The following is a 113,651-nucleotide window of genomic DNA, read 5'->3' as shown; positions in this document are numbered from 1 at the left end:
CAGCCGTACGACAGCATCCTCGGGACGCGTCTGCGGCGAGGGTCCCGCCGCCTCAATCTGGACATGCTGGCCCCGGACATCGGTCGCGTCGGCTAAGCGTCGTACCGCGAAGTCCCATGTCGCTCGCCCAGTGCGAGTCTGGTAGGACAGAGCGGGAGAACCGGTCCGAAGCGCCGACGCAGAGGAAGTCCGTGACGCGCGAGCGACTGAAGATCGGGGGAACGGCGGCGACGGCGAAGCCACGGCCGCCGACTCTGCCGCGCGGCGTCGAGCCGCCGCTCAACCTCCTGGGTGCGGATGCCCGGCAGATCGACCGGCGCGACGTCAACCTGCGGTGGCTCTGCGCCAGCGCGCTCACCGGCATTACCGGTGCGCTGCTGATGGGCGCGGCCATCCACGTCTCCCTTCAGGGAGACGCATCGCTGGCGGCGGTCTCGGATCGACCGAACCTCGGACCCCGTCCGCAGACGCAGGCCCCCGCCATCGAGGAGCCCGGCATCGCCTCCGCGCATAAGGGCGACCGCCTCGTCCGCAATCTGATGATCGCCTCGGCCAAGCAGAGCTACCGCACTCCGGTGACGGTGCGTCTCGGCGACCGGGAGATCATCAAGGTCCGGCCCTTCGTCCGGATTTCGTCCAACCTGTCGATGTCGACAGGCGTGTTCGCTAGCGACATTCCGCGCTTCGATCCGATGAAGTTCGTCTCCGACGAGCCGCAGGAGCGCGCGCCTGATCCCGGCGCGGCGGACGCGCCGGGCGCCGAGGTCACGGTGGTGAAACGCGATCTTGCCGAGATCGCCGTCGATCCCGGCGCACCAGCGCTCTCGGACGAGGACGTGACGGCGCAGATCGAGGAGGAGCGGCGCCTCGCGGCGGAAGCCGGGCGCCGCACCGCCCTTCCGCTGGCGCCCCAGATCCTGCTCTCGCGCACCCTGCAGCAGGGCTCGGCCTTCGCCGGGTTCGGCGAGGGTGCCGGCCAGGGGAAGGGCAAGCTCGGCGAGGACACCAGGCCCGTTCAAGTCGATCGAGGTGCTCGTCGTCCCCGAGAACGTGACGAAGCTCGCCAAGGTGGAGCTGCGCCCCGGCGAGGCACCGCTGGTCGAGGAACGCGACCTTGCGCTCAAGCGCGGCGAAACCCTCGACGGCGCCCTCAAGGCGACCGGGCAGGCCTCCGATCCGGCGATCGCGGGCATCGTCGCAGCGCTCGGCGGGAAGGCCAAGGTCGCGGCCCTGTCGGAGGGTCAGCAGTTCCGCGTGCAGTTCGCGCCCGGCCCGAAACCCGGCGACGGGCGGCAGGTGACCCGCGTGGTGCTGTTCGGCGAGACCGGCGTCCAGGCGATCGCGGCGATCAACGATCACGGGGCATTCGTGCCCGTGGCACCGCCGGTGGACGAGACGCGGGGGCGCAACCGGGAGCAGGCCCAGGCCGAGACGCCGGACGACGATGAGGAGGACGAGGGCAGCGGTCCGCGTCTCTACCAGAGCCTCTACGAGACCGGCGCGCGCCACGACGTGCCGCGCCCGACGATCGAGGATATCATCCGGATCTTCAGCTACGACATCGACTTCCAGCGCCGGATCTCTTCGGGCGACGGGATCGATCTGTTCTACACCTACGACGAGGAAGCCGGCCCCGCTGCCGCCGAGCGGCCGGAACTGCTCTACGCCGCGCTCAATCTCGGCGGCGAGTCGCGCAAGGTCTACCGCTTCCAGTCACCGGATGACGGCTCGATCGATTATCTCGACGAGCAGGGCCGCTCGCTGAAGAAGTTCCTGATCCGCAAACCCATCGCCGACGGCATCATGCGCTCGGGCTTCGGCTACCGGCGCCACCCGATCCTCGGCTATGCCAAGCTCCATACCGGCGTCGATTGGGCCAACCCGATCGGCACGCCGATCGTGGCCGCCGGCAACGGCACGGTGATCAAGGCGGAGTGGGACTCGGGCTACGGCCGCCGCGTCGAGGTCCAGCACATCAACGGCTACGTCACGACCTACAACCACATGTCCCCGCTTCGCCCGCGGGGTCAGCGCGGGCAGCCGCGTCCGGCAGGGACAGGTGATCGGCTACGTCGGCTCGACCGGCCTCTCCACCGGCGCGCACCTGCACTACGAGGTGATCATCAACGGGCACTTCGTCGATCCGATGAAGATCCGCGTGCCGCGTGGTCGCGAGCTCGACGGACGGCTGCTCGCCGAGTTCAAGCGCCAGCGCGACCAGACCGAGGCGACGATGCAGAAATCGAAGACCGCCACGGCGATGGCGCAGCGCGACGCGATGCGGTGAGGCCGGACAACGGCCCGCATCCCTATCTCTGCTCGAGCGAATCCCGGATCGTCATGAGATCGAGCGCCCGCAGAGCCGTCTGATCCATGATGCACTCAGCCGAAAGCGGACCGCCGATGGTGCCGCCTGGGTAGACCCGCCCCGGCCATTCGCAGGCCTGCGCGCGAAACTTCAGCCAGGTCTGCTGGACGCCCTTGAGGTCAGTTTTGCCGGCCTCGTCGAAGCCGGCCATGGCCTCGCGGTAGGCGCGGTTCAGGAGCGTATCCCAAACCGTGTGCTCCCGGTCGAAGCAGGTCATCATCCCCACCGTACTGGAGCCGTCGGGCGTCTCCTGGCAGGGCCCCGACACCCGGCCGATGCAGGTGCGCCGTTGCGCGGACGTTTCCTTGCCCTTGAGGCACGCCTCGATCGTCGCCGCATCCTTCGCAGGCGAGCCGGGGCGATCCGCTTCCTGCGCAACGGAAGGTGCGGCGAGCGCCCAGGCCGACAAAATCAGGATCGCGCGAAACGATCGCACCGTGCCCAGCCCCCTCATGGTCGCTCGCCGCTCCTCACGAATTCCCGATGGGTCGCTGCGGCACAAGCCCCGTGAGACGCAGGATCAACACAACCGTGAGAACCCAAGCCGGGCCCGCACATCTTCGGCGGTAACGCTACGGGCGCGCAGATCGGCGAGCGACTCGGAGCCCTTCGACTTAGCAAGCTTCTCGCCGTCCTCCGCCCGGATCAACCCGTGGTGGTGATAGGCCGGCGTAGGACGGTGGAGGAGGTGCTGGAGCAGGGCGTGCAGGTCGGTCGCCGCCTCCAGATCCTGCCCGCGCACGACATGCGTGATCCCCTGTACCGCGTCGTCGCAGACCACGGAAAGGTGGTAGCTCGTCGGCACGTCGCGCCGGACGATTACTGCATCGCCCCAGCGGGCCGGATCGGCACTGACCGTCTCCTCGACGCCGTCATCGGGCGAGAAGCGGCGGATGAGGAGGGGATCGGCCAGCGTTCGGAGCGCGGCCGGCATGTCGAGGCGCCAGCTATGCGGCTCGCCTCGCCCGATGCGGGCGCGTCGCGCGTCGGCGGATAGAGCGCGACAGGTGCCGGGATAGTACGGGGCGCCGTCGGGATCGCGCGAAACCGGCGCGCCGCGCGCCTGACGGGCCGCGACCTCTGCTGCGATCTGCCCCCGTGAGCAGAAGCAGGGATAGATCAAGTCCCTCGCCGCCAACGCGTCGCGCGCCGCGGCGTAATCCGCAAAATGCTTGGATTGGCGGCGAATCGGTCCATCGAAGCGGAGACCGAGCCAATCGAGGTCGGCCAGGATGCCCACCACGAATTCGGGCCGGGCGCGGCCGAGATCGATGTCCTCGATCCGCAGGAGCAGCTGTCCGCCGAGGGTCCGGGCGATGCGGGCGTTCAGCAGGGCGGAATAGGCGTGACCGAGATGCAGGCGGCCATTCGGGCTCGGGGCGAAGCGGAGCCTCAGTTCCGGGACTTGCATCATGTGTCCAGACACGCCGGGGCGCGCCTTCGCTTAAGGCTCTCCGGCGCCGCGCAGGCAGGTCACGGGTCCGGGGGTGCAGGCGATGCCCGGCAGCGAGCAGGCGGTCTCCTCGCCGATCCGGCGGCAGACCTTGCAGCCGTCGCCCCACTCGGCGCAGCTCTGATTCTGGGCCGGGTCCGATGCCGGAACGGTTTTCGGCGCGGGTTGATGGGCCGCACGCGGCGCTAGGGCTCCGATCAGCACGGTTGCCGCCACGAGAGCGATCACGCTCCATGTCACCGTGCGGTCGAGACGGGCGGAGTGCGGATCGGTCGAGAGTTCTGCGGCCATGGACCGGTGTTGGCGCGGATGCGGCGGGACTGTCAACGCCGCGGCGTCAGACGGGTCAGCGGTCCGGTTTCCGGGGCTCGGCCAAGCTTGAAACGCAGGGGTGGCCGACGCTCCGTGCAACTAGAGTGGGAACATTCGGCACGCTCATTGCGATGCCGCTGGCAGGAACATGAAGAAGCGGCCCTGGGGAGGAGAGATCGACGCCAGCACGGAGCCTCCACGCATGCTCTACGGCCTCTACTTCCTGACCTGCATGGTCGCGAACCCGACCCATTGCGTCATGCGGGTTCACCGCTTCAACGAAGACATCGTCACCCCGCAGCAATGCCTGTCGGTCGCCCAGCCGCAGATGGCGGCGTGGCAGAACGCCCACGGCGACCGCTGGCGCGTCGCCCGCTTCCGCTGCGGCTCGCCCCCGCGGGATGACGGGACGCGGATTTGATCACCCGCATCCCGCCCTTTCCTCAGGCAGACTCGGCCGGCTTCGCGACGGTGCCCGCCAGCGCCGCCGCGACGGCACGGGCGAAGGCCACGGGATCGCGCGGCGTGTCGCCGTCCTGAACGCGGGCGAGGTCGAGCAGCGTGCCGGCCTCGGCCTTCAGATCCTCGCCGGCCTCGGCTCGCTCGTTGAGCGACCGGATCAGGGCGTGGCGCGGGTTGATCTCCAGGATCGGCGCGGAACCGCCGAAGCCGCGGCCGGCCCGGCGCAGCAGGCGCTGCATCTGGAGGTCCGGTCCCATGCCGGAGGTGGCGAGCACCACGGCGCTGTCCACGAGGCGGTCGGTGGTCCGCACGTCGGACACGTCCGGCTCCAGCGCGAGCTTGAGGGCGGCGACGAGCGTGTCGAGCGCGGGCGCCGCCTCGGCCGTCTCACCCTCGGGCTTGAGCTTGGCGAGGTCGGCCGAGCCCTGCGTGACAGAGCGCAGGGGCTTGTCCTCGAACTTGCCCAACTGCTCCGGCCAGAACGCATCGACGTGGTCGGACAGCAGCAGAACCTCGACCCCGCGGGCGCGGAAACCTTCGAGCTGGGCGGAGTTCTTGAGCGCCTCCACGTCGTCGGCGACGAGGTAGTAGATCGCCTCCTGCTCGGGCTTCATCCGCGAGACGTATTCGGGCAGCGACGTCCAGCCACCTTCCGTCGAGGAACGGAAGCGCAGGAGCGGCGCAATCTCGGCGCGGCGCTCGAAATCCTCGTAGATGCCTTCCTTCAGCACCGGCCCGAAATTCTCGAAGAATTTCTGGTATTCCTCGGCCTTCTCAGTGTTCTTCGAGCGGCTCGACAGCTCGTTGATGACGCGAGTGGTCACGGCGCGGCGGATCTTTTGGAGCGTCGGCGTCGATTGCAGCATCTCGCGGGAGACGTTGAGCGGCAGGTCGTCGGTATCGACCACGCCGTGGACGAAGCGCAGCCAATTCGGCAGCAGCTCGGCCTCGTCGGTGATGAACATGCGCCGTACGTGCAGCCGCACCTTGGAGCGCCGGTCATCCTCCATCGGCATGAACGGCTTCATGCTCGGCACGAACAGTAGGCCGGTGAATTCGAGCGCACCCTCCGCCCGCCAGTGCAGGGGTGCCCAGGGCTCGTCGAAGCCGTGGCTGACGGTGCGGTAGAACTCCTTGTACTGCTCTTCCGTGATCTCGGATTTGGGCTTGCGCCAGAGCGCGGTGCCGCGATTGGCGGCTTCCTCCTTGCCCTCCGCATCGCGGATCGCGATCGGCACGGCGATGTTGTCGGCCCATTTGCGCACGACGTGGTCGAGCCGGTAGCTCTCCAGATACTCGTCGGCGTCCTCTTTCATGTGCAGCACGATGTCGGTGCCGGGCTGCTCCCGGCTCGCCGGCTCCAGGGTGTAGCTGCCCTTGCCATCGGAGGCCCAGGTCCAGGCTTCCTCGCTGCCCCCGCCCGACGCGAGGTGACGGTGACGCGGTCGGCGACCATGAAGGCGGAGTAGAAGCCGACGCCGAACTGGCCGATCAGGCTCGGGCGCTGGTCCTCACCGCCCTCCGCCGCGCGCTCGCCGAGCGCCTGTGAGAAGGCGCGGGTGCCCGAGCGGGCGATGGTGCCGAGGTTCTGCGCCAAATCCTCCTTGCTCATGCCGATCCCGGCATCGGAGATCGTGAGCGTGCGCGCCGCCTTGTCGGGGGCGATCAGCACCCGGGCGTCGGAGGGGAGCGCCAGGGCCTCGTTGGTCAGCGCCTCGAAGCGGCGCCGGTCGGTCGCGTCGGCGGCGTTGGCCACCAATTCGCGCAGGAAGATTTCGCGGTCGGAATAGAGCGCGTGGACAACGAGGTCCAAAAGGCGCCCGACCTCGGCACCGAATTCGTGCCGCTCTACCGTCTCGCTCAAAGGCCTGTCTCCCCGTCTGGCGTGCCGCCCCGGAACACCCGCGCCGATGCGGCGAGGTGCTCGGAGGATCACGCGAAAAAGCGGGGGCGATATGCCCATGGCGCGACGGCAATTCAATCGCCGCGGGCGTGTGCCGGCGGCGAAATTGTCGCGTTTCAGGCCGCCAAAGCCGTCGGCGATATCGCGCTCACGGCCGGCGCAGCCTCGATGCGCTGGTGCACGGTGTCGAACGCGGTGCGGATGGTCACCACCGCATCCTCGACGGCGACCAAGGCAGCCAGTTGCATATTGCCCGGCACCTCGCCGACGCGGCGCGTCGCGACGACGAGGGAATGCTCGAGCCTCAACAGTTCTTCCTCGGCACTCGCACCGGAAAGATGAGCCAACCGCTGTAGCGCGGCCTCCAAAGCATGGCGCAAGACAAGTGTTCTCACGCGATCCTGAAGGATCGCCCGTTCGTTCTGCTTCATGTGCGGAGATACCTGCCGATTCGCGAGGACGATCATGTCATCCCGCCCGCACCGGCGCAGTTCCTTTTCTGCAACATTTGCAAAAAGGCAGAGGCGCCACCCGGAACCATTTCGGCTTGTGGGAAATCCGCACGTCTCCGACGCATCCTGAGCGCGCATCCAGGGCCATCTGCGATCCTGCGGGAGGCCGGTCGCGCGATCGCGGAATGCCGGGGGTGCGCGGTGGCGGGGAGCACGGCAGTTGCCCTTCGCGCCGACGCGTGGTCCTGATCCTGCCTCTCGGCCCGTCCGATCTCAGGTTTCGTCAGAGTCCGTCATGCCCGACACGCCCGTCTTCGCCCATGCGGCCGTTGCCGCCCCCCACGCGCTGGCGGCTTCGGCCGGGCAGAACGTACTGGCGCAGGGCGGCAACGCCATCGAGGCGATGGTCGCGATGGCCGCCGCCATTGCGGTGGTCTACCCGCACATGAACGGCATCGGGGGTGACGGCTTCTGGCTGATCCGCGAGCGGAACGGCCGCGTGCGCGGCATCGAGGCCTGCGGACCGGCCGGACAGCTCGCGACCCGCGCCCGCTACCGGGAGAAGGAACTCGACGCGATCCCCTCGCGCGGCCCCGACGCGGCGGTGACGGTGGCGGGCACCGTCGGCGGCTGGCGCCTCGCGCTCGACATGGCGCGCGCCTTCGGCGGCCGGCTCCCCCTCGATACGATTCTGGCCGACGCCATCCGCCACGCCCGCGCCGGCTGTCCGGTCTCGGCCTCGGAGGTGCGCTACGTGCCGAAGGAACTCGACACGCTGCACGACGCGCCGAATTTCGCTGCGACCTATCTCGATGACGGCAAGCCCTACGCGGCGGGTGCGATCCGGGCGCAGCCCAAGCTCGCCGACACCCTGGCCCAGCTCGCCCATGCCGGGCTCGACGACTTCTACCGCGGCGATATCGGCCGCGAGATCGCCAGCGACCTGGAACGTCTCGGCGCCCCCGTCACCCGCGCCGACCTCACCGCCTACGCGGCCAAGGAGCGGGCACCGCTGACCCTGCGGCGGCGCGACGCCACGCTCTACAACTTCCCGCCGCCGACCCAGGGCCTCGCGGCGCTGATCATCCTCGGGATCTTCGACCGGCTGAACATCGCCGCGCCGGAGAGCACCGCGCATTACCACGGGCTGATCGAGGCGACGAAGCGCGCCTTCGCCATCCGCGACCGCTTCGTCACCGACTTCGACCGCCTGAAGGGCGACCCGGCCGCCTTCCTCGATCCGAAGCGCCTCGACCGCGAGGCGGCCCTGATCGACATGCGGCGTGCCGCGAGCATCCCGGTCCGTTCGGGCGAGGGCGACACCGTCTGGATGGGCGCGATCGACAACGACGGCATGGCCGTCTCCTTCATCCAGTCGGTCTACTGGGAGTACGGCTCCGGCACGGTGCTGCCGGGAACCGGTATCTGCTGGCAGAACCGCGGCATGTCGTTCTCGCTCGACGCGAACGCGGTGAACCCGCTGGAACCGGGCCGGCGCCCGTTCCACACCCTGATCCCGGCGCTGGCCGCCTTCGATGACGGCCGGGTGATGTCCTACGGCTCCATGGGCGGCGACGGGCAGCCGCAGTTCCAGGCGCAGATCTTCACCCGCTACGCCGATTACGGGATGTCGGTGGCCGATGCGGTGGACGCGCCGCGCCTGCTCTACGGCCGCACCTGGGGCGCCGAGTCGCTGAGCGTGAAGGTCGAGGACCGGTTCGATCCGGCCTGCATCGCGGCACTCCGGCGCCTGGGCCACGACATCGAGGAGCTGGGCGGCGCCTATATCGACTCGCTGGGTCATGCCGGCATGCTGGTGCGCCATGTCAAAGACGGGCGGATCGAAGCGACGCACGATCCGCGCTCCGATGGCGGCGCGGCGGGGCTTTGAACTGAAACGCGGCTTGCCCCGCGCCGAGTGGGCGGTACCCTTCGCGCAAAACTCGTCCGATCGGCGGGCGCGACCGGAGGAGTGACACGGGAGGCGATATCCTTGGCTCACTTCATCAATGACCGCGCCGGTCTCGTCACCGACGCCATCGACGGGCTCGTCGCGGGCAGCGGCGGGACGCTGGCACGGCTCGACGGCTACCCCGAGATCCGCGTCGTGCTGCGGGCCGAGCCCGAGCCGGACAAGGTCGCCGTCGTCTCCGGCGGCGGCTCGGGCCACGAGCCGGCCCATGCCGGCTTCGTCGGGCCGGGGCTGCTCACGGCGGCGGTGTGCGGTGACGTGTTCGCCTCGCCCTCCGTCGATGCCGTGCTCGCCGGCATCCTGGCGGTGACGGGCGAGGCCGGCTGCGTCCTCATCGTAAAGAACTATGCCGGCGACCGCCTGAATTTCGGCCTCGCCGCCGAGCGCGCCCGGGCGCTCGGCCGCCGGGTCGAGACCGTGCTGGTCGCCGACGACATCGCCCTGCCCGACGCGGCCCGACCGCGCGGGCTCGCTGGCACGCTCTTCGTCCATAAGGCCGCGGGCCACGCCGCCGCCTCCGGCGCGCCGCTCGCCGAGGTTGCGGCGCTGGCCCGGCGCACGGCCGCCGCGGTGCGCACCCTCGGCATCGCCGTCTCCACCGCGACGATCCCCGGCTCGAAACCGGAACCGCGCTTGGCTGAGGGCCAAGCGGAACTCGGCCTCGGCATCCACGGCGAGCCCGGCATCGAACGCATCGACCTGCCCCGCGCCGACGCGCTCGCCGCGCGCATGGCCGCGCGCTTCCCCGCGCCCATCGCGGGGGCCGACAGGCTGGCGCTCCTCGTCAACAATCTCGGCTCGACCACGGCCCTGGAGATGGCGGTGCTGACGAAGGCGGTGCTCGCGACTGACCTCGGTCGGCGGGTGCGGCTTCTGCTCGGCCCCTCCCCGGTCATGACCGCGCTGGACATGCACGGCGCCTCCCTCAGCTTCCTGGCACTGGACGACGTCCTCGAGGCCGCACTTCTCTCCGAGACGCCGGTCGCCGCCTGGCCGCGCGCGCGGATCGTGCGCGAACCGGTCGTCCGATCTCTGCCGGAGGGGGTCTCGGGCGGGCCGGCACCGGCGCCCTCGCGGGATGCGGTCGTCGCCGCGCGGATCGAGGCGGTGGGCCGGGCGCTGATCGCAGCGGAAGCCTCGCTCAACGCCCTCGACGCGCGGGTCGGCGATGGCGACACCGGTTCCACCTTCGCCGAAGGCGCCCGCGCCGTTCTGGCCGATCTCGACCGGCTGCCCCAGGCCGATCCCGCCGCCCTGTGCCGGGCACTGGGCGAGCGCCTCGAGCGCGCCACGGGCGGATCGAGCGGCGTGCTGCTCTCGATCTTCTTCGCCGCCACAGGCGCGGCACTCGCCGGGGGTGCGGACTGGCCGGCCGCCTGCGCCGCCGGCGTCGCGCGGGTGCGCGAGATCGGCGGCGCAGGCCCCGGCGACCGCACCATGCTCGACGCGGCGATTCCGGCGGTCGCGGCGCTGGCGGCCTCCGGCCTCGGCGCGGCGGCGCGGGCCGCCCGCGCAGGCGCCGAGGCGACCGCCGGGATGGAACGGGCCGGGACCGGCCGCTCCAGTTACCTCGCCGGCAAAGACCTGAAAGGCCATCCCGATCCCGGCGCGGTTGCAGTGGCGACCGCCTTCGAGGCACTGGCGTCGGGATCGAAGTGAGTGGATCGATGACGAGCACCCTGAACCAGGACCAGAGCGACTACTGGAACGGCGAGGTCGGACAGCGCTGGGCCCTCTACCACGAAGCCCTCGACACGGCCTTCGCGCCCTTCACCGAGGCCCTGTTCGCCCGCGCCGCGCTCGCGCCCGGCGCCCGCGTGCTCGATATCGGCTGCGGGGCGGGCGACACGGCGCTCCGCGCCGCGCGGCAGGTCGGGAGCGGCGGCCATGTTACTGCCGCCGACCTGTCCGAGCCGCTGCTGGCTGTCGGCCGCGAGCGGGCGGCGCGGGAGGCGCCGGGCGCCGCCCCGATCGATTGGCTTCGGGCCGACGCCCAGGATCACGCCTTCGGTACCCGCTTCGATCACGCCCTCTCCCGCTTCGGCGTGATGTTTTTTGAAGATTCCACCGCGGCCTTCGCCAACATCCGCCGCTCCCTCGTGGCGGGCGGGCGATTGAGCTTCCTATGCTGGCGGAAAATGTCGGAGAACGCCTGGGTGACGTTGGCGCGGGACGCGGTGCTGCCGATACTGCCCGAGGTCGAGGCACCCCAACCAGGCGCGCCGGGGCCCTTCCGTTTTGCTGCGCCGGCGACGCTCCTGCCTATTCTTGAGGCAGCTGGTTTTCAGGCCATCGAGTGCGAGCCCGTGGATCGGATGATGCGGGTCGGCGACACGCCCGAGGCGGCGGCCGACTTCGTAGCGACCCGCGGCCCCATCGCCCGCCTGCTGCGCGAGCGAGAGCCGGACGTGAAGGACGCTGCCTTAAAAATCATCACGGCGTTGTTCGGAGACCGCTTCGGGTCCGGCCCGGTGGAACTCGGCGCTGCCTGCTGGCTCGTCACCGCCCGAACTTAAGGCTTCACCCCTGGCACGCCCCTTGCTCAGGCCCGACGCCGCAAGGGAGTGAATGATGCATACAATTTCTGATCGGACGCGGTGGATCCAGCTCGGCCTCGGTCTCCTCGTCATGATGACGATCTCCAGTCCGCAATACGTCTGGACCCTGTTCGTGAAGCCGTTCCAGGCGACCACCGGCGCGAGTCTCGCCGCCGTGCAGGTCGCCTTCACGATGCTGATCGTGCTCCAGACCTTCTTTTCGCCGGTGCAGGGCTGGCTGATCGAGCGCTTCAGCGCCAAGGCGATGATCGCGCTGGGCGCCGCCCTGTCGGGGCTGGGCTGGGTCGCGGCCTCCTACACCGACACGCTGTGGGGCCTCTACGCAACCTACGGTCTCCTCTGCGGCCTTGGCACCGGCATCGTCTATGTCGGCGTGGTCGGGCTGATGGTACGCTGGTTCCCCGAACGGCGCGGCTTCGCGGCCGGCGTCGTGGCGGCGGGCTACGGCATGGGCGCCATCGCCACCACCTTCCCCATCACCGACATGATCGCGGCCTCGGGCTACCGCCACACGCTCTTCGTGTTCGGCGCGGTCATGGCCGTGATCGGCGTCGCCGCAGCGCTCGGCCTGCGCACGCCGAAGGCCGGCGAGACCCCCGCCATCCCCGCCGACAAGGTGGCGAGCGCCGCCCGCGACGTCGCCCCGGCTCAGATGCTGAAGACCCCGCTGTTCTGGCTGATGTTCGCCATGATGGCGATGATGTCGACCGGCGGCCTGATGGTGGTCGCGCAGTTCTCCGCCTTCGCCAAAGAGTTCGGCGTCGCCGACGCCATGGTGTTCGGCTTTGCCGCACTCCCCTTCGCGCTCACCTTCGACCGCATCACCAACGGCCTGACGCGACCCTTCTTCGGCTGGGTCTCGGACCATGTCGGCCGCGAGAACACCATGGCGGTGGCCTTCGCGCTCGAAGCGGTGGCCATCGGCCTGCTGCTGATGTTCCGTGAGAACGCCTACGCCTTCGCCCTGCTCTCGGGCGTCGTGTTCTTCGCCTGGGGCGAGATCTTCTCGCTGTTTCCCTCGACGCTCACCGACACCTTCGGCACCAAGCACGCCACCACCAACTACGGCTTCCTCTACATGGCCCAGGGCGTGGGCTCGCTGCTCGGCGGCCCCGTCGCCGCGCTGATCCACGATGCGGTCGGAAGCTGGGTGCCGGTCTTCGGCATCGCCATCGTCCTCGACCTCGTTGTGGCGGCGCTCGCGTGGTTCGTGCTCAAGCCCGCCCGCCGCGCTTATCTCGGCGTGCCCGGATCGGCCGTGCCGGAGATGGCCGCGCCGCTGGCCGTCCGGCCGGCGGTCGGCTGAGGCGCAGGCTGATCAGCCCCTGGCCGTTCCGGCCGGGGGCGCGTAACGAAGTCCGCGAGACGGCTCCCGTCATCGCGGACTTTTTTGCATGCAATCGACCCTGCGGCAGCCGCTGCCATGACGGCGCCGTCCCATGAGCCTGATCACGCCCCCTGGCTCGCCATCGTCGGCATCGGCGAGGACGGCCGCGCGGGCCTTTCGCCCGCCGCCATGGCCGCCCTCGATGCGGCCGAGGTGGTCTATGGCGGGCGGCGCCACCTCGCGCTGGCGGCGCCGCTGGCCGCCGAGGCCCGGCCCTGGCCGAGCCCGATCGACACGGCCTATCCCGGCATCCTGGCGCGGCGCGGCCGGCCGACCTGCATCCTCGCCACCGGCGACCCGTTCCATTACGGCATCGGCGCCGAGCTCGCCCGGCTGGTGCCGGCGCACGAGATCCGCGCCTTCCCGCAGCCCTCCGCCTTCAGCCTCGCCGCGGCCCGGCTCGGCTGGTCGCTGCCCTCGACCGCCTGCCTCACCCTGCACGGGCGCGACCTGTTCGGCATCGTGCCGCATCTCCAGCCCGGCGCCCGCATCCTTGCCCTGTCCTGGGACGGCGTGACGCCCGCCGCCGTGGCCGCGCTGCTGACCGAGCGCGGTTTCAGCGGTTCGCGACTGACCGTGCTCGAAGCCATGGGCGGCCCGAACGAGCGGGTTCGCGAGGCGCGCGCGGAAAACTTCGACTTGAGCGAGATCGCCGCCCTCAACACCCTCGCGGTCGCCGTGGAAGCAGCACCCGGCGCTCGGATCGTCCCGTTGAGCCCCGGCCTCGACGATGCGTGGTTCGAGAATGACGGCCAGCTCACCAAGGCCGAGATCCGCGCGGTGACGCTCGCGGCCCTGCGCCCGCGGGCCGGCGAAACCCTGTGGGATCTCGGGGCCGGCGCCGGCTCGGTCTCGATCGAATGGTGCCTGCGCCATCCCGCCAACCGCGCCGTCGCGGTGGAGCGCCGGCCGGACCGGGCCGAGCGGATCGCCCGCAACGCGCGGGCGCTCGGCGTCGCGCCCCGCATGCAGGTCGTCGTCGGCGGCTCGCTCGCGGCTTTGTCCGCCCTCCCCTCCCCTCGGGCGGTCTTCGTCGGCGGCGGCGTTGCCGAGCCCGGTCTGCTCGCCGCCTGCCGCGACGCGCTCCCGCACGATGGCCGCTGTGTCGCCAACGCCGTCACCCTGGAGGGTGAGGCGGCGCTGCTCGCGGCCTTCAGTGAGGCCGGCGGCGCCCTGCGCCGGCTCTCGGTTGCCCACGCCGTGCCGGTCGGCGGCCTCACCGGCTGGCGCCCGGCCATGCCGATCACGCAATGGGTTTGGACGAAGCCGTGACCCCGCCCCGCGTCGTCGCCGGCATCGGTTTTCGCCGGGCCACGACGGCCGCGGAGATCGTCGCGCTGCTGAACCGGGCGCTGGCCGAGGCCGGGCTCGCATCGGGTCAGCTTGCCGCCATCGCCACCGCCGCGGACCGGGCCGGCGAGCCGGCGATCCGCGAGGCCGCCACCGTTTTCGGCCTCGCGCCGACTGCGCTCGATGCGGCGGCCCTGACGGCGGTCGATGCGCGGGTCGTGACCCGCTCGCGCCGGATCGAGGCGAGCCGCGGCGTCGGCTCGGTGGCGGAGGCGGCGGCGTTGGCCTGCGCCGGCCCGGCGGCGCGCCTCGTCCTACCCCGCATCGCCAGCGCGGGCGCAACCTGCGCCCTCGCCGTTGCGGACCGGGCGTCAAGCCTTCCTTAACCGAGACCTCGAAGAGGCCGCACGGCGAAGGGAACCTTTCACGCGATGCGGCGAGAATGGCCGCGTGAAGCTGGGAGGGGCGAGGCGGTGACGGACTTGTCGGTTCCCACCCTGCAATTCACCGATTTCCTGGTGTTCGGCGCCTGCGCCGCGATCTTCCTCTGCGCGTGGCTGCTGCACCGGCAGAAGACCTACTTCCTCTGTTTCGGGGTGAGCTACGCCGTCTGCGCGACCATGGCCGTGTGGTTCGTGGATTTCGGCTATTACGGCAGCATCTGGTCGCCGTTCGGCTGGTCGCTCGCCGGGGCGACCTTCTGGATCGGGCTCCGGCTCTTCGACGGACGCCCGGCGGTGACGGGGCCGATGATCGGCCTGTTCCTGCTCCCCACTGCGACGCATCTCGGGCTCACGCTCGCGGGCGGTAGCGCCGTCGCGGTCAATGCCGGCAGCACGATCGCCTATGTCGTCCATGAGGCTGCGGCGGCCGTTTACGTCTTCCGAAGTTCACCGCGGCGATCCCCGCTGCGCCACCTGATCGCCGGGGCCCTGCTCGCGATCGCGCTGGTGATCTGCCTGCCCCTGCTGCCGGTGTCCGAGGCGTCGGTCCGCCTGTCCGTCATCGCGATTTTCATCGTCGATCACGTCACCTCCATCCTCCTGACCACGGCGATTCTCGCCCTGGAAGCGGAGCGGGGCTATGCCGCCGTCGCGCGGATGGCGCGGACGGACGCGTTGACGGGCGCGCTGAACCGGCAGGGCCTTGCGGCCGAGACCGGCGGCGTGACCGAGGCCGGCATCATCGTCGCGGACCTCGACCATTTCAAAGCGATCAACGACCGGTTCGGACATGCCGCGGGCGACGCGGTGCTGCGCGACTTCGCCGCGCGGGCAGCCGCGCTCCTGCCTGAGGGCGGCCATCTCGCGCGGCTGGGCGGCGAGGAGTTCGGAATCGTGCTGCCCGGGCACGATCACAACGCGACGACCTATCTCGCCGAACGCCTGCGCCACGCGGTCGGCGGCGCGCCGGTCCCCTGGAAAGGATCGGCGGTTCCGATCACGGTGAGCCTCGGCGTCGCGATGCTCCGAGCCGGCGAGGCGCTGAGCGAGAGCCTGGAGCGCGCCGACAAGGCGCTCTACGACGCCAAGACCGACGGCCGGAATCGCGTCCGAGTCGCGTAAGCGCGTCGTTCCGAAAGCAGGGGTGACCGGGCACCGCTGCGCCGGCTGCGGCCAGCTTCCGCGAAGCCCATCCGTCAGTCCGCCCGGTCGCCGCCTGACACGCTGCCGATCCGCTCCGCCGCGAAGCGCTCGCGCAGCCATGAAGCGGCGGGGCCGCAGGGCCGCTGCTTGTGCCAGACCAGTTCCAGGGCAATGGGCCAGTCGCCCTTGTCGAACTGCAGGTCCGGCGTGACGAGATCAGGGGCGGTGAGGGACGAGGCGATGACGTGATCGGTGACGAAGGCCCATCCGATCCCGTGTTTCACCATCTCCAGGATCACCCAGTGGCTCTCCACCCACCACACCTCGGCCGCCACCCGGAGACGGCGCTTCTCCGGCCCGTCGCTGCGCGCGGCGACGAGGATCTGGCGGTGGCGTTTCAGCTCCTCCCACTCCACCCGCGCCTTCGCGAGCGGATGGTCGCGTCCGCAGACGAGCTTGAGCGGCACCCAGCCGATGGTCTGGAAGCCGAGTTCTGTCGGTAGGATCTCCTGGCGCCACATCACGCCGAGGTCGGCGGCGCCGGACTGCACCATGCGGCTGACATCCTCCATCAGCGGGAAGAGCAGTTCCAGTTCCACGAAGGGGAAGGCCTGAGCGAAATCGGCGAAGAGAGCACCGAGCGCGTGCTCGGGGTAGAGTTCATCGATGGCGACGACCAGCCGGTTCTCCACCCGCTGCTCCAGGCTGCTCGCCACGCCGATCAGGTGCTCGCGCCGGTCGAGCACCACGCGCGCCTCCGACAGCAGCCCTCTCCCCCGCCGGGGTGAGCACCGGGTTCCGGCCGGACCGGCTGAACAGCGCCAGTCCCAGATCGGCCTCGAGGTTGGCCACCTGCGTGCTGACGGCCGATTGCGCCTTCCGCAGCACGCGGGCGGCGCCCGAGAACGACCCGGCCTCGGCCGCCGCCACGAAGGCCTGGAGCTGGTCGAGCGAAACGGCCATCTATCTGGTTTCCGGATACATACTAACTTGGCGGCGTGGGTATCGCAGATAGAAGGCGGCGGACCAAGCCCGACCTTTCCGGGTCAATCCCGACTTTCCGAGCCAGTTCATGCGCACCACACGCGACCGTATCCGTCACGCCCTACTGTTCGAGATGTTCGGCCTCGCGCTCATCATCCCGTTCGGAACGGTGCTGTTCGGGCTGCACGCCTCCGAGATGGGGGTGATCGGCGTGGGCAGTGCCATCACCGCGGCTGCCTGGAACTACGTCTACAATCTCGGCTTCGATCGCGTAATGCAGCGGTGGACCGGGCACACGCGCAAGAGCCTCGTCCTGCGGGTGGCTCACGCCGTGCTGTTCGAGGCCGGGCTGCTTCTGATCCTGATGCCGCCGATCGCATGGTATCTCGGCATCGGCCTCGTCGAGGCATTCATCATGGATCTCGCGATCGCGGCCTTCTACGTGGCCTACGCCTTCGTCTTCAATCTGGCCTACGACCGGGCCTTCCCGCTGCCGGGCTGGGGCGAGGTCGCGGCGGAGCCGTCGCGCTGAGGCGTTCCCCTCAGTGCCTTGCCACAACCTCGGCCATCGTCTCTCCCCAACGGGCGTCCCGATGCTGTAAGCGGGCGTCATGACCGTCCATTTCATCGGCGCCGGGCCGGGCGCCGCCGACCTCATCACCGTGCGCGGCCGCGACCGGATCGCCGCCTGCCCCGTCTGCCTCTATGCGGGCTCGCTGGTGGCGCCCGAGATCCTGTCGTGGTGCCCGGACGGCGCACGCATCGTCGACACCGCGCCGCTCGATCTCGATGCGATCATGGACGAGATCGGGCGCGCGCATGCCGCCGGCCAGGACGTGGCACGGCTGCATTCCGGCGACCTCTCGGTCTGGAGCGCGTTGGCCGAGCAGACCCGCCGCCTCGACGCGCTGGGCATTCCCTACACCGTCACGCCGGGCGTTCCCTCCTTCGCCGCCGCAGCCGCCTTGCTGCGGCGCGAGCTTACCGTGCCGGGGCTGACGCAATCGGTGGTGCTCACCCGCACCTCGGGCCGGGCGAGCCCGATGCCGGAGCGCGAACAGCTCTCGGCCTTCGCGGCCACCGGCGCGACCCTGGCGCTGCATCTCTCGATCCACGTCGTCGAGCCGACCTGCGCCAGTCTCGTCCCGTTCTATGGGCCGGATTGCCCCGCCGCGGTGGTGTTCCGCGCGACCTGGCCCGACGAGCGGGTGCTGACCGGGACGCTGACCACCCTCCCCGCCTGCGTCCAGGCGGAGAAGATCGAGCGCACCGCCCTGATCCTGGTGGGACCGGCGCTCGACCCGTCGGATTTTCGCGAGAGCGCGCTCTACGCCCCCGATTACGACCGCCGCTTCCGCCCCCGCGGCGCGGTCGGCGCCCCTGGCGCACCATCGGACGAGGCCGCATCGTGACCCCCGCCCCCGGCCTCCTCGTCGCGGCGCCGCGCTCCGGCTCCGGCAAGACCACGGTGACGCTCGCGCTGATGCGGGCGCTGCGCCGCCAGGGCGTGGCGATCCGCGGCGCGAAATGCGGGCCGGACTACATCGACCCCGCCTTCCACGAGGCGGCGACGGGCCTGCCCAGCCTCAACCTCGACAGCTTCGCCATGCCGGACGCGCTGCTCGATGCCTGCGCCGGCCTGAGCGCGCGTGAGGCCGATCTCGTCGTTGCCGAGGGCTCGATGGGCCTGCATGACGGCATCGTCGCGGGCGAGGGCCGCACCGGCGCCAACGCCGACATCGCCGCGCGCTACGGCTGGCCGGTGGTTCTGGTGCTCGACGTGTCGGGTGCCGCGCAATCGGCGGCAGCCGTGGCGCTCGGCTGCGCGGCCTATGATTCGCGGATCCGGATCGCGGGCGTGATCCTCAACAAGGTCGCAAGCCCGCGCCACCGTCGTCTCGTCGAGGCAGGACTGTCGCGGGTCGGTCTGCCGGTGCTCGGCGCCTTCCCGCGCGAGGCGAGCCTCGTCCTGCCCGAGCGCCATCTCGGCCTCGTCCAGGCCGGCGAGACCGCCGATCTCTACGCCCGCCTCGACCGGCTCGCCGATCTCGCGGAAACCTCCCTCGACCTCGACGCGATTCTTGCCGTGGCCGGCGGGCACGCCCCCGTCGCCACCGACGGCCTGCCGAGGCCGCCGGCGCAGCGGATCGCGGTGGCGCGGGACGCCGCCTTCTCGTTCCTCTATCCGCACATGCTGGCCGGCTGGCGCGCGGCCGGCGCCGAGATCGTGCCGTTCTCGCCGCTGGCCGACGAGGCGCCGGGGGCCGATTGCGACGCCTGCTGGCTGCCCGGCGGCTACCCCGAACTGCATGCGGGCCGGCTCGCAGCAGCGCAAAGCTTCCTCGGCGGCTTACGCGACTTCGCGCAGACGCGGCCGGTCCATGGCGAGTGCGGCGGCTACATGGTTCTGGGCGAGAGCCTGGAGGATGCGGACGGGCTCACCCATCCGATGTGCGGGCTGCTGCCGGTCGCGACCTCGTATCGGCGGCGCAAGCTCCATCTCGGCTACCGCGTCGCGCATCTCCTCGACGACGGGCTGCTCGGCACCGCCGGCACGCGCCTCGTCGGGCACGAGTTCCACTACGCGAGCGAACTCACCCCGGCCCCGGGTGATGAAATTGCGCTGGCGCGGGTGACGGATGCGGAAGGGGTGCCGCTCGGCCTCGCCGGCCACCGCCGGGGCCGCGTCACGGGCAGCTTCTTCCACCTGATCGCCGGGACGGCCGAAGCGTGATGCGCCTCTAGGCCCTCGTTTCGACCCGCATTCTTCCGACGAACCGGTGACCCCTTCGTCGGAAAGCGCTCAAGCGGCGATACCCGCATCGCCGCCCCGTCGAAGCATGGATCGCACGGAACCCGTATCATCCCGTCCGAACGTCGGCAGAGCGCGCTTGGGGTGATGCGCTCTTCGACGTCGAAGCGATGCCGGTTCGGCAAGGGAGGGCACAGGGCAAGCCATGTCCGCGGCAAGCCGTCCGCGACAGGCCGCCCCGATGCCTTCAGGTCGGACGCGTCTCGACGGCGTCGACGACGACTTCCGGGTCCTTCTTGCGGCCGAGGCGGGCGGCGCTGCGCACGATCGCCAGAACCTCGCGGCGCATCTGATCGTCCTCGATCGTCGCGAAGGCCCGCAGCAGATCGACGGCCCCGTGCGCGCGCAGGAAGCCGAACACCTCGGTCTGCTCCTGGGCGGCGGCGCCATCGCCTTCCTCGAAGAAGGCGGAGACCGGGACCTCGAGCAGCCGGGCGATCTCGCGCAGGCGCCCAGCGCCAACGCGATTCTGGCCCTTCTCGTACTTCTGAACCTGCTGGAAGGTCACACCCACCGCGGTCCCGAGCGCGGTCTGGCTCAAGCCGCGTGCCTTGCGCAGCGCGGTGATCCGGAGCCCGACGAGGCGGTCGACATCGGTTGTCTGTTTCGGCATCATCTTACGGCACGGTCCCTGTTCGATGTCGCGGACCGACCCAAGGACCTTAGGTCGGCAGCGCTTGAGCCTTTGCCAGCGTCTTCGGTCATCTCGAAACGCTTCTACTACCGGGTCAGGTCAGACAGATGCGTTTTAGAGGCAGCCGTATCGCAGTGGTTTAGCCTAGCTGCAGCATCACCATGAAGTGCATACACAATGCAAGAGCCTACCTGTTGCCAGATGAAAGTTTTCGGTTTTCCGGCAAGTTTCTGTTCACCGAACGTTCCTGCGGCAAAAACGGCAACTCCATCCGGACTTTGGTGGGATTTCTCACGAATTCGCTGAGGTAGGCCCCTGCAAACCACAGGCGGTGCGGCGGGGCCTGTCTCAGCCTACGAGCGAGACTACGTAGAGTCATCATATTCGAGCGGTCGTGTTGGGCCGGCTCGCTCAGATCGGGAGCGTCACGGCATGTTCATCGCAATGAACCGGTTCAAGGTCGTCAAGGAATCGGCTGAGGATTTCGAGCAGGTTTGGCTCGGACGCGACAGTCATCTCGGCGAGATGGAAGGCTTCGTGGAGTTCCACATGCTCAAGGGGCCGGAGGCCGAGGACCACATCCTCTACGCCTCGCACACGGTCTGGCGCTCGCGCGCCGATTTCGAAGCGTGGACCCGCTCGGAACAGTTCCGCAAGGCGCATGGCCGGGCGCCCGGCACCAAGCCGCTCTATCTCGGCCACCCGCAATTCGAGGGCTTCGAGTCGATCCAGACCCTGGCCCGGCCGCAGAACGAGCAGGCTGCCTGACCGCCTGCGCCGAAAGCCTCGTCCCGGACATCGGATCCGGGGCGAGCTACCCAGGCGTTGCCCTCGTCCGGTGTTCGGACAATCGACCGAGGGCGTCGCTGGGCGGCGCCCCGGGCGGATGCGCACTTAGCTGTCCCCGGTCCGGCTGAGGCGTTACCGCAGCCGCGGCAGGAACACCGCCATCAGCCCGAGCGCGGGGAGGAAAGCGCAGAGATCGTAGACCCGCTCGATGCCGACATGGTCGGCCATCTCCCCGAGCAGCGCGGCGCCGAGGCCGCCCATGCCGAAGGCGAAGCCGAAGAACAGGCCGCCGACGAGCCCGATCCGGCCCGGCAACAATTCCTGTGCATAGACCAGGATCGCCGGCATGGCGGATGCCAGAATCAGTCCGATCGGCACCGAGAGAATCACCGTCCAGAACAGGTTCACGTGCGGCAAGGCGAGCGAGAACGGCAGCACGCCGAGAATCGAGATCCAGATCACGAGCTTGCGCCCGAATCGGTCACCGATGGGGCCACCGAGAATCGTCCCCGCCGCCACCGCTCCGAGGAAAACGAACAGGTAGACCTGTGCGAGCGCCACCGGCACGCCGAAGCGGTGAATCAAGTAGAACGTGTAGTAAGACGAAAAGCTCGCCATGTAGAAGTATTTGGAGAAGATCAGCCCCAGCAGGATCGCGATCGTCGCCACGATCCGCGCCCGGCTGAGGCGGCCGGAGGCGGCGCCCGTGCTCTTCCCTGCGGTTCGCGGCGTCGTGGCGAGCCGCTGCGCGTACCAGCGGCCGACCGTGCCGAGCACGAGGATGCCGGCGAGCGCGGCGAGGCAGAACCACGCGACGCTGCCCTGGCCGTGCGGCACCACGACGAAGGCGGCGAGCAACGGCCCGAGTGCCGTGCCGGCATTGCCACCGACCTGGAACACCGACTGCGCCAGACCGTAGCGGCCGCCTGAGGCGAGCCGCGCCACCCGGCTCGCCTCAGGATGGAAGATGGCGGAGCCGAGCCCGATCAGCGCCGCGGCGGCGAGCAGGCCCCCGTAGGCCGACGCCACCGATAACAGGGCGAGCCCGGCCAGGGACAGCACCATGCCGACGGCCAGCGAGTAGGGCAGCGGGCGCCGGTCGGTGTAGAGGCCGACCGCCGGCTGGAGCAGCGAGGCCGTCCCCTGGAACACGAAGGTGATGAGGCCGATCTGCCCGAAATCGAGGTGGAAGCCTGCCTTGAGCAGGGGATAGAGCGCCGGCAGAAGCGACTGCACGAGATCGTTGAGGAGATGCGAGAGGCTGAGGCCCAGGAGCACCGCCAGGGCCGGGGAGGCTTGTCCGCGCGCTTGGGCCGGTGCCGTCACGGCGACCTCGGGCGGGCCGGGCAACCCCGGATTCTCAATCGCTTCGGCTCTCATGCCGCACTCCGTCCGGAGGGCGCTCCGCACCGATGCCCGGACGGCCCTCCCGCATTGCTTTGTTCAAGAAATAAGCGCTGATCTTTCAAGGCCTCGCACCGCGATGCCACCGATTCTCTCGTAGAAAACGCGTCTTTCGTTTCACACCGGCCCCCGATCGCATCCAACGGGATCGATCGGGGGCCGGTCTGCGTTCGGCCCGCGCACCGCGACGGGTCCAGCCCGCCGGAGGATCGGTCCAGGGACCGCTCATCCGGAGGGCCGGGCTTTCGTCCGTCGGCTCGTATCCCAGTCCCGTTTGGCCCGAGCAATGGCACCGGCACGCATCCGGTGCGCGGCTTGCGCGGGGAGCCGCAGAACCGGGCGCGGCGGCCGAAAACGTCCCGCGTCGGGACACTTCACCGCCCCAGGGCAGCACAGCGCGGGACATATGTTTCACGAGCGCCCCCCTCAGCAGTACCAGCGGCTGCCCGGCGACGGGGTGAGCCGCTCCGTCTGGGCCTCGCTTCTGCCGAGACGGCGGCGCATGGCCCTGCGCGTGGGCATCTCGGCCTCGCTGCTGGCGGCCGATCTCGTGGCGATCTTCGCGGTCGGCTTCGCGGCGGACGTGGCCTACCACGCCTATATCGGCGACGGGGAGCTGATCCCGCTCACGAACAGCATGAACCTTCAGACGGCCGGCTTCCTGTCTCTGATCTTCGTGCTCACCAACCTCGCCCGAGGCGAGTACAGCATTGAGCGCTGCCTGTCGCAGACGCCGCATCTGCAGCGCCGGGCGACGCTCTGGCTCATGGCCTGGGCGGTCGCCCTGCTGGTCGGCTTCGCGACGAAGACGACCCAGGACTTCTCCCGCGTCGCCTCGGTCGCCTTCTTCGTCGCCGGCCTGCCCGTCACGATCCTCGTCCGCGCGGGGACGGTGGCCATGGTACGCCGCAGCAGCACCTCCGGCTCGCCCTCCGCCAGCCGCGTCCACCTCGTCGGCTACGAGGAGGACGTGACGAACTTCTATGCCAACAACGATGTCGAGGCGCTGGGATTGCGCATCGTCGGCACGAGCTACCTGCGCCGCCCCGAACCCGCCTCCGGCACGGGGAATGCGGAGAGTTTGCTCGCCGAGGATCTCGACCTCGCGGTCTCGGTGGTGCGGTTCCTGCGGCCCGACGACGTGTTCGTGCTGGTGCCGTGGTCGGAGCCCGCCGACATCGAGCGCTGCATCGACGCCTTCCTGCGGGTGCCGGCGGCCCTGCACCTGCGGCCCGGCACGATGATGGACCGCTTCCCCGACCTGCAGGTCGCCCGGGTCGGCCGGCTCTCGGGCATCAATATCGGCCGCCGTCCGCTCTCGGTCGGCGAGATCCTGCTCAAGCGCGCCTTCGACGTGACGCTGGCCGGGATCGGGCTGCTGCTGCTCGCGCCGCTCTTCGTCGCGCTCGCCGTGCTGATCAAGCTCGACAGCCCCGGCCCGGTCTTCTTCCGGCAGCGGCGCTACGGCTTCAACCAGGAGGCCTTCGGCGTCTTCAAGTTCCGCAGCATGAAGGCTGCCCCCGACGCCCCCTTCCGGCAGGCCTCGCGCAACGACGAGCGCATCACCCGGATCGGCGCCCTGCTGCGCCGGACCAACCTCGACGAGCTGCCGCAGCTCCTGAACGTCATCCGGGGCGACATGTCGCTCGTCGGCCCCCGCCCGCACGCGCTGGCGCATGACCGCAGCTTCGAGCGCCGCATCGCCCTCTACGCCCGCCGCCACAACGTGAAGCCGGGCATCACCGGCTGGGCGCAGGTGAACGGCTTTCGCGGCGAGACCCTGACCGACGCGGCGATGGAGAGCCGCGTCCAGGCCGATCTGCACTACATCGACAACTGGTCGCTCTGGCTCGACATCACGATCCTGTTCCGGACGATCGCCTCGCCGCGCGCCTATCGCAACGCGTGCTGACCGCTACGCGCGGCTCGCCTCGTCCGGCACCCCGTCCCCGCGCCCGCGGCAGGCGCCGCACTCCCCCTCGACCTCCAGAATCCGGCTCGTCGGAGTGAAGCCGGCCCCGGCCAGCGTCTGGTCGAGGGCGCTCTCGACCGCCGGGGCGGTCATCTCGTCGATGCCGCCGCAGGTGCGGCAGATCAGGAAGACGAGGCCGACCCCCGCGCCGTGCTCGTGCCCGCACGAGACGAAGGCGTTGCGGCTGGAGATGCGGTGGACGAAGCCCTGCTCGGTGAGGAAATCGAGCGCGCGGTAGACCGACACCGCCGCGACCCGGCGCCCGGGGGCGCTCATCCGCTCGGCGATGTCGTAGGCGCCGAGCGGCTTGTGCTCCGCCGCCACCGCCGCGAGCACGTCCCGCCGCAGCCGCGTGAATTGCAAGGCGCGCGCCTGGCAAAGCCGCTCCGCCCGCTCGATCACGTCCTCGACCGAGTGGGCATGCCCGCCGCAGGCGGACGCGCCATGACCGTGATGGTCGTGCGCGTGCCCGTCACCGTGGTTGCCGTCACCTTGGCCCTCGCCTTGGCCGTGCTGCTGCTGCGCGTGACCGCGCATCCCGACCTCCCCGGTCTCGGCGCCCGGTGTCGCCGCTTATCATCGCCGCTTGTATCGACACTCGGCACGGGCCGATTGAACTCGGTCCATGTTACAGTGTATCAGCCCGACCAAGATAGGCGTCCGGCTGCAATCGGGCAACGAGGCGGGCAACGGCGCGGGCCGCGATAGTCCCGGCCTCCGCGACACCGCCCGCGCCGGTCCATCCTCGGAGATCCCATGACCCGTGCCGGCGGGACCGTCCGCCTCCCGCGCCGCTCGCTGTTCCGCAGCGGAGTCGGCCCTCGTCTCGCGGCCGCCCTCATCCTGTCGAGCCTGCTCTGGGCCGTGATCCTGTGGGCCAAATCGTGAGCGGCGAGGCCGCGCGCGCCGGCGCGATCCGATTCCAGGGCCTGACGCTCGGCTACGACCGGCATCCGGCGGTTCACCATCTCGACGGCACCATCGCGCCCGGCGACCTGCTCGCCGTGGTCGGGCCGAACGGTGCGGGCAAGTCGACCCTGCTGAAGGGCATCGTCGGCGAGATCCGCCCGCTCGACGGAAGCGTCGAGGCGGGGCCGCGCTCCGGCGCCATCGCCTACCTGCCGCAGGCCGCCGAGATCGACCGCAGCTTCCCCCTGAGCGTTCTCGACCTCGTGGCGATGGGGCTGTGGCGCCCGCTCGGCGCGTGGCGCAGCCTCATCCGCCAGCGGAGCCGCCTGGTCGAGGCGCTCGCGGCGGTCGGGCTCAACGGCTTCGAGGACCGGCCGATCGGCACCCTTTCCGGCGGACAGTTCCAGCGCGCCCTGTTCGCCCGGCTGATCCTGCAGGATGCGCGGATCATCCTGCTCGACGAGCCCTTCACCGGCATCGACGAGCGCACCACCGCCGACCTTCTGACCCTGATCCGCGGCTGGCACCGCGAGGGCCGGACCGTGGTCGCGGCCCTGCACGACCTCGCCCAGGTGCGCGCGCATTTCGCCTCGACCCTCGTTCTCGCCCGCCGGCCCATCGCCTGGGGGCCGACGCGCGAGGTGCTGACGCCGCCGGTGCTGGCCCGGGCGCTGCGCCTGTCGGAGGCCTGGGACGAGGCCGCCGCGATCTGCCGCCATGATGCGCACGAGGCGTATCACGAGAGCGGCGGCTCCGCGCCGACGCACGGCCATGCCCCGCACGACCACAACCACGATCATCATGAGCCCGGCCATCATGATCACGACCATGGCCGCGCGCATCACGGGGCCGTCTCGTGACGTTTGCCGATTGTCTTGATTTCCTGATCGGCCCCTTCATCGAGTTCGGCTTCATGCGCCGGGCGCTGGCCGGGTGCCTCGCACTGTCGCTGTCGGCACCGCCGCTCGGCGTCTTCCTGATGCTGCGTCGGATGAGCCTGATGAGCGAGGCGATGAGCCACGCCATCCTCCCCGGCGCCGCCGCGGGTTTCCTCGTCGCCGGGCTGTCGCTGCCGGCGATGACGCTGGGCGGGCTGGTGGCCGGGCTCGCGGTGGCGCTGGCCGCCGGGCTCGTCACCCGCTCGACCGTGCTGAAGGAGGATGCGAGTCTGGCCGCCTTCTACCTGATCTCGCTCGCGGGCGGGGTATTCCTCGTGTCGCTGCGCGGCTCGCAGGTCGATCTGCTGCACATCCTCTTCGGCACCGTGCTGGCGCTCGACGACGACGCGCTCACGCTGCTCGGCGGCATCGCCAGCCTGACGCTGGTCGCGCTCGCCCTGCTCTACCGCCCGCTGGTGATCGAGTGCGTCGATCCGCTGTTCCTGCGCACGGTCAGCCGTGCCGGCGGCCCGGTGCACTCCGCCTTCCTCGCGCTCGTGGTGGTCAACCTCGTCGGCGGCTTCCAGGCGCTCGGCACGCTGCTGGCGGTCGGCCTGATGCTGCTGCCGGCGATCACCGCCCGGTTCTGGGCCGCCGACCTGTCGGGCCTGATCCCCGTGGCGATGCTGGTCTCGATGATCTCCAGCGTGACCGGCCTGCTGGTTTCCTACCACGCCGGCATCCGGCTCCCGACGGGACCGGCGATCGTGCTGGCGGCGGGCGCGCTCTACCTCGTCTCGATGCTGGTCGGCCCCCGTGGCGGCCTGATCCACCGCCTCGTCCGGCGGCGTCACCTGGAGGCGTGAGGCGAAGCGTTCCAGGGTGCCGGACTGTTCGGCGGGGTCGTGGCTTGGGATCGATTCCGCCTCACCTCGATGGAAGGATGTGCCCCGCAGCGCGAAGGCATCGACGGGATGCGTGACCGGGCTTGAACGGGCGACCGTGGCTCCGGCAACACATCGTTCACCATTCCAACGCGTGGTTCGATCCCGAGGCTTTACACAGAACAAAACAGGAACAAAGATCACTCCATCAACAGGGAGTGGAAGCGATGACCAAGCGTGTGCTCTTCACCAGCCTCGTCGAGTTCACCGCCTTTGGCCTGCTCTTCGGAGCGGTCGCGCTCTGGGCGGTAGCCTTGGCGCCGATCCATTAAAGGTCCGCGTTCGCGCGCGGTTTGTTCCGGTGTCGGCGGCGTTGCTCACAGGAAAAGGTGGCGGACAGGTGGTTTCCGCCCGCCCCGCCCCTCCGTTCGGCGTCAAGCTCGAAGAACGGTGGATATCGCCTGCGGTGCGGCGCCTTGGTGACAGACTCGGAAGGCATGGAGCGGCGATCTTAGCGGGCTCCGAGCAGGGTCCTCCATGGCGCGCACACTCAAAGAGGTCGGCTTCGTCCACCTCCATGTCCACTCGTCCTACTCGCTGCTCGAAGGCGGGGTGAAGGCGGGTGATCTCGTCAAGGCGGCCGCGGCCGACCGGCAGCCCGCGCTCGCGCTCACCGACACCAACAACCTGTTCGGGGCGCTGGAATTCTCCGAATACGCCGCCAAGGCGGGGATCCAGCCGATCGCGGGCCTGCAGCTCACGATCTGCTTCGAGGCGCCGGACCCGATGGCGCGCCTGCCCCAGGCCGGCTGCGCCAACATCGTGCTGCTCGCCCAGGACGAGACCGGCTACGGCAACCTGCTGCGTCTGGGCAGCCGGGCGCATTTCGACGGTCCGCTCGGCGCCGCGCCCAACCTCGCCGTCTCGGCGCTGGAGGGCAACGTCGAGGGGCTGATCGGTCTCACCGGCGGGCTCTCGGGGCCGCTCGACACCAGCCTGCGTGCCGGCCGCGTCGATCAGGCCGCGCGCCGCCTGGAGATCCTGAAAGGGGCGTTCGGCGAGGAGCATCTCTACGTCGAGATCCAGCGTCACGGCCTCGACGACGAGCGCGCCGTCGAGCGCGAATTGCTGCGGCTCGCGGACACGAACGGTCTCGGCATCGTCGCCACCAACGAGCCGTTCTTCGCCAAGCCCGGCGATTACGACGCGCACGACGCGCTGCTCGCCATCGCGGAGGGCCGCCTCGTCTCCGACGAGCGCCGCCGCCGGCTCACCCCGCGCCACGCCTTCACCACGCGCGCCGCGATGATGGAGCTGTTCCGCGATCTGCCGGACGCGCTCTCGGCCTCGGTCGAGATCGCCATGCGCTGCTCTTACCGAGCGCGAACCCGCAAGCCCATCCTGCCGAACTTCGCCAGCGTCGCCGCGGGCGAGGCGCCGCCCATGGCCGACGCACTGGCCGAGGCCGCCGAGACGCCGGTTCAGGCGGTGGCCGCCGACGAGCCGACCGAGTTGTGCCGGCAAGCCGAGGCTGGGCTGGAGCTGCGCTTGAAGCAGCACGGCACTGCGCCGGGCTTCTCGGAGGAGGATTACCGCGCGCGGCTGAAGTTCGAGCTCGATGTCATCGTCAAGATGAAGTTCCCGGGCTACTTCCTGATCGTCTCGGACTTCATCAAGTGGGCCAAGGACCACGACATTCCCGTGGGGCCGGGCCGCGGCTCGGGCGCAGGCTCGCTGGTGGCGTGGTCGCTGCTCATCACCGACCTCGATCCGCTGCGCTTCGGCCTGCTGTTCGAGCGCTTCCTCAACCCCGAACGCGTCTCGATGCCGGACTTCGACATCGACTTCTGCGTCGAGGGCCGCGAGCGGGTGATCCGCTACGTGCAGCAGCGCTACGGCGAGCGGCAGGTCGGGCAGATCATCACCTTCGGTACGCTGCTCGCCCGCGGCGTGCTGCGCGACGTCGGCCGCGTGCTGGAAATGCCCTACGGGCAGGTCGACAAGCTGACCAAGCTCGTGCCGCAGAACCCGGCCAACCCGGTGACGCTGGCCCAGGCGATCGAGGGCGAGCCCAAGCTCCAGCAGGCGATCGAGGAGGAGCCGATCGTCGCCCGCCTCATCGAGATCTCGAAGAAGCTGGAGGGCCTGCACCGCCACGCCTCGACCCACGCCGCCGGCGTGGTGATCGGCGACCGGCCGCTCGAAGAACTGGTGCCGCTCTATCGAGACCCGAAGACGGGCATGCGGGTGACCCAGTTCAACATGAAATGGGTCGAGCAAGCCGGCCTCGTGAAGTTCGACTTCCTCGGCCTCAAGACCCTCACCATGCTGCGGTGCTGCACGGATCTGCTCAAGCAGCGCGGCATCGAGGTCGATCTCGCCCAGATCCCGCTCGACGACAAGAAGACCTACGAGCCGATGGGCCGCGGCGAGACCGTCGCGGTGTTCCAGGTGGAATCCGCCGGCATGCGCAAGGCGCTCTGCGAGATGCAGGCCGACCGCCTGGAAGACATCATCGCGCTGGTGGCGCTCTACCGGCCGGGCCCGATGGCCAACATCCCGGTCTATTGCGAGCGCAAGCTCGGGCGTGACGCTGGCAACGAGGCGAGCTGGTACTCGCACTCGATGCTGGAGCCGATCCTGAAGGAGACCTTCGGGATCATCGTCTACCAAGAGCAGGTGATGGAGGTCGCCAAGGTTCTCGCCGGCTACACGCTGGGCGAAGCCGACATGCTCCGCCGCGCCATGGGCAAGAAGATCAAGGCGGAGATGGACGCCCAGCGCGACCGCTTCGTGAAGGGCTGCACCGAGAACGGCCTGACCAAGGCCAAGGCCGACGAGATCTTCGACCTGCTCGCCAAGTTCGCGGATTATGGCTTCAACAAGTCCCACGCAGCCGCCTACGCGCTGGTGACCTACCAGACCGCCTATCTGAAGGCGAACCATCCGGTCGAGTTCCTGGCTGCGGCCATGACCCTCGACATCGACAACACCGACAAGCTCGCCGAATTCCGCCAGGACGCGCAGCGCCTGAAGATCACGGTCGAGCCCCCATCGGTGAACACCTCGGGCGTGGTGTTCGACGTGCGGGAGGGGCGCATCCTCTACGCGCTCGCCGCGATCAAGGGCGTCGGCCGCTCGGCGGTGGAGTCGATCGTCGCCGCGCGCGGCGACAAGCCGTTCAAGGATCTCGCCTGCTTCGCCCGGCGCCTGAACCCGCGCCACGTCAACAAGCGCACGCTGGAAAACCTGATCGCGGCCGGCGCGCTGGACTGCATCGAGCCCGATCGCGCACGGGCCTGGGCCGCGGTCGAGCCGATGATGAAGATGGCCCAGGGCGCGGCCGAGGCCGAGACCTCGGGCATCACCGATATGTTCGGCGGCGTCGCCTCGGTGGATGTGGCTCTACGCATCCCGCCGCACGAGTTCTGGACCCACACCGACAAGCTCAAGCGCGAATGCGACGCCATCGGCTTCTTCCTCTCGGGCCATCCGCTCGACGAGTACGGGCCGATCCTCGAAAAGCTGCGGGTCCAGTCCTGGGCGGATTTCTGCCGGGCGGTGCGGGCGGGCACGGCCAGCGTCGGCCGGATCGCCGCCTCGGTGCTCGACCGCTCGGAGCGGCGCACCAAGAGCGGCAACAAGCTCGGCATCGTCATCCTCTCGGACCAGACCGGGCATTTCGAGGCGATCATCTTCTCCGAGGGGCTGAACCAGTACCGCGACATCCTCGAGCCCGGCCGCCCGCTGGTGCTGACGATCCAGGCCAACCTGGAGGGCGAGGACGTGCGCGCCCGCATCACCACCGCCGAGCCCCTCGATCAGGCCGCCGCCCGCCACCAGAAGGGCATGCGCATCTTCCTGCGCGACGACCGCGCCTTGAGTTCGGTGCAGCAGCGCCTGACCCTGCGCGGCGAAGGCGAAGTCTCGCTGATCCTCATCCTCGATGGCGGCGAGCGCGAGGTCGAGGTGCGGCTGAAGGATCGCTACCAGGCGACCCCGCAGGTCGCGGGTGCGCTGCGTGCCGTGCCGGGGGTGGTGCAGGTCGAGGTGAACTGAGTGTCGCTCACAAGATGCCCGCTGCACCGCCCTGCCCCGAGGGAAGACGATCGGTGATCGGGCGTTTCGTGAGGCATTCCGAGCGGGATCGGCTGCAATCTGCCGGTAACCAATCCAATGATGTCCGCAGGATAGTGGCGTTGCAGGGCCTTTCGTGCCTCACCACCGCCACAGCTCGGTGATTCTGCCAAGGTATGGTTCGTCCGAACTCAAGGTAACGGGCGTGGGCTCCGATCGGCGGGGCTCGCCCGGTGCCGCGCAACGGCCGAAGCCCTGTGATTGCCGCGGCGCCGCGTGAGGCCGCCGCCTGATGGAGTGTGGAATGACCGGACACGGTTTGAGAATGGTCGCCGTCGCCGCCCTGATGGGGCTGGCCGGCACGGCGCAGGCGGCGCAGTGCGGCAACAATGCCGCCGGCTTCGAGGCCTGGAAGGACGAGTTCGCCGCCGAGGCCAAGGGCCGGGCGAGCCCGGCCTCGCTCGCGGCACTCGCCAACACGTCCTACTCCACCGCGACCATCTCGGCCGATCGCGGCCAGAAGAGCTTCAAGCTCTCGCTCGACCAGTTCCTGGCCAAGCGCGGCGGCAACACCATCGTCTCCCGCGGGCGCGCCCTCAAAGCGCAGAACGCCGCGCTGTTCGCCTCGATCGAGCAGCGCTACGGCGTGCCGCCGGGCCCGCTCCTGGCGATCTGGGGCATGGAGACCGGCTTCGGTGCGGTGAAGGGCAACGTCAACACCCTCTCGGCGGTGGCGACGCTCGCTTACGATTGCCGCCGCTCGGCCTACTTCACCGATCAGCTCTACGCCGCGCTCAAGCTCGTGGATAGCGGCGTGCTGACCCCGGCGACCCGGGGTGCGGCCCATGGCGAGGTCGGACACACCCAGTTCCTGCCCAAGAACGTCCTGACCTACGGCGTCGGCGGCAGCCTCGACAGCGCGCCGGTCGCGCTGAACTCCACCGCCAACTTCCTGAAGGGTCACGGCTGGCAGCGCGGCGCGGGCTACCAGCCCGGCGAGCCGAACTTCGCCGCGATCCAGGGCTGGAACGCCGCCGGCGTCTACCAGCGCGCCATCGCGCTCCTCGGCGCGCGGATCGACGGGCAGTAGTCTTCTCGCACGTCCGTCAGGGCGAGCGGGGCGAAGCCGTCCAGTGGCGTGCCCGATCCGGCACGCTCGCGCTCAGGATCGCTGACGCCTCGCCTCGCAATGACGGAGGCGAGAACTACGCGCAGGCCGCGCGCCGCTCCCGCAGGCGCTCGGCCACGAGCGCCTGGAGCGACCACAGGTGCCGGTCGTGGATGCCGAGCCGGGCGCAGGCCTCCACGGTGCGGAGCAGATACTCGGCGCTCGGGCCGAGATGCCCGCAGGCCGTTGCGATCTTGTCGGCGATCTCGGCATCCGAGAGGCGGCCGGTGTAGCGGTCGCTCTGCCGGTTCACCATGAAGGTCAGCGCCGTGACCGGCCCGTCCGACGTCTCCACCGAGACCCAGCGGCCCTCGTAGCCCTTGCCCTTCATCTCCCGCCGCCAGACCGGCATCAGGATGGCGTGCGGGTCGGCATCGTCCAGGCGGAAGGCGACGCCGCGGCAGATGCCGCCCCGGTCGAGCCCCAGCACGAAGCCCGGATTCTCCGGCGTGCCGCGAAAGCGCCGCTGCAACAGGCAGAACCGGCGGTGCCAGCCCCGCAGCGTGCCGAGCCGCTGCTCGTGATAAGCGAATTCCGGGTTCCACAGCAGCGAGCCGTAGGCGAACACCCACAGCCCGCCCTCGGAGGAAGCGCGGCGCGCCAGCATCGCCGCGAGTTCGGGCGCGAGGTCGGCGTCCGAGAGCAGCGTCAGCGCGGTCTCATCGTCGGGGACGGTGTCGGGATGGGCACGGGCGATGAGGTCGAGGGAAAGCGACAGGGGACGGGAAGCCATTGCGCTTGAGCGGATCACTTTTGGGGGGCGTGAGCGCAACCCCGGTGCCACCGCCTGTTTGACCGCCTGTCCGGTCGTCTCCCAACGGTCCTCATGCTGAGGTGCCGCGCCAGCCGCCTCGAAGCACCCCGCGACGCTTCACCTGAACCGGCTCCGTGGGATCGGCCGGCCCGGCGTGCTTCGAGGCCGAGCTGTCGCTCGGCCCCTCAGCAGGAGGCGCAATGAGTTCGCCCATGCGGCACAGGCTGACAATCGTCTCAGCTGACGGGCGAATCCAGCTCCGCAAACGGCTCGCTGGGGTGCCCCTCGCAGGTCTCCTCCTCGTCGCGCAGGACGGTGAGCGCCCCGCCCTCCTCCCGCAGCACGAGCTTGGGCCGCTCCGGCTTGCCGAAGGTGCGTCCGCTCATCCGGGTCGAGACGCAGTAGAGCCGGCGCCCGCCATCCTCGAACGGGCCGGCGATCCGGCTGTGGGCGAACCGCACCGGGATCAGCGAGACCGAGCCGAAGGCGACCTGACGCAGGGCCAGCGCGGCGATCCGCTCGCGGAGGGTGCCGGTTGAGGCGGAGGGCGAAGGCGGGGCGGCGGTCGCGGTGCAGCCGCCAACCGCGAGGACCATCGCCAGCATCACCCCGCCGCGCCGCCCGACCATCGCCGAATCTCCCTTTGCGGGAAAAGCGTAGCGGTTTCGATCAGGGCGAGAAATGGATTCGCGATCGCCACCCGATTTCGGCGTGCAAAGCAGTCCCGTTCCGGCATCGGAATGACTATCTCTCTCCGATGCAATGGATCGACGATGGCCTGGTGATCGGCCTGCGCAAGCACGGCGAGACCGGGGTCGTGCTCGAACTGATGACGCCGGAGCACGGGCGCCATCTCGGGCTCGTCCATGGCGGGCGCTCGCGGCGGATGCAGCCGATGCTCCAGCCCGGCAACACGCTTCGCGCGACGTGGCGGGCGCGGCTCGACGGGGCGCTCGGCGCCTACGCGGTCGAGCCGCTGACCCTGAACGCCTCGCGGCTGATGGATTCGGGTCTCGCGCTCTACGGTGTCGCGCATCTCTCGGCGCTGCTGCGGCTCCTGCCCGAGCGCGACCCGCATCCGGCGCTCTACGAGGCGGCGCAGATCCTGATCGCCCATCTCGACGATCCCGAGATCGCCCCCGCGCTGATGGTGCGGTTCGAACTGGCGCTGCTCGCCGGGCTCGGCTTCGGCCTCGACCTGTCGCATTGCGCGGCCACGGGCGCCAACGACGCCCTGGTCTATGTCTCGCCGAAGAGCGGGCGGGCGGTCAGCGCCTCGGCCGGCGAGCCTTTTCGCGATCGCCTGCTGTCGCTTCCACCCTTCCTGCGCGACCGCGACCAGCCCGGCAGCGGCTGGCGCACGCCCGACACCCAAGACGTTCGGGAGGGGTTTACCTTGACGGGGTATTTCCTCGATCAGCATGTCTGGCGCCCGCGGGCGCAAGACACGCCGGAGGAACGCGCACGATTCGTCGCACTCGGCACTGGCCAGAGTTGACCGTGTTCGTGTTATGTTCCGGTACGTTTCGAGAGGCGCCGTGACCCGTCGGGACGGGAAGCGGTGGCGGACGCCGACGCAGGGTCGGCGCCCGGACTGAACTGACGATGTGGAGTGAGTGATGGGCCAGCCCGTCCTGCCGCCGCCGAGCGACGGCATCGAGAGCGTCGAGCTGAAGACGGCGCTGGAGGAGCGCTACTATGCCTATGCGCTCTCCACGATCATGCAGCGCGCGCTGCCCGATGCCCGCGACGGGCTGAAACCCGTGCACCGGCGCATCCTCTACGGCATGCGGCTGCTGCGGCTCGACCCGACCTCGGCCTTCAAGAAGTGCGCGAAGATCGTCGGCGACGTGATGGGTGACTTCCACCCGCATGGCGACCAAGCGATCTACGACGCGCTGGTGCGCCTCTCCCAGGATTTCGCCCAGCGCTACCCGCTGGTCGACGGCCAGGGGAACTTCGGCAACATCGACGGCGACGGTCCGGCGGCCTACCGCTACACCGAGGCGCGGCTGACGGAAGTCGCCCGCCTGCTGCTCGACGGGATCGACGAGGACACGGTCGATTTCCGCGCCTCCTATAACGGCGAGAAGGAGGAGCCGATCGTCCTGCCGGCGGCCTTTCCGAACCTGCTCGCCAACGGCAGCCAGGGCATCGCGGTCGGCATGGCGACCTCGATCCCGCCGCACAACGCCGCCGAACTCTGCGACGCGGCGCTCTACCTGATCCAGAATCGCGAGGCGACCTCCGAGCAGCTCTGCACCTTCGTGCAAGGGCCGGACTTTCCCACCGGTGGCATCCTGATCGACTCAGCCGAGAGCATCCGCGAGGCCTACCGCACCGGCCGCGGCGGGTTCCGCGTGCGCGCGCGCTGGGCCAAGGAGGATCTCGGCCGCGGCACCTGGAACATCGTCGTCACCGAGATTCCCTACGGCGTGCCGAAGGCCCGCCTCATCGAGAAGCTCGCTGACCTGCTTCAAGAGAAGAAGCTGCCGCTGCTCGCTGATGTGCGCGACGAATCGGCGGAGGATGTGCGCGTCGTGCTGGAGCCGCGCTCGCGCTCGGTCGATCCGGTGATGCTGATGGAGTCGCTGTTCCGGCTCTCCGAGCTGGAATCGCGGATTCCGCTGAACCTCAACGTCCTCGTCGGCGGCGTCGTGCCCCGGGTCATCGGTCTCGCCGAGTGTCTGCGCGAGTGGGTCGATCACCGCCGCGTCGTGCTCCAGCGCCGCTCGAGCTACCGCCTCGGCCAGATCGAGCGCCGCCTCGAAATCCTCGGCGGCCTGCTCATCGTCTATCTCGACCTCGACGAGGTGATCCGCATCATCCGCGAGGAGGACGAGCCGAAGGCCGCCCTGATGGCGCGGTTCGAACTCAACGAGGTCCAGGCCAACGCGATCCTCGACACCCGCCTGCGCTCCCTGCGCAAGCTCGAGGAGATGGAGCTGAAGCGCGAGTTCGAGGCGCTGACCGCGGAGAAGGAGGGGATCGAGGGATTGCTGGCTTCCGAGAAGCTCCAGTGGACCGAGATCACCAAGCAGATCCGCGCGGTGAAGAAGACCTTCGGGCCCGAGACCAAGCTCGGTCGCCGCCGCACCACCCTCGAGAACCCGCCCGACACCGCAGGCATCGACTTCACCGCCGCCATGGTCGAGCGCGAGCCGATCACGGTGATCCTGTCCGAGAAGGGCTGGATCCGGGCGCTCAAGGGGCATGTGACCGAACTGGCGGGGGTGGCCTTCAAGGGCGACGACACGCTGAAGGTCGCCTTCCTCAGCGAGACGACGGCGAAAATCCTGCTGCTCGCCTCGAACGGCAAGGTCTTCACCATCGAGGCCTCGAAGCTGCCCGGCGGGCGCGGCTTCGGCGATCCGGTGCGGCTGATGGTCGATCTCGACGACGGCACCGAGATCGTCGCGGCGTTGCCCTACAAGCCGGAGAGCAAGCTGCTCGTCGGCGGCTCGGACGGGCGCGGCTTCATCGCGCCCTCCGATGCGCTGGTCGCCAACACCCGGAAGGGGAAGGCGATCCTCGGCCTCGACGAGGGAACGCGCGCGGTGCTGCTGGTGCCGGCCGAGGGCGACCACGTCGCCGTCTGCTCATCCGACAAGCTGATGCTGGTCTTCCCGGCTTCCGAAGTCACGGAACTCGGCCGCGGCAAGGGTGTGCGCCTGCAGCGCTGCCGCCAGAGCCAGCTTGCGGATGCCTGCGTCTTCACGCTGGCGGAAGGCCTGCCCTGGCGCGACGGCTCGGGTCAGGCGCGGCTCGCCAATGCGGGCATGCTGGAGAAGTGGATGGGCCACCGGTCCGATGCCGGCACGCTGATGACCCGTAGCTTCCCGAAATTCGAGCGGTTCGGGAAGTAATTTTTGGGACTTTCGGGCGGTGCCCTGTGGGGCGCCGCTCGGCAAGCTCGATCGAACCGAAAGTGGTTCGACGCCGTTAGCGGCGACGGAACTGCTGGCCGCCGCGCTGGGGCGGACGCGGACCGGAACGCTCGTCCTTGTGACGGAACACGAGACGACCCTTCTCCAGGTCGTAGGGCGACATCTCGACGGTGACGCGGTCGCCGGCCAGGGTCTTGATGCGGTTCTTCTTCATCTTGCCGGCCGTGTAGGCGACGATCTCGTGACCCTGGTCCAGCTGCACGCGGTAGCGCGCGTCCGGCAGGATCTCGACGACCAAGCCGTCGAACTGCATCAATTCCTCTTTTGCCATACATCTATCTCCGGCCGGGCTGCCTGCACGGGGCGCTCCGGCAAAATCAAAAAATCGGTCTATCGTGCGAAACGCGCGGCGCTGCGGGTCCGATCCGCTCGGGACGAGAGGCGTCAGCGATGCCGGGCGTCGGGTGCCTTTCGCGAAACTCCCGGATCGGGGAGTCCTCCCTCCGGCCGGACAAGCGGCACGACGGGTGTTTCGCGAAGGGCACCAATCCTGCGACTTAAGCGTCGGACGCGGTTTGTGCAAGAATATCCGCCACGCAAGGTCCGCTTAACCTCAACGCCGGGTGGAATTTTGCGGCCTCCGCCGGCTTATGGCGTGACGTCGTTGCCGGCAAAGTCGAGCCGTCCGTCGGGAAGCCGGCGCCATGCGCTGACCGAGAACGGCGGCTTCACGAGATCGCCGCCTGCGTCGAACGCCACCTCGCCGAGCACCGTACGCACGGTGGCGCCGCCATGCAGGAAGGCCGCGACCTTGGCCGGCTCGTCCGAGCGCGCGCCCTCGATCCCCTGCCGCACGACCTCGACCGCCGCGTAGGCCGGGCCCGCGAACATCTCGGCCTCCGCACTCCGCGGTGTCTTGGCGCCCCTCGGCTCGGGCAGGCGGGGCGGCGCGGGCGCCACCGTCATCAGCGTACCCTCGGCGCCGGGGACCTGCGAAAAGTCCCTGTCGAGCAGCCCGTCGCTGCCGATCACCTGCGTCGACAGGCCAGCCTCACGCATCGACCGGATCAGCGCTCCGGCCGGGGCCGACAGACCGCCGAAATAGATCGCCTCGATCCCGAGCGCCCGCAGCTTGGCGACGAGCGCCGCGACCTCGCGGTCGTCGCGCGAGACGCCCTCGAACAGGCGCTCCTGCCCGCCGCGGGCCTTGAGGACGCGCGCGGCCTCGTCGGCGAGCCCGCGACCGAAGCTGGTCTTGTCGTGGACGATGGCGACCGGCTTGCCGCGGAACCGCTCGGCGAGCAGCGTGCCGCCGAGCGCGCCCTGCTGCGCGTCGCTGCCCGCGAGGCGGAACAGCAGGCCGGCGCCGCGGCGGGTCAGCGGGCCCCAAGTCGCACCGGGCGTGACCGAGACGATGCCGGCCTCTTCGTAGACCGAACTCGCCGTAGCGGCGGCGCCCGAGGTGAGCGGGCCGATGACGAAGCGCACACCGCCGCCGGCGAACTTGCGCGCGACCGCCACCGCCTGTTTCGGGTCGGCCGCATCGTCCTGCACCACGAGCTGGAGCTTGCGCCCCATCACCCCGCCGGCGCGATTGATTTCGGCGACCGCCTGCTCGGCGCCGAGCCGTGCCCCCTGGCCGAACCCGGCATCCGGCCCGCTCAACGGCGCGGCAAGCCCGATCTTCAGCGGCTCGGCAGCGCCGACGGGGCCTGCGAGCGTCAGGGCGAGAAAGGTTGCCAACGCGCTCCGCTTCGACACACCACGCTCCCGTCCGGCCGCCGGAAAATTCCGGGACCTTGATGAAGTCCACACCGCAGGCTTGCAAGCGCCACGGTTGGCCGCATTGCGGAACGCGCCGACAGGCCTACCTCTCTCATGACGGGACGGTCGGGGGCGGCGGAACCGGTAGTTTCAGGACGTGAACCCCATGCTCTCCACCGAGGACGACATCCTGCGCGCGGCCGAAGGCTGGCGACGCGAGGGCCGCGCGGTCGCGCTCGCCACCGTGATCGAGACCTGGGGCTCGGCGCCACGCCCGGTCGGTAGCCATCTGGTCATCGACGGTGACAGCCGCTTCCTCGGCTCGGTCTCCGGCGGTTGCGTCGAGGGCGAGGTCATCACCGAGGCGCTCGACGTGATCGAGGACGGGCGCCCGCGCACCCTGGAATTCGGCGTCGCCGATGAGACCGCGTGGCGGGCCGGCCTCTCCTGCGGCGGCCGCATCCGCGTCTTCGTCGAACGCATCGACTGATTTTCTTCAAACCTCCGCCGCTCCCATCAAGAGCGGCGGCCCGTTTCGCATCGAGCGACCAATTCCATGCGCCTCGACACCCTGTCGGCCCTCAACGCGGAGCGCGCGGCGCGCCGCCCGGCCCTGATCGTCACCAATCCCGCGGATGGAGGCCAGCGCCTCGTGCGCGCGGCCGAGATCGACGCCGACCCGCTTGCCCCCCTGCTGCGCGAGCGCCTGCGCAGCGGCCGCAGCGGCCTCGATGAGGGGCCGGACGGGCGCCCGGTCTTCGTCGCCGTCCACGCCCCGCCGGTGCGCTTCGTCGTCATCGGCGCCGTGCACATTTCTCAGGCGCTGGTGCCGCTCGCGAGCCAGCTCGGTCTCGACCTCACGGTGATCGATCCACGCACGGCCTTCGCCAGCCCGGAGCGGTTCCCCGGCGTGCGCCTGATCGCCGAATGGCCGGACAAGGCGCTCGACGAGATCGGTCCCCTCGACGCCTATACGGCTTTGGCCGCGCTCACCCACGATCCGAAGATCGACGATCCCGCCCTCGTCGCGGCCCTGCGGGCGGACTGCGCCTATATCGGCGCGCTGGGCTCGCGAAAGACCCATGCCCGTCGCGTCGAGCGGCTGCAGGCGGCGGGGTTCGACGCGGCGGCGATCGGCCGGATCCACGCGCCGATCGGGCTCGACATCGGCGCAGTCTCGCCCGCCGAGATCGCGCTGTCGATCCTCGCCCAGGTCGTCGCGACACTGCGCCAGGATCGCATCAAAGACCCCATCAAGGGCCCCGACGCGGCGGCGGGACGCTGAGCCCATGCAGTTCGGACCTGTAGCGACCCGCGACAGCGCGGGGCTCATCGCCGCCCATACCGTGCGCGCCGAGGGCGCGAGCCTGAAGAAGGGCCGGCCGATCCCCGCCGAGGAGGCCCTGCGGCTCGCCGAATCCGGCATCCCCGAGATTCTGGCCGTCCGGCTCGATCCCGGCGATGTCGGCGAGGATGCGGCAGCAGCTCGCCTCGCCCAGCATCTCGCCGGGGCGGGCCTGCGCGCTGAGGCTCCGTTCACCGGGCGCTGCAATTTGTTCGCGCAAGCCGCGGGCCTGTTCGTGGTCGAGCCGGCCGGAATCGACGCCGTCAACGCCGTAGACGAGGCGATCACGGTGGCGACCCTGCCGGCCTTCCGGCCGGTGGCGGCGGGCGAGATGGTCGCGACGGTGAAGATCATCCCCTACGCGGTCGCCGCCGCGCCGCTGGAGCGGGCCCTCGCCGCCGCCGACGCGCCGCCGATGCGGCTCGCGCCCTATCGTCTTGAGCGGGTCGGCGTCGTCTCGACCCTGCTGCCCGGCCTGAAGCCGGCAACCGTCGCCAAGACCCTGCGCGTTCTCGCCGACCGGCTCGCACCGACGGGGGCGCGGATCGTCGCCGAGACCCGCGTGCGGCACGAGGCCGGCGCGGTCGCGGGCGCCATCGCCGGGGCGGCGGCGGAGGGGGCGGAGCTGGTCGTGGTGTTCGGCGCCTCGGCCATCGCCGATCGGCGCGATGTGATCCCCGCCGGGCTGGAGGCGGCGGGCGGCCGGGTCGAGCAGTTCGGCATGCCGGTCGATCCCGGCAACCTGCTGCTGCTCGGCGCCCTTGGCGCCGTGCCGGTGATCGGCGCGCCGGGCTGTGCCCGCTCGCCCAAGGAGAACGGCTTCGACTTCGTCCTACACCGCCTGCTCGCGGGCCTCCCCGTGACCCGGGCCGATATCGTGCGCCTCGGCGTCGGCGGCCTGCTCACCGAGATCCCCCTGCGCGGCCAACCGAGATCGGGCGGTGACGGGGTCTGAGCCGCGCATCGGCGCGGTGATCCTCGCCGCCGGCCTCGGCTCCCGCTTCGGGCAGGCCGCGAAGATGCTCGCGCCCTATGCAGGCCGGCCGATGGTGCGCCGTGCTGCCGAAGCCGCCCTGGCCTCGCGCGCCGGGCCGGTCGTCGCGGTGCTCGGCGCCCATGCCGAGGCGGTGCGGGCCGCCCTGGCCAGGCTCGAATTGAGGCTGGTCGAGAACCCCGACCCCGCCGCCGGCCTCTCGACCTCGCTGCGTCTCGGCCTCGCCGCCCTGCCGCCGAAGACCGAGGCGGCGGTGGTGCTGCTCGGCGACATGCCGCGGATCGGGCCGGCGCATATCGATGCGCTGATCGCAGCCTATACCGAAGCGACGCCACGCCCCTCGGCCGTGGTGCCGGTGAGCGATGGGCGCCGCGGCAACCCGGTGCTGCTCGACCTTGCCCGCCTCGGTGCCGACCTCGCCGCGCTGACCGGCGACCACGGCGCGGGGCCGATCCTGAAGCGGCGCGGCGACGTACTGGAGCTGCCGGCCGATCCGGCGGTGATCTTCGACGTCGACACCCCGGAGGCATTGGGAGGCTGAGGCCTCAGCTCTTCTCTCATCTCAGCTCTTGCGCGCCTCGCGCTTCGCCTCCGTCCGGCAGCGGTCGGAGCAGTAGCGCACCTCGTCCCAGACCCGCTCCCACTTCTTGCGCCACGCGAAGGGACGGCCGCACTGGACGCACATCTTCTGAGGGAGATCGCCCTTACGGCGCATCGGCGGCATCGAGTCAGCGCCCGATCTGCCCGGCCTCGTTGAGCGGCACCTGGCTCCAGCGGGTGAACTGCACGTAGCCGTCGCGGGCGGCCACCACGACCTGGCGGCGGTAGCGGTGCACCACGGTACCGGGGGCGTGGCGGTGGGCCTCCTGCCAGCCGTCGGCGGCGGCGACGAAGATGCGGGCGTTGCCGAGCCGGGCGATGGTCTCGATCGTGCCGAAGGCGCGCACGCGGCGCAGCACCGCGGCGACGTCCTTGTGGAAGTCGAGGGTGCGGTCGGCGTCGTTCACCCGCGGCCAATAGGAACCGTCGCCCTGCGGTTCCGCCTTGCGCCAGCGCTCGGCCAGATCCTTCCCGATCGGCCCGAGGGCGAGGCGGCGGGCCGCCATCTGGCACTTGGTGAGCAGCGTCTCGTGGGTCTCGTCACCGTCGAGGGGGAAGACGTCCTGGGCAAGGATGTCGCCGGTGTCGAAGCCCTGCTCGGCGAGCACGTGGGCGGTGACGCCCCAGTTCTCGTAGCCATCGAGAACCGCCTTGAAGAGCGGATAGGGGCCCCGTCCCGTCGGCAGCGGCGAGGGGTGGAGGTTCAGGGCATAGCGCACGCGCCCGTGCCAGCCCCGCACGAGCCAGGGATAACCGGAGACGACGAGGACCACGTCGCGGCCGTGCTCGTGCGCGAGCCGCTCGATGTCGTCGGGCAGCATTCGCGAGAGCTGGATCGGGATGCGGTGGCGCCGGGCCTGGGCCACCACGAGCTCGTTGTGATCGTAGATGCCGTCGCAGGGCCGGGTGAACAGCTTCACCGGCGTCCAGCCGGCTTCGATCAGCCCGTCGAACACGCCGCCGAGGAAGTCGATGCCGGCAAAGGCGAATTTCATGGGCAGAGGCGTCCCGTGGCTGGCCGCCCTGCGACGTTCGGCGCAAGGCGCGGCGGCTTTGATCGGCTCCACGCCGACCGGCTCCGCCTTAGCTAGTGGATTTCAGGCACCGGCGAAATCTTTGGGCGAAATCGTCGGGTGGACGCCGCCCGACAGGGGGCTTCATGGAACGGGTCGTGATCTACGGCGGAACCGGCGGCATCGGCCTTGCCACGGCGCGGGCCCTGCGCGGACGGGGGGCGGCCCTCCACCTCGTCGGCCGCGATCCGGAGCGCCTGGAGCGGGCGGCCTCCGAACTCGGCGAGACCGGTTTCCGCGCGTCGCCTCGGAGGCGGGCCCGCGCCTCGGCGGCCTCGTCTACGCGGTCGGCACGATCCAGCTCGCGCCTTTGGCCAAGCTCGACCCAGCGCGCATCGAGTCTGATTTCCGCATCAACGCGCTCGGTGCCTTTCTGGCGGTGCAGGCAGCGGCCCCCGCGCTCAAGGCCGGAGCGGGAGAGGCAAGCGCGGGCGTGGTGCTGTTCTCCACCGTCGCCGTCGCGCAGGGCTTCTCGCACCATGCCTCGGTCGCCATGGCCAAGGGGGCGGTCGAGGGGCTCGCCCTCTCGCTGGCGGCGGAACTCGCGCCCGCGATCCGGGTGAACGTCGTCGCCCCCTCGCTGACCCGTACGCCGCTCGCCGAGGCCATCACCCGCAACGCGACGCTGGCCGCCGGCATCGCGTCGATGCACGCGCTCCAGCGCCTCGGCGAGCCCGAGGATGTCGCCGCACTCGCCGCCTTCCTCGTCGGCCCGGAGGCGGGCTACGTCACGGGGCAGGTGATCGGCGTCGATGGCGGGCGCTCCTCACTGCGGACCAAGGGGTAAGCCGGCCTCAAGCATCGTCCCGAACCGTGGCGGCGGCTTTCGGTATGATGCCTCAAAGCGCGCTCCAGACGGCGAGGGAGACGTAGGGGTTCCACTGGTTGAGCCGCGTCTCGAGTTGGCCTCCGGCGGAGAGGCGGAAGCGGTAGCCGCCCATCGCGTAGTCGGTGACATGCAGCCCGACGCTCCATTTCCGGTAATCGGTCTGGTCGCCGTAGAAGGCCGCCTCCGGGCCGAGATACGCGCCGAACAGCGCGGTGCCCCAGGACAGCCGGGCATAGGCGTCGCCGCGGGCGGAGCCGAGGATCACCGTCGCGGTCATCAGGGTCGTCTCGGTCGGTCGTGCCCAGACCTCGCCGTGCAGGCGAAAACCCGCCCGCAGGGGCAGCGCCTGCACGAAGCCGGGGCCGGACAGCGCCTCCCAGGAGGCTTCCGGGCCGGCGAACACCGTCACCGCCCCCCATTCCCGGATGAACTGGTAGCCGCCGAGCGCTGCCCCGAGCGCGGTGAAGCGCATCAGGACCGGCATGCCGCCTCCGCCCTCCAGCCGCACGCCGCCCCCGGCCGTCACCAGGGCGACGGGGCCATCGCGGTCGAACCGATCGAAGACGAGCTTCGCTCCGGCTGCGGAAAACGCGGAAGCGCCGGCATCCATGCTGCCGAACAGGACCGTCCGAAGGGTCGCATCGTCAGCGCGGGCCGGGTCACAAGCGAGGGTGACGAACGGGGCGAGGACAGCGAGGGCGAGACGGCTTGCGGCCCGCCGGGACGGAGCCGGGTGGCGCAGGCCATCACGGGAGGATGCGCGTTTCGACATTGGAGGTCGCGCAGTCGTCGGCGGAACGACCAATGGTTGTCACAGCAACCGGCTATAGTTAAGAGAAATTTACAACTTAAGATAAGTTAACGGTGTGGATTTACTTGAAATAACTACACCGGCGATTTCAACAACCTGAGCGTGGAAAGGCCCCGTGTGGCACGGCACGCGCGCGCCGGTCGGAGCGCTTGGCGGATGGGCTGGGTTGGGCTAGAGCCGCGCTTACCGAAAAATCGAACAGGCCGAGCCGGTTTGTCCTCCGCTGCGCGCACTTCCGACGTTCTCACGATGCTTGCGAGCCAGGAGAGCGAGCGTCTGACCGTCGGCGACATCATCGCCGTGCTGCGGGACCGCGCTTTCGCGCTGCTCGTGGTTCTGCTCGGCCTGCCCAACTGCCTGCCGATGCCGCCGCCGATCCCGCTGGTCTGCGGTCTGGTCCTGCTCGTCATCGCCATTCAGATCGTGGCCGGCATGTCCGCCCCATGGCTGCCGCGTCGGCTGCTCGATCAATCGATCGCCCGCGAAACGGTGGCGAAGGCGGTGAAGCGGGCGGTGCCCCTGCTGCGCCGGCTGGAGCGCTGGTCGCGCCCGCGCCTGAGCGTGTTCGACGGCGCCGTCGGCATGCGCGGCATGGGCGTGCTGATCCTGGCGCTGGCGCTGGCGCTCATCGTGGCCCCGCCCTTCTTCGGCCAGATCCCGCTCGGACTCGCGGTCTCGCTGATCGGCCTCGGACTGGTGGAGCGCGACGGGTTCGTGGTGCTGATCGGCCTGTTGATCGGCGGCGTCGGCGTCGGGATCTCGATCGGCTTCGTCTACACTCTGTTCGCCAGCATCATGGGCGCCTTCGCCTGGCTCTCGCAGGCGATCCCCGGCCTCGGGCTGTAGCGCCTCTCCAAGCCGCCGAACGACCCCTCTCCTGAACGGGACCGCTTTGCCGGCAGGGGCCGCGTGCCCTCGATCGGGGCGGCGCCGCTCGGCGTGATCCGCGAGTGTCGGCGAAGCGATGAATGCGGTCGCCCAGGGCGGATCGCCGGAAACGGGATCGCCCCCGCCGATGGGTCCGCTGCGCTGACGCTTTCGACGATCCCCTATGCCAACTGCTCGATCATCCCGTCGCGGATCGTCACGCGGCGGTCCATGCGGGCGGCAAGATCCATGTTGTGGGTCGCGATCAGCGCCGCGAGGCCGGAGGCGCGCACGAGCTGGAGCAGGATGCTGAAGACCCGGCCTGCGGTCTGGGGATCGAGGTTGCCGGTCGGCTCGTCGGCAAGCAGCAGGCGGGGCCCGTTGGCGACCGCGCGGGCAATGGCGACGCGCTGCTGCTCGCCGCCCGACAGTTCGGCCGGGCGATGCGGCAGCCGCTCCTTCAGGCCGAGGAAGCCGAGCAGTTCGGCAGCGCGCGCCTCCGCCTCCTTGCGGGCCAGCCCGCGGATGAGCTGCGGCAGCACCACGTTCTCCAGCGCCGAGAACTCCGGCAGTAGATGGTGGAACTGGTAGACAAAGCCCATCTCCTCGCGCCGCAGGCGGGTGCGCTCGCCATCCGACATGCCGGCCGTGGGCTGGCCGCCGATATAGACCTCGCCGCCGTCCGGACGCTCCAACAGGCCGGCCACGTGGAGCAGGGTCGATTTGCCCGCGCCCGAGGGCGCGACCAGGGCGACGAGTTCGCCCGGCCAGATCGCGAGATCGGTGCCGCGCAGGATTTCGAGCGTCCCCTCGCCCTGGTGGTAGCGGCGCTGGACGCCGGCGAAGAACAGGGCCGGCACGGGCTGGGCGCCGCCGGCATTCGTCTGAGCCATATCGGGGGCGTTCCGTCAGCCGTAGCGCAGGGCCTGCACCGGATCGAGCCGGGCGGCGCGCCAGGAGGGATAGAGGGTCGCCGCCAGCGACAGCAGCACCGAGGTGATCACAATGATGACGACCTCGCTCGTGTTCATCTCGGCCGGGATCTCGGCGAGGAAGCGCACGGTCGGGTCCCAGGCGGTGGGAAACAGAGTGCGCTGGATCGGCTTGATGTTGAGGGTGAACAGCACCCCGCCGATCAGCCCGATCGCCGTGCCGACGAGGCCGATCAGCGCCCCGTTGATGAGGAAGACCCGCATGATCGTGCCCGGCGTCGCCCCCATGGTGCGCAGGATCGCGATGTCCGAGGACTTGTCCCGCACGAGCAGGATGAGCCCCGAGATGATGTTGAGGGTCGCCACGATCACGATGAGGTTGAGGATCAGGAACATCACGTTCCGCTCCACCTCCAGCGCGCCGAAGAAGGTGCGGTTGGTCTGGCGCCAGTCGGTCAGCAGCACCGGGCGCTCGGCCGCCATCTCCAGGGGCTCGCGCATCTCGCCCACCGCGTCGGCATTGTCGAGATAGATCTCGATCACGCTGACATCGCCGTCGCGGTTGAAGAAGGCCTGCGCCTCGGCCAGCGGCATGAAGGCCATGGTGGTGTCGAAGTCGGTCACGCCGATCTCGAAGATCGCCTTGACGGCGTAGGTCTTGGTGCGCGGGGCGGTACCGAACGGCGTGCTCGCGCCCTTCGGCGTCGAGAGCGTCACCTGATCGCCCGCCTGGAGGCCGAGGGCGTCGGCGAGCCGCTTGCCGAGCGCCACCCCCTGGCCGTCGTCGAAGCCTTCGAGCGTCCCGCCCTTGATCGCGCCGGAGACGGCGGGAATCTTCGGCAGGTCGGATTCGCGCACGCCGCGCACAAGCACGCCGGAGCCGCCATAGGGCGAGGAGGCGAAGGCCTGCCCCTGCACCATCGGCACCACGGCGCGCACGCCCGCGACCTTTTCCAGCCGGTCGGACAGATCGACATAGTCGGTGAACAGCCGGTCGATCGGCGCGGCGAAGACGTGGCCGTTGAGCCCGATGATCTTGGAGCGCAGTTCCGAGCGGAAGCCGTTCATCACCGAGAGCACGATGATGAGGGTGGCCACCCCCACCGCGATGCCGAGCACGGAGAACAGGGCCACCACCGAGACGCCGCCGCCCCGGCGGCGCGCCCGCAGGTAGCGCCCGGCGATGATCCACTCGAACCCCGCGAAGGGCGGCGTGGAGGCGCTCGCGCGGGCGTTTTTCAACCGCGTGAGGACGCCTTTCAAGGAGACACCGGCCTTACCCAACGCAAGCGCCATCGCGGCCGGCCCTCAGAGGCGCCGGATGCGAGCGGGGAGATCGACGGGATCGAGGGTCTCGCGCTCCCCGCTGGCGCGGCGCTTCAGCTCGATCTTGCCCTCGGCCCAGACCCTTCGGGCCGACGATCACCTGCCAGGGCAGGCCGATCAGGTCGGCGGTGGCGAACTTGGCGCCCGGCCGCTCGTCGCGGTCGTCGTAGAGGACCGACAGGCCCGCCGTCTCGAGGGCCGCCTGGATCTCGGCGCAGGCGGCGTCGCAGGCGCCATCCCCGACCTTGAGGTTGATCAGCGCCACGTCGAAGGGGGCGATCGCGTCCGGCCAGATGATGCCGGCCTCGTCGTGGCTCGCCTCGATGGTCGCCGCCACGAGCCGGCTCGGGCCGATGCCGTAGGAGCCCATATGGACCGGCCGCTCGCTTCCGTCGGGGCCGGTGACGACCGCCTTCATCGGGGTCGAGTACTTAGTGCCGAAATAGAAGATATGGCCGACCTCGATGCCGCGGGCGGAGAGACGCGAGGCATCCGGCACCTCGGCGAAGACCGCCTCGTCGTGCATCTCATCGGTGGCGGCGTAGTGCGAGGTCCAGGCATCGACCACGCCCTGCAGCCCGGCCACGTCGTCGAAATCGACGGACGGGGGCGGCACCGGCATGTCGAGATAGGCCTGATCGCAGAAGACCTCGCTCTCCCCGGTTTTGGCGAGGATGATGAACTCGTGGCTGAGATCGCCGCCGATCGGCCCCGTATCGGCGCGCATCGGGATCGCCCGCAGGCCGAGCCTCTCGAAGGTCCGGAGGTAGGAAACGAAGACCTTGTTGTAGGAGTGGCGCGCCGCGGCTTGATCGATGTCGAAGGAGTAGCCGTCCTTCATCAGGAATTCGCGCGAGCGCATGGTGCCGAAGCGCGGGCGCACCTCGTCGCGGAACTTCCACGAGATCTGGTAAAGGTTCTTCGGCAGATCCTTGTAGGAGCGGGTGCTGGCGCGGAAGATCTCGGTGACGACCTCTTCCGCGGTCGGCCCGTAGAGCAGTTCGCGCTCGTGGCGGTCCTTCAGGCGGAGCATCTCCTTGCCGTAGGCCTCGTAACGGCCGGATTCGCGCCAGAGGTCGGCGGCCTGGATCGTCGGCATCAGGATCTCGATGGCGCCCGCGCGGTCCTGCTCGGCGCGGACGACGTCGCAGACCTTGTTCAGAACGCGCAGACCCAGCGGCAACCACGCATAGATGCCGGCTGCCTCCTGGCGGATCATGCCGGCACGCAGCATCAGGCGGTGCGAAACGATTTCCGCTTCCTTCGGCGTCTCGCGCAGGATCGGCAGGAAGTAGCGGGAGAGACGCATCATTCGACCTTGGAAGCGGGCGGGCGCAGCCGGAGAGGAGCTAGGCCAGCGTGCGGAGGCACACAACACATTGCCCCCGCAAAACACAAGCGCCCTGCGAACACAGGGTCGGCCGGCAATGCGGCGGAACGAAGCCGGCGAAGCAGCCGCGCGCAGCGTTCGCGGGGACCGGCGAAGGCCGTTTGACGTGTGGTTTGCAAAAAAGCGCCGCGAACCGTCTCTACCCTGATGACAAAGGGAAATGTTCTTCCTATAAGCAGCGCCGTGATGGTCGCAGCCCACAAGGCAGCGCACGGTCCGGGTCTTGGGAGGAACAATCAGCCAACGCGCCGCAAGCAATGCGCGACATAAATCAGGCTGAAAAATACTTCGGTTATCCAAAGCAAGGCCTTGTGCCTTGCTTTTTGTTTTTGGGCTGAGCCTCTTCTTCGGCGCAGTGGCCGTCTACTCCGGAGGCGGAGCGCCCCGTCGCCCTTTACAGGCGGGCGAGCGGGAAGATCAGCAACGCCGCGAAGAACGCGATGGCGGCCAGGAGCGTCGTCAGCAACGCCTTCTCACGCAGGCGCGGACTCGCGGGCGCTCCCGGATCCTGGCCGGGCACCAGCCGCTGCGGATCGGCCTCGGCGGCATTGCCCAGCGGCAGGATCGCGAACAGGAAGGTCCACCACAGCACGAAGTAGAGCGCCAGCGCGCCGAACACCGTCAGCTCGAACCCCTTCACGGCCACCGTGGCGAACAGAGCGGTCAGCGCCGCCACGGTCAGAAGGGTCAGCGGGGTCGAGGCGGTCAGGGTGCGAAGGGACAAGCGGGTCATCATTTTCAAACGATATGAAACGGCCGGGCCCATGCCCGACCGATCGAGTGGGGCTGAAGAGCGGTCCCTCAGACCTGCTCCAACTCCACCAGCGTTCCCAGGAAGTCCTTGGGGTGGAGGAAGATCACCGGCTTGCCGTGGGCGCCGATCCTCGGCTCGCCGGTGCCGAGCACGCGGGCTCCGGCCGCCTTCATCTGGTCGCGGGCGGCGATGATGTCCTCGACCTCGTAGCAGACATGGTGGATGCCGCCGGCCGGGTTCTTGTCGACGAAGCCCTGGATGGTCGAGTTCTCACCGAGCGGCGACATCAGCTCGACCTTGCTGTTGGGCAGTTCCACGAACACCACCGTCACGCCGTGCTCCGGCTGCGGCAGCGGCTCGGTCACCTTGGCGCCGAGCGTGTCGCGGTAGACCGCCGTCGCCGCATCGAGATCCTTCACCGCGATGGCGACGTGATTGAGCCGTCCGATCATTGCTGCCTCCCTCCTTTGTTGTCTTGAACGTCACGCCCAGCCACCCGCGCCGGGCTTGATGGATGCGATCCCGCGCGCCTCTCTCTCCGGAAAGGTCGCGCTTTCACGCGGCGCGCGCCCGCTTGCCGAGGCGAAGCGGGCGCGACGCCATCACACCTCCACCACCTGCACGTGGCAGGCGGGCTTCTTGCCCCAGGCCTCATTGACGGCGGAGCGCACGGCGCGATCGACCGCGTTCTCGACCCCCTCCGAATCCTTCATCTTGCCGCGCGGCAGACCGTTGAGGGTGCGGTTGACCATATCGACCACGGTGTCGAGCAGCGGCTCGCCGGTCCGGCCGCGATTGGGCAGGCCCATGATGTCGACCGCCGGATCACCGATCACCTCGCCGCGCTCGTCGATGGCGATGGCCACCGAGACGATGCCGGTCTGCGAGAGCTTGCGCCGCTCGGGGATCGCCCGGTCCTTGGAGTCGATGAGGACGTTGCCGTCCTTGTAGAGCCGCCCGGCGCGGACGTGCTCGACCACTTCCGGCTTGCCCGGAGCGAGGCGGACCACCGCGCCGTTGCGGGCCTTCACCACCGACTCGACGCCTTGCGAACGGGCAAAGCGCGCATGCTCGTCGAGATGCAGTGCCTCGCCGTGCACCGGAACGACCGCCTTCGGCCGCGTCCAGGAATACATCGTCACCATCTCCTCGCGGCGGGGATGGCCGGAGACGTGGACGAGTTCGGTGCGGTCGGTGATGACCTCGATGCCGTCCTCGATCAGGTCGTTGATGATGGAGCCGACATCGCGCTCGTTGCCGGGGATGGCGCGCGACGAGAAGATCACCCGGTCGCCGGCCGTGAGCGAGATCGCCGGATGGTCGTGGCGAGAAACCCGCGACATCGCCGCCCGCGGCTCGCCCTGCGAGCCGGTGAGCAGGCAGACCACCTTATCGCGCGGGATGTGGGAGTAGGACTCGGCCGAGAGGAAGTCCGGCAGCCCGTCGAGGTAGCCGCACTCGCGAGCGACATCGATCACCCGGTCCATGGCGCGGCCGACGGCGATCACCTGACGTCCGCAGGCCTGCGCCGCTTCCGCCACGGCCCGGATACGCGCGACGTTGGAGGCGAAGGTCGTCACCGCCACGCGGTGGGGCGCGTTCTCGATCAGCTTGTGCAGGGTCGCGGAGACCTCGGACTCGCTCGGCGAGCGGCCTTCGCGCAGCACGTTGGTGGAATCACAGATGAGCGCGAGGATGCCCTCGTCGCCCAAAGCTGTGAACGCCTCGGGGGACGTTGAGTCGCCGGCCACGGGGGTGTCGTCGAGCTTCCAGTCGCCGGTATGGAGCACGAGGCCGTGCTCGGTGCGGATCGCCACCGCGTTCGATTCCGGGATCGAGTGGGCCACCGGCACGAACTCGATCTCGAACGGCCCGACGGTCACCCGACGGCCCGGCTTGATCTCGCGCAGATCCACCTTCGGCGCGCCGGGCTCGGAGAGACGGCGGGTCTCGAGCAGGTTCTTGGCGAACCGCGTGGCGTAGACCGGCGCCTTGATGCGCGGCCACAGCTCGGAGATCGCGCCGATATGGTCCTCGTGCGCGTGGGTGATGAAGATTGCGAGAAGGTCCTTCTTGCGCTCCTCGATGAAGGTGAGATCGGGGAACATCAGGTCGATGCCGGGCAATCCCTCTTCGCCGGCAAAGCCCATTCCGCAATCGACCATGATCCATTTGCGCTGCTTCTCGGGTCCGATCCCGTAGAGGCCCGCATTCATGCCGATCTCGCCCACGCCGCCGAGCGGCACGAAGACGAGTTCGTCCTGCCGTGTCGTCATCTTGTTCGTCTATCCAGTCTCAGGCCGCCGTCGCGGCACTTCCGAAATGCACCTCGCCCGCCGTCACGGTTCGTCGGGTTCCGTCCGGGGCGAGGATCACGAGCCGCCCCCCCTCGTCGATCGTTTCAAAGATGCCCGTCAGCGTGACTTCGGCCATGCGAACCGACACGGGGGCCCTTACCCCCGCCGCGCGCTCCAGCCACCGCCGCCGGATATTCGAGAATCCGCGCCCCTTGTTCCAGATCCGGACGGCTTCGACAAACCGTTCCGACAGGAATTCGAGCAGCATCGGCGCATCCGCCGCGGAAAAAGCCGCAAGCGCCGCCGCCGGATAGGGCAAACCGTCCGGCGCCGCCGCGACGTTGACGCCGAAACCGACCACCACCGCCCGCCGCCCGCCCGGCAGCGTCTCGGCCTCCAGCAGGATGCCGGCGAGTTTTTGGCCGTCGGCGAGGACGTCGTTCGGCCATTTCAGATGGATGGCGGCAGCGCTCGGAGCAATGCCCTGCGGCAGCGGTGCATCCCCCCTCTCCGGATTCGGGGAGAGAGCTAAACGGCACGCATCGCGCAGGGCATCCACCAACGCCACGCCCGCCACGAAGCCCAGCGTGGCCACCATCTCCGGCGCCACGCCGGTCACCGGCATCAGCAGGCTGACGGCGAGGTTGCCCTCCGGCGAGGTCCAGGCGTTGCCGCGTCGGCCGCGGCCCGCCTCCTGGCGTTGGGTCGTAACCCAGAGCGGGCCCGTCTCGCCGCCATGGGCGAGGCGCATGGCCTCGCTGTTGGTCGAGTCGAGCCGGTCGTGGCTGTGGAGCCGATGCCCCTCGGACCGGGCCGCCTGACTCAGCCGGAACTGCATCCGCCTCAGAACAGCGACCTCAGAACAGCGACTTGGCAGCGTCGCCCGCCGCCGCGACCAGCGGGGCCGGAACGAGGAAGAACAGCACCACGACGGCGCTCGATACGCCGAGCACGATGGCCGAGCCCGGCGGGATCCGCTCGTAGGGGGCCTTGGCCTCGTCGAAGTACATCACCTTGACGAGGCGCAGGTAGTAGAAGGCGCCGACGACCGAGGTCACCACGCCGACGACGGCGAGCGTCACCAGGCCCGCCTTGATGGCGGCGGCGAAGACGTAGAACTTGGCAAAGAACCCAGCGAGCGGCGGGATGCCGGCGAGCGAGAACATCATCGCGGCAAGGCAGAAGGCCAGCCACGGATGAGTGCGCGAGAGGCCCGAGAGATCGTCGATCGTCTCGAACATCTGGTCCTTGCGGCGCATGGAGAGCAGCACCGCGAAGGCGCCGAGCGTCATCGCGAGATAGATGATCATGTAGATCACCACGCCGCGGATGCCCTCCTCCGAGCCCGCGGCGAGGCCGATCAGGGCGTAGCCGACATTGCCAATGGAGGAATAGGCCATCAGGCGCTTGATGTTGCGCTGGCCGATGGCGGCAAACGAGCCGAGCGCCATCGAGGCGATCGAGACGAAGATGATGATCTGCTGCCAGACCGCCGTGACGTCGGGGAAGGCGCCGATGAAGACGCGCACGGTCATCGCCATGGCCGCGATCTTCGGCGCGGAGCCGAAGAAGGCGGTGACCGGGGTCGGCGAGCCCTCGTAGACGTCCGGCGTCCACATATGGAACGGCACGGCGGCGAGCTTGAAGGCGACGCCGGCGGCCACGAACACGATGCCGAGCACGATGCCGAAGCTCGACGGACCGTCGAGCGCGGTGACGATACCGGGGAAGGAAACCGTGCCGGTGAAGCCGTAGACCAGCGAGGCGCCGTAGAGCAGCATGCCCGACGAGAGCGCGCCGAGCACGAAGTACTTCAGGCCGGCTTCCGTGGACTTCACGTCGTCGCGGTGGAAGGCGGCGATGACGTAAGCCGCGAGCGATTGCAGCTCGAGACCGAGATAGAGCGAGATGAGGTCGTTGGCCGAGGCCATCACCAGCATGCCGACGGTGCAGAGCACGATCAGGATCGGGTATTCGAACCGGTCGATGCGCTCGCGCTGGAAATAGTCGCGCGACAGCAGGATGGTCGCCGCCGAGCCGATCAGGATCAACGCCTTCATGATCCGCGCGAACGGATCGGCGATGAAGGCGCCGTTCAGCGTCGTCACGCTGCCCGACTGGGAGACGACGAGGAAGAAGGTGAAGATCAGCAGGATCAGCGCGCCGACATTGACGCCCTCGGACGAGCGCTCGCCGCGCCACGCCCCGTAGAGCACGAGCAGCAGAGCGCCGACGCTCAGGACGATCTCCGGCAGGACCGGCGTGATCGCCGGCAGGACGGACTGGATCGGGGTCATCGCGCGGCGGCCTCGACGGTTTTCTGGGACTCGAGGGCGACCGTCTTCTCCGCCGCGGCGGATTTCGCGGCTTTGGCGGCGGCCTCGGCGGTCTGCGTGTTGGCAAGCGCCCCGCGCATGTTCTGCACCAGCGCCTCGGTGGACGGCGCGAAGGTGTCGAGCACGGGCGCCGGGTGGACGCCGTACCAGATCGTCAGCGCGACGAGCGGCGCGATGATGATCTTCTCACGGGTGTCGAGGTCCAGGATGCCCTGAAGGTTGGGCTTGTCGAGCTTCCCGTAGATCACCCGGGCGTAGAGCCACAGCGCGTAGCCCGCCGAGAGGATGATGCCGAAGACCGAGAAGAAGGCGACCGTCGGGTTGGCCTTGAAGGCCCCCATCATCGCCAGGAACTCGCCGACGAAGCCCGACGTGCCCGGCAGGCCGACATTGGCCATGGTGAAGACCATCATCGCCGCCGCGTAGAGCGGCATCCGCTTCACGAGGCCGCCATAGGCCGCGATCTCGCGGGTATGCATCCGGTCGTAGACGACGCCGACGCAGAGGAAGAGCGCGCCCGAGACGATGCCGTGCGAGATCATCAGGAACAGCGCGCCCTGGATGCCCTGTTCGTTCAGCGTGAACAGGCCGAGCGTCACGAAGCCCATATGAGCTACCGACGAGTAGGCGATCAGCTTCTTGATGTCGGTCTGCATCATCGCGGTGAGCGAGGTGAAGATGATCGCGATCACCGACAGCGCGAAGACCAGCGGCGCGAACTGGGCGCTCGCATCCGGCAGCATCGGCAGCGAGATCCGGATGAAGCCGTAGCCGCCCAACTTCAGCAGAATGCCCGCCAGGATCACCGAGCCCGCGGTCGGCGCCTCGACGTGGGCGTCGGGGAGCCAGGTATGGACCGGCCACATCGGCATCTTCACCGCGAAGGAGGCGAAGAAGGCGAGCCAGAGCCAGGTCTGCATATGCACGGGGAAGCGGTGCGCCAGCAGCGTCGGGATGTCGGTGGTGCCGGCCTCCCAGTACATCGCCATGATGGCGAGCAGCATCAGCACCGAGCCGAGCAGGGTGTAGAGGAAGAACTTGAAGCTGGCGTAGATGCGCCGCTTGCCGCCCCAGATGCCGATGATGAGGAACATCGGGATCAGGCCTGCCTCGAAGAACAGGTAGAACAGCACCAGATCGAGGGCGCAGAACACGCCGATCATCGTCGTCTCGAGGACGAGGAAGGCGACGAAGTACTCCTTCACCCGGTTCTCGACGGACAGCCACGACGCCCCGATGCAGAACGGCATCAGGAAGGTCGTGAGCAGGATCAGCGGCATCGAGAAGCCGTCGACGCCGAGCTTGAACCGGATCGTCTCAGCAAGCCAGGCATGGCTCTCGACGAGCTGGAAGCTCGGAGACGCGATGTCGTAGCGGGCCCAGGCGGCCAGCGACAGTAGGAAAGTGACGATCGTCGTGATCAGCGCCGCCCAGCGGGCGTTGCGCTTCACCGCCGCCGTCTCCTCACCCAGGGTGAGGATGAAGGCGGCGCCCGCGAGCGGGACGATCAGAAGCCCGGAGAGAATGCCGAGGCCGAGCATCAGTGGGTCCCCCCAGGCACGCCGGAGACGAGGTACCACGTGATCAGGCCGGCGACCCCGACGAGCATCACGAAGGCGTAGTGGTAGACGTAGCCGGTCTGGAGGCGGACCACGCCGCGGGTGATGTCCACCACCCGGGCCGAGATGCCGTCGGGGCCGAGGCCGTCGATGACGCGCCCGTCACCCTCCTTCCAGAGGAACAGGCCGAAGTTCTTGGCCGGCCGGACGAAGATCCGGTCGTAGATCTCGTCGAAGTACCACTTGTTGAGCAGAAAGCGGTACAGGATCGGCTGCGACTCCGCGAGGCGATGCGGCAGGTCGGGCCGGCGCAGGTACATCCAGAAGGCCAGCAGGAAGCCGAGCACCAGCATCACGAAGGGCGAGGCGGCGACCCAGCCCGGCGCATCGTGGATCTTGTGCATGATGTCGTTGCCGGACCCGTGCGGGAGCGCGTTGCCCCAGAACTTGTCCATGTCGTGCCCGATGAAGCGCTCCTTGAAGATCAGGCCGGCGAACAAGGCGCCGAAGGCCAGGATCGCCAGCGGAATCGTCATCACGAGCGGGCTCTCGTGCGGCGTGAGGGGCGCGTGGTCGTGGTGCTCGACCGCGCTGTGCGAAGCGGGCTCGATGTCGTGACCGTGATCGTCGTGGGCGACGCCCTCGTGGTGCCCCGGCGCGCCGTCGGCTTGATGGGCAGAGGCCGCGTGGGCGTGGTCGCGCGCCGCATGCGCGTGATCGTCATGCCCGTGGGCGCCGTGCGCGACCCAGCGCTGCGGTCCCTCGAAGGTGAGGAAGAACAGGCGCCAGGAGTAGAACGAGGTCATCAGCGCGGCGATCACGGTGGCGAGGAACGCCAGCACGTGGCCCGGGCGGTCCGACATGTAGGCCGCCTCGATGATCGCGTCCTTCGAGTAGTAACCGGAGGTGAAGGGGAAGCCGATCAGCGCGATCGTGCCGATCGTCATCATCGCCGTGGTGAAGGGGATGTAGCGGCGCAGGCCGCCCATGTTCCGCATGTCCTGCTCGTGGTGCATCGCGTGGATGACCGAGCCGGCCCCGAGGAACAGCAGCGCCTTGAAGAAGGCGTGGGTGAAGAGGTGGAACACGCCCGTGGCGTAGGCACCGACGCCGAGGCCGACGAACATGTAGCCGAGCTGCGAGCAGGTCGAGTAGGCGATGACCCGCTTGATGTCGTTCTGCACGAGGCCGACGGTGGCCGCGAAGAAGGCGGTAATGCCGCCGATGACCGTGACGACGGTGAGCGCGGTCGGGGCCAGCTCGAACAGCGGCGACAGGCGCGCGACCATGAACACGCCTGCCGTCACCATGGTGGCGGCGTGGATGAGGGCCGAGACCGGGGTCGGGCCCTCCATCGCGTCGGGGAGCCAGGTGTGCAGCAGGAACTGCGCCGACTTGCCCATCGCGCCCATGAACAGGAGCAGGCAGGCGAGCGTCAGGGCGTGCCAGTCATGGCCGAGGAAGTGGAAGGTCGCGTCCTTCAGCTCCGGGGCCTTGGCGAAGATCGCGTCGAAACCGACCGAACCCGTCAGGACGAAGACGAGGAAGATGCCGAGCGAGAAGCCGAAATCGCCGACGCGGTTGACGATGAAGGCCTTCATCGCCGCGGCGTTGGCGGAGGGCTTCTCGTACCAGAAGCCGATCAGCAGGTAGGAGGCGAGGCCGACGCCCTCCCAGCCGAAGAACATCTGCACGAGGTTGTCGGCCGTCACCAGCATCAGCATGGCGAAGGTGAACAGCGACAGGTAGGCGAAGAAGCGCGGCCGGTGCGGATCCTCGTGCATGTAGCCGATGGAGTAGAGGTGCACGAGGGTCGAGACCGAGGTCACGACCACCAGCATCACCGCGGTCAGCGTGTCGACCTTGAAGGCCCAATCGACCACGAGGTCGCCGGCGGTGAACCACTGCGCGACGGGCACGGTCTCGGCGCGGCCGTCGCCGGTGACGAGGAAGAAGGCGCCCCAGGACAGCAAAGCTGCGAAGGCGAGGCAGCCCGTCGTCACGAGCTCGCTCATCCGCGCGCCGATGAACCGGCCGAACAGGCCGGCGATCAGAGCGCCGATGAGCGGGAAGAAGACGATCGCGTGATACATGGGTCGGTCGTGCCTCGCAGCAGGCGGACGAAGGGTCGGGGCTCTCTTGGAGGGAGCGTCAGCCCTTCATCATGCTCACGTCCTCGACGGCGATGGAGCCGCGGTTGCGGAAGAACACCACCAGGATCGCGAGCCCGATCGCGGCCTCGGCCGCGGCGACCGTCAGCACGAACAGGGCGAAGACCTGTCCGGTGATGTCGTTGAGGTGGGTCGAGAAGGCGACGAGGTTGATGTTCACGGCGAGCAGGATCAGCTCGACCGACATCAGGATGACGATGACGTTCTTGCGGTTGATGAAGATGCCGAGCACGCCGAGCGTGAACAGGATCGCGGCAACCGTCAGGTAGTGGCTCAATCCGATCATCGGCCTCAGACCTCCACGCCCTGCCGCGAGGGCACCTTGATGGTATCGACCGCCATGCCCTGCGTGCGGGCGTTCTGTACGGCGATGTTCTGGCGCTTCACGCCGGTGCGCTCGCGCAGGGTGAGCACGATGGCGCCGATCATCGCCACCAGCAGGATCAGGCCGGCGATCTGGAAGGCGTAGACGTAGTCCGTGTAGAGCACCCGCCCGAGCGCCTCGGTGTTGGTCGCAGTCTCGCCGTGGGCGGCGCGGCCGAGCGGCGCCTGCACGAGGCCCGGATCGATGGTCCAAGTGCCGACGACGAGGACCAGCTCGATCAGGAAGATCGCGCCGATCAACCCGCCGATCGGCAGGTAGCGCTGGAAGCCCTGGCGGAGGGCTGCGAAGTCCACGTCGAGCATCATCACGACGAAGAGGAACAGCACCGCGACGGCGCCGACATAGACGACGACGAGGATCATCGCCAGGAACTCGGCGCCCATCAGCACGAACAGCCCGGCGGCGTTCACGAAGGCGAGGATCAGGAACAACACCGAGGTGACGGGGTTCCTGGCTGCGATCACCATGAAGCCCGAGGCTACGGCGAAGCCCGCGAAGAGATAGAAGAAGGCGGCGGCTGCGGTCATGCGATTTTCAGCATCGGCCGCCCAAGCGAGCGGCTCCCTTCTGCCTCGGTGAACCCTCGGCCGCAGGCGGCGGCCCGGCTAGCGCATCGAGAGCGAGGCGCTAGGTTCCTGTTTCCGCATCGTCTTTTTCCGAGGACCGGAAGCCGCCGTTCGGGACGATGCTCTATAGAACTGGGCTGTGCGGCGCACAACCGATGTCGGCGGTCGAACTAGCGGTACGGCGCGTCGACCGCGATGTTGCGGGCGATCTCGCGCTCCCAGCGATCGCCGTTCTCGAGGAGCTTCTGCTTGTCGTAGAGCAGCTCCTCGCGGGTCTCGACCGAGAACTCGAAGTTCGGCCCCTCGACGATGGCATCCACCGGGCAGGCTTCCTGGCACATGCCGCAATAGATGCACTTCACCATATCGATGTCGTAGCGCGTGGTGCGCCGCGTGCCGTCGTTGCGGCGCGGACCTGCCTCGATGGTGATGGCCTGCGCCGGGCAGATCGCCTCACACAGCTTGCAGGCGATGCAGCGTTCCTCGCCGTTGGGATAACGGCGCAGGGCGTGCTCCCCGCGGAAGCGCGGCCCGCGATGGCCCATCTCGAAGGGGTAGTTGATCGTGGCCTTCGGCTTGAAGAAGTATTTCATGGCGAGGACAAACCCCGACACGAACTCCTTCAGGAGAAGGCTTCTGGCGACCTGATCGAGCTTCACGGCGCGATCTCCAATTCTGGTCGCCTTCCTGAGCGAGCGGGTGACCGGCTCGCGTGAAGGAAATGCGACCTCACAAGGGACGGGTCAGGCTCCCGGCGCGAGGCCGGTGAGCTTGAGGACGAAGGCGACGACGATGACCGAGATCAGGGACAGCGGAAGGAAGACCTTCCAGCCGAGCCGCATGAGCTGGTCGTAGCGGTAGCGGGGCACCATGGCCTTCACCATGGCGATCATGAAGAACAGGAAGCTGGCTTTGAGCGTGAACCAGATCACGCCGGGCACCCAGGTGAAGGGCACGAACGGGATCGGCGAGAGCCAGCCGCCTAGGAACAGGACCGTGCCGAGCGCGCACATGGTCATGATCGCCACGTACTCACCGAGCATGAACAGCAGGTACGGCGTCGAGGAATACTCGACCATGTAGCCCGCCACGAGCTCCGATTCGGCTTCCGGCAGGTCGAAGGGCGGGCGGTTGGTCTCGGCCAAAGCCGAGACGAAGAACACGCCGAACATCGGGAACAGCCAGAGCCAGTACCAGCCGAACAGGCCGAGCGCCGTGTCCTGCGCCATGACGATGCGCGAGAGGTTGAGCGAGCCGGCGCAGAGCAGCACGCAGATGATGACGAAGCCGAGCGAGACCTCGTAGGAGATCATCTGCGCCGCCGAGCGGAGCGCGCCGAGGAAGGCGTATTTCGAGTTCGAGGCCCAGCCGCCCATGATGACGCCGTAGACGCCGAGCGAGGAGATCGCGAAGATGTAGGTGATGCCGACATTGATGTCGGCGATCGCCCAACCGTCGGCGAGCGGGATCACCGCCCAGGACGCCAGCGCCAGCATCGCGAAGACCAGCGGCGCCAGCAGGAAGATCGCCTTGTTGGCGCCCGCCGGGATCACCGGCTCCTTCAGCACGAACTTCAGGAGGTCGGCGAAGGACTGGAACAGGCCCCAGGGCCCGACCACGTTCGGGCCGCGGCGCAACTGCACCGCCGCCCAGATCTTGCGGTCGGCCAGCAGCGCGTAGGCGATGAAGACGAGGAGCGCGGCGAGGAGCACGAAGCTCTTCAACGCGATCAGGAGGACGGTGCCGAGCACTTCCCAGAAGGTCATCGGTGGCGTCCCCTATTCCGCCGCTTCGAGGGCGCGACCTCGGGCGAGGCCGGAACACTCGGCGAGCACCCGCGAGGCGCGGGCGATCGGGTTGGTGAGGTAGAAGTCGGCGACCGGTGAGGAGAAGGTTGCCTTCTCCGTCGCGGCCGGCAGTGCGGCAAGCCGATCGAGCGTGGCCGCCGCATCGGACGGCTCGACCTGTCCGACCGCCGCGAGATGCGGATGGGCGGCATACATCGCCTTGCGCAAAGCGGCGAGCGAATCGTAGGGCAGGCGCTTGCCGAGCACGTCGGACAGGGCGCGCAGGATCGCCCAATCCTCGCGGGCGTCGCCCGGCGGGAAGCCGGCGCGGTTGGCCATCTGCACCCGGCCTTCGAGGTTGACGTAGGTCGCGCTCTTCTCGGCATAGGCGGCGCCCGGCAGGATCACGTCGGCGCGGCTCGCGCCGGCATCGCCGTGGGTGCCCTGATAGATCACGAAGGCGCCCGGCCCGATCACCCGCTCGTCGGCACCGAGGTTGAACACCACGTCTAGTGCCCCCGGCTCCAGCATCTGCGAGAAGCTCAAGCCCCCCTCCCCCGGCACGAAGCCGAGATCGAGGGCGCCGACGCGGGCAGCGGCCGTGTTGAGCACGCCGAAGCCGTTCCAACCGTCCGTCACCGCGCCGACATCCTTCGCCAAGGCGGCGGCGGCGGCAAGCGAACCGAGCCCGCCCTCGCCGACGATGACGAGCGGACGCTCGGCCTTCTTCAGCACATCGAGGAAGCTGTGCTCGCCCTTGGCGATCGAGGCCAGCGTGTCGGTGCCGGCGCCGAGATAGGTGTAGGGGTAGGTCAGATCCGGCTGCTCATCGAGGATCAGCCCGATCGAGATCGGAGCCATGCGCCAGCGCTTGCGGATGCGCACGTTGAGCAGCGAAGCCTCGGTGCGCGGGTTGGCACCGACGATCAGGATTGCGTCCGCCTGCTCGATACCGGGGATCGTCGCGCCCAGCGTGTAAGCGGCCCGGCCCCAGGCCGGATCGATCGCCTCGCCGGTCTGGCGCGCGTCGAGATTGGTGACGCCGAGCGAACCCATCAGCGCCTTGAGAGCGAAGATTTCCTCCGCACCCGCGAGGTCGCCGACGAGCGCGCCGACGCGCTTGGGATCGGCGCCCTTCACCTTGGCGGCAATGGCCGAGAACGCCTCACCCCAGGAAGCGGGACGCAGGCGGCCGTTCTCGCGCAGGAACGGGCGGTCGAGGCGCTGCAGCCGCAGGCCGTCGACGACGTGGCGGGTCTTGTCGGAGATCCACTCCTCGTTGATCTCCTCGCTGATCCGCGGCTCGATCTGCATCACCTCGCGACCGCGGGCATCGATGCGAATCGCCGAGCCGACCGCATCCATCACGTCGACGGACTCGGTCTTGTGCAGCTCCCATGGGCGCACGTTGTAGCTCTGCGGCTTGTGCACCAGCGCGCCGACGGGGCAGAGGTCGGCGACGTTGCCCTGAAGCTCCGAGCCCATCGCCTCTTCGAGGTAGCTGGTGATCTCCATGTCCTCGCCGCGGCCGATGGCGCCGAGATCCGGCACGCCGGCCACTTCCGCAAGGAAGCGGACGCAGCGGGTGCAGTGGATGCAGCGGTTCATCGCCGTGCGCACCAGCGGGCCGATATACTTCTCCTCGACCGCCCGCTTGTTCTCGCTGTAGCGGGTCGAGTCGACGCCGTAGGCCATCGCCTGATCCTGCAGGTCGCAATGGCCGCCCTGGTCGCAGATCGGGCAATCGAGCGGGTGGTTGATGAGGAGGAACTCCATCACCCCCTCACGCGCCTTCTTCGTCGTCCCGGAGCGCGTCAGCACCTCCGGCGGCTCGCCGTTGGGGCCGGGCCGGCAGTCCTTCACCGCGTAGGCGCAGGAGGCTACGGGCTTGGGCGCGCCCTTCAGCTCGACCAGACACATGCGGCAATTGCCGGCGATCGACAGCCGCTCGTGGAAGCAGAAGCGCGGAATCTCCGCGCCCGCGATCTCGCAGGCCTGAAGCAGGGTGTAGTCGGCCGGAACATCGACCTCGGTGCCGTCGATGAGGATTTTGGTCATCGGGTCATCTCGAAGGTGAGCATCGGGGCGGCACTCACTCCGCCGCCATCGGCACCGCATCCATGTGCGGGTTGGCGCTGTACTGGTCGATCCGCTTCTCGATCTCGGGGCGGAAATGCCGGATCAGGCCCTGAATCGGCCATGCCGCGGCGTCGCCCAGCGCGCAGATCGTGTGGCCCTCGACCTGTTTGGTGACTTCCAGGAGCATGTCGATCTCGCGCTTCTGCGCGCGGCCGGCGGCCATGCGGGTCAGCACGCGCCACATCCAGCCGGTGCCCTCGCGGCAGGGCGTGCACTGGCCGCAGCTCTCATGCTTGTAGAAGTACGAGATGCGGGCGATCGCGCCGACGATGTCGGTCGATTTGTCGAGCACGATCACCGCCGCGGTGCCCAGCCCCGAGCCGAGGTTGCGCAGGGTGTCGAAATCCATCTTGGCGTCGATGATCTGCTCGGCCGGCACCAGCGGCACCGAGGAGCCGCCGGGGATGGAGCAGAGCAGGTTGTCCCAGCCGCCGCGCATGCCGCCGCAATGCTTATCGATCAGCTCGCGGAAGGTGATGCCGAGCTCTTCCTCGACATTGCAGGGCTTGTTGACGTGGCCCGAGACGCAGAAGAGCTTGGTGCCGGTGTTGTTCTTACCGCCCAACCCTGCGAACCATGCGCCGCCGCGGCGCAGGATCGTGCCGGCCACCGCGATCGATTCGACGTTGTTGACGGTCGTGGGGCAGCCATAGAGACCCATATTGGCCGGGAATGGCGGCTTCAGCCGCGGCATTCCCTTCTTGCCTTCCAAGCTCTCGATGAGCGCCGTCTCTTCGCCGCAGATGTAAGCGCCCGCGCCGTGGTGGACGTAGATATCGAACGGGTAGTCGTGGATGTTCGACGGCCCGACGAGGCGCGCCTCGTAGGCCTCGTCCACCGCGCGCTGGAGGGCGAACTTCTCCGCCACGTACTCGCCGCGGATATAGATGTAGCAGGCATGCGCCCCCATGGCGAAGGAGGCCAGCAGGCAGCCCTCGATCAGGAGATGCGGATCGTGCCGCATGATCTCCCGGTCCTTGCAGGTGCCCGGCTCCGATTCGTCGGCGTTGACGACGAGGTAGTGCGGGCGCCCGTCGGACTTCTTGGGCATGAACGACCATTTCAGGCCGGTGGGAAAGCCCGCGCCGCCGCGGCCGCGCAGGCCGGAGCCCTTCATCTCGTCGATGATCCAGTCGCGGCCCATGTCGAGGAGGAACTTGGTTCCGTCCCAGGCGCCGCGCTTCTTCGCGGCGCGTCGAGCCCCGGCGAGTGCAGGCCGTAGAGATTGGTGAAGATGCGATCCTGATCGGCGAGCATGATCCGCTCCTCAGCCCCTGCTGCCGGCGAGATCGGACGCCTGTCCGACCCAGTTTTCCCGGTCGATCCGTCCCGGGAAGGCGAGGTAGGCGCTCACCCAGGCAACCTCCGGCGGCGACCAGGCGGCGACCTGATCGTAGTGCCAAACGCCGAGATCGTTGAGACGGCGCTGATTGATCGGGCCGATGCCCTTGATCTTGGTCAGGTCGTCCGGACGGTCGTCACGGGGCGCGTCGAGCCCCTTCGGCCGAGTGCCCGCTGCGTCGGCGCGAGCCTCCGGGTTCTCGCCCTCGGGCACGTCGTCACCGGCACCGACCGTCGCCGGATGCTGCGGCGGCTCGGTACGAAGGACCTTGTCCTCCACGACAGCCGGATCCAGGGTGGGGGCCGCCTTCGCGTCGCGGGCCTGCGCCTCGTCCTCGGGCTTCACCGGGGTCTCACCGGCGCTGGCCCGCTCGGCGGGCGCATCGACGGCATTCGACTCGTTGGCGCGCCCGGCCGACGGACGGGCCGGCTTGGTCTCATCCTTGACGCGGGCCTCGGTCGAGGCGGCCTCGTCCTTCTTGACGCTCTCCCCGCCCTGGTCGGCGCCCTCGGTCTGCTCGAAGCGCTTGCGCCAGGCGCCGACGCGCGAGCCGTCGAACAGGCTCTCGTCGGTCAGGGTGTTGACCGCGTCCTTCGGCTCGGAGGACACCCGGCCGATCTGCGAACCGACCTTCACGGGGCGGCCGGCGGCGAGGTCGTCCATGAGCTTGTTCAGGCTCTCGGGCGTCAGATCCTCGTAATAGTCCTGGTTGATCTGCACCATCGGCGCGTTGCAGCAGGCGCCGAGGCATTCCACTTCGAGCCAGGAGAAGTTGCCGTCCGCCGTGACTTTGCCGGAGGGGCCGAGGCGCTCGTGGAGCGAAGCCTTCAGCTCCTTCGCCCCGCAGCAATCGCAGGGCACGGTGCCGCAGACCTGAATCCAGAACCGGCCGACCGGCTCCAAGGCGAACATCGTGTAGAAGGTCGCGACCTCGAGCACGCGGATATGCGGCATGCCGAGTTCGTCGGCGACCGCCTCGATCGCCTTCTGCGGCAGCCAGCCGCCATTCTGCTCCTGCGCCTTCCACAGCAGCGGGATGACGGCGGAGGCCTGCCGGCCCTCCGGATATTTCGCGATCTGGCCGCGCGCCCAGTCAGCGTTCTCGGGCGTGAACGCAAAGTCCTGGGGCTGCTCGGCGGCGGGGGCTAGCCTGCGGTTGGCCATGGCGTTCGACCCGTCTCCTCAGCGGTCCACTTCGCCGAACACGATGTCGAGCGTGCCGAGCACGCAGGACACGTCGGCGAGCAGGTGGCCGCGGCACATCCAATCCATCGCTTGAAGATGGGCGAAGCCCGGAGCGCGGATCTTGCAGCGGTAGGGTTTGTTGGTGCCGTCGGAGACGAGATAGACGCCGAACTCGCCCTTGGGGGCTTCGACCGCGGCGTAGACCTCGCCCTCGGGCACGTGGAAGCCCTCGGTGTAGAGCTTGAAGTGGTGGATGAGCGCTTCCATCGAGCGCTTCATCTCCCGGCGCGGCGGGGGCGCGAACTTGCCGTCGATCGAGGCGATCGGGCCTTGGCCGGCGGGCTCGCGCAGCTTGGCCACGCATTGCCGCATGATCTTCACGGATTCCCGCATCTCTTCCATGCGGATCACCTGGCGATCGTAGGTGTCGCCGTTCTTCCCCACGGGGATGTCGAACTCCATCTCCTCGTAGAGTTCGTAGGGCTGCGACTTGCGCAGATCCCACGGGATGCCGGAGCCGCGCACCATCACGCCGGAGAAGCCCCAGGCCATCGCCTCGTCCACCGAGACGATGCCGATGTCGACGTTGCGCTGCTTGAAGATGCGGTTGGCCATGACGAGGTTGTCGAGGTCGTCGACCACCTTCAGGAACGGGTCGCAGAACGCCTCGATGTCGTCGATCAGCGCGGGCGGCAGATCCTGATGCACGCCGCCGGGCCGGAAGTAGTTGGCGTGGAGCCGAGCGCCCGATGCGCGCTCGTAGAAGATCATCAGCTTCTCGCGCTCCTCGAAGCCCCACAGGGGCGGCGTCAGCGCGCCGACGTCCATCGCCTGCGTCGTCACGTTGAGGAGGTGGGACAGCAGCCGCCCGATCTCGCAGAACAGGGTGCGGATGAGCTGAGCCCGGCGCGGCACTTCGATGCCCGCGAGCCGCTCGATCGCGAGGCAGAAGGCGTGCTCCTGGTTCATCGGCGCGACGTAGTCGAGCCGGTCGAAATAGGGCGTCGCCTGGAGGTAGGTCTTGTGCTCGATCAGCTTCTCGGTGCCCCGGTGCAGGAGCCCGATATGCGGATCGACCCGCTCGACCACCTCACCGTCGAGTTCGAGCACGAGGCGCAGCACACCGTGCGCGGCCGGGTGTTGCGGCCCGAAGTTGATCGAGAAGTTGCGGATGTTGTGTTCGGTCATCGCCGCAGCCTTCAGCTCGACGTCTTCTCGTCGCCCGGGAGCACGTAATCCGTGCCCTCCCACGGCGACAGGAAGTCGAAGTTGCGGAACTCCTGGGTCAGCTTGACCGGCTCGTAGACGACGCGCGCCTCGTCCTGGTCGTAGCGGACCTCGACGAAGCCGGTCAGCGGGAAATCCTTGCGCAGCGGATGGCCCTCGAAGCCGTAATCGGTGAGCAGCCGGCGCAGGTCGGGATGGCCCGAGAACAGGATGCCGTAGAGGTCGTAGGTCTCGCGCTCGTACCAGTTGGCCGCCGGGAAGACCGGAATCGCCGAGGGCACCGGAGTCGCGGCGTCTGTCTGCACCTTTACCCGTACCCGCATGTTATGACGCAAGGAGAGCAGGTGGTAGACGACGTCGAAGCGGCGCGCCCGCTGCGGGTAGTCGACGCCACAGATGTCGATGAAGCAGCGGAAGGCGCAGGCCGGCTCATCGCGCAGGTAGGTCAGCGCGTAGACGATGTCGCTGCCCTGGACGACGAGCGTCAGCTCGCCGCGGGTGATGGCCCATTCGGTGACCGCCGGGCCGAGCGCTCCGGCGATCCGCTCGCCCATGGCCCGCAGGGCGTCCTCGCCCTGGGCGGCCGCGACCGTGCGGCGAAGCGTGATGCCGTTGGTGGTGATGGCCTCCATCGCGCCCTCCCTCACCGCTCGATCGTGCCGATGCGGCGGATCTTCCGCTGCAACAGCAGGACGCCGTAGAGCAGGGCCTCGGCGCTCGGCGGGCAGCCCGGCACGTAGATATCCACCGGCACTACCCGGTCGCAGCCACGCACCACCGAGTAGGAGTAGTGGTAGTAGCCGCCGCCGTTGGCGCAGGAGCCCATGGAGATGACGTAGCGCGGCTCCGGCATCTGGTCGTAGACCTTGCGCAGGGCCGGGGCCATCTTGTTGGTCAGCGTGCCGGCGACGATCATCACGTCGGATTGCCGCGGCGAACCCGCGCGGCGCGAAGCCGAAGCGCTCGCAATCGTAGCGCGGCATCGACATCTGCATCATCTCGACCGCGCAGCAGGCGAGACCGAAGGTCATCCACATTAGCGAGCCGGTACGGGCCCAGTTGATGAGCTCGTCGGCGCTGGTGACGAGGAAGCCGCGATCCGCCAACTCGTCGTTGATCGACAGGAAGGTCGGATCGTTCGCGCCGATCGGACGCCCGGTCGCGGGATCGATGATCCCTTTGGGCGCCGGCGCGATGTCGGGCGCGCGGGAGAAGGTCGGAGTCAGGGCCATCTCTGCCTCTGAGCGAGAGCGGGAGGGAAACGACGCGGGAAGAACCGTGCCGCTAGTCCCATTCGAGGGCGCCCTTGCGCCACTCGTAGACGAAGCCGACGGTGAGAACGCCGAGGAAGATCATCATCGACCAGAAGCCGAACCAGCCGAGTTCCCCGAAGGTGATCGCCCAGGGGAACAGGAAGGCGACCTCGAGGTCGAAGATGATGAACAGGATCGCCACGAGATAGAAGCGCACGTCGAACTTCATGCGCGCGTCATCAAAGGCGTTGAAACCACACTCGTAGGCTGAGAGCTTTTCCGGATCGGGGCTCGAATAGGCCACGATGAACGGAGCAATCAGCAGCGCCACTGCAATGAACAGCGACACGCCGAGGAAAATGATGAGCGGCAGGTAATCCGCCAATAGGCCGGTCATGCCGCACCTCTCATGTGGTTGCGCGTGAGGATCATGAACGACGGCCCTCGCGACGGCTTCCGGCCCGTGGAATCCCCCGGATGGAATTCCTCCAATGCCAGACTGAGCGCGGGCGAGGCTTAGACGAGCCCCCCCCGCGAAACAAGGGCATTGCGCGTCGCACAATCACCTCATTGGCTGACAGATGGGGGTATCCATGCACCGGACCACGGGACCGATCGGCGCATGCCCCTGCACGGTTGAGCATCGCCATTTCATCCCCGTCGCTTCCTCGGCCGCCAACTCTGGCATTTGGCATACCAGAGCCGTTGCTCGCAAGCACGCCGCGCGGCTGTGAAGAGGTGCCCACACCGTACTCCACGAACGCTCTGGCGCGATGCGCCTGTCCTCCTTCGGCGTTTCGGGCCGTTTTGCGCGAACCGTCGCCGGATCGTCGTATTTCCCCAAACCGTCGCTTGACAGCCCGGGGCGCCCCACATAAACCCCGCCTCGTCGCCGACACGAGCCCAGCCGGCCGGCGACGCAGAACGCGGGCGTAGCTCAGTTGGTTAGAGTGCCGGCCTGTCACGCCGGAGGTCGCGGGTTCGAGCCCCGTCGCCCGCGCCATGTTCCCGATGTCGATCCGACCGGGACAGCCTAACTTCACAATCCTCAGACAATCGATACGCTTCTTTGCGCGGTGAACGCGCGATTTCGCTCGCCTCGTCAGGCGTGACCGATGCGCCACAAGCCGCGCGATGTGGCGTGTCCGAGCAGCGGGCGCCCCGGTTTCGCCGCAACGGCCAGGGAAGCGGGCGCATCCGACTCACGCTGCAGCCCCCCTCCGATGCCGAATCTGCGCCTGTCCGCCGCCGCGGCCCTCGTCACCCTGACACTGGCCGGCTGCGGGGGATCACCCGTTCTCGATGCGGGCGTACCGGCCCTGCCGGTGATCCTCGACGAACAGGCCGCCGCCGCTGCGATCTCCCGCTATAGGGCGCAGCATGGGCTGAGCGCCGTCGTCATCGATTCCCGTCTGATCACCGCGGCCTCGTTCCAGGCACAAGCCAATGCCCGGGCCGGGCGGCTCAGCCACGAGATCGCCGGAAGCTTCGACAGCCGCATGGCGGGCGTCGGTTTCGGCCGGCGCTACGCCTCGGAGAACCTGAGCGCGGGGTCCGAGACCTTCGATCAGGTGCTCGCCCGCTGGAAGGCGTCGCCCGAGCACAACCGCAACATGCTGATGCCGCAGCTCCGGCGCGTCGGCATCGCCCGGTTCGATGCTCCAGGAACGCGTTACAAGCGCTTCTGGGCGCTGGTGATGGCCGGCGATTGAGGTGAAGCGGCCCGAGCCCCGACGCGGCCGGGCCGCCCGTCACCGCTACTGAACCTGCGCGAAGAGCGGATCCAGGCGCTTCTGGGTCAGCTTGTTGTGCTGGACGCTCTTGGCGGCCTCCAGGTTGTCGCGCTTGTCGCCGACGATCACGAGGGCGACCATCCCCATCATGTAATGCGGCGCGCATTTGAAGCCGTAGACGCCCTCCTTGTCGAACTTGACCACGGCTTCCTGACCAACGGTCGTTTCGACGTATTCGGCGCCGTCCGGCGCCATGCCCTTGATCGTCTCGACGTTGTGCCCCTTGTCGGTCGGCAGGAACTTGATGCTGTCGCCGGGCTTCAGCCGCACGAGCGCGGGATCGAACACCATCATCCCGCCCGGCCCGCTATTGAGCATCTTGACCGCCACTTCGTCGGCCGCCGCCGGCAAGGTCGTGGCGACAGCGATGGCGACCGTGCCGGTCGCGATCAGGGGCCTGAAAATCATCATTCGTTTCCTCGTAATAATTCTTAAGATAATCGACGATTTCCGTCGATAATTACGAGATACCGAGTCTTTCTCCAGGCATCAAATCGATAATTACTTGAGAAATCGAATTATTACACTTAGAAATACGCTCCCCGAGAAGCATGGCGGGGCTGAACGGGCCGGGCCTTTCAAACCTGCGCGGCTGCGTGTAAACGCAGGGCTTGACGATCATCCCAGCGCCTGCGCCCCCTTGGCGCCGCCTTCGAAATGGCGGTGCGCGAGGGCGAGCGCGCGCGAACTCGCTTCAAGGCGCTCAATGCCGAAACGCACCGACATCTCCTCCATTCTCATCATCGGTGCGGGCCCCATCATCATCGGGCAGGCCTGCGAATTCGATTATTCCGGCACGCAGGCCTGCAAGGCCCTGCGGGAAGAGGGCTACCGGATCGTTCTGGTGAACTCGAACCCAGCGACGATCATGACCGACCCGGACATGGCCGACGCCACCTATGTCGAGCCGATCACGCCGGAGATCGTCGCCAAGATCATTGAGAAGGAGCGGCCCGACGCGCTGCTGCCCACCATGGGCGGACAGACGGCGCTCAACTGCGCGCTCTCGCTCAAGCGCATGGGCGTGCTCGAAAAGTTCGGCGTGCAGATGATCGGCGCGACGGCCGAGGCCATCGACAAGGCGGAGGACCGCAACCTCTTCCGCGACGCGATGACCAAGATCGGCCTGGAGACGCCGAAATCGGAGCTCGCCAACGCCTCGGCCGCCAAGAAGGCCGACCGCGACCGCTATCTCGCCGAGAAGGCGCGCATCGAGGCGGCGCAGTCGGATCCGGCCGTCCGCGCGACGGCGCTCGCCGAATTCGACCGGCAGTGGAGCGGCGGCGAGGGCGACCGGCGGCGGCGCTACATCGAGCACGCGCTGGGTCAGGCGCTGATCGCGCTCGCCGAAGTCGGCCTGCCGGCGATCATCCGCCCCTCCTTCACCATGGGCGGCACCGGCGGCGGCATCGCCTACAACCGCGAGGAATTCCTCGAGATCGTCGAGCGCGGCATCGATGCCTCGCCGACCAACGAGGTGCTGATCGAGGAGAGCGTGCTCGGCTGGAAGGAGTACGAGATGGAGGTCGTCCGCGATAAGTCGGATAACTGCATCATCGTCTGCTCCATCGAGAACGTCGATCCGATGGGCGTCCACACGGGCGACTCGATCACCGTCGCCCCGGCGCTGACGCTCACCGACAAAGAATATCAGGTGATGCGCGACGCCTCGCTCGCCGTGCTGCGCGAGATCGGCGTCGAGACCGGCGGCTCGAACGTGCAGTTCGCGATCGACCCGAAGACGGGCCGGATGATCGTGATCGAGATGAACCCGCGCGTGTCGCGCTCCTCGGCGCTGGCCTCGAAGGCCACCGGCTTCCCGATCGCCAAGGTCGCGGCCAAGCTCGCCGTCGGCTACACGCTGGACGAGATCGCCAACGACATCACCGGCGGCGCGACCCCGGCCTCGTTCGAGCCGACGATCGACTACGTCGTCACCAAGATCCCGCGCTTCGCCTTCGAGAAATTCCCCGGCGCCGAGCCGACGCTGACCACCGCGATGAAGTCGGTGGGCGAGGCCATGGCGATCGGCCGCTGCTTCGCGGAATCCCTGCAGAAGGCCCTGCGCTCGCTCGAGACGGGGCTGACCGGCCTCGACGAGATCGAGATCGAGGGTCTCGGCAAGGGCGACGACCACAACGCGATCAAGGCCGCGCTCGGCACGCCGACGCCGGACCGGCTGCTCAAGGTCGCGCAGGCGATGCGGCTCGGGATCAGCCACGAGGAGATCTACGCCTCCTGCGCGATCGATCCGTGGTTCCTTGAGCAGCTCCAGGCCATCGTCGATCTGGAGAACCGGGTGAAGGCGCATGGCCTGCCGAAGACCCCGGGCGCGTTCCGCCAGCTCAAGGCCGCCGGCTTCTCCGACGCGCGGCTGGCCGTGCTGACCGACGCCGACGAGGACGCCGTGCGCGCCGCCCGCCGCGGCTTGGGCGTGCGCCCGGTCTTCAAGCGGATCGACACCTGCGCCGCCGAGTTCAAGGCGCCGACCGCCTACATGTACTCGACCTACGTCGCCCCCTTCGCCGGCCAGACCTCGGACGAGGCGTACCCGTCGGACAAGAAGAAGGTCATCATCCTCGGCGGCGGCCCGAACCGGATCGGCCAGGGCATCGAGTTCGATTATTGCTGCTGCCACGCCTGCTTCGCGCTGACGGAAGCCGGCTACGAGACCATCATGGTCAACTGCAACCCGGAGACGGTCTCGACCGACTACGACACCTCCGACCGGCTCTATTTCGAGCCCCTCACCGAAGAGGATGTCCTGGAGATCGTCGAGACCGAGCGGCAGGCGGGCACGCTCCACGGCGTGATCGTGCAGTTCGGCGGCCAGACCCCGCTCAAGCTCGCGCGCGCCCTCGAGGCCGCCGGCGTGCCGATCCTCGGCACCTCGCCCGACGCCATCGACCTCGCCGAGGACCGCGACCAGTTCAAGCGCCTGCTAGACAAGCTCGGCCTCAAGCAGCCCAAGAACGGCATCGCCTACTCGGTGGAGCAGAGCCGGCTCGTCGCCGCCGAACTCGGTTTGCCCTTCGTGGTGCGCCCGAGCTACGTCCTCGGCGGGCGGGCCATGGCGATCATCCATGACGAGGCGCAGTTCGCCGAGTACCTGCTCGGCACGCTGCCGAGCCTGATCCCCTCCGACATCAAGGCGCGCTACCCCAACGACAAGACGGGGCAGATCAACACGGTGCTGGGCAAGAACCCGCTCCTGTTCGACCGCTACCTGTCGGACGCGACCGAGGTCGATGTCGATGCGGTCTGCGACGGGCACAGCGTGTTCATCGCCGGCATCATGGAGCACATCGAGGAGGCGGGCATCCACTCCGGGGACAGCGCCTGCTCGCTGCCGCCGCGCACGCTCTCGCCCGAGATCCTCGCCGAACTGGAGCGGCAGACGAAGGCGATGGCGCTGGCCCTCAAGGTCGGCGGCCTGATGAACGTGCAATACGCGATCAAGGACGGCGCGATCTACGTGCTGGAGGTGAACCCGCGCGCCTCGCGCACGGTGCCCTTCGTCGCCAAGGTGATCGGCGAGCCGATCGCCAAGATCGCCGCGCGGATCATGGCCGGCGAGCGCCTCGACAGCTTCGGCCTCAAGCCGAAGCGGCTCGACCACATCGCCGTGAAGGAGGCGGTGTTCCCCTTCGCCCGCTTCCCCGGCGTCGACGTGCTGCTCGGACCGGAGATGCGCTCGACCGGCGAGGTCATCGGGCTCGATGCCGGCTTCGGCGTGGCCTTCGCCAAGAGCCAGCTCGGTTCGGGCACGGCGGTCCCGCGCACCGGCACAGTGTTCGTCTCCGTGCGTGACGACGACAAGCCGCGGGTGTTGCCGGCGATCCGGCAACTCGCCGGCCTCGGCTTCACCATCCTCGCGACCGGCGGCACGCAGCGCTACCTGGCGGACGAGGGCATCCCGACCCAGCGCATCAACAAGGTGCTGGAGGGCCGTCCCCACATCGTCGATTCGATCAAGAACGGCGATATCGCGCTGGTCATCAACACGACCGAGGGCGCCGGTGCGCTGTCCGACTCACGCTCCCTGAGGCGGGCGGCCCTCTTGCATAAAGTGCCGTACTACACCACTCTCGCTGGCGCGATGGCGGCGGCCGAGGGGATCAAGGCCTATCTTGAAGGCGATCTTCAGGTTCGCGCCTTGCAGGAATACTTCGCGGCCTAATTAGACGTTCGTGTGCCGGGCGGCCCGCCGACGGAAGCGGGCGGCCCGAGAGCACACAATCGAGAGCCGTTATCCCGGCCCGGAAGGAGCATTTTGCTCCGGCCGGGCCTCTTCATTGTGGCGCGAGACCATGAGCATCGACAAGCTTCCCATCACGGCACGCGGCTACGCAGCCCTCGAGGAGGAGCTGAAGCGTCGCCAGCAGGTGGAACGCCCCCGGATCATCCAGGCGATCTCCGAAGCCCGCGCGCTGGGCGACCTCTCCGAGAACGCCGAGTATCATGCCGCCAAGGAGGCCCAGTCCCACAACGAGGGGCGGGTGCTCGAACTCGAGAGCATGATCGCACGCGCTGAGATCATCGACACCTCGAAGCTGTCCGGCTCCAAGATCAAGTTCGGTGCCCGCGTGAAGCTGCTGGACGAGGATACCGAGGAGGAGAAGACCTACCAGCTCGTCGGCGAGCCGGAGGCGGATGTCCGCGAGGGCCGCGTCTCGATCTCCTCGCCCATCGCCCGCGCCCTGATCGGCAAGGCCGTCGGCGACACGGTCGAGGTCACGACGCCCGGTGGCGGCAAGTCCTACGAGGTCGTCGCCGTCGAGTGGGGAGCCTGACCTCATGCGCGTCCCCAGCCTCGCGGCCGCGCTCGGCCTCCTGGCCGGGGTCGTGCTCGGCCTCCCGGCCGCGGCGCAGGAATTTGACCGGGTCGGCGGCATCGCCGTCGATGTGCGCCCCCTGCAAGTCTATGCCCGCGGTCCGCAGACGGAGCTTCTGCGCGCGGTTCTGACCGAGGCGATGCAGCGCAGCTTCGGTGACCGCATCGTCCGTGGCGCGCCCACCCTGGTGGTGCGCGTGAGCGGCTTATCGCTGGCTGCCTATGGCGGTGCGCAGGGCGGCGACCGCAGCAGCCTCGGCGGCAGCGGCACGACGGACTATCTCGACGGCGAGGCTGTGCTCGTCGGCCGTGGGGGCGAGATCCTCGCGCGCCATCCCCAGCTTTCGGCTCTGCCCGCGAGTTCCGGCGGCGCGTGGTACGACCCGGCCTCCGAGCGGCGGCGGGTCGCGGCCCTTGCCGAGCACTACGCGCAGTGGCTGCGGCGCAGGCTCCCGGCCCAGTAGGCCGGGTTTGGTGGGATCGAAGGTTTTGCGTCGCGTGAACGAACAGGGGTCGGTGCAAGGGCGGGCGCAAGCGCCGGTGAAGCCCGACGACAGCGTACCGCCGGAGCTCGCGCGGGCCCGCGTCTGGATCCTCACCGACGGCAAGGCCGGCGACGAGAACCAGTGCATCGGCATCGCCGAGGCGCTCGGCCTCGCCTACGAGACGCGGCGGATTCCGGACGGACGGCCCCTGACCTGGATGGCCCCGTGGGGGCCGATCGACCCGCGGGACGCGCCGGGCCGGGCCGGCGGCCTGCTGCAAGGCCCGCTTCCCCATCTCCTGATCGCGTCAGGGCGGCGCGCCGTACCCTATCTGCGCGCTGTGCGCCGCGCCTCGGACGAGAAGACCTTCACGGCCTTCCTCAAGGACCCGCGCACCGGCCACGACACTGCGGACTTCATCTGGGTTCCCGACTACGACGATCTGCGCGGCCCCAACGTCTTCACCACCCTCACCGCGCCGCACCCCGTCTCCCGCGCCCGGCTCGACGCCGCCCGCACGACCCCCGATCCGCGTCTCGCGCGCCTGCCCTGGCCGCGCATCGCCGTGCTGATCGGCGGGGACAGCCGGCACCTGCGTTACCGCAAAGCCGACATGCAGCGGCTCGTGCGCGATCTCACCAAGCTTGCCGAGGGCGGCTGCTCGCTGATGCTGACGGTGTCCCGGCGCACGCCGCCGGACCTGCGCAAAGCCCTTGAGGACTTGGTGAAGGACAAGGGCGGCTTCTTCTGGGACGGCAGCGGCGAGAACCCTTACGTCGGCATGCTGGCGATCGCCGACCACATCGTCGTCACCTCCGATTCCGCCAACATGGTGGGCGAGGCCGCGAGCACCGGCGTGCCCCTCCTGCTGTTCGACCTGCCGCGTACCTATATCCGCCACCGGCGGATGTTCGCGGGCCTCGCCATGGCCGGCGCGCTGAAGCCGTTCATCGGGCGCCTGGAGGCGCTGCGCTACGCCCCGATCGACGCGACGCCGGAGATCGCGGCGGCCCTGGCGGAGGGTTACCAGCGGCACCGCGCGCGCTTGGCCGGGGAGATCGCGGCGGTGCCGCGCCCGGCCGAACCGACGTCTGCCCGACGCGGACCCTTCTGAGACGGCACCGGGACGGGCTGTTTTCCCCGCGTCCTCCGCTTTGGGAAGAAATTTTTGGCTTCCTCGTGCCAGACTGGGCGTGAGGCTACACAAAACAACGGACAGCCGGCGCCCAAGGATCGGGACGCCCGCTGATAGGAGACGGCACAGATGGCCCACACCCATGCGAGGCTCGTCATCATCGGCTCGGGGCCGGCGGGCTACACCGCCGCGATCTACGCCGCCCGCGCCCTGGTCGAGCCCCTGCTGATCTCGGGCTTCCAGCCCGGCGGCCAACTGATGATCACGACCGACGTCGAGAATTATCCGGGCTTCGCCGACGCGATCCAGGGCCCCTGGCTGATGGAGCAGATGCGGCTCCAGGCCGAGCATGTCGGCACGAAAATCGTCTCGGAGTACATCACGAGCGTCGACCTGAACGTGCGCCCGTTCCGGCTGGAGGCCGATTCCGGCGAAACCTACACCTGCGACTCGCTCATCATCGCCACCGGCGCCCAGGCGAAGTGGCTCGGCCTGCCCTCGGAGGCGAAGTTCCAGGGCTTCGGCGTCTCGGCCTGCGCCACCTGCGACGGCTTCTTCTTCCGCGGCAAGGACGTGACCGTGGTCGGCGGCGGCAACACCGCGGTCGAGGAAGCCCTGTATCTGGCCAACCTCGCCAAGTCGGTCACCGTGATCCACCGCCGCGGCGAGTTCCGGGCCGAGCGCATCCTGCAGGAGCGCCTGTTCAAGCATGCCAACGTCACGGTGAAGTGGCACCACGCGGTGGAGGAGATCTGTGGCTCCGACACGCCGCCCTCCGTCACGCATCTGCGTCTCAAGGATCTGCGCACCGGCGCGATCGTCGAGCAGCCCACCGACGGCCTGTTCGTGGCGATCGGCCACCAGCCCGCCACCGGGATCTTCGAGGGCCAACTGCCGATGCGGCACGGCGGCTACATCACGGTGACGCCGGGCACCACCGCGACCGACATTCCCGGTGTGTTCGCGGCGGGCGACGTCACCGACGACGTCTACCGTCAGGCGATCACCGCGGCTGGCATGGGCTGCATGGCCGCACTGGAGGCGGAGAAGTTCCTGGCCAATCTCGATGTCGGCGAGAGCCCGGCCAAAGCTGCCGCCGAGTAGGCGCCCGGGCTTCGGGCGTCTCGCGGGCGTTTCAAGTACTGTTCAAAAGAACGCCCGCTTCGCCATCGTGTCGGACCCGGAGACCGATCGGGGACAGGCGCTGTCGAAGCATTCAAGACGTTGTTCGGCACGCATTTCCCTGTTGATGGCGGAAATGACGCAACCAAATTGCAAGCTTGTCGTCCTAACCTGAAAGCTGCGGGAGCCGGCAGGTTTCGCGAAGAAGCCTTTCGCCGGGTATGGCAGGGCAACAGACTGGCGTCGTGCAACGCCCGAAGGTCGTGGCCCCCCGTGCGGGCTGACTGCGACGGGCCGACCTCGACGGGCGGGAGTGACGGCCTTGGATTGGGACAAGATCCGGATTTTCCTCAACGTCGCGGAGGCCGGCAGCTTCACGCGGGCGGGCGACGATATCGGCCTCAGCCAGTCGGCGGTGAGCCGGCAGATCAGCGCGCTGGAGCGGGAGCTGAAGGCGCCGCTGTTCCACCGGCACGCCCGCGGCCTGATCCTGACCGAGCAGGGCGACCTGCTGTTTCGCGCCGCGCGCGACATGAAGCTCAGGCTGGAGAACACCCGCGCCCGCCTCGTCGAGACCAGCGAGCGCCCCTCCGGTGACCTGCGCGTGACGACGACGGTGGGCTTAGGCACATCCTGGCTGTCGCAGCGCGTCTCGGAATTCCTCGATCTCTATCCGGATGTACGGATCGAGCTGGTGCTCACCAACGAGGAGTTGGACCTCGCCATGCGCGAGGCCGACATCGCGATCCGCATGCGCCGTCCCGCCCAGCCGGACCTGATCCAGCGGCGGCTGTTCACGGTGCATTATCACGCCTTCGCCAGCCCTGATTACGTCAAGCGCTTCGGTGAGCCCAAAACCATCAGCGACCTCGACGAGCACCGCCTCGTCTCGTTCGGCGGCAACGAGCCGTCCTATCTGCTCGCGACCCACTACCTCGCCAGCATCGGCCGCGAGGGGGATGAGCGCCGTCCGGTCCACTTCACGGTCAACAACATCACCGCCCTCCACAAGGCGATGGAGGCGGGTGTCGGCGTCGGCATTCTGCCGGACTACGCCGTCGATGGGAACGAGAGCCTCGTCCAGGTGCTGCGCGAGAGCGAGATGCCAACGATGGAGAGCTATCTCGTCTATGCCGAGGAGATGCGCTCGGTCGCCCGCGTCCAGGCCTTCCGCGATTTCCTCGTGAACAAGGCACAACGCTGGACTTATTGAAAGCTTGGCCGGGCAACCGGCCGGCAACCGCCCTTGTCGCGCACCGACGCACTCGTCTAAGACCGGCCCTCCTGCCGGGCGGTTCGCGAAGCCTCCGGCCGACGCAGCCGGACGGCATGATCGCGATTCACTGCCTCAATGGGCCGAACCTCAATCTCCTGGGCCAGCGCGAGCCGGGCATCTACGGCGCCGCGACGCTCGCCGACATCGAGCAAACCCTGCGGGAGCAGGCGGCTCGCCTCGATATCGCCCTGACCTTCCGTCAGACGAATCACGAGGGCGAACTCGTGACGTTCGTGCAGGAGGCCGGCGCCGCCGGGGCCGGGGTGCTCATCAACGCCGCCGCCTACACGCACACCTCGATCGCGCTGCGCGACGCGATCAAGGGAGCGGGGGTCACGGCGGTGGAGATCCACCTCTCCAACGTCCATGCCCGCGAGGACTTCCGCCACGTCTCGCGGATCGCGCCGGTCTGCGCCGGTTTGATTTCGGGCTTCGGTGCCCGCAGTTACGTCCTGGGGCTCGACGCCCTCGCCCATCTCCTGCGTGGACGCACCCCGTCCGCCTCCTGACCTCAGAACTACGAGCCGATGGCCAAAAACGAACCCTTCGATCCCGAACTGGTGCGCGAACTCGCCCGGATGGTCGCCGAGACCGATCTAACCGAGATCGAGGTCGAGAAGGGCGATCTGCGCATCCGCGTCGCCCGAAAGATCGAGACGGTCTCGGTTCAGGTCGCGCCTTCCGCCCCGGCCGCTGTGGCGGCACCGGTCGCGGCGGCGCCCGCCGCTCTGGCGCCGGCACCCGCCAAATCCGGTGCGGGCCATCCCGGCGCCGTGCCGTCGCCCATGGTCGGCACCGCCTATCTGCGCCCCTCGCCGGACGCGAAGCCGTTCATCGAGATCGGCACGAAGGTCCAGGCGGGCGACAAGCTGCTGCTGGTCGAGGCCATGAAGACCTTCAACGAAATCGTCGCGCCCCGCGCCGGTACGGTGACCGCCATCTTCATCGAGGATGGGATGCCGGTCGAGTACGGCGAAGCCCTCCTCGTTCTCGAGTAGCCGCCCCGCGATGTTCGACAAGATCCTGATCGCCAACCGCGGCGAGATCGCACTCCGCATCCTGCGGGCTGCGAAGGAGCTCGGTATCGCCACCGTTGCGGTCCACTCCACGGCCGACGCCGACGCCATGCATGTGCGGCTGGCCGACGAGAGCGTCTGCATCGGCCCGCCGGCCGCCCGCGACAGCTACCTCAACATCCCTTCGATCATCGCCGCCTGCGAGATCACCGGGGCGGACGCCGTGCATCCCGGCTACGGCTTCCTGTCGGAGAACGCCCGGTTCGCCGAGGTTCTGGCGCACCACAACATCGGCTTCATCGGCCCCAAGGCGGAGCATATCCGCATCATGGGCGACAAGATCGAGGCCAAGCGCACCGCCAAGCGCCTCGGCATCCCCTGCGTGCCCGGCTCGGAGGGCGGCGTCACCGATCCGGACGAAGCCAAGCGCGTGGCCGCCGAGATCGGCTATCCCGTGCTGGTGAAGGCCGCTTCGGGCGGCGGCGGGCGCGGCATGAAGGTCGCTCGCTCGGAAAGCGAGCTGGAGCAGGCCCTCGACATGGCCCGCACCGAGGCCAAGGCCGCCTTCGGCGACGATGCGGTCTACCTCGAAAAGTACCTGACCAAGCCCCGCCATATCGAGGTTCAGATCCTCGGCGACGGGAAGGGCCACGCGGTGCATCTGGCCGAGCGCGACTGCTCGCTGCAGCGCCGCCACCAGAAGGTCTGGGAGGAAGGCGGCTCGCCGGCCCTCAACGAGGCGATGCGCGCCGAGATCGGCGGCATCTGCGCCAACGCCATGCGCGAACTCGGCTATCTCGGCGCCGGTACCATCGAGTTCCTCTACGAGGACGGGCGGTTCTACTTCATCGAGATGAACACCCGCATCCAGGTGGAGCACCCCGTCACCGAGATGATCACCGGTATCGATCTCGTGAACGAGCAGATCCGGGTCGCGGCCGGCGGCGGCCTTTCGGTGGCCCAGGAGGACATCAAGGTCGAGGGCCACGCCATCGAGTGCCGGATCAACGCCGAGCACCCTTCGACCTTCCGGCCCTCGCCGGGGCTGATCACCTATTTCCACCCGCCGGGCGGCCTTGGCGTCCGGGTCGATTCGGCGGCTTTCCAGGGCTACCGGATTCCTTCGAACTACGACTCGCTGATCGGCAAGCTGATCGTGCACGGGCGCACCCGCAACGAGTGCCTGATGCGCCTGCGCCGGGCCCTCGACGAGTTCGTGGTCGATGGCATCGACACCACGCTGCCGCTGTTCCGCACCCTGGTGCGCAATGCCGACGTGCAGAACGGCCTCTACGACATTCACTGGCTCGAAGGCTTCCTGGCCCGCGAGGAGCTGAACGGCGCCGAGACCCGGCGCTGAGAAAGCGGGGCGGCAGGCCGACACGGCACGCCTGCTGCCTTCTGACGGCTGGTGTTCGCGCCCGGAGCGCGCGACAACGCTTCGATGCACGACAGGCCGCCCGTGGACATCACGCCCGACATCCTGCTCAAGGCCTATGCCGCCGGGATCTTCCCGATGGCCGAGGATGCGGATGATCCGACGATCTACTGGGTCGAGCCCCGCGCCCGCGGGGTGCTGCCCCTCGACCGTTTCCATGTGCCGAAGCGGCTCGCCCGCACCGTGCGCTCCGACGGGTTCGAGGTCGTCAGCGACCGGGATTTCGATGCGGTGATCGAGGGCTGCGCCGCCCCGCGCCGGGATACCGCCCGCACCTGGATCAACGCCCGCATCCGCGACCTCTACGGCGCGCTGTTCGATCTCGGCCATTGCCACACGATCGAGGTCTACCACGAGGGGCGCCTCGCCGGCGGGCTCTACGGCGTCTCGCTCGGGGCGGCCTTCTTCGGCGAGAGCATGTTCCACGAGGTGCGCGACGCCTCGAAGGTCGCCCTCGTCCACCTCGTGGCCCGGCTGCGCTCGGGCGGCTACCGGCTCGCCGACACGCAGTTCCTCACTGAGCATCTGAGCCAGTTCGGCGTCGAGGAAATGCCGCGCCACATCTACAAGCGCCACCTCGCCGCCGCGATCACCGAGCGGGCCGAATGGGGTCCGCCGGATCGGGTCTTTCGCGGCGCCGAAGCCCTGGCCGCCCTCGGGATCGGCCGCGCCGAGACGTAGGGGCGACAACGGGGCGCTGCCCCGATATCCCGCCGAAGGGATGATCCCTTTGGGATCCCATTCTTTCAGCCGGGTATCGGTTCGAGCCGCAGCAGGCGGCCGGCGAGCGCCGCGGCCGCCTGCGGGTCGGTCCGCACGGCCTCACCGAGCAGGCCGTCGATGACGAGCGCGGCGATGCCGTGGACGAGCGCCCAGGACCGCAAGGCTTCGTCGGCGGCGGCCTCCCCCGGCAGCAGCGTCGCAACCCGCTCGGCCAGCACCGCGTAGGCGGCGGCGGAGGCTTCGCACAGCGCCTGGGGCCGTGAGCCGCCCGAGCGCGCGCCGCCGAACATCAGACGAAACAATCCGGGCTGCGCACAGGCAAAGGCGACGTAGGCCGCCCCTTGCGCGTAGAGGGCCTCGTGTCCCGCCCCCTCCCCTCCCCGATCCGCGACCTCCAGCGCCGCGCGCAGCCGCTCGAAGCCAACGATGGCCACCGCCGCGAGCAGGGCGTCCTTGTCGGGAAAGTGTCGGTAGGGCGCCATCGCCGACACACCCGCCCGCCGCGCGGTCTCGCGCAGGCCGAGCGAGGCCGGATCGCCCCCCTCCTCCAGGATCGACAGTCCCGCCGCGACCAGGGCCTCGCGCAGATCGCCGTGATGGTAGCCGCCCTTGGCCGGATTCGACTCAGCCTTCGATGTTGACACTGTAAGCAGCACGCCTATGATTACACCGTAAACATGGGATTGGTGCCATGCAGACATCGGATAAGCAAGCCGCCGCAAACGGCCGCCCAACGCGGGACTCGGTCGATCTCTCGGCCTATCCGGGCCTTGTCGTGGTCTATCTCGGCTTTCGCGTCGGACGGATGCGGGGCCTAAAGGCGCTGCTCGGAATCGGGCGCGGGCTGGCCCAGATGCAACGTGAGCGGCCGGACGGACTGCTGGCGCACGAGAACCTCGTCTACGGCCTCAACCATATCGGCATGCGGCAGTACTGGCGCGATCTGGAAAGCTTGGAGGCCTTCACCCGCTCGGACCCGCACAAGACGTGGTGGCGGGATTTCGGCCGCGATCCGGCCGGCAACGGCTTCTGGCACGAGGCTTACCGGCTCTCGGGCGGGATGGAGGCGATCTATGTCGGCATGCCGCGCCCGATCGGGCTCGCGTCCTTCGCCGCCGCCCGCCAGCCGCTCGGGCCCTTCATGACCTCGCGGCAGCGGCTGGCTTCGTAGGGGAACCTAGCGGAAGATCGCGTCGAAGATCGATTGCGGCTCGCGCGGAGGCGGCGGGGCCGCTGCCGGCCCCTCGTTGTTCGGGAAGAACTTGCGCGAGGGCTTCTGCTTGGGCTGGACCGGCACGCCGCGCGGCCCCTCGACGTCGACCTGACCGTTCTGGTTGACCTGGGCGGACGTCTTGGTCGGGTCCGCGCCCTTCTTCCTCGGCTTGTCCTGGCGCGAGGCGAGCGCGGGCACGTCCTCCTGCTCCTTCGCCTCGGCGATCACGTCGGAGCCGCCCTTACAATCGGTCAGCCACACATCGTAGATCGGGTGCTCGATGGCGTGCAGGCCGGGGCTCGCCGCGAACATCCAGCCGGTGAAGATGCGCCGGTACTTGCTGTCCAGCGTCACCTCGTCGACCTCGAGGAAGGCCGTGGTCTTCGGCGTCTCGGTGGGCGGGCGCGAGTAGCAGACCCGCGGCGTCATCTGCAGCGCGCCGAACTGCACCGTCTCGTCGATGGCGACCTCGAAGGTCACGATCCGGCCGGTGATCTTGTCGAGGCCGGAGAACACCGCGGTCGGGTTCTTGATCTTGTCGGCAGAGGCCGGCAGCGCGCCGAGCGCCAGGGCGAGCGTGCCGAGTGCGGTCCGGCGCAGGATCGTTGCGGGGATGCGGCTCAAGGCGCCCTCTTGAGTCTGGAGCCGGCCATCGCGGCCGGCAAACGGTGCGGCCGTTCCAACACCCCAAGGGTGGTGGAAAAAGGGCGGCCGGGCCGTGATGCTGTCAGTTCCGCCCGGGCTGCGCACCGACCGCCCTATGGCAGATCGCGGTGGCCCCCGGCTCGCGGCACGGTTTCGTCTACTCGGCGGGCGTCCACGGCACGTAATCGCCGGTCGCGGCCGGGCGCTGGCCCCAGGAGAGCTGCGAGCCCTTCGGCCGGTAGGCCGCCGCCGTGCCGGTGAGGTTCTCCTCGTGGGCCTTCTGCCACTCGCGAGGCTGGTAATCCTCCTCGCTCGGGGCGACGTCGCCGTTGTGGCACAGCCAGGCCCGCCAACCCGGCGGCACGCGGGAGGCGTCGGCATAGCCGTTATAGACGACCCAGCGCCGTTCCGGGCCGACCGAGCGGTCGATCAGCGGGCCCAGCGCCTTGTAGTATTTGTTGCCGAGCTCGTCCGAACCGACGAACTGGCCGCTGCGCGCGGTATAGAGCGCAAGCGACATCGTCTGCCCGTTCCACCAGGTGAAGATGCGCAGCAGCGTGTCCTTGAGGGCCATGATTCCTCCGGCGAGCGACGGACCCGCGGTGCCGTCGCCGCGGTCGTTATGGTCGTCACGCGCGTGTGAGTCCAGCACCCCGGACCGCTGTCGCATTTACGGCACGCTCCCCCTGTCTCGCGCACCCGTTAACCCTGTCCGACCCTGTCGAGGACGGCCAAACGCATCGCCGTCCCTGTGGACCGAAAAATTTTCCCGGCGGATTCGATCAAGCCGAAAGGCCACTTAGCGAACCGCCCCGAATATCCACAGATTTATGATGCAGGACACAACATCTAGCGCGGAACACGGGTAGCCGGCACTAGTTATTGACGCAGATGGCCGCTCGGACGTAAGGTCCGGGCATCGCTTCGAACGGTTCGGCGGGGTTTGGGAAAAACCCCGTTTCCGCATGACGGACAGGCTCCCACGTCGTCTGCTGCGGGGCCCCGAACCGGCCGAGGCACATCCGGCTTTTCATCCATGATCCGCGGCTTGCGCCGCGGCACGGGGTCGCTTGGCTCCGAGGGAGAGGGATTCATGCGGTTCGAGCGGCGCTACACGACGGCAGGCCAGTCGCCCTACGCTGCCATCGCCTTCCGCAAGGCGGTGAGCGAGATTCGCAACCCGGACGGCTCGATCGTCTTCCGGCTCGACGGCATTTCCGTGCCGGAGAGCTGGAGCCAGGTCGCCGCCGACGTGTTGGCGCAGAAGTATTTCCGCAAGGCCGGCGTCCCGGCCCGCCTGAAGAAGGTGGAGGAGAACAGCGTTCCCTCCTTCCTCTGGCGCGCCGTGCCGGATGAGGCCGGGCTCGCCGAACTGCCGGAGGAGGAGCGCTTCGTCTCCGAGATCTCGGCGACCCAGGTGTTCGACCGGCTCGCCGGCTGCTGGACCTATTGGGGCTGGAAGGGCGGCTACTTCTCGTCCGAGGAAGACGCCGCCGCCTTCATGGACGAGCTGCGCTTCATGCTCGCCCGCCAGATGGTGGCGCCGAACTCGCCGCAATGGTTCAACACCGGCCTGCATTGGGCCTACGGCATCGACGGGCCGAGCCAGGGCCACTTCTACTGCGACCCGAAGACCGGCGTGCTGACGAAGTCGGCCACCGCCTACGAGCACCCGCAGCCGCATGCCTGCTTCATCCAGTCCGTGCAGGACGACCTCGTCAACGAGGGCGGCATCATGGACCTGTGGGTGCGCGAGGCGCGCCTGTTCAAGTACGGCTCGGGCACCGGCTCCAACTTCTCGATGCTGCGCGGCGAGAACGAGCGTCTTGGCGGCGGCGGCAAGTCGTCCGGTCTGATGTCCTTCCTCAAGATCGGCGACCGGGCCGCGGGTGCGATCAAGTCGGGCGGCACCACCCGGCGCGCCGCCAAGATGGTGATCGTCGACATCGACCATCCCGACGTCGAGAACTTCATCGACTGGAAGGTGAAGGAGGAGCAGAAGGTCGCCGCGCTGGTGACAGGCTCCAAGGTCGTCTCCAAGCACCTCACCGCGGTGATGAAGGCCTGCACCCAGTGCGAGGCCGAGGGCGACGCCTGCTTCGACCCCGAGCGCAACCCGGCGCTCAAGCGCGAGATCAAGGCCGCCCGCAAGGCGATGGTGCCGGACGCCTACATCAAGCGCGTCGTGCAGTTCGCCCGCCAGGGCTTCACCAAGATCGACTTCCCCGTCTACGACACGGATTGGGATTCGGAGGCCTATCTCACGGTCGCCGGCCAAAACTCCAATAACTCGGTCTCGCTGACCGACGAATTCCTGCGCGCGGTGGAAGCGGACGGGCCGTGGAGCCTGACCTCGCGCACCACGGGCAAGGTCGTGAAGACGCCCCAGGCGCGCGACCTGTGGGAGAAGATCGGTGAGGCCGCCTGGGCCTCGGCCGATCCGGGCCTGCACTTCAACACCACGATGAACGACTGGCACACCTGCCCGGAGGGCGGGCGGATCCGGGCCTCGAACCCGTGCTCCGAGTACATGTTCCTCGACGACACGGCCTGTAACCTCGCCAGCGCCAACCTGCTGACGATGTACGATCGTCAGTCCAAGCACTTCGACGTCGAGGCGTTCGAGCACCTCAACCGGCTCTGGACCGTGGTGCTCGAAATCTCGGTGATGATGGCGCAGTTTCCGTCCAAGGAGATCGCCGAGCTTTCCTACAAGTACCGCACGCTGGGCCTCGGCTACGCCAATATCGGCGGTCTGCTGATGACCATGGGCCTGCCCTACGACTCCGATAAGGGCCGGGCGCTGGCCGGCGCGCTCACCGCGATCATGACGGGCGTGGCCTACGCCACCTCCGCCGAAATGGCGGCCGAACTCGGCACCTTCGAGGCCTACCCGGACAACGCCGAGCACATGCTGCGGGTGATCCGCAACCATCGCCGTGCGGCGCATGGCGAGGCCACCGGCTACGAGGGCCTGAACGTCAGCCCCGTGCCGCTCGACCACGCCAACATCCCGCAGGCCGATATCGGCGCCCATGCCCGCGCAGCCTGGGACCGAGCGCTGTCGCTCGGCGAGCAGCACGGCTACCGCAACGCGCAGGCCACCGTGATCGCGCCGACCGGCACGATCGGTCTCGTGATGGATTGCGACACCACCGGCATCGAGCCCGACTTCGCCCTGGTGAAGTTCAAGAAGCTCGCCGGCGGCGGCTACTTCAAGATCATCAACCAGGCCGCCCCCGACGCCCTGCGGGCGCTGGGCTACCGCGAGGCCGAGATCGCCGAGATCGAGGCTTACGCCGTCGGCCACGGCTCGATGGGTCAGGCCCCCGCGATCAACCCGGGGTCGCTGCGCGCCAAGGGCTTCACCGACGACAAGATCGCGGCGGTGGAGGCCGGGTTGAAGTCGGCCTTCGACATCAAGTTCGTGTTCAACCGCTGGAACCTCGGCGACGACTTCCTCAAGGACACCCTCAAGGTGCCGGCGGAGAAGCTCGCCGACCCGACCTTCGAGCTCCTGCCCTTCCTCGGCTTCTCGAAGCGCGAGATCGAGGCCGCCAACACCCATGTCTGCGGAGCGATGACGCTGGAGGGCGCGCCCTTCCTCAAGCCCGAGCACTACGCGGTGTTCGATTGCGCCAACCCGTGTGGGCGCACCGGCAAGCGCTACCTCTCGGTCGAGAGCCACATCCACATGATGGCCGCGGCGCAGCCCTTCATCTCGGGGGCGATCTCCAAGACCATCAACATGCCCAACGACGCCACGGTGGAGGATTGCAAGGCGGCCTACCTGCTGTCCTGGCGCCTCGCGCTCAAGGCGAACGCCCTCTACCGCGACGGCTCCAAGCTCTCGCAGCCGCTCAACTCGGCGTTGATCGCCGATGACGAGGAGGACGCCGACGAGGCTCTGGAGGCGATCATCCAGGCCCCGGCCGCTGCCAAGGCGACGGCGGCGGCGGAGAAGATCGTCGAGCGGGTGATCGAGCGCATCGAGCGGATCCGCTCGCGCGAAAAGATGCCGGACCGGCGCAAGGGCTACACCCAGAAGGCGGTCGTCGGCGGCCACAAGGTCTACCTGCGCACCGGCGAATACGATGATGGCCGCCTCGGCGAGATCTTCATCGACATGCACAAGGAAGGCGCAACCTTCCGAAGCCTGATGAACAACTTCGCCATCGCAATCTCGCTCGGCCTCCAATACGGCGTGCCGCTGGAGGAATACGTCGAGGCCTTCACCTTCACCCGCTTCGAGCCGGCGGGCTTCGTGCAGGGCAACGACGCGATCAAGAACGCGACCTCGCTGCTCGACTACGTGTTCCGCGAACTGGCGGTCTCGTATCTCGGCCGCACCGACCTCGCCCACGTCAACCCGGCCGAGATCGGCGGCACGGTGCTCGGCGGCGGCGAGGGCGACACCACCCGCGAGTCGGCCAAGCCGGCGCCGGCCGCCTCGGCGGTCGTCTCCCGCGGCCTGCTGCGCGGCTCGGCCGACCGGCTCACCCTGATCCAGGGCGGTCCGGCGGGCGCCACGACGGGGGTGGCCGCAGCGGCCGCGGGCCAGTCGGCCCCGGCCGGCGGCACGGTCCACGCCGTGCGGGGCGCGACTGCCCTGAAGGCGGAGCCGCAGAGCCTCGGCAGCATCGAAGCGCTGCCCTTCGCCAAGCCGGAGCCGAAGGCGGAGCGCACCGTCGCCGACCGCCGGGCCGAAGCGAAGATGAAGGGCTATGTCGGCGAGGCCTGCCCCGAATGCGCGAACTTCACGCTGGTCCGCAACGGTACCTGCCTGAAGTGCGACACCTGCGGTTCGACGACAGGATGCTCATAGTTATGCCGTGCTACTGCTGTGATGCGCCTTTAAGTTTGGTGTTTATAGTCGATTCGGGAGATCCTCCAGCACCGAAAGAATGCTCTGAGAATGCCATTCCAGTCTTGTATGAAATGGCTCCTGCTCAAAGTGCGAGATCTGTCGGATTGCAGTCGGGTAGCGACAAGAAGAAATCACCCTGTGGAGGTGTAGCCTGAGGCAAAAGATGAGCACTGTGTGGGAATAGATGGTTTTCAAGCGCCCCTCCAGCGGAGGGGCGCAAGTCGACCATGCCTCAAAGCAGATTTAACAAATCAACTTTGGTGTAGCCTGAGGCAAAAGATGAGCACTTGTCCGGCGACAGATAGTTTTAGTCCTCGGACGCTAAGTTGGGGCTCGAACGAACCATAGTAGTGGCAAAGCGTGATTGAAAGAGGCCTGGGCGACGCTCGCCCAGCCTTCAGCAAGATCGGTTACATCGAACGGTGATCGGCGGGCAGACTCAGCAGTCTGCCTGCCGCATCGATTCCGGGGAAGACTTGTGTCGCGGGGCCGGAGACGGAATCCCGATGACCCCACCGTCTGTCGAGCGGATCGTTCATACTGCTTGCGGGGGCGCAAAACCCGAAAGGATCACCCTGTACTGGCCAGCGTTTCGGGCCGCTCTCTTCGGACCTTGGGTCCGAGGTCTCGCCGCTGCGGCGCTGTTTTTTCCAGCGCCGCGCTACCGGATCGTAGCCGGCCCCTGCGCTACCGGGGCAGGCTCGGCCTGGAGGCGGGACCGCTCTCGCCGTGGCTCTACGCCGGCTTGGTCGAGGTCGGGCTGCCGGCGATCTGCGTCGAGACCCGTCACATGCACGCCGCCCTCTCGGCGCGCATCAACAAGACCGACCGCAACGACGCCCTGGGCATCGCGCAGATGATGCGGGTCGGGCTGTTCAAGCCGGTCCACGTCAAGACGCCGGCCAGCCAGCAGCGCCGCCTACTCCTGACCTCGCGCAAGCTCCTGCAGCGCAAGGCCTACGACATCGAGAGCGACCTGCGCGGCCAGCTGCGCAACTTCGGCCTCAAGGTCGGCGTCGTCGGGGCGGTGGGCTTCGAGCAGCGCGTGCGCGACCTCGTGCTCGATCTGCCCTTCGTCGCCGCCGTGGTCCTGCCGCTGTTTGAGGCGCGCGCGGCGCTTCGGACTCAACTCGCCAAGCTGCACAAGATGCTGCTGGACCAGGTCCGCACCGACCCAGTCTGCCGGCGATTGATGACCGCGCCCGGAGTGGGGCCGGTCGTGGCGCTGACCTACCGCACCTGCGTCGACAACCCGGCCCGGTTTGGACGTTCGCAGTGCGTCGGGGCGCATTACGGTCTGACGCCGCGGCTCTACCAGTCCGGCGAGACAATGCGGGTCGGGCGGATCTCGAAGTGCGGGGATCGGATGATGCGCGCCGCGCTCTACGAAGCAGCGCTCGTGCTGCTGACCGGCTCACGCGGCCGGTGGTCAGGGCTGAAGGTGTGGGGGTTGGCCGTCGCCAAGCGGCGGGGCATGCAGAAGGCCCTCGTGGCCGTTGCCCGCAAGCTGGCGATCGTGTTGCACCGCATGTGGCGCGACGGGACGGACTTCCGTTGGTCGGCCGCGGCCACGACAGCAGCCTGAGGTCCACCGACGCCACCAAGTAACATCGAGCTCCTCCGGCGTGGAGGAGGTCCCTGCGGGGACGACGGGAGCGGGTGAGACCGAGGAAACTCGAGCGCCGGTTTTGCCGAGCGCGCGGCTTAGATGGCTCCGCCCACTCCCTCTGATCCCATCATGAGGCGGCACGTGCCGACCTCGGAGAGAAGCAAGAACTCCGCAGGACCGTTCACGCACTGGATAGGGATGAGCACGCAGGGGAGTTGACCGATGAACCCCGAATAGAGAAGAAGTTTCCCGAAGCTGCCTCCTTCAGGATCAATTTCTCCAGCGTCAGATCAGAGATCGCCCGACGCAGGCGCAAGTTCTCCATCTCCAAGGACTTCAGCCGCTTGACCTGATCACCCTTCAGACCGCCATACTCGGATCGCCAGCGGTAATACGTGACCTCGGTCACCTCGATGGATCGGATTGCTTCAGACACCTTGCGACCCTGCGAGACCAGAACATCCACTTGGCGCAGCTTGGCAACAATCTCTTCAGCCGTATGCTTCTTCCGTCCCATGATGACATCCTCCACATGGCTCGAAGCCATACCTCAGGGAGGACCACTTTTCAGGGGGCAGGCCAGCACGAGCCGTCCCCCACCCAGATGGATCTGAAAGCCACTTGCTTCTAGTTCCAGTGCAGGTTGAGGAGCGGACAGCTGAGGGCACTGTCACCGACGCGTCTTAGCTGGATCATCTTGGGTGTTGATCAATCTGATGCGAGCGGTTTGTAACATATTTAATCATAAATTAGGTATCAAAAGATAATCGGAGATCAGGCCGTCCTCCAAGCCGATAGGGTGCAAATCATGTCTCATGTGAAAATATTTGCGAAGTTTATATCGGTTATTGGTATGATCGCTGTAATAGTATTAGGGTGCATATGGTTCGCTCAGTCGCGAATGAGCAGCATAGATGACGCCTATAGTCTTTTTATAGTCCGTGAGGCAAGGGCCGTGTCCAATGCGCGTCGCTCCAATCAGCTGGTCTTCGAGTTGAATTACTGGGTCTTGCGCACCATCGCCGAGACCGATACGGCCCAGATGAAAGCTGCCAACGAGGGCTTTGAGGCGGCGCTTCCGACCATGCGGCAGACCCTGAGTGATTTGCGCGGGCAGGCGCCGACGTTCGCAGTGCGCCTAGATGAGCAGGCCGCGCGCGTCGAGCGCTTCGTCAAGGATGTCACTGAGGTGCGCCACCTCGGTACCCTGAACCAAAACGCCGAAGCAATCAGCTTGATGCACAGCGCGGTCGACCCAACCCTTGCTGCCATGGTCGCGGAGGGCGGTAAACTGGCCAACGACATCGCGACTTACATGGAGAACAACTCCGATTTGCTCACGGAGCAGACCAATGCCACCCGCTACAGCCTGATGGGCATCGGTGCGCTGGGCATGCTGTTCGGTCTAGCCGCAGCGATCTTCGTCTCGGTTGTCGGCATCACGCGTCCCTTGGGTAACTTGGTCCGCGTCCTCCAGCGGATGGCCAAAGGCGAAATCGAGGCCACGATCAAGGAAGCAAACCGGGGTGATGAGATCGGTGCGGTTGGCCGTGCGGTCGAGGATATCAAGACAATGGTGGCGCAAAAAGCCGCCGAGCAGGCGGAGATCAAGCGCATCGCCGACGAGGCCGCCGCCGCCGAGCGCAAGCGCACCATGGTGGAACTCGCCGACGGCTTCGAGGCGGCGGTCGGGTCGATCGTCGGCATGGTCTCGGCTTCCGCCACTGAATTGCAGGCTACGGCACAGCAGATGACGGCCACCGCTACCGAGACCGCCAGCCAGTCCAGCACGGTCGCCGCCGCGGCCGAGGAAGCGGCCACCAACGTTGGCACCGTGGCAGCCGCAGCAGAGGAACTTGGGGTGTCGGTAGAGGAGATTGGCAGGCAGGTGTCGGGCTCGGCCAATCTGGCTGAGGCTGCGGTAGCCGAGGCACACCAAACCACGCAGCTGGTTCAGGAACTCAAGCAGGCCGCCGAACAGATCGGCGCCATGGTCGGCATGATCTCGAACATCGCCGGCCAGACCAACTTGCTGGCGCTCAACGCCACGATCGAGGCGGCCCGTGCAGGCGATGCCGGGCGCGGCTTCGCTGTCGTCGCAGCGGAGGTCAAAGAACTCGCCAACCAGACTGCACGCGCAACCGAGGAGATCGGTCAGCGCATCGGCCAGGTGCAAGGTGTGACCGATCAGGCAGTCGGCGCGATCGACGGAATTGGCAACCGCATCCGCGAGATCAACGCCGTGGCTGCCGGCATCGCCGCGGCAGTGGAGCAGCAGGGCGCGGCAACCCAGGAGATCGTGCGCAACGTAGCCCAGGCTTCCACGGGCACGACGGAGGTGACGAGCAACATCGCGGGCGTTGCGCAGGCCTCGGAAGAGACGGGAGCGGCGGCTAGCCAGGTACTTATGTCGGCCTCCGAGTTGTCCCGGCAGTCCGAACGTCTCTCGGCGGAAGTCGACCGGTTCCTTACGACAGTGCGCGCCGCCTGACCCCGTCCGATATACGCTTCAACGACCGCAGCCGAGTCTGCTGAGGTCGTTGAGGCACGTCTTCTCTTCTCGCTCTACCCGAGCATCACCGTGGCTTGATCGAGCGGCAAAGGCGCTGCTTGCGCTGTCAGCCTCTTCCCTCAGCCGCACCTCGTCCTTGAGCGCATCGTGCAGTTTGTACTGCGCCGTCTCGATTGAGGGCAGATACACGCGAGCCAGCGCACCTATGTCCTATGGCTTGCGCCGAGGTGATGGGTTGCTCATGCCCCGATCCTCCAAGAACGGAAGGTGAACATCACGATTCCGTATCGCGACACCTTGGACTGTCGCGCACGCTAAAGGAATATTATAATAAAGATGGATATTCGGGCTCGATATGTGCACAACTTCATCGCTCATGGACAAATAACAATATTAAAATTTATTAATATGCTTTGATATTTCTTAAATGATTAACCGTGATATATAGAGAAAACAAATATGATCGGCCCCCACGCGGTGGTCCAAGTTCTAAGTTAGTGCAGGGTCGGCCTGAGGGTCCCCCGGATCTTGGTCCGGCCGAAAGGTGAGCCTCCGGGTCTCATTCGGCGGGCTGCAGGGCCGCCGCCAGGGCGAATTCCTGGGGCGTTCGCCACCCCAGGGCGGTGTGAGGACGGCTCTCGTTGTAGTGCCGCCGCCACGTCTCGATCTTGCTCCTCGCGTCGGCCAACGACAAGAACCAGTTCGCGTTCAGGCACTCGTCGCGCAGGCGGCCGTTGAACGACTCGACCAGTGCGTTGTCGGTCGGCTTGCCAGGGCGCGAGAAGTCCAACGTGACACCGTTCTCGTAGGCCCAGCGGTCGAGGGCTTTCGAGACGAACTCAGGCCCGTTATCGACCTGAATCGCGCACGGTGCTCCGCGCAGCAGCGCCAAGCGGCCGACGACAGCCACGACCTGTTCGCCTTTGATGCCCTGGTCGACCTCGATCGCCAGAGCCTCGCGCGTGAACGCATCGACGACCGTCAGGGCCCGCAGCCGGCGGCCGTCGAACAGCGCGTCGGAGACGAAGTCCATCGACCAGCGTTCGTTCGGCTGGAGCGCAGCAGGCTGACGCTCACGGTGTGCCGCGCTGACGTGCCGGCGCGGTCGCTTGAGCCGCAGGCTCAGCCCCTCGTCCCGGTAGAGACGGTGGACCCTCTTGTGATTCACCCGCCAACCCTCCCGGCGCAGCAGGATGTAGATTCGGAAGTAGCCGTAGCGCACCCGGCTCTTGGCCAGATCACAGATGCGCATCCGCAGCGGTGCCTGATCGGGCTTGGTCGAGCGGTAGCGGATGCTCGACCGGCCGACGCCGAGCGCGGCGCAGCCGCGCCGCTCGCTCACCCCGTGCGCCTCCTGAACCTGGTGCACGAGCTCGCGTCGCCGAGCAGGCGTCAGAGCTTTTTTGCGAGCACGTCCTGCAGGATGTGCTTGTCGAGGCTCAGATCGGCAACGAGCTGCTTAAGCTTGCGGTTCTCGTCCTCAAGCTGCTTCAGCCGCCGCAGCTCGCCTGTGCCCAAGCCGCCGTAGAGCTTCTTCCAGCGGTAAAACGTCTGTTCGGAGATGCCCATCCGGCGCAGCACCTCCGCGACCGGTGTCCCCGTCTCGGCCTGCTTCAGCGCGAAGGCGATCTGCTCCTCGGTGAACCTGCTCTTCTTCACGGCTCTGCTCCTCCCATCAGGGGCTCACACAACCGGAAAACTCGCACTCACGCCGGACCAAAGCGATGGGGGGACGTCAGGCCTTTGCTCCACGGGTCGCTTGGCCGGCGGAGCCGGTGGGGTGAGCGCAGCCGGCCAAGCGGTGAAGGCGGGTAGGAAGACCTCTGGCGCCGGCGGCCGATAGCCGAGTGCGCCGTGCGGGCGGACGGTGTTGTAATGCCGCCGCCAACTCTCGATCAGGATCTGCGCCTCCCGCAAGCTGTAGAAGATCTCTCCGTCCAGCAGTTCGTCGCGTAGGTAACTTCGCTCACGCCGATCGCCCGGATTGCCTCCACCACGCTCGTACCTTGGCCGATCAGCACGTCAGCTCGGCGCAGCTTCGCAACAATCTCCTCAGGCTTGGGTCGCTTCCTCGACATCGATCCGTCCTCCTGGCTCGAAAGCCATACTAAAGGGCGGACCACATGCTCGGACCGGTCAGTTTGATCTGGCGGTGCTGGACGTGAACCTCGGCGATGCACGCAGCTACCCGGTGGCAGACATGCTGTTCGAGAGGAGCACGCCGTTCCTGTTCGCCACCGGCTATGGGCGGCAGGGGTTGGAAGCTGCGTATCAGGCCGTTCCGGTGCTGCAGAAGCCGTACCAGGCGGCGCCGCTGGAGCACCTTCTCACTCACGCGGTTACCTGTAAGACACCGATCCGCAAGGGCGACGCCGCGCCTGCAGTGCCCTGCGCGTGTCAGGGTGACGGCGCATCCAAGGGACGTACGTTCCGGGCTGACCCAGTTCGCTAGCTTCACCAAACGCTGGCTGGCAATCGGCAGATGGGGCGACCTTGAGTGTTGGTCGCACATCATGGTGCGAAGCTTAGGAGGTTTGGGCCTTTCCCTTACGCTGTAGACGTTTCTGGCGCTCAACGCGCAGCTCGCGTTCGGCGACCACCCAGAACTCGATCTCAAGCCCATCGGGTCGGTGATTTCGCCCCCACAGTGGAAACGCAGATCCTACGAGCCAAGCGCGTTCTGCACCAACGCCGAGATTTTCATCACCGCCGCAGGCACCGGCCTTCCAAGCCGACGTCACTCGCACCTCTCCGCCAGTAAGGCCGAAGCCTATGTTGCAGACAGCAGGAGTTGCGACGACGGCCGCTGAGTTCCTCGGAAGGCACGACAATGTCTTCGCTCGGTCCATATCGGACATCAAACGCGCAGGCCTGCTTTCAGACGCTCAAAGGTTGGGTTTGAGCGCCAGCGCTGCAGAAGCTGCAGGATTGCTCGCCCGCCGCTCTTTGTTTGATCCGCCGTACGGCGCTATAAACAGCATGATGGCAATGCCACTACCGCCTCCGAGAATCAGTGCGCCGTTTCATCAACGGCCGCACGAACAAGAAGCCTTTTACTTGAACTTAACAGTCCACAGAGCCGTGGATACAGGCGCTTTAACTTGTGATATTTGGCGCCACAAAGCAGGCACAGAGATCTTTGAATTTGAGGTTTTATTCTGCCACGGAGGCGAGGTTCGCGGCAGCGTTGAGTGCACTGTCCATGCAGAAAACTTAACGAAGCCAGAACATGCGAGAGTTATCGTTTGCCGAACTATGGAGCAGTTCACCGTAAATAACATCGCTCAAGAGATGATCAAAGCTTGCAATTAGACTGCGGGCGAAGATCATCTTAGGCTGATTAAATCCGGCGTTCCACTCTTTCCAACAGATTATTTCTAGATAGCGATAGCTCAGTCGACTAGAGGCTGTTATGAACTGGCTGCGAGTAGAGCGGCCTTTTTGAGCATGATGCAGACGAAGGCGACGATGTGGAGGTCAGCCAGCGTGCTGGCATAGCGCTCGTAGTCTTTGACGAGCCGGCGGAAGCGGGTGGCCCAGGCAAAGGAGCGTTCCACGACCCAGCGCTTGGGCAGCAGTACGAAGCCGCGCTTGGCCTCCGGCAGCTTCACGACCTCCAGTTCGATGCCGTGCCTGCGCGCGGCTGTGGCTGGCTTCTCGCCCGTGTAGCCCTGATCCACGAACGCGATCTCGACGTGATCGTCGGTGGCCGCCTGCACAGCCTTGGTCAGACGCTCGACCTGGGCGCGGTCATCGGCGTTGGCCGGCGTGACATGCAGGGCCAGGAGGTGGCCGAGCGTGTCCACCGCCATATGCAGCTTCGAGCCCTGCTTGCGCTTGGCCCCATCGTAGCCGGCCCGCTCGCCGCTCTCGGGCGTCGCCCGCAGCGTTCGGCTGTCGAGGATGGCCGCCGACGGCTCCGCCTTGCGCCCGGCCGCCAGGCGCAGCACGGCGCGAAGGTCCTCGGCCAGTTGCTCGAAGCAGCCCGCCTGCAGCCAGCGTTGCGCCTGCTGGTAGACGGCCGCCCAGGGCGGCAGGTCGTGGGGCATCCAGCGCCACGGCGCGCCCGTCTTCACCACGTAGCGCAGCCCGTTGAACACCTCCCGCAACGGATGCGCGCGCTGGCCAGCGTCCTCGCGGACCAGCGTCAGATACGGGGCGACCAATGCCCACTCATCATCGGACACATCAGACGGGTAGGCTTTCCGGGACAGGCTCATCGCCCATCATCTGAGCCTCACAGCTGACAGGTCCATAACAGCCTCTAGCCGCCTGGCAGGCCCCAGTCGCGCTCGGCGTCGTTGCTCCGGTTAGAGGCCTCTGGCGCCACGCGGCCGGACGAGCGCGGCGCTCCGTCCGAACCGACCCAGTGGAAAGTGACGCTGTAGCCGGTGCCCTTCCCGCTGTTGGTGGAGTAGCCCGCGAGGGTTTTCGTCACTGGGATCCCGGCCAAGGTCAGCGTCCCGGGCCCTTTGCCGTGAACTGCTAGGAACACCGTGTCGAGGAAATAGTGGTCGTGGAAATCGGTCTCCCTGACGAGAGCCGGATCCTTGGTGGCCCGCCTCTTCCGGTCCCGCTCGGCCAGCGTTGCCAGCAGCGTCTCACGTTGCGCGAGGTAGGTTTCGGCCTCTGGTGCCTCGACTGGGACGGCCCGGGGCTGCATCGGAAGCCGGCCAGCCTGGTAGGCCGCCAGGATCGCGGCCGCGGCGTCCGGGCCTACTTCCAGGGTCACGTCCCAAAAATTGTCGCCGCAGCGGATATCGGATCGCTCGGACTTCGACAGCACCTCACCGTCAAGGATGAGGGTCCGCGCCTTGCGAGGCATGACGCCCGGCAGGGTCGCGATGAAGTCGGTTAGGGATAGCATCGCTGAAGTCCGCTGCGTTTGAAAGGCTTCAGGATGTCACCTAGCGAAGCAAGGGTCAGCGATAAAAATCCGGTCAGAATCGCAAGTTGGTTGGGGAGGGCAACGGCGGCGCTACGTCATCTGGGGTTGCTGGAGCCCTCCGGAGCCGCGTCCGCTACAGCGGAACGGGCGGATCGGCGGTGCGGGTTCAACCAGCTTTGACGTAGCGCCCTCGCCTCAGCCGGGTCCGAACCTAGTCGCAGTCATTTCGAACTCGTCTCCCCGCCCCGCGTCGTCATCGAGATCAACCAGGGCGCCATCTCATCCGGGAGGTCGCGTCCGTCCGGGCCGGCGAACAGGTATGAGCACGAGCCCGATCCACGCGATCACCCCTAGCCAACTTCCTGGTAATGCGTTTTGAGAAATCGATTGCCCTTGGTGTAAGATGCTATAACGCACTGCTCCAATTCGTAAAACCATACCTCCTGCCGCGAATGCTCGATGCGGTCGACATTCAGCGTCAAGACATACTGTTGGTTCTCGTCAAGCCTGGCGCGGGTAAGTATGAACCCCAAACTCTTTTGCAGAGTATCGTCATCGACGTCGAAGATGTTGTCGTGAACCAGAATTCCCGGATGACGCGTTTTCGTATAGTCGTTCAACAGCAGCGCTATGTCGTAGATGAAGACCTTCTCCCTTTCCACGCTGTGACTGCCATCGTCGTCGATCCTCAGGACCATATCGACAACGTGCTTCCTGTTGGTGGTTCGTACCTCGAACGATGCCCTTCGGTTGCCCTGGATGAACTGATGGATGGCCAGGATCGTCTGTTCGAAGGAGCGTAGCCGATCCCCGGAGGCCGAAATGCTGGCTTGCAACGCCAGCCTCTCGGCCTCGATCTCGGACTTCTTGGTCTGGCGTTCGATCAGGAGTTGGTCGTAACGGCCGAAAAAGCCTTTGAGCTGTCCGAGCTCATCGCTCTTGGCCTGGAAGGAGGCATAGGTCTGGCGTAGGTTGCGCAGCTGCCCGTCTTGGTCGAGGACCGCCACGAGCTTGGCGTAGCGCCTATCGAGTTCGGCAAGCTGTCTGTTGAGGCTTCGGATCTCCACGTCCACCACCCTGGACTTCTCGTCCAGCAGGTGGCGCTGGAACTGCTCGATCTTCGACTTGAAGGAAACCACCTCCGCGAGCTCGCGGACGATGCTGGTTCCCAGGCCGGCACGAAGCTGGTCGTAGAAGTCGCGGATCTCGTCGCCGTCGATGTCAGGTTCGACGGCAATCGGCGCCAGGTTCGCGGCACGCCGGACCAGCACGTCCTTGCCGCGGCGCAGCTCGGACATGCGGTCCTCGATATCCAGGATCTCGTCCTTGACGATATCGTAGGCCGGGGCGTTCTCAAGGGCATCGATGCCCAGACGGATCGTCTCGACCTCCTCGTCGAGAGCGTTCAGGTCGGACCGGGCGTCGTCCAGGTTCTTCTGGCGGACGAGCTTGACGCTCTCCTTGATGCGAGCCTCCTCGACGGCGATCGCGTCGAGCTCCTTCTGGATGGCCTTGATGGCGCGGTACATGCCAAGGTCGATGCCGAGCAGCATGAGGTGGGGCGCATAGTTGTCGGGGATCCGGGCCTTCGTGTCGAAGCAGGCCACGATCGACTTGAACTCGGATCGCTCGTCGCGGATCAATGGCCCCAGGATCTCCCGGAACCCGACCTGCGCATCATGGTCGGGGAAGAGCCTCCCGGTCAGGAAGTCGGTCGCGTCCTTGAGCTTGGCGTAGACCATTTCTCGCCCGTCCACGATGATCCGCGGGTGCTCCGCCTCTTCGAGGGACCTCTTGATCGTGTAGCCCACCCCATGCAGCTGGAAGTCGACGCAGATGAGGGTGCGCGGATTGAAGCTCTCTTTCGGGATCCTCGACACGCGGCTTTCCGCTTTGCGTTTAAGCAAGGCGAAGTTCAGGAACTCGATGCAGAGGGACTTGCCGACGCCGTTGTTCTTGGTGCTCGTCACATCGCTCTCGCCCAGGATCACGTTGACACCCGCCGTGAAGACGACCGGCGCGATGGTTGCGGGCTCGGTGTAGAGGCGCTCAATCAGCATCGCGGGCTATCAGGTATGGTTCTTCGAAATCGATGAGCCCGACGGCGTAAAGGAAGGTGATGCCGTAGAAGAACGAATTCCACGCGAACCATCTCTCGCGCTTGAAGCGTTCCACCACGTCGAAGATACTCACACGGTCCTTGCCGGATTGCCTGATGAAACGTGCGATCTCGAAGCCGACGATGGCCGGAGACTTATCGAGTGCCTCGTCCTTCAGGAAGATGCTAGGCATGGAGCGCGCGCTTGTTGGGGAACACGTTGCAGGCAATCAGCTGGTCGACAAGGTAATATCGAACGGCGCATTCATCGAATGCGACCTCGCTGCTCCCCATCGTCCGGAGGACCTTTCCGGTCAACGCGTCGAGCGCGGCCTCGGGATCGCCTCCGTGTTCCGCCAGGACGCGGTCACTCCAGTTCATGAGGTAGACCTGGAGCTTGCGCACACGCACGTGCCCGAGATCGGAGTGACGGTTCACCTCCGCCAGCGCGCGTCCGTAGATCTCGTGCAGGTCGACGTACTGACGCTCAAGGAAGGCGGCGTGATCCGCGAATCGGTCGCGGATCTTCCTGTCGGGATCGGGGTCCTCCCGATTATCGCCCACCGAAATACCGTCCTCGGCGGCGCTGAGGACTTCGATGAGACGGACCAGCGTCGAGACCTCGTTCGACTGCCGGGGCTCGACGACTCGCAACTCGTCGCGGAGGAAATCGCGGCAGCGCTCAAGCCTGTCCAAGGGAAGATCGCCGACCTTCCTCAACAACTCGGGGATGTCCCAGACGTCGTCCGTCAGGGATATGGTGAAGACACCTGCGCCGCCTAGGGATGCCTCGCGGTACCTGCGCTTCTCCCCGATGATGAGGACAACCAGCCGGTCGTATTTTCCGTCGAGGCCATTCGCTACGAAGCCCTTATGGGTATGCTTGATCTTGTCCAAATCGGAGGTGGAGGTCACTTGAACGGCGATCCGTTCGTCCTCGTCTCCCAGATCGATGGCTCGCGCGTTTCGCTCAATGATGTTGATGTTCTTGAGTTCGTAGCCCAGCGCCAAATTCAAGAAATCTCGAAAGAACGCTTCGGCATGACCGTTTATGTCTTGCAGGTTGAGACTGTTGAGTAGCCCAACTGACACCTGGAGGTGCGTCAGATAGTGCGAGATGCCCAAGAGGAGGTTTGCGCGGTTCATGCCGATGACGGATCGTCTCTTGGAACCCACGAATTCTAGCTGGACGGCGCATCCTTCGCCATACCGATCTTCCGGTTTCCGGACGTAGTCCGTGCGTCGAATTTCCGCCACCGAGTTACCTCCGTGCCCGAAGGCGCGTGCGAGCCTCGGGCACGGCTCTCGACGGACAACCGATCGCTCCTGGCGGCGCGGCGGTTGCCGGTCACGTTCACCACCCTACCGCAACCGTCGTCGGCTGCGGCGATGGCAGTGCGATCGGCACGTGGAGCGGTTCAACCCAGCAGGGGCCGCGCGGACGGTGGCGGAGACGACGAGACCGCAGGACGGGCGCCATCGTCGTTCATAATACGAGTTACCCGTCCACGCCGATATCCCGCATCGGGTCGTCGTGTTCCTCGAAGAGGTCGATCCGACCGTGTCGCCGACCAAGGCGAAGCGGGTCAGGGAGCTTGGCATTTCTGGTGTCGCGGCCGCGACCGCGACGAACTCGTGAACTGTTTCCGGGCTGGCAGGCAAACTCGTCCCCGCGGGGACTGAAGCCCTTGGTGGGATGCCGGACTCCGGCATGCTTGCCGATCGATTAACGTTGTCTCGCCAATCCCCGCTTTCCACCGGAGTCGGAACTTTTCGGACGCGGGTGTTGCCCCGCGGTTGCCGCCGTCGCTTCGGTTCCGCATCTGTTCCTCGGCGCCTTGACGGCGCTTCCCTCGCTTCCGCGCCTTGCCGGAGCGCCATCCCGCCCTTGAGCTTACGTTCGGGCGGCTCCAGCCTTTCGAGGCCCCATGTCCCATTCGACCTCCAGTCGAAAACGCCCCCTCTGGCCTGTTCGCTGGCCCGCCGCGGCCTTGTTGGGCTTGCTCGCCCCGTCGCGTCCCCCTCGCCCCCTCACGACACCCCACGAGGCATAGCCCGCCGCGATCGCGGATGGCTGCCTCGCTTCCGGAGGCAGCCTCACCATGACACTGCTCGACCACGCCCGGCGCATCGCCGCCGCCAACCGCGTCGTGAGGCGAGGATGCGCGCTGGACTCATCACTTGTCTGTTTTTGCTAAGCAGCTTCGAGGAAGCAGTCGCGCAAGGCATTCAGGACGATCCTCGCTGCAGACGGCTCGTCCTACCTACCGTCGGTCCGAGAGGCGTCCGACTGCATCGCTCGTGAGGCGCTGAACGAGCCCGGGATCGTGAATGCCGCGAGGGCCGGACAACTCCGAACCGCTCTCAGAGCCTGTTTGAGCACTACGGTCGGCCGTCCCATCTGTCTCGTGATCCAGCACCAATTCCGCCTGGCGGCGCGGCGTGGAGAGCAGATGTGGACGGACCGACATCGGACGCGTCATGAGGCGCGCCTGAAGGACATGGTGTTGCAGGCGGGCTTGGACGAGGTGTGGCCTGCTGCCGGTTTGGTGGACGCCGTCCTAAGCTCATTGGGCACGGTTTTCGAACTCGACAGGGCTGAGGTAGCCCAAGGTCGAGTGCCGCCGCGCCGGGTTGTAGAAGCGCTCGATGTAATCGAACACGTCGGAACGGGCTTCATCCCGCGTGCGGTAGGTCCGCCGGGCGGTGCGCTCGGTCTTCAGCGACGAGAAGAAGCTCTCCATCGCCGCGTTGTCCCAGACGTTGCCCGACCGGCTCATCGAGCAGGTCACACCGTGCTCGGCCATCAGGCGCTGGAAGGCTTCACTCGTGTATTGCGAGCCCTGATCCGAGTGATGCAACAGAGCATCCGGCTTGCCTCTGCGCCAGATCGCCATGACGAGCGCATCCGTGACGAGTTGAGCCGTCATGCTAGTCTGCATCGACCAACCTACGACACGGCGCGAGAACAGATCGATGACGGCGGCGACGTAGAGCCACCCCTCGGCCGTCCAGATATACGTGAAGTCGGCGATCCACTTTCGGTTCGGAGCATCGGCCGCGAACCGCCGCTCCAGGAGATTGGGCGAGGCAGCGGCCCGCTCACCTTCGTCCTTCGGCAGCCCCCGTCGGCGCGGTCGCGCTCGCAAGGCATTCTCGCGCATGATCCGCTCGATGCGGTGCAGCCCGCACGAGACGCCCTCGGCGAGCACGTCGCGCCAGACGCGCCTCGCGCCGTAGGTACGGTCGCTGGCCACGAAGCTCGCGTGGGCCTTGCTCAGGATGGCTTCGTCGTCCCGTGTGCGTTGGCTGGGCTGCCGGGTGAGCCAAGCGTGGAAGCCGGAGCGCGAGACACCCAGCGCTGCGCACATCCAGGCAACCGGCCAGATAGCGTGATGCTTTGCGATGAACGCGAACTTCATATCGCGTCCCTCGCAAAGTATGCGGCGGCCTTTTTTAGGATATCACGCTCCGCCTTCAGACGAGCGACCTCCTTGCGCAGGCGATTGATCTCGATCTGCTCGGGCTTCATTTGCCCCTGACCGGGAAAAGCGTATTGGGGGTCGACCGCCGCCTGCTTCACCCACCGGTGCAGCATCGTCTCGTGAACATCGAGATCGCGCGCGGCCTGCGCGACACTGACACCACGTTCCCGAACCAGTCGAACCGCCTCGATCTTAAACTCACGTCCGAACTTGCGACGCTGCATGGAGCACCTCCGACTTCACCATCACACCTAAACCGGGTGTCCGTGAAACCGGCAGCAGGCCAGTGGCCCGTTTCCTGAAGCGAGCCGATCCGCCGGGCCGTCCAGAAGCGACAGCGGCGCGTCAAGCGCTGGCGGGGATCGCTTGGCACCTGCGAACGGGCGGAGGATGGCGGGCGTTGCCGGCCGGCTTTCCGCTCTGGCGCACGGTCTATCGCTGGTTCCGGCGCTGGATCGAGAAGGGTCTGTTCGAGAGCCTGATGCAGGCTCTGGCTCGCCGTCAGCGGCGGCGTTGCGGACGTCGGCCCGATCCACGGTTGGCGATCATCGACACGCAAAGCGTCAAGTGCATCGGGGTCCGCGGACCGCGCGGCTAGGCAAACGCTGCACCCGCACCAGTACCGCCGCTAACGCGTGGCCGATCATTTCCACTCAGACAGCCTACTTTTCGCGTCTTCGGACATCACTGCACCAAGGAAGTCGCTACACCGTTCATGGTCGATTTCGCGCTTCTGAGCCTTGATCAAGTGGACGGCTCGAGGTGCAACATAGACATCCTCGATTAGGATCAGCCCAATGCCATGCTTGGAGCACTCATCCATCACACGCGACTCTTGCGCAGGATTATCTTTTCGCCAAGTTGCGTGGTCAACAGGAAATACTGCATAAGCCTTAGTTGCCGCAGATGCATGTGACAAAGCCTCGAAGACCGCAATCACGTTGCAGCTATCAGGTCGTTTAATTTCAAAAGTTACGACATCGAATTCACGGCCGATGGTCCACGGATATTTTTTATGGGAGATCAGTGTGAGGTCGGGACGCGTCCAAGGACCAACGATCTTCGAGTCTTTCCGAGAGGTGTTTTCGATGAAAAACTCATTGTCATGAAAATTTTCATCTTGCCAAAGCCTTTTCAACCCCGCCTCAGCTGCAGGATAAAAAGCATCCTCGGCAATGATAAAATCCTTTTTTACATTATACCAATTGCCTTCTGACCATATTAGGATCTTTTTCTCGCAACCATGCTCGAGGGCACTAACTAGTTCTTTAGGATCCCTGCCCAATAGGCGGCTTATTTTTGTCTTCGTTAGCGACGCCCCATTCGAAGAAATCGTTTTTACAATCTGGTCGAGCAAATATAACGTTTCCAAAGCAACACTCATCGGAAATCCTCTTGAATCCCCTTGGCCGACCGGTGCACGGACGCACCTCTTCCGGCCCTCTGCGAAAGATTTCTATCTGAAGAAACGTAACGCTAGAGTTTATAGAGGAGAATGAGGGTTGGCAGGCGTGGTGTGGCGAGGCCGCATCCGACACGCGGTACGTCCAGTTTCCGGGAAAGGACAACGTGCCCTTGCACAGTGTGCGATTCCCCGCGAGGTTGATCGGGTGGGGCAAGCCGTCGCACACCGCCGACGTAATCGCGGGCTTCCACTGGTTGACCTTCAAGAGCAACAAATTCCCAACCAGCCAGGGGCGCGGGATCGACTGCGACGCCGCGCTCACGGCGCTCCCAGCCGATCTCTGGCGATGCAGGCTGATCACCAACGCACCCCAGAGCATCGACACTGACTTCCGAAGTGCCCGCTTCGTGGCGGAGGTGAACAAGGATCTGGCCGACGTGTTCGGCCAATCAGGCGCGCTTCAACTCTCTAGCAAGGTGCTGCAGAAGTAACGTTTGTCCAGCTGCAGGGGAATCTTGTAGTTTGGGCGGGCGTGTCTGGTCGGCGGATTGCCGCTTGATCGCTCCAGCCGCGGTCAGGGAGGGTCTTTGCCGGGATCAGGCCGCATGCGGTGCTAGCAGTCTGGGCAGACGCACGAGGTTGTAGGTGGCGGCCGCGAAGGTGAATAGCGCCTCGGCCTTGGCACGCCTGCGCAGCTTGACCGTCCACAGCTCGGCTTGCGCCTTGATCCAGCCGAACGCTTCCTCGATCGGCTTGCAGTTGCCGCCATCGTGACGACCCACGGCAAAAGCTCGCACGCGCCCCAGCATCGATATCGCGATCACCTCACGATCCGGGATACGCGTATCCGCAGCATCACGCTCGACATCCTCGCCGACGCCGGCCTCATATATGAAGAATTCAACTGTGAGGGCAAAACCTGCGACCGGCAAAAAGAATTTTCCGCGTGAATCCGCTGATATTTAATATCGATGCGGTCATCCCGCTATCGGACACACGAGGGTATGACCGGTCGCAGGGGTGGCCTGATTTTCGACGGGCTATTGTCGGAGTTGTCGGGAACGTCAGAGGGCAGACTCGCCACCCGTCCGTCGCGTCGTACCCCAAAACGGATTCTGGAGAGCGAAGCCGACAGATCTGACAGAAGGTCAGACAGAGGGCGGTGACGCCGCAGGAGGCGGCAGCACAGGAGTCGACGACACCCTCAGGTCGGGAGCGGTGTCGAGCGTGTGCGCGAGAAACACCTCGATCCGTTCGCGCCCGAACGGCGGCAGCATCGACGCCGTCGCGATCAGCTTTTGACGGACCGTTTGCGCCCACGGCAATTCACGAGCGAGTTCGTCCTTCAGGGTGCTGTGGTCGTAGCGGGCCTTGAGCGCCTTCAACACGGTCCTTTGTTGGCTCGGATGGAGGGCCAGAAGCGTCGCAACAAAGATGTCGACATCCAGAGCGGACAGCACCGGTATCCGAGCCATGTCACCGGAGGCTCCTCTGCCGAACGTGACGCGATCAACGAACCGTTCGAGATCGCTCGTCATCTCCTGCATCAGGCGTCCAGCGATATCAGGATAGCTGTCGATGGCAGCCGCCTTCTGTGTCTCACGGAAATGGCCATAGAGATCGCGATACTCAGGCGTCTCAGATGAGGCGATAGCAAGACCACCGTAACCCGTCGACCGAAACTCATCCATGCCATCTCCCGCAGTCGCAGGTTCCAGACGCTTTGCGGCATACAGGTCGTCAACATAGCCTCTGCACTCGGCAACAATTTCAGGAAGCGTGAGCGTCAACGCTCCAATGCGCGACAGGCGCAGCCGGAGACCGAAGACGTGCAGGATCTCCCCCGGGACGATGTATTCGCGTGCCGCGAAAGCGGCCTCCATCCTCGCAAAGGCATCCGCCACCTCCGCATCGGTGCGCTCAATGCCGTACCAAACCGTCCGCCAAGCGGGCTCGTCGGCGACGAGGACAAAGTAGGAGCTGGCATCCAGGTCGGCTCGGATCCCCTCAGCATCGACAACACCCTTCACAAGAAGGTCGGTCAAAACGCCATCTGAGAGCGCGGGATCTGCGAAATCTGCTTCGGGATACCGCGCGCGAGCCGCGTCAAACGATGACGGTGAGGCCACCGTTCCCTGGGTTCGCCCGGCCGTCGCGTAGGGATTGCCACTCCGGTTTCGCAGATCATCCGCGTTGATCTGACCGGCCTTGAATTCCATCGATAAGGCAAACAGCATTCGCAGCAGCGCCGTCATGGCGGCATCATCGGCACGATGTTTGTCTTCGAGAGCACAGTAAAAGCGCTCGAAATCCCACATCGTCTGCTGCAAGATGCGCAGATTGTTGAGGCCGGACTGCGTGTAGATCGTTCCGATCACGTCCGTTCTGGCGACAAGAAATTCACGCGCCCGCGGATCCCGGATTGTCTGCAGGAACACCGTAAGCGCGCTGTCGAAATCCGCTTGAATTTCGAGCGTTCGGCCGATGAGCTTTTCACGAATGCGTCGATAGTCGTCAGCCAATCGAATTTCCGCTTCATTGGCAACGAGAATGACCTTGCGATCCCCATGCTCAACGAAGCCATTGATATAACCAAGGGTCTGGTCGATGGGCATCGCACAACGTTCGATGTCATCAAACACGTAGAGGTTGGCAGTGTACGAATTAAAAAAATCAATCGGTCGCAGATTCGTTTCCGCTCTGAAAAACTTTCCAACACTAGCAATAATTTTTCCTAAAGCATCGACGGCTTTGCTGTTGAGTAACGGATACATTGCGCGAAACAGGGCTCGCTCGATATCCTCGGATGATTTGAGCCCGTTCAGGCTCACGTAAACAACCTGAAAATCTTCGGTGCGGACTGTGTCGAGAAAGGCCTTGAGCAAGAAGGTTTTGCCGATGCCCCAGGCTCCATTGAGCATGACGGCATAGCGCGGGGCCTGCGGAAGGGCTGCATAATACGCGATAAAAGCTTTCACATGCTTGTTGGGACCCGCCGTCGCACCTTCGCTCATCATCAAAGTCCGTGTTATCACCGCGAGGCCGATTGGCGCTGTTGGCCTTATCCTCAGGCCAGCCTCGAAGGATGAGAGAAGGCCGCCCATACCCGTCTGTCGTACCCCGACAAACCTGTCAGTCCCGACAATAGGTCGCTCGCCCCTACGCCACCGCCGTCTGCGGCGCGTGCGCGAGAACCGATCCCGTCAGGGTCGCGAGATCAGCGCCATGGCGCTGCGCCCAATCTGCGAGGTTCTTCGGACGGTACATGGCGTTCGCCTGCCAGCGCTCGAACACCGAGGCGTCGATCGTCTCGTTGATTGTCTCGTCGCGACCGCCCTCTGATGGCCTGGGCGGCTCGCCGATCACGCGGTCGAACAGCTTCGACACGCGCTTATAGGCCCCGTGCATGAACTCGTCGAAAGACGGCGAGATCGGCGCGCTCAGCACCTCCGGATCCACGACAATATCGGTCCGGAAGGTCAGCCCATGGCTCGACGCCTTCTGCATCAGCCAGCGCAATGGGATCTGCGCCAGGAGATCACTGCGGCAGCCGCCGCCGACATTGGCGTGCGCGCCGACGAACCAGCGCTGCTCGACGCTCGTGAGCGGCCGCGGTACCGCCATCTGGTTCGCCGGGACGCCGTCGCGGATCTTCTTCGTCCACAGCGTCGGCGCGAAGGCCTTGCGATGCTCGTCGATGGCCACCGCATGGTAGGCGTTCTCCTGCGACACCCGCAGACCGGTGTGAAGGAACTTAAACCCGGACTTGCTGATCTTCGGGATGTTGCCGAACGGCACCCCCAAGGACCCAACCGTGTCCCAGACCGCGATCATCTTGATCGGCACCGACATCGCGTAGTCGAGCATCCAGCGCTCTTCGAGCGTTCGGCTGTCAGCGCCGACACCGCGCGCTTCCTGGAGCTTCCAAATCGTCGAGACCGCGTCGTTGCGGCGGTAACGATCGTAGAGCTGCCCGATCCCGAGCGGCGCACCCGGCTTCAAAAGACCGCAGAGCGAGATGAAGCCGGCGAGGCTGCGGGCCGTGTACGCGCCGCGGCTGAATCCGAAGATGAAGATCTCGTCGCCCGGCTCGTAGGCCTCGACCAGCCATTTGTAGGCTTCGACGACGGCACGATCGAGGCCGTAGCCGAACATGCCGCCGAGAAGCTTCTCGCCGACGAGCGTGCCGAGACCGGTGCTGTAGTATTGCAGCTGAGGAACGCCATCGCTGCCGGTGTCGGCACAGAGCGCCTTCAACCGCCAGACGTTGGTGTTGTCACCGACGGTGTTCCACGTCCCATCGAGAAACAGCGCAATGCGCTTGTGCGGCGGAACCGCCTGCACCTGAATTCCAGCTGACATTGTGCGAGCTCTTGTTGTGGTGCTGCATCAGCCCCATCTACAAACGCGCAATTGCTCGCTCAGGTTGCGATCCCAAAAACCGATCTCCAGAGCGCCATCAGCCACGCCTCTACGGAGTGTCCTACGGGACGATCTCCGTCGTCACATCGACGCGATCGGTCCCGGATTGGCTGATGGTCATTCCGAGGTAGGGATTGCCGATCTGACGAACCTGGGCCAGGGCGCGGTCAGCCGACGGAAGACCCTGAACGGTCGCGAGCGTCTCCGCGGGAAGCATGGACGTCCGGAACATCCGGAACTCCGGCGCGGCCGTCATCGCCCAGATATCCTGGGCGCGCTCGCTGGCGTGCTTCAGCTGCTCGACCCACTTCACATCACCGGCGTGCTCCTTCACGCGGAGCATGTCGAGTTCGATATCATTCAGCGTGAACGCCAGGAGCGCGTCGTAGGGACCGACCCTCGAAACGCCCATGCCGAGATCGTCTGTGATCGCCAGTGCGCTCGCAGGGCTGACCGCCCGGGCGACGATCTTCATGGATGCACGCGGTCCGGGTCGAAGGCGACTTGGTAGCGGAAGCCGGCCTTCTCAGGCGGCGACAGCTTGGCAGCAGCCATGGACGTCAGCGGCAGGCAGACGTCGCCGAGCTCGCATTCTTCCGCGCCGGGAATCTTCAGGGCCTGTACGCGCGTGGTCGAAATCCGCAGAAGCTTCGTGATCGGCGCGTCGGCAGGCACCGCCATGCGGAACCGGCACTCGCCTGCGCTCTGCATCGAGCCGAGCTTCGCCCCCATGAGGAAAGCCTCGATCTCGGTCCGGTCGCCGACCATCTCGGTCCAGTCGTCCGGTGCCGGCTTGAACAGGATGTTGGCCGCTCGCGCCTGGTTGGCCGCATCTGCGACCGCCCCAGCCTTGAGCGAGAGCACGTCCACGGCGTCGCCGTTCTTCAGCAGGTAGCCGAATTTGTAGACGCCACTGGTCGCCACCTGGGTGAGGTACATGGTGTCGCTGATCCGCTTAAACGCGAGCACCTCGTTGCCAACGCGGTAGGTCACGCCGCCCGCCGCCGCGGTCACCGGCTTCGTGAAATCGGCATTCACCGTCTTGCCGTTGATGCGGCAGCTTGCGACGTCGCCGGAGGGCAACGCCACGCCGTCCTTGATGACGCCGGTCTTGGATTGGTAGCAAGCCGGAACCATGCCCCGACCCAGCACTTCTACCTGCGGCTCGATACGGCCAGGTTGCTCGACGAGCGGGTCGTGCCCCAGGTCTGGTCGCCCACCGATGGCCGCTTCCTCCCCGACCGCTACGTACTCGGCACCTGCCCGCATTGCCGCGATCCGGGCGCACGCGGCGACCAGTGCGAGGCCTGTGGCACCCTGCTCGATCCCGTCGCACTCGTCGCGCCGCGCTCGGCGCTCTCTGGCGACACACGCCTCGAGATCCGGGAGAACCGGCACCTATTCCTGCGCCAATCGGCTCTGCGCGCGGCCCTCGGTGACTGGCTCGATAGCCGCTCGGGCTGGCCGCCCTTCGTGGTTTCACTGGCCCACAGCTGGCTGACCGCGGATCTGCGGGACCGTTGCATCACCCGTGACCTCACCTGGGGCGTGCCGGTTCGGCGCCTGCCGACTCAATGTCGGCTTCTGGCGCATCAATGCGAAAGCGCAAATACTCCGCGGCTGTGCACAAGTCATTTTACCCGCTAGCGAGCATGTTCTATTTATGTTCTAATCCTTGTCGTCGCCTATGAAGCAGGCGATCTCCCGAACCCGACGCCTGCCGAGTGCTCCCAATCCGTCGAGCCAGCCGCGTCGCCGCGCCCAATCCAGCACTTACGCTGACGGCCAGCCCCCCCTGTGGCTCGGCCGTGGGAGATCTCGCATGCTCGCTCCATCCTCTTTGCTTCCATCCACGGATCCGCGTGCCCATGACAGCACATCCTCCGACCAACTCGCACGCGCCTTCCTGCAACAACTCGCCCAGGACGAACGCAAGCGCCTCAAGGCCGACCAACGCTCCAACCCGTTCGGCTTCGGGGATGACCCTCTTCTCCACGAGAACGACGCCATCGAGCAGATCGTCATCCAGGATGAAGAGAACCGACCGGAGGCCACGCATGTCCCGGTTCCAGCGGATCTCGCCGCCGTGGCCGTAATGCTCGCTCGCGCGATTGAGGCAGAGCCCGGTCTTGTTCGCCGGCTGCGCCGCGAGGCGCCCGTCGTCACGCTCGCTACGCACGTGACCGATCTTGTCGAACCTGTCCGCATCGTCGCGGAGAAGTGCCTGTTCCGGCCGGACACGAAGGTCGTAGAGCTCTCGAGCGGGAGAGCCCGTGAGCTGACCCGCAGAAATGCCGCTCTTTTCGTCTGCGACGGGGTCGGCCGCGACGCTCGGCCCGAGAAGGGCAACGATGTGATCGGCACCGCACTGCATGTGCGCGTTCCGATCGTCGGCATCGCTCCGGATCCGAAGCGTCACTTGCCGCGCGACCTGATGCGCTCCGCCGAACACCGGATCATGCTACCGAGCCTGGATCAGGCTGGACTCGCACTCGTTGTTGCAGCCGTGACCGGCAGCCGGCCGTCGCGGGGGATCGACCAGAATCTGCTGCGCATGATCGACATCGCCGATCTGCCTGTCGCCCTCCGGAGGGCGACCTCCCCCGAGGCATGCATTGAAGCGTTGGAGCGCATCGTTGCTGCCAAGGCTGACTATCTCGGCGAAGGACCAGCGTTGGAGGACCTCGACGGCTATGGCGAGGCCAAGACTTGGGGTCTTGCCGCCGCAGCCGACCTGCAAGCCTACCGGAGCGGCCAGTTGAGTTGGGCCGAGTTCGACCATCGCGGCCTGCTGCTCTCGGGACCGCCTGGCGTCGGCAAGACGAGCTTTGCCCGCGCGTTGGCCAAGTCCGCACGCGTCCCGCTGGTGGGGACCTCGGTCGCCGAATGGAACAGCGCCGACTACCTGTCAGGCACGCTCCAGGCAATCCGCAAGGTGTTCGCTCAAGCCACGGCGCAGGCACCCTGCATCCTGTTTATCGATGAGATCGACGGTATCTCCGACCGTGGGCAGATCCGGGGGGAGTACGTGCAGTACTGGACCCAGATCGTGAACCTGTTCCTTGAGCTCCTCGCCGGGGTGGAGGAGCGGCCCGGCGTTGTGGTGGTGGCTGCCACGAATCATCCGGAGAAGATCGATCCCGCCGTGAAGCGCGCGGGACGTCTGGACCGGGAGATCGCAATCGCGAAACCGGATACGGCCGCACTCGCTCAGATCTTTCGTCACCACCTCGGCCGCGAGATCCTGCCGGGCGCGTCAATGCTGCCGCTGGCATTGGCGGCGCGCGGCATGACGGGGGCGGATGTCGAGGCCTTCATTCGGCGTGCTAAGGGGAAGGCGCGCCGTAAAGCCAGGGCCGTAACTGTGGAGGATGTACTGGCCGAGGTTCGACAGGGGCGCAGCCCACTCCCGGCCGCCATCAGGCACCGCGTCGCCGTCCATGAGGCAGGGCATGCGGTCGTCAGCCACGCCCTTGGATACGGCATCCTTATGGACCTCTCCCTGCACGACAACGGCGGACAGGCCTGCCTAGATTTGGCCATGGAGGGAGCTGCGACCCTGCACGAGTTGGAGGCGGCGATGGCGTCGCTCCTGGCCGGCCGGATCGCGGAGGAGATCGAACTCGGTGCAGGGTCGATCGGTGCAAGCTTAGGCGCGAACTCCGATCTCGCGATGGCGACTGCGATCGCACGCGACATCGAGCTGACATTTGGCCTAGGGCGACTTGGGAATGTGCATGTGGAGGCTCCGGCTGACACGATCCTGTTAGCGGGCGCCCTCCCGGCTGTCGTCGAGCGTCTAGGGCACGCGAGCGAGCGAGCGCGAAGAATCCTGACTGAGCGCAGATCGGCACTGCAGGCGCTCACACGAATGCTCGAGGAAAGCGGTTACCTTTCCCGTGACGAGATCGACCTCGCGCTAAGAGTGGGGACGGATCCGGAATCCGACGTGCGTTCCATGACTGCCGCAGAGGTGCTGTGATGTTCGCGCTGATGCCTGATGCCCCAGAATTGGGCGATCTGCAGCCGCTTTCCGACGCGATCGACACGCTCTGCGAGGTCCTCAATGGCGATCGCGAAACCATCATCGCAGGCTTGGCCGAGATCGTGCGCAAACGCGCGGAGTTCGAGGACTTCAGGATGGTGTCGGTGGATCGTCGAAGCACCCGACGATAGACCCGTCATCCTAGCGCCTGAACGATTGAGCAGATTCCCGCCACGAAGCTCGAAAAACCAACTTCGGGGCGGGAACAACGACAAAGCAAGATCGGGTCCGTCCCTGCACAAGAGCGATCCCTGCCGACAGGACACGCTCCTGGCGCCAGAACTTGTCAATGAGAGCTCGAGGCAGGTGAGCTATTTTTTGCCCTGCGGTAGGACGACGGGAGAGACCAGCACCTTGGGCGGGGGCTTCTTCTCGGTTGCCTCCGTCGAGAGCTTCCGTCTTCTGACCTTTTGAACAACATCAACGGTATTGGCCGAGGAGGTGCGCGGTGACACGTCTGCGGCGGTTCTGCCTTGGCGCTTTCCCTTGGTTTCAACGGTAACCGTCCGCTGCCTCACACTGCGCGGGAGTTCGTGAGGCTCTTCCTGCAACGGCTCGTCATCGAACCTGTTCTTGAATCCCATGTGCGCGGATCCATCCGACCGTGCTCGCCGACACTCACTTCGCTCCTATCGGACGGCGCTGTACACTTGGAATATTCGATCCGCCGGTTGGTGGAGATTGCGGTCCGGGCCCTCTCGCCCGGCATCAATGACCCTTTCACCGCCGGCAGCGTCGCCGACCATCTCGGGGACGCCCTGTGCTGCATCGCTCCCCGGCACCTGCCGACCGGCGTGGTGCTACGCGAGGGCC

At 67.3% G+C, this 113,651-nt stretch carries 95 protein-coding genes, 1 tRNA gene and 11 pseudogenes (1 of these 107 only partly in view); 51 read left to right on the top strand and 56 right to left on the bottom strand.

Features of this window, described 5'->3' with window-relative positions; translation table 11 throughout:
* The first annotated feature begins 191 nt into the window (after positions 1 to 191).
* Positions 192 to 2,287: pseudogene (locus M2437_RS03495) on the top strand (M23 family metallopeptidase).
* Between the two features lie 22 nt (positions 2,288 to 2,309).
* On the opposite strand, the gene M2437_RS03490 reads toward M2437_RS03495, so the two are convergent.
* From M2437_RS03490 to M2437_RS03480, 3 genes are all read right to left on the bottom strand, one after another.
* Complete coding sequence (locus M2437_RS03490; RefSeq protein WP_253389389.1) at positions 2,310 to 2,822, bottom strand: lysozyme inhibitor LprI family protein; 513 nt, start codon at positions 2,820 to 2,822, stop codon at positions 2,310 to 2,312.
* A gap of 66 nt (positions 2,823 to 2,888) precedes the next feature.
* Complete coding sequence (gene gluQRS, locus M2437_RS03485; protein ID WP_253389388.1) at positions 2,889 to 3,782, bottom strand: tRNA glutamyl-Q(34) synthetase GluQRS; 894 nt, start codon at positions 3,780 to 3,782, stop codon at positions 2,889 to 2,891.
* 30 nt (positions 3,783 to 3,812) lie between these two features.
* The gene (locus M2437_RS03480) at positions 3,813 to 4,112 is read right to left on the bottom strand and encodes a hypothetical protein (protein ID WP_182569939.1); all 300 of its coding nucleotides are present in this window, start codon (positions 4,110 to 4,112) and stop codon (positions 3,813 to 3,815) included.
* A gap of 169 nt (positions 4,113 to 4,281) precedes the next feature.
* On the opposite strand from M2437_RS03480, the gene M2437_RS03475 reads away from it, so the two are divergent.
* The gene (locus M2437_RS03475; RefSeq protein WP_244426849.1) at positions 4,282 to 4,554 is read left to right on the top strand and encodes a hypothetical protein; all 273 of its coding nucleotides are present in this window, start codon (positions 4,282 to 4,284) and stop codon (positions 4,552 to 4,554) included.
* Positions 4,555 to 4,576: 22 nt separating this feature from the next.
* Here M2437_RS03475 and htpG read toward each other — a convergent pair.
* Positions 4,577 to 6,459: pseudogene (gene htpG / locus M2437_RS03470) on the bottom strand (molecular chaperone HtpG).
* 155 nt (positions 6,460 to 6,614) lie between these two features.
* Positions 6,615 to 6,929 carry a hypothetical protein gene (locus M2437_RS03465; RefSeq protein WP_309247857.1) on the bottom strand — a complete coding sequence of 105 codons (315 nt, stop codon included), beginning with the start codon at positions 6,927 to 6,929 and terminating at the stop codon, positions 6,615 to 6,617.
* Positions 6,930 to 7,245: 316 nt separating this feature from the next.
* On the opposite strand from M2437_RS03465, the gene M2437_RS03460 reads away from it, so the two are divergent.
* The 7 genes from M2437_RS03460 to M2437_RS03430 all read left to right on the top strand — a co-directional run bounded on the left by M2437_RS03460 (position 7,246) and on the right by M2437_RS03430 (position 15,722).
* Positions 7,246 to 8,841, top strand: a complete 1,596-nt coding sequence (locus M2437_RS03460) for a gamma-glutamyltransferase family protein (protein WP_253389385.1) — start codon at positions 7,246 to 7,248, stop codon at positions 8,839 to 8,841.
* A gap of 102 nt (positions 8,842 to 8,943) precedes the next feature.
* On the top strand, positions 8,944 to 10,581 hold the full coding sequence (locus M2437_RS03455) for a dihydroxyacetone kinase subunit DhaK (protein WP_253389384.1): 1,638 nt from the start codon (positions 8,944 to 8,946) through the stop codon (positions 10,579 to 10,581).
* A gap of 8 nt (positions 10,582 to 10,589) precedes the next feature.
* The gene (locus M2437_RS03450; protein ID WP_253389383.1) at positions 10,590 to 11,438 is read left to right on the top strand and encodes a class I SAM-dependent methyltransferase; all 849 of its coding nucleotides are present in this window, start codon (positions 10,590 to 10,592) and stop codon (positions 11,436 to 11,438) included.
* 55 nt (positions 11,439 to 11,493) lie between these two features.
* Complete coding sequence (gene oxlT / locus M2437_RS03445) at positions 11,494 to 12,786, top strand: oxalate/formate MFS antiporter (protein WP_253389382.1); 1,293 nt, start codon at positions 11,494 to 11,496, stop codon at positions 12,784 to 12,786.
* Positions 12,787 to 12,903: 117 nt separating this feature from the next.
* Positions 12,904 to 14,139: a precorrin-6y C5,15-methyltransferase (decarboxylating) subunit CbiE gene (gene cbiE, locus M2437_RS03440; protein WP_253389381.1), complete on the top strand. Its 1,236-nt coding sequence runs from the start codon at positions 12,904 to 12,906 to the stop codon at positions 14,137 to 14,139.
* Positions 14,118 to 14,543, top strand: a complete 426-nt coding sequence (locus M2437_RS03435; protein ID WP_253389380.1) for a cobalamin biosynthesis protein — start codon at positions 14,118 to 14,120, stop codon at positions 14,541 to 14,543. The genes cbiE and M2437_RS03435 overlap by 22 nt, the downstream gene beginning before the upstream one ends.
* Positions 14,544 to 14,630: 87 nt before the next feature.
* Positions 14,631 to 15,722: a GGDEF domain-containing protein gene (locus tag M2437_RS03430; protein ID WP_253389379.1), complete on the top strand. Its 1,092-nt coding sequence runs from the start codon at positions 14,631 to 14,633 to the stop codon at positions 15,720 to 15,722.
* A gap of 74 nt (positions 15,723 to 15,796) precedes the next feature.
* Here M2437_RS03430 and M2437_RS03425 read toward each other — a convergent pair.
* Positions 15,797 to 16,706: pseudogene (locus M2437_RS03425) on the bottom strand (LysR family transcriptional regulator).
* 109 nt (positions 16,707 to 16,815) lie between these two features.
* Here M2437_RS03425 and M2437_RS03420 point away from each other — a divergent pair.
* The 3 genes from M2437_RS03420 to M2437_RS03410 all read left to right on the top strand — a co-directional run bounded on the left by M2437_RS03420 (position 16,816) and on the right by M2437_RS03410 (position 19,461).
* Complete coding sequence (locus tag M2437_RS03420) at positions 16,816 to 17,259, top strand: PACE efflux transporter (protein ID WP_253389378.1); 444 nt, start codon at positions 16,816 to 16,818, stop codon at positions 17,257 to 17,259.
* A gap of 79 nt (positions 17,260 to 17,338) precedes the next feature.
* Entirely contained in the window at positions 17,339 to 18,139 is an 801-nt protein-coding gene (cobM, locus tag M2437_RS03415; RefSeq protein ID WP_012606046.1) for a precorrin-4 C(11)-methyltransferase, read from the top strand.
* Positions 18,136 to 19,461 carry a cobyrinic acid a,c-diamide synthase CobB gene (locus M2437_RS03410; RefSeq protein WP_253389377.1) on the top strand — a complete coding sequence of 442 codons (1,326 nt, stop codon included), beginning with the start codon at positions 18,136 to 18,138 and terminating at the stop codon, positions 19,459 to 19,461. Before cobM ends, M2437_RS03410 begins: the two co-directional genes overlap by 4 nt.
* 265 nt (positions 19,462 to 19,726) lie before the next feature.
* Here the strand turns inward: M2437_RS03410 and M2437_RS03405 are convergent, their stop codons facing one another.
* Positions 19,727 to 20,155 (bottom strand): helix-turn-helix domain-containing protein, encoded by a 429-nt coding sequence (locus tag M2437_RS03405; protein WP_003600443.1) that lies wholly within the window; start codon positions 20,153 to 20,155, stop codon positions 19,727 to 19,729.
* 450 nt (positions 20,156 to 20,605) lie between these two features.
* Here M2437_RS03405 and hmuQ point away from each other — a divergent pair, with 450 nt between their 5' ends.
* Positions 20,606 to 20,941, top strand: coding sequence for a heme-degrading protein HmuQ (gene hmuQ, locus M2437_RS03400; protein WP_012252731.1), 336 nt, complete (start codon positions 20,606 to 20,608; stop codon positions 20,939 to 20,941).
* Between the two features lie 153 nt (positions 20,942 to 21,094).
* Here hmuQ and M2437_RS03395 read toward each other — a convergent pair whose 3' ends face one another.
* A complete protein-coding gene (locus M2437_RS03395; protein WP_253389376.1) occupies positions 21,095 to 22,342 on the bottom strand; it encodes an MFS transporter in 1,248 nt (415 codons plus the stop codon).
* A gap of 430 nt (positions 22,343 to 22,772) precedes the next feature.
* Between M2437_RS03395 and M2437_RS03390 the strand changes: the two genes are divergently transcribed.
* Positions 22,773 to 24,278 (top strand): sugar transferase, encoded by a 1,506-nt coding sequence (locus M2437_RS03390; RefSeq protein WP_253389375.1) that lies wholly within the window; start codon positions 22,773 to 22,775, stop codon positions 24,276 to 24,278.
* A 3-nt stretch (positions 24,279 to 24,281) separates the two neighbouring features.
* Here the strand turns inward: M2437_RS03390 and M2437_RS03385 are convergent, their stop codons facing one another.
* On the bottom strand, positions 24,282 to 24,875 hold the full coding sequence (locus tag M2437_RS03385; protein ID WP_253389374.1) for a Fur family transcriptional regulator: 594 nt from the start codon (positions 24,873 to 24,875) through the stop codon (positions 24,282 to 24,284).
* Between the two features lie 219 nt (positions 24,876 to 25,094).
* Between M2437_RS03385 and M2437_RS03380 the strand changes: the two genes are divergently transcribed.
* The 5 genes from M2437_RS03380 (at position 25,095) to M2437_RS03360 (ending at position 32,176) form a co-directional block, all read left to right on the top strand.
* On the top strand, positions 25,095 to 25,226 hold the full coding sequence (locus M2437_RS03380) for a hypothetical protein (RefSeq protein WP_003600450.1): 132 nt from the start codon (positions 25,095 to 25,097) through the stop codon (positions 25,224 to 25,226).
* Positions 25,223 to 26,107, top strand: a complete 885-nt coding sequence (locus M2437_RS03375; RefSeq protein ID WP_253389373.1) for a metal ABC transporter ATP-binding protein — start codon at positions 25,223 to 25,225, stop codon at positions 26,105 to 26,107. Before M2437_RS03380 ends, M2437_RS03375 begins: the two co-directional genes overlap by 4 nt.
* Positions 26,104 to 26,991, top strand: coding sequence for a metal ABC transporter permease (locus M2437_RS03370; RefSeq protein ID WP_253389372.1), 888 nt, complete (start codon positions 26,104 to 26,106; stop codon positions 26,989 to 26,991). The genes M2437_RS03375 and M2437_RS03370 overlap by 4 nt, the downstream gene beginning before the upstream one ends.
* Before the next feature lie 555 nt (positions 26,992 to 27,546).
* Positions 27,547 to 31,068, top strand: coding sequence for a DNA polymerase III subunit alpha (dnaE, locus tag M2437_RS03365; RefSeq protein ID WP_253389371.1), 3,522 nt, complete (start codon positions 27,547 to 27,549; stop codon positions 31,066 to 31,068).
* Between the two features lie 322 nt (positions 31,069 to 31,390).
* Positions 31,391 to 32,176: a lytic murein transglycosylase gene (locus M2437_RS03360; RefSeq protein ID WP_015821633.1), complete on the top strand. Its 786-nt coding sequence runs from the start codon at positions 31,391 to 31,393 to the stop codon at positions 32,174 to 32,176.
* A 115-nt stretch (positions 32,177 to 32,291) separates the two neighbouring features.
* Here M2437_RS03360 and M2437_RS03355 read toward each other — a convergent pair whose 3' ends face one another.
* Both M2437_RS03355 and M2437_RS03350 read right to left on the bottom strand, forming a co-directional pair.
* Positions 32,292 to 32,987 (bottom strand): gamma-glutamylcyclotransferase, encoded by a 696-nt coding sequence (locus M2437_RS03355; RefSeq protein WP_253389370.1) that lies wholly within the window; start codon positions 32,985 to 32,987, stop codon positions 32,292 to 32,294.
* 257 nt (positions 32,988 to 33,244) lie between these two features.
* Complete coding sequence (locus M2437_RS03350; RefSeq protein WP_253389369.1) at positions 33,245 to 33,637, bottom strand: hypothetical protein; 393 nt, start codon at positions 33,635 to 33,637, stop codon at positions 33,245 to 33,247.
* A gap of 128 nt (positions 33,638 to 33,765) precedes the next feature.
* Here M2437_RS03350 and recO point away from each other — a divergent pair, with 128 nt between their 5' ends.
* Both recO and parC read left to right on the top strand, forming a co-directional pair.
* Positions 33,766 to 34,506 (top strand): DNA repair protein RecO, encoded by a 741-nt coding sequence (recO, locus tag M2437_RS03345; RefSeq protein ID WP_253389368.1) that lies wholly within the window; start codon positions 33,766 to 33,768, stop codon positions 34,504 to 34,506.
* Positions 34,507 to 34,627: 121 nt separating this feature from the next.
* Positions 34,628 to 36,874 (top strand): DNA topoisomerase IV subunit A, encoded by a 2,247-nt coding sequence (gene parC, locus M2437_RS03340; RefSeq protein ID WP_253389367.1) that lies wholly within the window; start codon positions 34,628 to 34,630, stop codon positions 36,872 to 36,874.
* Between the two features lie 76 nt (positions 36,875 to 36,950).
* On the opposite strand, the gene infA is transcribed toward parC, so the two are convergent.
* Together infA and M2437_RS03330 are read right to left on the bottom strand one after the other, a co-directional pair.
* A complete protein-coding gene (infA, locus tag M2437_RS03335) occupies positions 36,951 to 37,226 on the bottom strand; it encodes a translation initiation factor IF-1 (protein WP_003600463.1) in 276 nt (91 codons plus the stop codon).
* A gap of 317 nt (positions 37,227 to 37,543) precedes the next feature.
* A complete protein-coding gene (locus M2437_RS03330; RefSeq protein WP_253389366.1) occupies positions 37,544 to 38,656 on the bottom strand; it encodes a branched-chain amino acid ABC transporter substrate-binding protein in 1,113 nt (370 codons plus the stop codon).
* A 169-nt stretch (positions 38,657 to 38,825) separates the two neighbouring features.
* Between M2437_RS03330 and M2437_RS03325 the strand changes: the two genes are divergently transcribed.
* From M2437_RS03325 to M2437_RS03310, 4 genes are all read left to right on the top strand, one after another.
* Positions 38,826 to 39,149: an XdhC family protein gene (locus M2437_RS03325; RefSeq protein WP_012452917.1), complete on the top strand. Its 324-nt coding sequence runs from the start codon at positions 38,826 to 38,828 to the stop codon at positions 39,147 to 39,149.
* A gap of 66 nt (positions 39,150 to 39,215) precedes the next feature.
* A complete protein-coding gene (locus tag M2437_RS03320; protein WP_003600466.1) occupies positions 39,216 to 39,944 on the top strand; it encodes an XdhC family protein in 729 nt (242 codons plus the stop codon).
* Between the two features lie 4 nt (positions 39,945 to 39,948).
* Positions 39,949 to 40,959, top strand: a complete 1,011-nt coding sequence (locus M2437_RS03315; protein WP_012752219.1) for a molybdopterin-binding protein — start codon at positions 39,949 to 39,951, stop codon at positions 40,957 to 40,959.
* Positions 40,946 to 41,539, top strand: coding sequence for a nucleotidyltransferase family protein (locus M2437_RS03310; protein ID WP_209687950.1), 594 nt, complete (start codon positions 40,946 to 40,948; stop codon positions 41,537 to 41,539). Before M2437_RS03315 ends, M2437_RS03310 begins: the two co-directional genes overlap by 14 nt.
* Positions 41,540 to 41,560: 21 nt before the next feature.
* Here M2437_RS03310 and M2437_RS03305 read toward each other — a convergent pair whose 3' ends face one another.
* Positions 41,561 to 41,722: a DUF2256 domain-containing protein gene (locus M2437_RS03305; RefSeq protein ID WP_003598158.1), complete on the bottom strand. Its 162-nt coding sequence runs from the start codon at positions 41,720 to 41,722 to the stop codon at positions 41,561 to 41,563.
* A 4-nt stretch (positions 41,723 to 41,726) separates the two neighbouring features.
* The gene (locus M2437_RS03300; protein WP_003598159.1) at positions 41,727 to 42,593 is read right to left on the bottom strand and encodes a methionyl-tRNA formyltransferase; all 867 of its coding nucleotides are present in this window, start codon (positions 42,591 to 42,593) and stop codon (positions 41,727 to 41,729) included.
* A 164-nt stretch (positions 42,594 to 42,757) separates the two neighbouring features.
* Here M2437_RS03300 and M2437_RS03295 point away from each other — a divergent pair.
* Positions 42,758 to 43,458: pseudogene (locus M2437_RS03295) on the top strand (SDR family NAD(P)-dependent oxidoreductase).
* A gap of 52 nt (positions 43,459 to 43,510) precedes the next feature.
* Here M2437_RS03295 and bcsS read toward each other — a convergent pair.
* Entirely contained in the window at positions 43,511 to 44,272 is a 762-nt protein-coding gene (gene bcsS / locus M2437_RS03290; RefSeq protein WP_003598161.1) for a cellulose biosynthesis protein BcsS, read from the bottom strand.
* A 288-nt stretch (positions 44,273 to 44,560) separates the two neighbouring features.
* Between bcsS and M2437_RS03285 the strand changes: the two genes are divergently transcribed.
* Complete coding sequence (locus M2437_RS03285; protein ID WP_003598165.1) at positions 44,561 to 45,157, top strand: exopolysaccharide biosynthesis protein; 597 nt, start codon at positions 44,561 to 44,563, stop codon at positions 45,155 to 45,157.
* Between the two features lie 203 nt (positions 45,158 to 45,360).
* Here the strand turns inward: M2437_RS03285 and M2437_RS03280 are convergent, their stop codons facing one another.
* The 21 genes and pseudogenes from M2437_RS03280 to M2437_RS03180 form a co-directional block, all read right to left on the bottom strand.
* Positions 45,361 to 46,071 (bottom strand): ABC transporter ATP-binding protein, encoded by a 711-nt coding sequence (locus tag M2437_RS03280; protein WP_003598168.1) that lies wholly within the window; start codon positions 46,069 to 46,071, stop codon positions 45,361 to 45,363.
* Between the two features lie 15 nt (positions 46,072 to 46,086).
* Positions 46,087 to 47,406, bottom strand: coding sequence for a lipoprotein-releasing ABC transporter permease subunit (locus M2437_RS03275; RefSeq protein ID WP_015821648.1), 1,320 nt, complete (start codon positions 47,404 to 47,406; stop codon positions 46,087 to 46,089).
* Between the two features lie 12 nt (positions 47,407 to 47,418).
* A pseudogene (proS, locus tag M2437_RS03270) lies at positions 47,419 to 48,745 on the bottom strand (proline--tRNA ligase).
* 475 nt (positions 48,746 to 49,220) lie between these two features.
* A complete protein-coding gene (locus M2437_RS03265; protein ID WP_015821650.1) occupies positions 49,221 to 49,562 on the bottom strand; it encodes a DUF1467 family protein in 342 nt (113 codons plus the stop codon).
* Positions 49,563 to 49,627: 65 nt separating this feature from the next.
* Positions 49,628 to 50,032, bottom strand: a complete 405-nt coding sequence (gene mce / locus M2437_RS03260) for a methylmalonyl-CoA epimerase (protein WP_003598176.1) — start codon at positions 50,030 to 50,032, stop codon at positions 49,628 to 49,630.
* A 150-nt stretch (positions 50,033 to 50,182) separates the two neighbouring features.
* On the bottom strand, positions 50,183 to 51,856 hold the full coding sequence (locus tag M2437_RS03255; RefSeq protein ID WP_253389365.1) for a ribonuclease J: 1,674 nt from the start codon (positions 51,854 to 51,856) through the stop codon (positions 50,183 to 50,185).
* 19 nt (positions 51,857 to 51,875) lie between these two features.
* The gene (locus M2437_RS03250) at positions 51,876 to 52,715 is read right to left on the bottom strand and encodes a biotin--[acetyl-CoA-carboxylase] ligase (RefSeq protein WP_253389364.1); all 840 of its coding nucleotides are present in this window, start codon (positions 52,713 to 52,715) and stop codon (positions 51,876 to 51,878) included.
* A 19-nt stretch (positions 52,716 to 52,734) separates the two neighbouring features.
* Positions 52,735 to 54,174: an NADH-quinone oxidoreductase subunit NuoN gene (nuoN, locus tag M2437_RS03245; RefSeq protein WP_253389363.1), complete on the bottom strand. Its 1,440-nt coding sequence runs from the start codon at positions 54,172 to 54,174 to the stop codon at positions 52,735 to 52,737.
* A complete protein-coding gene (locus M2437_RS03240; protein WP_253389362.1) occupies positions 54,171 to 55,754 on the bottom strand; it encodes an NADH-quinone oxidoreductase subunit M in 1,584 nt (527 codons plus the stop codon). The genes nuoN and M2437_RS03240 overlap by 4 nt, the downstream gene beginning before the upstream one ends.
* Positions 55,754 to 57,865: an NADH-quinone oxidoreductase subunit L gene (gene nuoL, locus M2437_RS03235; RefSeq protein WP_253389361.1), complete on the bottom strand. Its 2,112-nt coding sequence runs from the start codon at positions 57,863 to 57,865 to the stop codon at positions 55,754 to 55,756. Before nuoL ends, M2437_RS03240 begins: the two co-directional genes overlap by 1 nt.
* A 58-nt stretch (positions 57,866 to 57,923) precedes the next feature.
* A complete protein-coding gene (gene nuoK, locus M2437_RS03230) occupies positions 57,924 to 58,229 on the bottom strand; it encodes an NADH-quinone oxidoreductase subunit NuoK (RefSeq protein WP_003598182.1) in 306 nt (101 codons plus the stop codon).
* A 5-nt stretch (positions 58,230 to 58,234) separates the two neighbouring features.
* Positions 58,235 to 58,855, bottom strand: a complete 621-nt coding sequence (locus M2437_RS03225) for an NADH-quinone oxidoreductase subunit J (protein WP_003598184.1) — start codon at positions 58,853 to 58,855, stop codon at positions 58,235 to 58,237.
* Between the two features lie 209 nt (positions 58,856 to 59,064).
* Positions 59,065 to 59,553 (bottom strand): NADH-quinone oxidoreductase subunit NuoI, encoded by a 489-nt coding sequence (nuoI, locus tag M2437_RS03220; RefSeq protein WP_003598186.1) that lies wholly within the window; start codon positions 59,551 to 59,553, stop codon positions 59,065 to 59,067.
* A gap of 84 nt (positions 59,554 to 59,637) precedes the next feature.
* Positions 59,638 to 60,660: an NADH-quinone oxidoreductase subunit NuoH gene (gene nuoH, locus M2437_RS03215; RefSeq protein WP_003598188.1), complete on the bottom strand. Its 1,023-nt coding sequence runs from the start codon at positions 60,658 to 60,660 to the stop codon at positions 59,638 to 59,640.
* Positions 60,661 to 60,672: 12 nt separating this feature from the next.
* Positions 60,673 to 62,739 carry an NADH-quinone oxidoreductase subunit NuoG gene (gene nuoG, locus M2437_RS03210; RefSeq protein ID WP_253389360.1) on the bottom strand — a complete coding sequence of 689 codons (2,067 nt, stop codon included), beginning with the start codon at positions 62,737 to 62,739 and terminating at the stop codon, positions 60,673 to 60,675.
* A gap of 34 nt (positions 62,740 to 62,773) precedes the next feature.
* A pseudogene (gene nuoF / locus M2437_RS03205) lies at positions 62,774 to 64,077 on the bottom strand (NADH-quinone oxidoreductase subunit NuoF).
* 10 nt (positions 64,078 to 64,087) lie between these two features.
* Complete coding sequence (gene nuoE / locus M2437_RS03200; RefSeq protein ID WP_253389359.1) at positions 64,088 to 65,326, bottom strand: NADH-quinone oxidoreductase subunit NuoE; 1,239 nt, start codon at positions 65,324 to 65,326, stop codon at positions 64,088 to 64,090.
* Between the two features lie 18 nt (positions 65,327 to 65,344).
* Positions 65,345 to 66,535, bottom strand: coding sequence for an NADH-quinone oxidoreductase subunit D (locus tag M2437_RS03195; protein ID WP_003598196.1), 1,191 nt, complete (start codon positions 66,533 to 66,535; stop codon positions 65,345 to 65,347).
* Between the two features lie 11 nt (positions 66,536 to 66,546).
* Positions 66,547 to 67,206, bottom strand: a complete 660-nt coding sequence (locus M2437_RS03190) for an NADH-quinone oxidoreductase subunit C (protein ID WP_015950020.1) — start codon at positions 67,204 to 67,206, stop codon at positions 66,547 to 66,549.
* An 11-nt stretch (positions 67,207 to 67,217) separates the two neighbouring features.
* Positions 67,218 to 67,806 (bottom strand): annotated as a pseudogene (locus M2437_RS03185) (NuoB/complex I 20 kDa subunit family protein).
* Between the two features lie 52 nt (positions 67,807 to 67,858).
* Positions 67,859 to 68,224, bottom strand: a complete 366-nt coding sequence (locus tag M2437_RS03180) for an NADH-quinone oxidoreductase subunit A (RefSeq protein ID WP_003598200.1) — start codon at positions 68,222 to 68,224, stop codon at positions 67,859 to 67,861.
* Between the two features lie 529 nt (positions 68,225 to 68,753).
* Between M2437_RS03180 and M2437_RS03175 the strand changes: the two genes are divergently transcribed.
* Positions 68,754 to 68,830, top strand: a tRNA-Asp gene (locus M2437_RS03175).
* A 220-nt stretch (positions 68,831 to 69,050) separates the two neighbouring features.
* Positions 69,051 to 69,539, top strand: a complete 489-nt coding sequence (locus M2437_RS03170; RefSeq protein ID WP_003598202.1) for a CAP domain-containing protein — start codon at positions 69,051 to 69,053, stop codon at positions 69,537 to 69,539.
* Positions 69,540 to 69,584: 45 nt separating this feature from the next.
* On the opposite strand, the gene M2437_RS03165 is transcribed toward M2437_RS03170, so the two are convergent.
* The gene (locus M2437_RS03165; RefSeq protein ID WP_253389358.1) at positions 69,585 to 70,031 is read right to left on the bottom strand and encodes a pseudoazurin; all 447 of its coding nucleotides are present in this window, start codon (positions 70,029 to 70,031) and stop codon (positions 69,585 to 69,587) included.
* A 295-nt stretch (positions 70,032 to 70,326) separates the two neighbouring features.
* Between M2437_RS03165 and carB the strand changes: the two genes are divergently transcribed.
* From carB to aat, 10 genes are all read left to right on the top strand, one after another.
* Entirely contained in the window at positions 70,327 to 73,800 is a 3,474-nt protein-coding gene (carB, locus tag M2437_RS03160; protein ID WP_253389357.1) for a carbamoyl-phosphate synthase large subunit, read from the top strand.
* A 136-nt stretch (positions 73,801 to 73,936) separates the two neighbouring features.
* Positions 73,937 to 74,413 (top strand): transcription elongation factor GreA, encoded by a 477-nt coding sequence (gene greA, locus M2437_RS03155; RefSeq protein WP_173390180.1) that lies wholly within the window; start codon positions 73,937 to 73,939, stop codon positions 74,411 to 74,413.
* A gap of 4 nt (positions 74,414 to 74,417) precedes the next feature.
* Entirely contained in the window at positions 74,418 to 74,918 is a 501-nt protein-coding gene (locus M2437_RS03150; RefSeq protein ID WP_015950022.1) for a hypothetical protein, read from the top strand.
* A gap of 10 nt (positions 74,919 to 74,928) precedes the next feature.
* Positions 74,929 to 76,053 (top strand): mitochondrial fission ELM1 family protein, encoded by a 1,125-nt coding sequence (locus M2437_RS03145; RefSeq protein ID WP_373691180.1) that lies wholly within the window; start codon positions 74,929 to 74,931, stop codon positions 76,051 to 76,053.
* Between the two features lie 150 nt (positions 76,054 to 76,203).
* Positions 76,204 to 77,178 carry a thioredoxin-disulfide reductase gene (gene trxB / locus M2437_RS03140; protein WP_015821662.1) on the top strand — a complete coding sequence of 325 codons (975 nt, stop codon included), beginning with the start codon at positions 76,204 to 76,206 and terminating at the stop codon, positions 77,176 to 77,178.
* A gap of 340 nt (positions 77,179 to 77,518) precedes the next feature.
* The gene (locus tag M2437_RS03135; RefSeq protein WP_003598214.1) at positions 77,519 to 78,409 is read left to right on the top strand and encodes a LysR family transcriptional regulator; all 891 of its coding nucleotides are present in this window, start codon (positions 77,519 to 77,521) and stop codon (positions 78,407 to 78,409) included.
* 116 nt (positions 78,410 to 78,525) lie between these two features.
* Complete coding sequence (aroQ, locus tag M2437_RS03130) at positions 78,526 to 78,981, top strand: type II 3-dehydroquinate dehydratase (protein ID WP_253389356.1); 456 nt, start codon at positions 78,526 to 78,528, stop codon at positions 78,979 to 78,981.
* A gap of 18 nt (positions 78,982 to 78,999) precedes the next feature.
* Positions 79,000 to 79,470: an acetyl-CoA carboxylase biotin carboxyl carrier protein gene (accB, locus tag M2437_RS03125; protein ID WP_253389355.1), complete on the top strand. Its 471-nt coding sequence runs from the start codon at positions 79,000 to 79,002 to the stop codon at positions 79,468 to 79,470.
* Between the two features lie 10 nt (positions 79,471 to 79,480).
* The gene (gene accC, locus M2437_RS03120; RefSeq protein ID WP_012252763.1) at positions 79,481 to 80,848 is read left to right on the top strand and encodes an acetyl-CoA carboxylase biotin carboxylase subunit; all 1,368 of its coding nucleotides are present in this window, start codon (positions 79,481 to 79,483) and stop codon (positions 80,846 to 80,848) included.
* Between the two features lie 84 nt (positions 80,849 to 80,932).
* Positions 80,933 to 81,607 carry a leucyl/phenylalanyl-tRNA--protein transferase gene (gene aat / locus M2437_RS03115; protein WP_003598221.1) on the top strand — a complete coding sequence of 225 codons (675 nt, stop codon included), beginning with the start codon at positions 80,933 to 80,935 and terminating at the stop codon, positions 81,605 to 81,607.
* Between the two features lie 65 nt (positions 81,608 to 81,672).
* Here the strand turns inward: aat and M2437_RS03110 are convergent, their stop codons facing one another.
* Positions 81,673 to 82,293, bottom strand: coding sequence for a TetR/AcrR family transcriptional regulator (locus M2437_RS03110; protein WP_253389354.1), 621 nt, complete (start codon positions 82,291 to 82,293; stop codon positions 81,673 to 81,675).
* A 47-nt stretch (positions 82,294 to 82,340) separates the two neighbouring features.
* Between M2437_RS03110 and M2437_RS03105 the strand changes: the two genes are divergently transcribed.
* A complete protein-coding gene (locus M2437_RS03105) occupies positions 82,341 to 82,820 on the top strand; it encodes a DUF4188 domain-containing protein (protein WP_003598226.1) in 480 nt (159 codons plus the stop codon).
* Positions 82,821 to 82,826: 6 nt separating this feature from the next.
* Here the strand turns inward: M2437_RS03105 and M2437_RS03100 are convergent, their stop codons facing one another.
* Together M2437_RS03100 and M2437_RS03095 are read right to left on the bottom strand one after the other, a co-directional pair.
* Positions 82,827 to 83,486 carry a DUF2155 domain-containing protein gene (locus M2437_RS03100; protein WP_253389353.1) on the bottom strand — a complete coding sequence of 220 codons (660 nt, stop codon included), beginning with the start codon at positions 83,484 to 83,486 and terminating at the stop codon, positions 82,827 to 82,829.
* Positions 83,487 to 83,664: 178 nt separating this feature from the next.
* Positions 83,665 to 84,081 (bottom strand): NADH:ubiquinone oxidoreductase subunit NDUFA12, encoded by a 417-nt coding sequence (locus tag M2437_RS03095; protein WP_012752230.1) that lies wholly within the window; start codon positions 84,079 to 84,081, stop codon positions 83,665 to 83,667.
* Positions 84,082 to 84,600: 519 nt separating this feature from the next.
* Between M2437_RS03095 and M2437_RS03090 the strand changes: the two genes are divergently transcribed.
* Together M2437_RS03090 and M2437_RS03085 are read left to right on the top strand one after the other, a co-directional pair.
* On the top strand, positions 84,601 to 88,332 hold the full coding sequence (locus M2437_RS03090; protein ID WP_253389352.1) for a vitamin B12-dependent ribonucleotide reductase: 3,732 nt from the start codon (positions 84,601 to 84,603) through the stop codon (positions 88,330 to 88,332).
* 739 nt (positions 88,333 to 89,071) lie between these two features.
* Positions 89,072 to 89,959 (top strand): annotated as a pseudogene (locus M2437_RS03085) (IS110-like element ISMex9 family transposase); the annotation flags it as partial.
* A 259-nt stretch (positions 89,960 to 90,218) separates the two neighbouring features.
* Here M2437_RS03085 and M2437_RS03080 read toward each other — a convergent pair.
* Positions 90,219 to 90,500: pseudogene (locus M2437_RS03080) on the bottom strand (transposase); the annotation flags it as partial.
* Positions 90,501 to 90,836: 336 nt separating this feature from the next.
* Here M2437_RS03080 and M2437_RS03075 point away from each other — a divergent pair.
* A complete protein-coding gene (locus M2437_RS03075; protein WP_301293248.1) occupies positions 90,837 to 92,474 on the top strand; it encodes a methyl-accepting chemotaxis protein in 1,638 nt (545 codons plus the stop codon).
* A 580-nt stretch (positions 92,475 to 93,054) separates the two neighbouring features.
* Here the strand turns inward: M2437_RS03075 and M2437_RS03070 are convergent.
* Together M2437_RS03070 and M2437_RS03065 are read right to left on the bottom strand one after the other, a co-directional pair.
* Positions 93,055 to 94,154 (bottom strand): IS3-like element ISMex11 family transposase gene (locus M2437_RS03070; RefSeq protein WP_253389350.1). Its coding sequence is split into 2 segments (ribosomal slippage): positions 93,055 to 93,902 and positions 93,902 to 94,154, totalling 1,101 coding nucleotides; the frame shifts between segments, so codons are not numbered across the junction.
* A 24-nt stretch (positions 94,155 to 94,178) separates the two neighbouring features.
* Positions 94,179 to 94,451 (bottom strand): annotated as a pseudogene (locus M2437_RS03065) (integrase core domain-containing protein); the annotation flags it as partial.
* 196 nt (positions 94,452 to 94,647) lie between these two features.
* Here M2437_RS03065 and M2437_RS03060 point away from each other — a divergent pair.
* Together M2437_RS03060 and M2437_RS03055 are read left to right on the top strand one after the other, a co-directional pair.
* A complete protein-coding gene (locus M2437_RS03060; RefSeq protein ID WP_253389349.1) occupies positions 94,648 to 94,947 on the top strand; it encodes a response regulator in 300 nt (99 codons plus the stop codon).
* A 320-nt stretch (positions 94,948 to 95,267) separates the two neighbouring features.
* Complete coding sequence (locus M2437_RS03055) at positions 95,268 to 95,807, top strand: hypothetical protein (protein ID WP_253389701.1); 540 nt, start codon at positions 95,268 to 95,270, stop codon at positions 95,805 to 95,807.
* Positions 95,808 to 95,905: 98 nt separating this feature from the next.
* Here the strand turns inward: M2437_RS03055 and M2437_RS03050 are convergent, their stop codons facing one another.
* The 6 genes from M2437_RS03050 to M2437_RS03025 all read right to left on the bottom strand — a co-directional run bounded on the left by M2437_RS03050 (position 95,906) and on the right by M2437_RS03025 (position 103,190).
* The gene (locus M2437_RS03050; RefSeq protein WP_141951469.1) at positions 95,906 to 96,715 is read right to left on the bottom strand and encodes an IS5 family transposase; all 810 of its coding nucleotides are present in this window, start codon (positions 96,713 to 96,715) and stop codon (positions 95,906 to 95,908) included.
* Between the two features lie 44 nt (positions 96,716 to 96,759).
* Positions 96,760 to 97,362: a hypothetical protein gene (locus M2437_RS03045; RefSeq protein ID WP_253389348.1), complete on the bottom strand. Its 603-nt coding sequence runs from the start codon at positions 97,360 to 97,362 to the stop codon at positions 96,760 to 96,762.
* Between the two features lie 371 nt (positions 97,363 to 97,733).
* Positions 97,734 to 99,443: a DUF2326 domain-containing protein gene (locus M2437_RS03040; protein ID WP_253389347.1), complete on the bottom strand. Its 1,710-nt coding sequence runs from the start codon at positions 99,441 to 99,443 to the stop codon at positions 97,734 to 97,736.
* Positions 99,433 to 99,675, bottom strand: coding sequence for a hypothetical protein (locus M2437_RS03035; protein ID WP_253389346.1), 243 nt, complete (start codon positions 99,673 to 99,675; stop codon positions 99,433 to 99,435). Before M2437_RS03035 ends, M2437_RS03040 begins: the two co-directional genes overlap by 11 nt.
* Positions 99,668 to 100,627 (bottom strand): SMEK domain-containing protein, encoded by a 960-nt coding sequence (locus M2437_RS03030; RefSeq protein WP_253389345.1) that lies wholly within the window; start codon positions 100,625 to 100,627, stop codon positions 99,668 to 99,670. The genes M2437_RS03035 and M2437_RS03030 overlap by 8 nt, the downstream gene beginning before the upstream one ends.
* 1,421 nt (positions 100,628 to 102,048) lie before the next feature.
* Positions 102,049 to 103,190, bottom strand: a protein-coding gene (locus M2437_RS03025; RefSeq protein ID WP_253389344.1) for an IS3 family transposase whose coding sequence is annotated in 2 segments (ribosomal slippage) — positions 102,049 to 102,941 and positions 102,941 to 103,190 — 1,143 coding nt in all. Because the reading frame shifts where the segments join, the coding sequence is not laid out codon by codon here.
* A gap of 62 nt (positions 103,191 to 103,252) precedes the next feature.
* Here M2437_RS03025 and M2437_RS03020 point away from each other — a divergent pair.
* Positions 103,253 to 103,564: a transposase gene (locus tag M2437_RS03020; RefSeq protein ID WP_253389343.1), complete on the top strand. Its 312-nt coding sequence runs from the start codon at positions 103,253 to 103,255 to the stop codon at positions 103,562 to 103,564.
* Between the two features lie 45 nt (positions 103,565 to 103,609).
* Here the strand turns inward: M2437_RS03020 and M2437_RS03015 are convergent, their stop codons facing one another.
* Positions 103,610 to 104,350, bottom strand: a complete 741-nt coding sequence (locus M2437_RS03015; protein WP_253389342.1) for a hypothetical protein — start codon at positions 104,348 to 104,350, stop codon at positions 103,610 to 103,612.
* 101 nt (positions 104,351 to 104,451) lie between these two features.
* On the opposite strand from M2437_RS03015, the gene M2437_RS03010 reads away from it, so the two are divergent.
* Positions 104,452 to 104,862, top strand: coding sequence for a class I tRNA ligase family protein (locus M2437_RS03010; protein ID WP_253389690.1), 411 nt, complete (start codon positions 104,452 to 104,454; stop codon positions 104,860 to 104,862).
* A gap of 105 nt (positions 104,863 to 104,967) precedes the next feature.
* Here M2437_RS03010 and M2437_RS03005 read toward each other — a convergent pair.
* The 4 genes and pseudogenes from M2437_RS03005 to M2437_RS02990 form a co-directional block, all read right to left on the bottom strand.
* Positions 104,968 to 105,126: pseudogene (locus tag M2437_RS03005) on the bottom strand (IS5/IS1182 family transposase); the annotation flags it as partial.
* A 393-nt stretch (positions 105,127 to 105,519) separates the two neighbouring features.
* Complete coding sequence (locus tag M2437_RS03000; RefSeq protein WP_253389341.1) at positions 105,520 to 107,385, bottom strand: P-loop NTPase fold protein; 1,866 nt, start codon at positions 107,383 to 107,385, stop codon at positions 105,520 to 105,522.
* Positions 107,386 to 107,530: 145 nt separating this feature from the next.
* Positions 107,531 to 108,733: a T6SS phospholipase effector Tle1-like catalytic domain-containing protein gene (locus M2437_RS02995; protein WP_253389340.1), complete on the bottom strand. Its 1,203-nt coding sequence runs from the start codon at positions 108,731 to 108,733 to the stop codon at positions 107,531 to 107,533.
* Positions 108,734 to 108,854: 121 nt separating this feature from the next.
* Positions 108,855 to 109,268: a hypothetical protein gene (locus M2437_RS02990; RefSeq protein ID WP_253389339.1), complete on the bottom strand. Its 414-nt coding sequence runs from the start codon at positions 109,266 to 109,268 to the stop codon at positions 108,855 to 108,857.
* 2 nt (positions 109,269 to 109,270) lie between these two features.
* Here M2437_RS02990 and M2437_RS02985 point away from each other — a divergent pair, with 2 nt between their 5' ends.
* The 3 genes from M2437_RS02985 (at position 109,271) to M2437_RS02975 (ending at position 112,969) form a co-directional block, all read left to right on the top strand.
* Positions 109,271 to 110,440: a class I tRNA ligase family protein gene (locus tag M2437_RS02985; protein ID WP_253389338.1), complete on the top strand. Its 1,170-nt coding sequence runs from the start codon at positions 109,271 to 109,273 to the stop codon at positions 110,438 to 110,440.
* A gap of 175 nt (positions 110,441 to 110,615) precedes the next feature.
* Positions 110,616 to 112,775 carry an AAA family ATPase gene (locus M2437_RS02980; RefSeq protein WP_253389337.1) on the top strand — a complete coding sequence of 720 codons (2,160 nt, stop codon included), beginning with the start codon at positions 110,616 to 110,618 and terminating at the stop codon, positions 112,773 to 112,775.
* Positions 112,775 to 112,969: a hypothetical protein gene (locus M2437_RS02975; RefSeq protein ID WP_253389336.1), complete on the top strand. Its 195-nt coding sequence runs from the start codon at positions 112,775 to 112,777 to the stop codon at positions 112,967 to 112,969. Before M2437_RS02980 ends, M2437_RS02975 begins: the two co-directional genes overlap by 1 nt.
* A 180-nt stretch (positions 112,970 to 113,149) precedes the next feature.
* Here the strand turns inward: M2437_RS02975 and M2437_RS02970 are convergent, their stop codons facing one another.
* Positions 113,150 to 113,422 carry a hypothetical protein gene (locus tag M2437_RS02970; RefSeq protein ID WP_253389335.1) on the bottom strand — a complete coding sequence of 91 codons (273 nt, stop codon included), beginning with the start codon at positions 113,420 to 113,422 and terminating at the stop codon, positions 113,150 to 113,152.
* A gap of 66 nt (positions 113,423 to 113,488) precedes the next feature.
* Here M2437_RS02970 and M2437_RS02965 point away from each other — a divergent pair, with 66 nt between their 5' ends.
* Positions 113,489 to 113,651, top strand: partial view of a DUF2254 family protein gene (locus tag M2437_RS02965; RefSeq protein ID WP_309247846.1) — the start only. 290 nt of this gene lie beyond the right edge of the window; 163 of the gene's 453 nt are visible here — the first part of the coding sequence; the start codon lies at positions 113,489 to 113,491; its stop codon lies off the right edge, out of view.

The organism is Methylorubrum pseudosasae (genome assembly GCF_029504475.1).
GTDB classification, from domain to species: Bacteria; Pseudomonadota; Alphaproteobacteria; order Rhizobiales; family Beijerinckiaceae; genus Methylobacterium; species Methylobacterium extorquens.
Note: the sequence above shows the minus strand (reverse complement) of the source record. Positions and strands in the feature narration are given on the sequence as shown.

Bases quoted from the DNA above. Each gene is read 5' to 3' on its own strand.
- M2437_RS03040 (WP_253389347.1), bottom strand. From the start codon at position 99,443: ATGCTGATTGAGCGCCTCTACACCGAGCCCGCAACCATCGCGCCGGTC.
- M2437_RS03380 (WP_003600450.1), top strand. From the start codon at position 25,095: ATGACCCGTGCCGGCGGGACCGTCCGCCTCCCGCGCCGCTCGCTGTTC.
- M2437_RS03390 (WP_253389375.1), top strand. From the start codon at position 22,773: ATGTTTCACGAGCGCCCCCCTCAGCAGTACCAGCGGCTGCCCGGCGAC.
- M2437_RS03320 (WP_003600466.1), top strand. From the start codon at position 39,216: ATGCGCCTCGACACCCTGTCGGCCCTCAACGCGGAGCGCGCGGCGCGC.
- M2437_RS03395 (WP_253389376.1), bottom strand. From the start codon at position 22,342: ATGAGAGCCGAAGCGATTGAGAATCCGGGGTTGCCCGGCCCGCCCGAG.
- nuoH (WP_003598188.1), bottom strand. From the start codon at position 60,660: ATGACCTTCTGGGAAGTGCTCGGCACCGTCCTCCTGATCGCGTTGAAG.
- cobM (WP_012606046.1), top strand. From the start codon at position 17,339: ATGACCGTCCATTTCATCGGCGCCGGGCCGGGCGCCGCCGACCTCATC.
- M2437_RS03170 (WP_003598202.1), top strand. From the start codon at position 69,051: ATGCCGAATCTGCGCCTGTCCGCCGCCGCGGCCCTCGTCACCCTGACA.
- nuoL (WP_253389361.1), bottom strand. From the start codon at position 57,865: ATGTATCACGCGATCGTCTTCTTCCCGCTCATCGGCGCTCTGATCGCC.
- M2437_RS02970 (WP_253389335.1), bottom strand. From the start codon at position 113,422: ATGGGATTCAAGAACAGGTTCGATGACGAGCCGTTGCAGGAAGAGCCT.
- M2437_RS03420 (WP_253389378.1), top strand. From the start codon at position 16,816: ATGCGCACCACACGCGACCGTATCCGTCACGCCCTACTGTTCGAGATG.
- aat (WP_003598221.1), top strand. From the start codon at position 80,933: ATGCACGACAGGCCGCCCGTGGACATCACGCCCGACATCCTGCTCAAG.
- recO (WP_253389368.1), top strand. From the start codon at position 33,766: ATGCAATGGATCGACGATGGCCTGGTGATCGGCCTGCGCAAGCACGGC.
- M2437_RS03350 (WP_253389369.1), bottom strand. From the start codon at position 33,637: ATGGTCGGGCGGCGCGGCGGGGTGATGCTGGCGATGGTCCTCGCGGTT.
- M2437_RS03035 (WP_253389346.1), bottom strand. From the start codon at position 99,675: ATGCCTAGCATCTTCCTGAAGGACGAGGCACTCGATAAGTCTCCGGCC.
- M2437_RS03165 (WP_253389358.1), bottom strand. From the start codon at position 70,031: ATGATGATTTTCAGGCCCCTGATCGCGACCGGCACGGTCGCCATCGCT.
- carB (WP_253389357.1), top strand. From the start codon at position 70,327: ATGCCGAAACGCACCGACATCTCCTCCATTCTCATCATCGGTGCGGGC.
- M2437_RS03180 (WP_003598200.1), bottom strand. From the start codon at position 68,224: ATGACCGGCCTATTGGCGGATTACCTGCCGCTCATCATTTTCCTCGGC.
- mce (WP_003598176.1), bottom strand. From the start codon at position 50,032: ATGATCGGACGGCTCAATCACGTCGCCATCGCGGTGAAGGATCTCGAT.
- nuoN (WP_253389363.1), bottom strand. From the start codon at position 54,174: ATGACCCCGATCCAGTCCGTCCTGCCGGCGATCACGCCGGTCCTGCCG.
- M2437_RS03315 (WP_012752219.1), top strand. From the start codon at position 39,949: ATGCAGTTCGGACCTGTAGCGACCCGCGACAGCGCGGGGCTCATCGCC.
- M2437_RS03325 (WP_012452917.1), top strand. From the start codon at position 38,826: ATGCTCTCCACCGAGGACGACATCCTGCGCGCGGCCGAAGGCTGGCGA.
- M2437_RS03385 (WP_253389374.1), bottom strand. From the start codon at position 24,875: ATGCGCGGTCACGCGCAGCAGCAGCACGGCCAAGGCGAGGGCCAAGGT.
- M2437_RS03480 (WP_182569939.1), bottom strand. From the start codon at position 4,112: ATGGCCGCAGAACTCTCGACCGATCCGCACTCCGCCCGTCTCGACCGC.
- M2437_RS03405 (WP_003600443.1), bottom strand. From the start codon at position 20,155: ATGATGCCGAAACAGACAACCGATGTCGACCGCCTCGTCGGGCTCCGG.
- M2437_RS03305 (WP_003598158.1), bottom strand. From the start codon at position 41,722: ATGCCGCCGATGCGCCGTAAGGGCGATCTCCCTCAGAAGATGTGCGTC.
- accC (WP_012252763.1), top strand. From the start codon at position 79,481: ATGTTCGACAAGATCCTGATCGCCAACCGCGGCGAGATCGCACTCCGC.
- M2437_RS03055 (WP_253389701.1), top strand. From the start codon at position 95,268: ATGTTGCAGACAGCAGGAGTTGCGACGACGGCCGCTGAGTTCCTCGGA.
- M2437_RS03265 (WP_015821650.1), bottom strand. From the start codon at position 49,562: ATGATGACCCGCTTGTCCCTTCGCACCCTGACCGCCTCGACCCCGCTG.
- M2437_RS03075 (WP_301293248.1), top strand. From the start codon at position 90,837: ATGATCGCTGTAATAGTATTAGGGTGCATATGGTTCGCTCAGTCGCGA.
- M2437_RS03460 (WP_253389385.1), top strand. From the start codon at position 7,246: ATGCCCGACACGCCCGTCTTCGCCCATGCGGCCGTTGCCGCCCCCCAC.
- M2437_RS03465 (WP_309247857.1), bottom strand. From the start codon at position 6,929: ATGAAGCAGAACGAACGGGCGATCCTTCAGGATCGCGTGAGAACACTT.
- M2437_RS03105 (WP_003598226.1), top strand. From the start codon at position 82,341: ATGCAGACATCGGATAAGCAAGCCGCCGCAAACGGCCGCCCAACGCGG.
- M2437_RS02990 (WP_253389339.1), bottom strand. From the start codon at position 109,268: ATGAAGATCGTCGCCCGGGCGGTCAGCCCTGCGAGCGCACTGGCGATC.
- M2437_RS03250 (WP_253389364.1), bottom strand. From the start codon at position 52,715: ATGCAGTTCCGGCTGAGTCAGGCGGCCCGGTCCGAGGGGCATCGGCTC.
- parC (WP_253389367.1), top strand. From the start codon at position 34,628: ATGGGCCAGCCCGTCCTGCCGCCGCCGAGCGACGGCATCGAGAGCGTC.
- M2437_RS03360 (WP_015821633.1), top strand. From the start codon at position 31,391: ATGACCGGACACGGTTTGAGAATGGTCGCCGTCGCCGCCCTGATGGGG.
- M2437_RS03285 (WP_003598165.1), top strand. From the start codon at position 44,561: ATGCTTGCGAGCCAGGAGAGCGAGCGTCTGACCGTCGGCGACATCATC.
- M2437_RS03090 (WP_253389352.1), top strand. From the start codon at position 84,601: ATGCGGTTCGAGCGGCGCTACACGACGGCAGGCCAGTCGCCCTACGCT.
- M2437_RS03275 (WP_015821648.1), bottom strand. From the start codon at position 47,406: ATGGCGCTTGCGTTGGGTAAGGCCGGTGTCTCCTTGAAAGGCGTCCTC.
- M2437_RS03280 (WP_003598168.1), bottom strand. From the start codon at position 46,071: ATGGCTCAGACGAATGCCGGCGGCGCCCAGCCCGTGCCGGCCCTGTTC.
- oxlT (WP_253389382.1), top strand. From the start codon at position 11,494: ATGCATACAATTTCTGATCGGACGCGGTGGATCCAGCTCGGCCTCGGT.
- M2437_RS03190 (WP_015950020.1), bottom strand. From the start codon at position 67,206: ATGGAGGCCATCACCACCAACGGCATCACGCTTCGCCGCACGGTCGCG.
- nuoG (WP_253389360.1), bottom strand. From the start codon at position 62,739: ATGACCAAAATCCTCATCGACGGCACCGAGGTCGATGTTCCGGCCGAC.
- bcsS (WP_003598161.1), bottom strand. From the start codon at position 44,272: ATGTCGAAACGCGCATCCTCCCGTGATGGCCTGCGCCACCCGGCTCCG.
- M2437_RS02995 (WP_253389340.1), bottom strand. From the start codon at position 108,733: ATGTCAGCTGGAATTCAGGTGCAGGCGGTTCCGCCGCACAAGCGCATT.
- M2437_RS03355 (WP_253389370.1), bottom strand. From the start codon at position 32,987: ATGGCTTCCCGTCCCCTGTCGCTTTCCCTCGACCTCATCGCCCGTGCC.
- gluQRS (WP_253389388.1), bottom strand. From the start codon at position 3,782: ATGATGCAAGTCCCGGAACTGAGGCTCCGCTTCGCCCCGAGCCCGAAT.
- M2437_RS02980 (WP_253389337.1), top strand. From the start codon at position 110,616: ATGCTCGCTCCATCCTCTTTGCTTCCATCCACGGATCCGCGTGCCCAT.
- M2437_RS03050 (WP_141951469.1), bottom strand. From the start codon at position 96,715: ATGAGCCTGTCCCGGAAAGCCTACCCGTCTGATGTGTCCGATGATGAG.
- M2437_RS03045 (WP_253389348.1), bottom strand. From the start codon at position 97,362: ATGCTATCCCTAACCGACTTCATCGCGACCCTGCCGGGCGTCATGCCT.
- aroQ (WP_253389356.1), top strand. From the start codon at position 78,526: ATGATCGCGATTCACTGCCTCAATGGGCCGAACCTCAATCTCCTGGGC.
- M2437_RS03015 (WP_253389342.1), bottom strand. From the start codon at position 104,350: ATGAGTGTTGCTTTGGAAACGTTATATTTGCTCGACCAGATTGTAAAA.
- M2437_RS03490 (WP_253389389.1), bottom strand. From the start codon at position 2,822: ATGAGGGGGCTGGGCACGGTGCGATCGTTTCGCGCGATCCTGATTTTG.
- M2437_RS03255 (WP_253389365.1), bottom strand. From the start codon at position 51,856: ATGACGACACGGCAGGACGAACTCGTCTTCGTGCCGCTCGGCGGCGTG.
- nuoK (WP_003598182.1), bottom strand. From the start codon at position 58,229: ATGATCGGATTGAGCCACTACCTGACGGTTGCCGCGATCCTGTTCACG.
- accB (WP_253389355.1), top strand. From the start codon at position 79,000: ATGGCCAAAAACGAACCCTTCGATCCCGAACTGGTGCGCGAACTCGCC.
- cbiE (WP_253389381.1), top strand. From the start codon at position 12,904: ATGACGGCGCCGTCCCATGAGCCTGATCACGCCCCCTGGCTCGCCATC.
- M2437_RS03225 (WP_003598184.1), bottom strand. From the start codon at position 58,855: ATGACCGCAGCCGCCGCCTTCTTCTATCTCTTCGCGGGCTTCGCCGTA.
- M2437_RS03195 (WP_003598196.1), bottom strand. From the start codon at position 66,535: ATGACCGAACACAACATCCGCAACTTCTCGATCAACTTCGGGCCGCAA.
- M2437_RS03435 (WP_253389380.1), top strand. From the start codon at position 14,118: ATGGGTTTGGACGAAGCCGTGACCCCGCCCCGCGTCGTCGCCGGCATC.
- M2437_RS03030 (WP_253389345.1), bottom strand. From the start codon at position 100,627: ATGAACCGCGCAAACCTCCTCTTGGGCATCTCGCACTATCTGACGCAC.
- M2437_RS03150 (WP_015950022.1), top strand. From the start codon at position 74,418: ATGCGCGTCCCCAGCCTCGCGGCCGCGCTCGGCCTCCTGGCCGGGGTC.
- hmuQ (WP_012252731.1), top strand. From the start codon at position 20,606: ATGTTCATCGCAATGAACCGGTTCAAGGTCGTCAAGGAATCGGCTGAG.
- M2437_RS03095 (WP_012752230.1), bottom strand. From the start codon at position 84,081: ATGGCCCTCAAGGACACGCTGCTGCGCATCTTCACCTGGTGGAACGGG.
- M2437_RS02985 (WP_253389338.1), top strand. From the start codon at position 109,271: ATGCACGCGGTCCGGGTCGAAGGCGACTTGGTAGCGGAAGCCGGCCTT.
- nuoE (WP_253389359.1), bottom strand. From the start codon at position 65,326: ATGGCCAACCGCAGGCTAGCCCCCGCCGCCGAGCAGCCCCAGGACTTT.
- M2437_RS03300 (WP_003598159.1), bottom strand. From the start codon at position 42,593: ATGAAATTCGCCTTTGCCGGCATCGACTTCCTCGGCGGCGTGTTCGAC.
- infA (WP_003600463.1), bottom strand. From the start codon at position 37,226: ATGGCAAAAGAGGAATTGATGCAGTTCGACGGCTTGGTCGTCGAGATC.
- M2437_RS03000 (WP_253389341.1), bottom strand. From the start codon at position 107,385: ATGAGCGAAGGTGCGACGGCGGGTCCCAACAAGCATGTGAAAGCTTTT.
- trxB (WP_015821662.1), top strand. From the start codon at position 76,204: ATGGCCCACACCCATGCGAGGCTCGTCATCATCGGCTCGGGGCCGGCG.
- M2437_RS02975 (WP_253389336.1), top strand. From the start codon at position 112,775: ATGTTCGCGCTGATGCCTGATGCCCCAGAATTGGGCGATCTGCAGCCG.
- M2437_RS03240 (WP_253389362.1), bottom strand. From the start codon at position 55,754: ATGCTCGGCCTCGGCATTCTCTCCGGGCTTCTGATCGTCCCGCTCGCG.
- dnaE (WP_253389371.1), top strand. From the start codon at position 27,547: ATGGCGCGCACACTCAAAGAGGTCGGCTTCGTCCACCTCCATGTCCAC.
- M2437_RS03475 (WP_244426849.1), top strand. From the start codon at position 4,282: ATGAAGAAGCGGCCCTGGGGAGGAGAGATCGACGCCAGCACGGAGCCT.
- M2437_RS03450 (WP_253389383.1), top strand. From the start codon at position 10,590: ATGACGAGCACCCTGAACCAGGACCAGAGCGACTACTGGAACGGCGAG.